The organism is Catenuloplanes atrovinosus (genome assembly GCF_031458235.1).
Classification (GTDB): domain Bacteria; phylum Actinomycetota; class Actinomycetes; order Mycobacteriales; family Micromonosporaceae; genus Catenuloplanes; species Catenuloplanes atrovinosus.
Genome location: NZ_JAVDYB010000001.1, coordinates 7,522,672 through 7,636,304 on the forward strand (window position 1 = coordinate 7,522,672; position 113,633 = coordinate 7,636,304).

The window sequence follows — 113,633 nt, forward strand, 5'->3', positions numbered from 1 at the left end:
ATCGGCACGCCGTGCAGCAGCGACCACGGGCCGGCCACGCCGGTGTCCTCGCCGATGTAGCGGACCACCGGGCCGAGCGACATCAGCGCGAAGAGCAGCGCGACGGAGGCCAGGCCGATCACCACCCGGCTGCGGCGCATCCAGACGACCAGGCCCACGAAGAGGACCGGGATGCCCCAGCCGAAGAACGCGTTCTCCTCGGAGGAGTTCTGCGTCATGTACATCGCCGTCTTCCAGTCACCGGCGATGGAGCGGCGCGAGTAGTTCCAGTACGACGCCAGGTCGGCGCCGAAGTTGCGGATGTCGTGCGCGAGACCGTGGTACGCCTGCGGGCCGAAGAACTGGATGTACAGCGGGTACGCCAGCAGCGTCAGCGACAGGGCCGCGGTCACGCCCAGCCCGGCGACGAAGGTCTTGAAGTGCCGGCGGTGCTCCGCCGCGCTCAGGCCCACGATCGTCACGAAGACCCCGACGCCGACCGCGGTCATGAACAGGATCTCGAGGTTGATGAAGGCCTGCCAGACGATCAGCAGACCGAGCAGCGCGCCGTTACGGACCGCCCGTCCGGATTCCACCAGGCAGAGCGTCCGCCAGATGATCAGCGGGATCAGGAACTGCGAGATGATGTTGGGGTGGCCGTTGGCGTGCGCCACCATGCTCGGCGCGAACGCGGCGAACAGCGCGCCGACCCAGGCCGCGACCTTCGAGGTGACGAGGTGCCGGGACAGCACGTAGTACCAGGAGAGGCCGGTCAGCAGCAGCGCGCCGGTGAGGAAGACGTTGAACGCGATGTGCGGGCCGAAGGCCAGCGTGATCGGCGTCATCGGGATGGAGACGGCCAGGACCGACGTGTTCGCCATCAGGTTGATGCCGAACGGCACGTTCACCTGGTACGACACGAACGGGTAGGCGAAGTCGGTGACGACGCGCGCGCCGTGCGCCAGCATCCACTCGAAGAACGCCTGGTCCTGCGCGTTGACCAGCTCGTGGTCCGGATGGAACCAGACGGTGCGGGTGACCAGGAACGCCATCAGCGCGATGCTCGCGACCGCGGCCACATCCAGCAGGCGCGCGCGCCACCGCGGCGAGCGCAGGCCGGAAGACTGTTCCAGATCCTGTTCTAGAAGGATCCGCTCGGCTTCGATGTCGACCGAGGGCATGGCCACCCCGAGAGGCCGGTTCGAGGGGTCGATGTCCTGAATAGTCATAGCCACGCGAGCCTAACTGAGCTTGATAACGCGTATGTCTCCATGAGCTGGGGCCGAGATGACCGTTACCCGTCTTGGTGACGATCATGGTCACGACAGCATCACAGTTGCGTTATCTACGCGTAGCCTGTGCGATACATGTCTCAAATAGGTCATAAATTCATGCTTGCGGCGCCGCTCAACTTTCGATCATCGGCGTTGAGTGGTTAACTCTTGCGGTCTCGCTGAATCCGGATCACCACATGAGGGAACCCACACATGGCAGAGCTCACCGGCGACCAGCGCGTCCAGTCCGAGGTGCTTGAGGGTCTTGCGACGGCGGTCAACCACCGTCGCTGGTTCGTCGAGCTGGCGATCCCGCACCTTGGGGACGACCCGATCGAGATCGGCAGCGGCATCGGTAACTACGCCGCCGAGTGGGCACCGCACGTGTCGAGGTTCACCGCCACCGAGGCGGAGCCGGACCGCCTGGTGGAGCTCAAGGAGCGCTTCGCCGACACGCCGAACGTCGAGGTGCGCGAGATGCTCCTGCCGACGTCCGACACCGGCTCGCACAGCGCCCTGGTCAGCTACAACGTGCTCGAGCACATCGAGGACCACGTCGGCGCGCTGCGCTGCATGAAGGGCCTGGTGCGCCCCGGCGGCAAGATCGTGCTGATCGTCCCGGCGTTCATGTTCGCGATGAGCCCGGTCGACATCGCCACCGGTCACGTGCGCCGCTACACGAAGAAGACCATGCGCGCCGCGATGGAGGAGGCGGGTCTCGAGATCGAGATCCTGCACTACGCGAACGCACTGGGCCTGATCGGCTACTACGGCGCGACCAGCATCTTCAAGCTGACGCCGAAGGAGGGGCCGATGGTGAAGTTCTACGACTCGCTGGTGCTCCCGGTCACCAAGGCGGCCGAGTCGCTGGTGCGCCCGCCGTTCGGCCAGTCCGTCTTCGTGGTCGCGCGCGTGCCCGAGTAAACGGGTTATCGACGACGCCGGGCCGCCCTCTCCGAAGGGCGGCCCGGCTTTTTGTGTCCTAGCTCACGGTTCAACTCACCCGATACGTGGAACGCAGTGTGGCTCGCGCCAATGTATGGAACGCAAGATTGAAGCCAACCACTGCCGGAGAAACGTCCCAAGTGACGTCGAGTGCATCAACGTCTACAGCGTGTACGGCAAAGACGTAACGGTGTTCGCGGTCTCCGGCGGGCGGTGCCGAACCACCATATGAGAGCGTGCCGTAATCGTTACGGACGTGAAATGCGCCGTCCGGCAGACCGCCCTCGGCCGACCCCGCACCACGCGCCAGCTCGGTCACCGAGGCTGGCAGGTTCACCGCCACCCAGTGCCAGAAGCCGGAGCCGGTCGGCGCGTCCGGGTCGAAGCAGGTGACCACGAAGCTCTTGGTCTCCGCCGGGAAGCCGGACCAGCTCAACTGCGGAGAGAGGTTCCCGCCGCCCACGCTGTCGTGCGCGAACGTGTCGTCCAGTGCCTTGCCGTCCTGGATGTCCGTGCTGGTCAGCGTGAAGACGGGGACGGCCGGGAGAAGGTCGTACGGATCCGGGGCGACCGGGCGCTCCAGGCTCATGATCTGACTCCAATCTCTGATGGGACCTTCAGGACCACGTCGCGGCCGGCCACGGCACCGGCGGCCGCCATCGGCACCAGCAGGGCGCCGAGCAACAGCAGCGGCCAGGACCATCCACCGGTCGCGTCGTGCACCGCGCCGGCCAGCACCGGGCCGGCCGCGGCGAGCAGATAACCGATTCCCTGCGCCATCCCGGACATCCGCGCGGCGTGCCCGGCGGACGGCATGCGCAGCAGGATGAGGGCCAGCGCGAGGCTGATCGTGGTGCCCTGGGCCAGGCCGAGCAGCGTCGCCCAGAGGAAGTCGAGCGGGCCGGGCGCGATCAGCAGGCCACCGAACCCGGCCGCGTAGAGCACGGCGCTGCCCACCGCGTATCCGCCCTGCCGCCGGGTACGCCCGACCGTGACCGTGAAGGCCAGCGACGCCACGATCCCGACCAGGTTGAAGACGGACAGCGCATATCCCGCCCGCGCCTGATCACTGCCGGACGCGATCAGGATCTCCGGCAGCCAGGCGACGGTGGCGTAGTAGACCAGCGACTGCAACCCCATGAAACCGGTCACCGCCCAGGCCAGCGGCGCGCGCCACAGCGGCGTGCCCGGCGCCGCCGTCCCCGGTCGCGGCCCCCGCGAGCCCCGGCTCAGCAGCGGCAGCCAGACCAGCAGCGCGATCGCGGGCGGCACCGCCCACACCGCGAGCGCCGTCCGCCAGTCGTCGCGCAGCAGCGCGAGCAGCGGCACCGCGGTACCGGCCGCGAGCGCCGCACCCGCCGACAGCGACACCGAGTAGACCCCCATCATCGTGCCGGCCCGGTCCGGGAACTCGCGCTTGACCAGCACCGGAAGCAGCACGTTCCCGACCGCGATGGCCGCGCCGAACACCACGGTCCCGGCGAACAGCAGCACGACCGACTCCGGCAGCCGCAGCAGCCCGCCGACGGTCATCGCGCCCAGCACCCCCACCAACACCGGAACCAGCCCGACCCGGCGGGCCAACACCGGCGCGAACGGCGCCAGCAGCCCGAAGCACAGCACCGGCACCGTGGTGAGCAGCGCGGCCCCCGCACTGGACAGGCCGGTCTCCGCGCGAATGTCCGACAGCAGCGGCGAGACCGCCACCACGGCCGGCCGCAGGTTGGCGGCGAGCAGCACCACGGCGATCACCATGCCGGTGCGGGCGCCTCTGCTCACCCCCGCATTCTGCCCGCACGCCCGCCTTGGCGCGATTCCAGCCACATGCGCCGTTTCCACCAATCCTCCAAACCCCGCCACGGTACGACCGGGAGCTCCCCGCCCCTCCCCCACGCGACGTGCCCTTCGACGCGGCTCTGCTCTGCTTACCAACCTGCCGCACCACCTGATGACCCAGCCGCCGGCACAGCTCTCGCAGCGGCTTTGCACTGCTTACCTACCCACCGCATCACCCTCCGGCCGGCGCCGGCCCGGGCGGCTCTCGGCGCGGCTCTGCTCTGCTTACCTACGCGGGGCGCCACCCACCGAGGCAGGCCTCGGGGGCGGCTTTGCTCTGCTTACCGGCTCGCCGGCGGGTGTGGGGCGGGCGGCGCGGCGAGGTAGGTAAGCAGAGCAAAGCCGCTGGTGGGAGCGGGCCGAACGGCCGGCGGGAAGTCGCGGGGGGCGGGAGGGTGCGGAGCGGAGGGCGCCGCGCGGGAAGAGAGCGGAAGGCGCCGAGCGGGAAGGGAGCGGAGGGCCGGGAGGTGGGTCGCGGGTGTGGGCCACGCCGGGACCGGCTCCGGCGCGGCGACCGGAGCGGAGCGCCAGCGGAGTCGGAGGGCGCCGCGCGGTTTGCCCGCGGGAGCATGCGGACAGTGAGCCCGCCGGGAGCGGGAAAATCTAGAGATGTAGTGATTCGGGGGCGTGCAGGCGGAGCATCGTGGCGCCGACCATGGGTGGGATGTAGCGGCGGGTGGCCAGGGAGACCACGATCATGGTGGCGAAGGCGAGTGGGACGGTCCAGGCGGCGGGCTGGGCGACGGCCTCGGCGGGCCAGCCGGACAGTGGTGGGCCGAGCACGGTGATCAGGACGGCGGCGACCGCGGCGCCGCCGCCGGTGAGGATGCCCGCGGCGGCGCCGGCGGCGGTGAGGCCGCGCCACCAGATGCCGAGCACGAGCAGCGGGCAGAAGCTGGACGCGGCGACCGCGAACGCGAGGCCGACGACCTGGGAGACGTCCAGCGAGGCGACGTTGAGCGCGAGCAGCAGCGGTACGGCGCCGCCGATCAGCGAGGCCAGGCGGAACGTGGGGACGGAGCCGCCGCGGCCGATCACGTCGGTGGCGAGGACGCCGGCGACGCTGGTCAGCAGGCCGGAGCTGGTGGACAGGAACGCGGCGAACGCGCCGGCCGCGACCAGGGCGGCGAGCAGCTGGCCGGTCAGTCCGGGGCCGAGGGCGGCGCCGGGCAGCAGCAGCACCACGGCGTCGGTGTCGCCGGTGAGCAGCAGCTGGGGGGTGTAGACGCGGCCGAGCGCGCCGTAGACCGTGGGCAGCAGGTAGAAGAGGCCGACCAGTGCCAGGACGACGAGCGTGGTGCGGCGGGCGGCGGCGCCGTCGCGGTTGGTGTAGAAGCGGACCAGCACGTGCGGCAGGCCCATGGTGCCGAGGAACGTGGCGAGGATCAGCGAGTACGTGCCGAACAGGCTGCCGCCGCGGCCGGGCAGCAGCCAGTCGAGGCCGGTCGCGACGCCCTCGACGGCCGGGACCGGCGCGCCGGCCGGGAAGGACAGCTCGTCGCCGGGCGCGACGGTGCGCGTGCCGCCGTCCGCGAACGTGAGCGTGGCCGGCGACTCCACGGTCAGCACCGTGGCCTGCCGGAACGTGAGCCCGTCCGCGGGCGTGACCTCGGGCCGGCCGTCGGCCTGCCAGACCAGGGCCAGGAAGATCACGGGTACGGCCAGCGCGGTGAGTTTCAGCCAGTACTGGAAGGCCTGCACGAAGGTGATCGCCCGCATGCCGCCGAGCGCCACGTTCGCGGTGACGACGGCGCTGACCAGCACGGCGCCGAGCGCGTAGGGTGCGCCGGTCACGGTGGCCAGCGTGAGGCCGGCGCCCTGGAGCTGCGGGACCAGGTAGAGCCAGCCGATGAAGACCACGAACGCGGTGGCGAGCGTGCGCAGCCGGCGGGAGTCCAGCCGCAGCTCGCAGAAGTCGGGCAGCGTGAACGCGCCGGAGCGGCGCAGCGGCGCGGCCACGAACAGCAGCAGCGCCAGGTATCCGGCCGCGAAGCCGACCGGGTACCAGAGCACGTCGACGCCGTTCTTCAGGATCAGCCCGGCCACGCCGAGGAACGACGCGGCGGACAGGTACTCGCCACCGATCGCGGCCGCGTTCCAGGCCGGGCTGACCATGCGCGAGGCGACCAGGAAGTCGGAGGTGGTCCGCGCCAGCCGCAGGCCGTAGAAGCCGATCGCCACGGTGGCGACGGTCATCAGGACCACGGTCGGGATCAGGTACGGGTTCGGGGTCATGCCGGGCTCCCGGCCCCGCCGCGGTTCCGGGGTGGTCGGCGCTGCACCGATGGTTTCTCGCTCATCGCTCCGGCCGCCGGACCAGCGCGGTGAAGTCCTGGTCGTTGCGTTCGGCCAGGTGCACGTACGCCCATCCGACCGCGACCAGGAACGGGAACGAGCCGACGCCGAGCAGCAGCCAGGGCAGGTTCACGCCGAGGACCTTGACGGTGGTCACGGACGGCGCGATCGCGAACAGCAGCGGCAGCCCGCCGAGCCCGACCACGACCACCACGGCCAGGCGTACGGCCAGCGCGAACTGGGCCCGGATCAGCCCGCGCAGCAGCGCCTCGCCGACCTGGTTCTGCTCGGCCAGGTCGGTGCGGGCGCGGTCGGCGGTGCGTGGCCGGCCGACCTCGGCGAGCACCACCCGGACACGGGCCGGCCGGTCGGGCACGTCAGCGGTTCCAGTCCTGCTTGGCGGCGCGGACCAGCCGGTCCTTCAGCTCGCGCGTGTGCCGGCGGGAGACCGGCAGCTCGCTGCCGTCCACCACCACGACGTAACCGGAGTTGGCCAGCCGCAGCTCCGCGATCAGGCGCAGCTGCACCAGGTACGACCGGTGAATCCGGACGAAACCAGCGTCGGCCCAGCGTTCGGCGAGCGTGGCCAGCGGCACCCGGACCAGGTGCGAGCCGTCCGCGGTGTGCAGCCGCGCGTAGTCGCCCTGCGCCTCCACCCAGCGAACCGCGGACCGGGGCAGCATGCGCGTGGTGCCGGCCAGCTCGACCGGGATGGTCGGGTCGTCCTCGCCGCGCGCCATCGCGGCACGCTGGGCCGGGATCACCCGGGCCTCGGCGACCCGGCGCAGCGACTCGGCCAGCCGCTCGGTGCGGACCGGCTTGCGCACGTAGTCGGTCACGCCGAGGTCGAACGCGTCGACCGCGCCGTCGTCGTACGCGGTCACGAACACGATCGCGGGCGGGCGGGCGAACCGGCGCAGCACCCGGGCCAGCTCCATGCCGTCCAGCCCGGGCATGCGGATGTCCAGGAAGACCGCGTCCACATCGGTGTCCCGGAGCAGGCGCAGCGCCTCGGTGGCGTCGCCCGCGGTGTGCACGCGGGCCACCCGCGGGTCGGTGCGCAGCAGGTAGGCGAGTTCGTCGAGCGCGGGCGGCTCGTCGTCGACCGCGAGCACCCGCAGGAACGCGGTCACGCGCGCACCCCCGGGTGGAACTTCGGCACTCGCATGCTCACCTTCATCCCGGCGCCGAGGGCGGTCTCGACGACCAGTCCGAACTGATCGCCGAAGGCCGACCGCATCCGCTCATCCACGTTCGACAGGCCGACGTGCTGGCCGGAGTCGTCGGACTCTCCGGCCGCCTCCGCCATCCCGGCTATCAGCACCGCGGGGTCCATGCCGACCCCGTCGTCCTCCACCGTGATGTGGCACTCCGCCCCGGCGTCGATGGCCTCGATGCTGACCATGCCGACGCCGGGCTTGCGCGAAAGGCCGTGCCGGATCGCGTTCTCCACCAGCGGTTGCAGGCAGAGGAACGGGAGGCTGACCGGCAGGACCTCCGGGGCGATCTGCAGGCGGACCTGCAGACGATCCCCGAAGCGCGCACGCTCGATGGTCAGGTAACGATCGATCGAGCGCAACTCCTCGGCGAGCGTAGTGAACTCGCCGTGTGCCCGGAAGGAGTACCTCGTGAATTCCGCGAACTCGAGGATCAGTTCGCGGGCCCGTTCCGGGTCGGTCCGCACGAACGAGGCGATCGCGGTCAGCGCGTTGTAGATGAAGTGCGGGCTGATCTGCGCGCGCAGCGCCCGTACCTCGGCGCGGGCCAGCCGCTCCCGGGACGAGTCCAGCTCGGCCAGCGCCAGCTGTGCGGCGGCCCAGCGCGCGGTCTCCAGCGTGGCCTGCACCAGGCCGGGCGCGGGCTGCCCGTCCGCGACCGCGACCAGCGCGGCCTCCGCGCCGCCGTCCGCGCCGGTCAGCGGCGCGACCACGGCGCCGCGCACCACGCAGTCCATCCGGTCGCAGGGCAGGTCGGACTCGCTGAGCACGGTGGAGCGGTTCTGCGCGATGGCGCGGATGCCGGCCGCGGCCAGTTGGGCGGTGTGGTGCGCGCCGCGGCCGTCCAGCGCGAGCATGCCGTCAACGCCGGTCAGCGCGAGGCCGGGCGCGCCGACCAGCGCGCGCAGGTGCCGGACCGCCTTGGCCGCGTTGATGCGGTCGAGCCCGGCGCGCAGCGGCTCCGCGGCCATGCCGGCCGTGTGCAACACCTGGTACGTCGCCCGCTGCGCCTCGGTCGCGATGGCGCGCCGCTGCCGCAGCCGGATGACGGCGGCGACCGCGGCGGCCAGCGCGCTGATCAGCACGAGCACGGACGCGGCCGTAGACAAGTTTGCCCCCACCGCCAGATCCTGACGGTGGGGGCAAGATTTGTACAGTCTTCTAGTAGGCGCCCTTGCGCGCGATGACCACGCCGACCGTGCGCCACAGGATGCTCAGGTCGTAGGCGAGCGACCAGTTGTCCACGTAGTAGAGGTCCAGCCGGACCGCCTCGTCCCAGGAGAGGTCGGAGCGGCCGGAGACCTGCCACAGCCCGGTGATGCCGGGGCGGACCAGCAGCCGCCGCCGCACGTCGCCGAGGAAGTCACCGTCGTCGGCCGGCAGCGGGCGCGGGCCGACCAGCGACATCTCGCCGAACAGCACGTTGATCAGCTGCGGCAGCTCGTCCAGCGAGCTGGCCCGCAGGAACCGGCCGGCCGGGAAGACGCGCGGATCGTTCTTGACCTTGAAAAGCAGGCCGTCCGTCTCGTTCAGGTCCTTCATCGAGGCGAGCCGCTCCTCGGCGTCGACGTACATGGTCCGGAACTTCCAGACCTTGAACGTCTTGCCCTCGTGACCCACCCGCGACTGCCGGAAGAACGCCGGGCCCGGATCGGAGATCTTGATCGCGATGCCGATCGCCAGCAGCAGCGGCGACAGCAGGATCAGGCCCAGGCCGGCCGCGACCCGGTCCATCAGGTTCTTCGCCAGCCACCCGAGGCCGGAGATGGTCGGCTCCTCCACGTGCAGCAGCGGCAGACCCTCGATCGGCCGGATGTGCACGCGCGGACCGGCGATGTCGGTCAGCTGCGGCGCCACCACCAGGTCGATGCCGGTGCCCTCGAGCTGCCAGGCCAGGCGGCGCAGCTCGCCCGGCTCCGCGCTGGCCGAGCCGCAGAACGCGATCGTGTCCGCACCCACCTCGCGGACCAGCGCCAGCACGTCCTTGCCCGCGTGCACCGGGACCGGCGTCTCCAGGCCCTTCGCGGCGGCGTAGCCGTCGGTCAGGTGGATCGCGACCGGCACCAGGCCGGCGGCCGGGCTGCGGGTGACCGCGGTGTAGACCTCAAGCGTCTCCGGCAGTGTGCCGAGCAGCACCATCCGCTGGGCGGCGGCGCCGAACCGGCGGCGGGAGACGTGCAGGACCAGACGTGCCACGTACCGGGCGAACAGGATCAGGATCGTGGCGCCGACCAGCGCGGTGGCGACCGAGAGCCGGGACAGGTCGGTCTTGGTGGCGAACGCGATGAACGACACGCTCGCCGCGACCGTCACCGAGGCGCGGGTCACCCGTTTGAACTCATCGGTGCCGAGGCCGAGGTAGCGGCGGTCGTAGGCACCGTTGGCCCACAGCACGACCAGCCATCCGAGCGGCAGCAGCACGTACGCCACGGCCTGGAACCACGGCTCGCCGTTGTCCGGGTCCTGGAAGCCCGATGCCGCCTGCTCGAACAGCGAGACGGCGATCAGGCTGGCTATCGCCGCGGCGCCGAAGTCGAGGAGGAGCAGCAGAACCGTGTACGGCCGGTGCCACCGGGAGACGGTGCGTTTCGCCCTCGTCCAGGCCGAGCGCGGAACCCCGTTCGTGGGCCGCTCCGGCGGAGTCGGTTGAATCTCGAACTCGTCGTACTGGGGCACGCTGTTGCTCCGGCCTGTGTTGACGACCGGGCGTTGGAGGCTCGTCGTCACCTCACCTACGTCCTCCCGCGTGACAGGTGCTTCCCACCCGCCCATCGGGCCATGGGAAGCCCACCGCACCAGTTTCCCATGACTCCCGGGACGTGGCGGTGACCCGGCAGACATTACGCTCCGTCGCTCGGTCCGGGAAACCGGCACCGGCCTGACGGCCGATGGCTCCTCGCTTCAGTGCGTGAGACCGGGACACTATACCGACGAATGGGGCCTGCGGAAGGCCGCCCATGCGCGTCCTTCGCGGGTTGCAATCGCATTGTTCATCTCCTGGGCGTTGGGAAGTCCTCGCAGGTCACCCTGAGGGTACGAGCGATTACTGTGGAGATTTATCGCACGATTCGAGAAAGTCGGCGATCGGCGAGCGGCTTGCCCCCGGTCTGACACGTGGGACAGTACTGAAGGCTCGTGTCCGCGAAGGAGACCTCACGCACCGTGTCGCCGCAGACCGGGCACGGTAACCCGGTGCGCGCGTGCACGCGGAAGCCCGAGCGCTTCTCACCCTTCAGCTCCGCGGCCCGCTGCCCCACCGATCGGGTGACAGCGTCCGTCTCCACCGACCGCATCGCCTCGAACAGCCGGGATATCTGCTCCTCGGACAGCTTGTTCGTCAGCGCGAACGGCGACAGCCTCGCCACGTGCAGGATCTCGTCGGAGTACGCGTTGCCGATGCCGGCCAGGATCTCCTGATCGGTGAGCACGCCCTTGATCTGCCCGCGCCGGCTGGTGATCCGCGCGGTGAACGTCTCCAGGTCGACCGCGAGCGCGTCCGGGCCGAGCCGGGACACGCCCGGCACCTCCGCCGGGTCACGCACCAGGTACGCCGCGAGGCTCTTCTTCGTACCGGCCTCGGTCAGGTCGAAGCCGGAGCCGTCGTCCAGCCGCACCCGCACCGCGATCGGGCCCTTGCCCGGCTTCAGCGGCGTGGCGGCCGGGAACGCGTCGCGGTAGTGCAGCCAGCCGGCCCGGGCGAGGTGCACCACCAGGTGCAGCTCGCCGCCGAACGTGACGTCCAGGAACTTGCCGTGCCGGCCCGCGTCGGTCAGCTCCAGCCCGGCGACCGCGGACGGCGGCGGGTCGTACGTCTTGAGCGCGCTGATGGCGACGACCTCCAGGCGGTCGGCCGTGTGACCGACCGCGCGCTCGCGAAGGTACGCGGCGAGCGCTTCCACCTCCGGTAACTCTGGCACGTCTAGAACGGTAGCGTCTTGAACCTATGAAGGTCCTGGTCGCGCACAATCGTTACCGCGACGCCATGCCGTCCGGTGAGAACACGATCGTCGATCAGGAGATGGCTCAGCTGGCCGACGCGGGCGTCCAGGTCACCCCGTTCATCCGCAGCTCGGACGAGATCCCGGGGATGTCCGCGGCCGGCAAGGCGCTGCTGCCGATCTCGCCGATCTACGCGCCGGCGGCGCAACGCGAGCTGGCCGGCGCGCTGCGCGCACATCGCCCGGACGTGGTGCACCTGCACAACCCGTACCCGCTGATCTCGCCCTGGATCGTCCGCACCGCGCACCGGCACGGCATCCCGGTGGTGCAGACCGTCCACAACTACCGCCAGGTCTGCGCGCCCGGCCTGTACTTCCGGGACGGCCGCATCTGCACGGACTGCCGGGACCGGGCGTTCCCGCTGCCCGCGATCGTGCACGGCTGCTACCGGGGATCGCGGGCGCAGAGCGCGGTGATGGCCACCGCGCTCACGGTGCACCGGCCCACCTGGCGCGCGGTCGACCGCTTCATCGCGCTCACCACCGCCGTTCAAGAGCATCTGCGGGGGTACGGCGTACCCGGCGCCAACATCGTGGTGAAGCCGAACGCGGTGCCCGACCCGGGCCCGCCCGCCCCGCCCGGCGACGGCTTCCTCTACCTGGCCCGGCTCTCCCCCGAGAAGGGCCTCGGCCTGCTGCTGGACGCCTGGCGCCGGCACCCGGACGGCGCGCTCGGCCCGCTGCGGATCGCCGGCGACGGCGAGCTGCGCCCGGAGGTGGAGGCCGCGGCCGCGGCACGCGCGGACGTGGAGTACCTCGGCGTGCTGGACCGGGCGGGCGTGCGCGCGGCGATGCGGCGTACCGCGGTGGTTCTGACGGTGTCGACCTGGCACGATGTGCTTCCGACGGTGACGATCGAGGCGCTGGCCGCGGGCCGGCCGGTGCTCGGAACCGCGCTCGGCGGCATCCCCTACCTGGTCGGGGACGCCGGCTGGGTGGTGCGGGCGGACGCGGGGGAGCTCGCCGCCGCGCTCCCGGCCGCCCGGGCCGGGGCCGCCGCGCTGGCCGGTGCGGCACGCGCGCGGTACGAGTCGACGTTCCACCCGCAGGTGGTCACCCGCCGCCTGCTCGACGTGTACGACGACCTTCTCAGGCAACTGAGAGCGTAGTTCGCGTTTCCCCCGGGAAACAGCGGACGCGTGACCGACAGCGAAGGGGCCGAGCGGCCGATCGAGATGATTCCTCCTTCCCCCATCAGCGCGATGCCGGACACGCTGCCCGAGCCGCCCCGACGCTGGTCCCGCCGGCAGCTGCTGATCGCCGGCGGCGGGCTCGCGGCCGTCGGGCTGGCCGGGTGCGGCGCCGGCTTCGTGATCGGCGCGGACTCCGCGCGCGAGGCGAACCGCGGCAACGAGGTCGGCGCCGCGGACAACCTGCTCAGCTTCGTCTCCCGGCCGGACCTGCACGTCCAGCGGGTGGTCGTCTCTACGCCGTCGCCCGACCCCTCCGCCGGGTACGTGCTGCTCACGCCCGCGCAGGGCGAGGGCCAGTTCGGCACCCTGATGGTGGATACCAACGGCGTACCGGTGTGGTTCCGCCCGGTGCCGCCGCCGGCCACCGTCGCCATCGACCTCAAGGTGCAGCGATACCGCGGGGAGCCGGTGCTGACCTGGTGGGAGGGGCTGATCGGCGGGACCGGCGGGCTCGGCGTCGGACAGGGGGAGTTCGTCGTCTTCGACAACCGGTACCGCGAGGTCACCCGCATCCGCGCGGACGGCGTCACGCAGGCCGACCAGCACGACCTGAAGATCACCGAGCGCGGTACCGCGCTGTTCTGGGTGTACCGCCCGATCTCCGCGGACCTCACCTCGGTCGGTGGGCCGGCCGCCGGCGCGCTGCACGACGGCGTGCTCCAGGAGGTCGACATCGCCACCGGCAAGCTGATCATGGAGTGGCGGGCCAGCGACCACGTCGCCTTCGACGAGTCCTACGCGCCGCTGCCGACCGGCGACTCCGCGCTGCTGCCGTACGACTACTTCCACGCGAACTCCGTGGCCGAGGACACCGACGGCAACCTGCTCATCTCCGCCCGGCACACCTGGACCGTCTACAAGGTGGACCGCGAGTCCGGCGACGTCATCTGGCGACTCGGCGGCAAGAGAAGCGACTTCCGGCTCCCGGAGGACGCGGTCTTCTCCTGGCAGCACGACGCCCGCCGGCGCGGCGACGGCACGATCAGCCTGTTCGACAACGCGGCCGGCGTCACCCGCGAGCACGACCGCTCCCGCGGCCTGATCCTCTCCCTCGACGAGGACGCCAAGACCGCCACCATGGTCCACGAGTACGTCCACCCGCGCCGGCTCTCCGCGCCCACCCAGGGCAGCATGGAGGAACGGCCGGACGGCGGCTCCTTCATCGGCTGGGGCGAACTGCCGTACTTCACCGAGTTCGCCGAGGACGGCACCGTGCTCTTCGACGGCCGCCTCCCCTCGGACAGCCAGTCGTACCGCGCGTCCCGCACCGCCTGGACCGCCGAGCCCGCCGACCAGCCCGCGGTCGGCCTGCGCCGGGAGGCCGGCAAGCTCGTCGCCTACGCCAGCTGGAACGGCGCCACCGAGGTCGAGACCTGGCAGATCCGTGCCGGCGCCCAGCCCGGCAGCCTCGGCCTGGTCGCCGACGGCGACCGCACCGGGTTCGAGACCGCCGTCACCGTCCCCGGCGACCCCGAATACCTCCGCGCCGACGCCTTCGCCACCGACGGCCGCCTCCTCGGCTCCTCCGCCATCATCCCGGTCCGCGGCTGACCCGCGGCCGGAGTGGCCGGAGGTCAGCCGCGGAGGGCGTTGCGGGCGCTGAAGGCGATGCTGGTGAGCAGGAAGGCGCCGTTGACCAGGGTGAAGAGGCCGATGAACCAGACCATGGCGATGGGCGCGACGGTCAGGACCAGGCCGGCCACGGCGATGATGGCGCCGTAGTCGCGGATCAGCTTGAGGACGCGGACCGGGAGGCGGGTGGAGGTGAGCATGGTGACCGCGTTCGGGCCGGTGGCCATGACCGAGGTGATCAGGTTGACCATCCAGCCGCCGGCGAAGAGGGCGATCAGCCAGGCCGGGGTCTCCGGCTCCTGGGCGACCGCGGTGGCGGAGAGCGCGGCGACCAGCGCGACCTGGCCGGCGACGTCGCAGAGGACGTCGACGCGGGCGCCGTCGGGGCTGGTCTGGCCGGTGACCCGGGCGAGCTGGCCGTCGGCGCAGTCGAACGCGTAGGCGAGCTGCCAGCCGGCCAGCGCGATCAGGCCGATGACGACCGCGGGTACGGTACCGGCGGCGACCGGACCGGCCGTCACGATCACCAGCGTGGAGACGACCGCGCTGATGCCGAGGTTGAAGATGGTCAAGGTGGTCGGCGCGAGCTTGTTGCGGTAGCCGAAGAGCGCGAGCTTGGCGCCGAGCCGCTGGCTGACCGCCTCGCTGTAGAGGCCGCCGCCGCGGTTGACGCGGTAGAAGTCGGACTCGGCCGGCTGATGCTCAGGAGCGCTGGACTGCATCAACGTAGTCTGCCAGCCGCGTGCGAATCTCCCTCGGGCCCAGGTCCAGGTGTTCGAGGATCGTGTATCGGTCGGGCCGGGTGCGCGGCGCGAAGCCGATCACGTCCACGAACTGCTCGTCGGACAGGCCGAACTCCCGGTGCGTACGGTGCAGCCGGTGCCGGCGCAGGCAGGCGGACATCGCCCGGAAGCGCGCCTCGTCGCCGCGCAGGAACGTGCAGAACAGTGCGCCCATGCCGGCCAGCTCGCCGTGCGAGCCGGTGCCGGGGTTGAGCACGTCCACCGCGTGCATGATCTCGTGGCAGCCGCCGCTGCACGGCCGGCTGGAGCCGGAGACCGCCATCGCGAGGCCGCTGGCGATCAGGCCCTCGGCCAGCACCGTGACGAAGCCGTCGTCGGTCATGTCGCCCGGGTGGCTGAGCAGCGCCTCCGCGCCCATCCGGGCCAGTGAGGCGGACAGGCCGTCGACCGGCTCGCCGCGGACGTCCCGGGCCAGCTCCCAGTCGGCCAGCGCGCTGAGGTTGCTGAGCACGTCGCCGATGCCGCCGCGGTTGTAGCGGGACGGCCCGGCCTCGACGAAGTCCAGATCGACGATGACCGCGATCGGGATGTGCACGCCGTACGACCCCTTGATCCCGTCGTTGACCAGGCTGGCGACCGGGGAGCCGATGCCGTCGTTGGCCAGGCTGGTGGCGACCGAGACCATCGGGATGCCGTAGCGGGTGGCCGCGTACTTGGCGGTGTCCAGCGTGGTGCCGCCGCCGATGCCGACCACCGCGTCGTACGACCGGGCGCGGAGCTTCGCGGCCAGCTCGTTCGCGGCGTCCAGGGTGCCACCGGAGACCGTGAAGATGTCCGCGGAGCCGAGGCTGGGCCGGATCAGGTCCGCGACGCGTGCGCCGACGCCGTGCCCGACCACCACGGCCACGTCGCCGCCGGCGGATATCCGCCCGTCCGCGAGAATCCGGCCGAGGTCGGCGACGGCGCCGCGCCGGACATCGACGTGCAGCGGCGTCAGGATCGTGCGGGCTAGTAGCGGCATGCGACGGCCCGGGCGCGGGCCAGGTCGTCGTGGTCGTCCACCTCGACCCACGGCACGTCGCCGACGTCCGCGTACCGGATCGCGCCGCCGCGGTCCGCGTACTCCTGGAAGCCGTCCTCGTAGTAGAGGTTCGGGTCGCGACGCCAGACCGTCTCCAGCGCGTCCGCGAGCCCGCCGGCCGCGGCCGGGGAGATGAGCGAGACGCCGATGTACTCGCCGGTCGCCGCGGCCGGGTCCATCAGCTTGGTGATCCGGCGGAGCCGCCCGTCCGGCGAGAAGTCGGCCTTCATCTCCTCGTCGGCGAGCCGCTTCGCGGTGTCCAGGGCCAGCACGATCGACGGGCCCCGCGCGGCGAGCAGCGTCTTCTGCACGCTCACCGGATGCACGGTGTCGCCGTTGACCAGCAGCGCGCCGTCCGTGAACTGGTCACGGGCGAGCCACAGCGAGTACGCGTTGTTCCACTCCTCGGCCCGGTCGTTGTAAACCAGCGTCAGGCGTACCCCGTATCGATCCTGAAGTTCCGGCACCCGGGACGACACCGCCGGCGCCCGGTAGCCGACCACGACCGTGACGTCGGACAGGCCCACGGACGCGAGGTTGCGCAGCGCGATGTCCAGGATCGTGGTGTCCCCGTCCACCGGGATCAGCGCCTTCGGCAGCTCGTCGGTGTACGGGCGCAGACGTCGTCCGGCGCCGGCGGCGAGCACGAGACCGATCATTCCCATACCGGGAACAACGATCGACCGCTAGAAACCGAACACCCGCAGCATGGCGAACCCGTCCGCGACGATGCGCCGGATCGTGTCGTCGTCCGGGCGGTTCTCGTCCAGCAGGTCCAGCTCCGCCTCGGTGATCCAGGCGAAGTCGGTGTGCTTGCCCGGCTCCAGCCGCGGCCGGGACAGGTCGCCGTCCACCCGGCACAGGAAGTCCGTCTCCAGCCGGTACAGCCCGTCGTCACCCTTCCAGGTGTGCTCGCCGACCGTGGCCAGCACGTGCGAGAGGATCCAGCCGGTCTCCTCGCGGACCTCGCGGTGCAGCGCGTCCTCCACGCTCTCGCCCGCCTCCACGTGCCCGCCGACGATGTCCCACGTGTCCGGGAACAGCCGGCGCTGCGCGGACCGCCGCTGCACGAAGATCCGGCCGTCGTCGTCGACGATCAGCGCACCGGCGCAGAGCAGCGGTTCCGCGGCCGACCGGCCGGATGGCGAAGTCACGGACGAGACATTAGCGGAACACCGCTCTCTTGCCGCTCCGCCTGCGAGTTGGTGCACTGGGATATCGAACAGCAGCCGTGTCGAGGGAGATGCGCCATGCACGTTCGCGACGCCATGTCCGCCGAGGTCCTCACCGTGGGACCCGATCACACCCTGCGTCAGGCGGCCAGAATGATGGCCGACCGTGGCGCCGGATCCGCCGTCGTGCTCGACCCGGACGCCGAAGGCGTCGGGATCATGACGGAGCGTGACCTGCTCAAGGCGATCGGCGCCGGGCTGGACCCCGACACCGAGCGCACCGGGGCACACCTGACCTGGGACGTCGTCTACGCGAGTCCGGGCTGGACACTGGAGGAGGCCGCGCTCGCGATGGCTCGCGGCGGTTTCCGACACCTGGTCGTGCTGGACGACGGCGAGGTCCTCGGCGTGATCTCGGTCCGCGACATCATGCGCGTCTGGGCGCGCGAGAAGGCCTTGAAAACCTCCTGACGGTACGGACGGAGCCGGTCGATTTCTGCGGCCGGCGACGCCCGCGACGGGCCGTCTTACCGACTTTTCACCGGCCTTTCACCAGGCGGGAATGGGCGTGGGGAAGATCATGTCCCGGCTCGTAAGCTAAGCCCATGACCGCTGAGCAGCTGATCTCGTTCGCCCGTGGCGCCCCCTCCCTCGACATCGTGGACATCGAGGGCCTCAAGGCCGCGGCGGTACGCGCGTTCGACGCCGACCCGGCCGGCGTCACCGCCTACGGCACCTCGGTCGGGTACGTTCCGCTCCGGAAGTGGATCGCGGAGAAGCACGGCGTCACGCCGGAGCAGGTCCTGGTCACGAACGGCTCGCTCCAGGCGGACGCGTTCCTCTTCGACCACCTGGTCAAGGCCGGTGAGGCCGTGGTGGTGGAGCGGCCGACGTACGACCGCACGCTGCTCAACCTGCAGAACCTGGGCGGCAAGGTGCACCAGGTGACGCTGGACGCGGACGGCATCGACACCGCGGAACTGCGCCGCCTGCTGGAGTCCGGCGTGCGCCCGACGCTGGCCCACATCATCCCGAATTACCAGAACCCGGCCGGCGTGACGCTCTCCCTGGAGCGCCGTCGCGAGCTGCTGGCGCTGGCCTCGGAGTTCGGCTTCACGATCTTCGAGGACGACCCGTACGCGGACATCCGGTTCCGCGGCGAGGCGCTGCCGTCGATGCTGTCGATGGACACCGAGGGCGTGGTCGTGCACGCGTCCAGCTTCACCAAGACGGTCTGCCCCGGCGTGCGCGTCGGCTACCTGGTCGGCCCGGCAGCGATGATCGCGGCCATCGCGAAGCGCGCCACCAACCTGTACATCTCGCCCGGCATGGTCTCCGAGGCGATCGTGCACCAGTTCTGCGTCTCCGGCGACATCGACCGCTCGATCGCGACGGTCAGCGCGGCCCTGGGCGAGCGGGCTCGCGTGCTGGCCGAGTCGCTGCGCCGGCACATCCCGGGCGTCCGGTTCACCGAGCCCGACGGCGGCTACTTCCTCTGGATCGACCTGCCGGAGGACGTGGACGTGGCCAAGGTGCTGCCGGCCGCGGCCGAGCGCGGCGTGGCGGTCGTCAAGGGCACGGACTTCCTGCTGGAGGGCGGCGACCACTCGCTGCGGCTGGCCTTCTCCGCGGTGACCGTGGACCAGATCGACGAGGGCGTGCGGCGGCTGGCGGCCGCGATCGACGCGGTCCGCGGTTGAGCAACAGAGTCCATTAACGCCTGACAGCACCAAAAGGTGCCCGTTTGATCTGTCGGATTGCCGACAAAATGCGGTCAGGCCCGGTCCGGGGTTTCTTTCCGGCCGGGCCTGAGTCCAGAATGCGGATGGCCAAATCGCCATGCGCTGGCCCCCATAGACATAACCCCGCCCCCTTGGCGCCGGGTGGGCCGCTCGCACCCCCCACCCCCCGAAAGCGGCCGGTCCACCCGGCGCCACCCCTCCCGCCCACGTCCGCGGCCCGGCGGCGGAAACCCCCGCGCAGCGTCCCAACATGAGGCGCCGGGTGGGCCGCTCGCACCCCCCACCCCCCGAAAGCGGCCGGTCCACCCGGCGCCACCCCTCCCGCCCACGTCCGCGGCCCGGCGGCGGAAACCCCCGCGCAGCGTCCCAACATGAGGCGCCGGGTGGGCCACTCACACCCCCCACCCCCCGAAAGCGGCCGGTCCACCCGGCGCCACCCCCTCCGGTTCCTCCCCCGCGGATTGATCACTGATTCCGGGTAAACGCTGACGCGTAACCTCCAAGCGGGACCACGGCGATCAGAGGGACGAGGGGGTGAATGCGGATGGCTGAGCGGAACAATCCGGCGGTCGGCGGCAACGGACACTTGGGGAACCGCTCCCGAACATGGACGGCCCCGGTCCGGGCGATGACCCGGATCATCGGCGCGGACGGCGCCCCGCCACCCCCGCCCACCACCGACGTCGCCCGCAGCTCGGTCGTCGACTGCGCGCTCTACGTCGAGGGCGTGCGGCAGGAGGGCCAGTGGGACTACGCGGAGGCGCTCGCCGCGGCCCGCAGCCGGCCCAACGCGTTCGTCTGGCTCGGCCTGCACGAGCCCACCGAGGACGAGATGGCGCCGATCGCGGAGACCTACGGCCTGCACGAACTCGCGGTCGAGGACGCGATCAAGGCGGAGCAGCGCCCGAAGCTGGAGCGCTTCAACGACGTCGTGTTCCTGGTTTGCCGCACCGCGCGCTACCTCGAGCACGCCCGGCTGACCGAGCACTCCGAGGTGGTGGAGACCGGCCAGGTGCTGATCTTCATCGGCCCGGCCTTCGTGATCACGGTCCGGCACGGCAACGCGTCGAAACTCTCCCCGGTCCGCGCGGACCTGGAGGCGCGCCAGGAACTGCTGGCCCAGGGCCCGTGGGCGGTCGCCTACGCGGTCACCGACCGGATCGTCGACCACTACATCGAGGTCGCGGACGGCATCGAGGACGACCTGGACGCGCTGGAGGAGGACGTTTTCGCCCGCGCCGGCACCAGCAGCATCCAGTCGATCTACCAGCTCAAGCGCGAGCTGGTGGAGTTCCGCCGCGCGGTGGTGCCGTTCCAGCGCCCGCTGCTCACGCTCACCTCGGACGCCAGCCGCGGCACCGTGCCGAAGGAGATCCGCCGCTACTTCCGCGACGTACAGGACCACCTCAGCCGCACGATCGAGCAGGTGACGGCGAACGACGACCTGCTCAACTCGATCCTCCAGGCGCGGCTCGCCCAGGTCTCGGTCGACCAGAACAACGACATGCGGAAGATCGCCGCCTGGGCCGCGATCGCCACGGTGTGGACCGCCGCGGCCGGCATCTACGGCATGAACTTCAAGTTCATGCCGGAACTGGAATGGCGGTACTCGTACCCGATCCTGCTCACACTGCTCGTGACCACGTCGGCCACGCTCTACCGCCTCTTCCGGCGCAACGGCTGGCTGTAGGAAAAAATCGGCCGGGGGTACGGCGTACCCCCGGCCGATGGTGAAATTCAGTTGCTGGACCAGCGGTCCTGTCCGCCGGTCAGCGGGTCGCCGTGCGCCTTGTTGCCCGCGCCGGCCATGCTGCCGCCGGTGCCGCTGATGCTCCCGCCGGTGCCGCTCATGCTCCCGCCGGTGCCGGTCGTGCTCCCGCCCGAGCCGGCCATGCTGCCGCCCGGCGTGGTCATGCCGGCCGGCCGGATCGACGAGGTCGTGGACGCCGGGTCCGGCGTGAGCCGGTCGGACGCGGCCATCCGGTCCGCCGCCGGCTGGCCGTCCGAGGACGACCCGCGCTCGCCGCCGTGCATGGCGCGCTCGGCCGTGGTCTTCGCGGTCTCCGCCGCGCTCTTCACGGTCTCCTTCGCCGACTCGGTCGCCGAGTGCATCCGGTCCTTGGCGTTCTCCGTCATCTGCCGGGCCGCCTCGGTGGCGCTGCGCGCGGTGCTCGACTCGTGAGTCGTCCACTGCTCCTCTTCGCGCTGCCGGCGACGGCGCATGATCATCGAGCCCGCCACGCCGGCGGCGACGCCGATCATCAACAGGCCGGTCAGCTTGCGGTTCCGCGACATGCCTCGCTCCTCACGGCCGACGGCGCGACGCAGCGCCTTGGCGTTCTTGCGCTTCATCCGGCGGCTCGTCTTCCCGGCCTGCCGCGCCGTCTCCGTGGCCGCCATGGCCATCGGGGTGAACGCCGCGATGCTGCCGGCCGCCACGGTGCGCGCACGGCTGGCGGCCGGTGTCACGACCTCGCGCGCGGCGTGCACCCGCGGGGCGACAGTCGCACCGACGCCCTCCGCGGCGTGCGTGGCGGCCTGCCTCAGGTGATCCAGGCCCACTTCGAGCTCTTCCCGGACCAACTGGCTGCGGGTTTTGCTTCGCCCGATTCCGAACACCAGCCCCACCTCCGAAAGGGTGTCTGTCCTCCTGGTGATCCTCCCCCCTCGGATGCCGCCGTGTAGGCGGAACTCGTACATGGGAGGATCCGCTTGGAAACTGAACTGTCCAACCGACGAAGGAGTACCCGTGGCCCAGGCTGTATATGCCACTCTGCACACCAACCACGGTGCGATCCGGCTCGAGCTGTTTCCGCTGCACGCCCCGAAGACGGTGGCCAACTTCGTGGAGCTGGCCGAGGGCACCAAGGAGTACACCGACCCGCGCACCGGCCAGCCCGGCAACGGTCGTCCGTACTACGACGGCACCATCTCGCACCGGGTCATCAGCGGCTTCATGATCCAGATGGGCGACCCGACCGGCACCGGTACCGGTGGCCCCGGCTACAAGTTCGCCGACGAGTTCCACCCCGACCTGGTCTTCAACCGGCCGTACCTGCTGGCGATGGCGAACGCCGGGCCGGGCACGAACGGCTCGCAGTTCTTCATCACGGTGTCGCCCACGCCGCACCTGAACCACCGGCACACCATCTTCGGCCAGGTCGCCGACGACCAGTCGGCCCGCGTCGTGGACTCGATCGCGACCACGCCGACCGGCGCGATGGACCGCCCGAAGCAGGACGTGATCATCGAGAAGGTCGAGATCGAGCGCGTTGGCTGATCTGACGTACTTTTGATCGTATGAGTGACGTTCCGGCGACCGTCCCGGTCTGCTACCGGCATCCCGGCCGGGAGACGTATGTCCGGTGCACGCGGTGCGACCGATCGATATGCCCCGACTGCATGAACGAGGCCTCGGTCGGCCACCAGTGCCCGGAGTGCGTCGCCGAGGGGCGACGGACGCAGCGGCCGGTCCGCACCGCCTTCGGTGGTAGCGCGGCCGGCCGTGCCGGAATCGTCACGACCACGCTGGTCGGGCTGAACGTCCTCGCCGCCGTGCTCGGCGTGGTGCTCTCCGGCATGAACTCGCTGGTCGGCGACGGCCTCTTCTCCGGCTCCTCGCTCGTCCACTACTTCGGCGCCGTCGTCGGCCCGTCGATCACGGTGCTCTCCGACGGCAACGCGGTGTTCGGCGCGCAGCCCGCCTACGGCACGGTCTTCCCCGGCGTCTGGGACGGCGGCTACTACCGGCTGTTCACCGCCATGTTCATCCACTTCGGCATCCTGCACCTGCTGATGAACATGTGGGCGCTGTGGATCCTGGGCCGCCAGCTGGAGATCGCACTCGGCCCGCTGCGCTTCCTCGCCCTCTACACGCTGGCCGGCCTCGGCGGCAACGTGGCCGCGCTCCTGATCGACCCCGGCGCCATCTCCGCCGGCGCGTCCACCGCGATCTTCGGCCTCTTCGCCGCGCTCTTCGTGCTGCTCCGCCGCCTCGGCCGCGACACGTCCGCCGTCCTCCCCGTGCTGATCGTCAACCTGGTCATCACGTTCGTCGTGCCCAGCATCTCGATCGCCGGCCACATCGGCGGCCTGGTCGTCGGCGGCCTCGTCGCGGCGGCCCTCGCCTACGCCCCCCAACGCCGTCGCGGCCTGATCCAGGGCGCCTCACTCACCCTCATCTTCCTGATCCTGGCCGCACTGGCCCTGACCGCTTCCTAGCGGCGTCCCTCCGCTCACCTTCCCCGGGTGGCAGCGTCCCGCGGCACTCTGCCACCCCTCGGGGGCGGACGACCCGTCTCCCACCCCAGCCCGGCTCGGCTTCGCACGCTCCCGGGGCACTGCGCCGGGCGCGGGTTGCGCGGCGCGGGTCGCGGGTTGCGCGGCGCGGGTTGCGGGTTGCGCGGCGCGGGTTGCGGGTTGCGCGGCGCGGGTTGCGCGGCGCGGGTCGCGCGGCGCGGGTCGCGCGGCGCCGGTTGCGCCGGGCGCGGAGCGCGGGTTGCGCCGGGCGCGGAGCGAAGCGTCCAGCTACGGGCGCTCCGCGCCCGAAATTTCGCCATATTAACGACGCGGGCATTCGTCCACTGTGACTTTGTGAGCCTCAGGCACGTTATTCGCGCCGAATAACGTGCCTGAGCCTCACAAAGTCGGCGATCAAATCGGATTCGCAGGAAGGATCACGACGGCCGCGAACTGCACGATTCGAGCAGCACCGGACCGCTCGCCGCAGGACCACATGGACCGGAAATCACGACCAAAGCGCGCCGAAGTCCATATCGACATGAACGGCCGCGCTACGGCGAGGCCGCCACACGGCCTGAAACCGGCTGTCACGCGGACCGGAACCCGGTCGCCATACCACCCGAAGCGAACGCCACCCGGCCCGGAAGCCGGCCACCACAGAACGCCGCCGCACGGCCCGGAAGCCGGCCACCACAGAACGCCGCCACACGGCCCGGAACCCGGCCGCCACACAAACGCCGCCACACCGCCCGGAACCCGGCCGCCACACCGCCCGGAACCCGGCAGCTACGCGAGCCCGGCCGGCGCCCGGGCCACGCGCCCGGCCGCCCGAGCGCTAACGGCGGCGCAGGAGTGGGAGGACGTCTTCCGGAGCTACACCCAGGTCCGTCTTCGTGAGGACGTGCAGGGAGTCGCCGGTGTCGACCTCCAGGGTCTCGGTGCGCAGGCCGAGCCGGGGGCGGGTGTCGACCCGGACGGCCTCGATGCGGTCCCAGGGGAGGAGGGTGCGGCGGGCGAAGCCGGTCACCACGGTGAGGCCGGTGTCGTCGGCGCGGAGTCGCACCGGGGCCAGCAGGTCGCGCACGGCCCACACCGCCAGCCCGGCGCAGGCCGCGACGCCGAGCCCGAGTTGGGCCCGGTCGCCGTCGGCCAGCGCGAGCGCGAGCAGCAGCAGCGCCAGACCGCCGGTGATCTTCGCCACCGGCAACCATCGGGGCACCCGCCAGGACGTCGGCTCGGTCATGCGAGCAAGCATGCCGCACGCTGTCCGGAAACCGCAGCGGGTGATGTCCGATGGGCGCACAACCCCGGACGCCCGCGCGTCACATCCTCTTCGCGCGTCGTTAAACCGCGCATGGACGTCTTCTCCCGAACGTTCCTGCCAGCCGCCGCCGATGCCGGAGTGGCCATCCCGACCGTCAGCCGGCACCTGCCGGTGTTCCGCCGGTGCGTCGAAGCGGACGACACCGCCGTGCTGGTGGCGCGATGCCTCCGACCCGACCGGCCGCTGCAGGGCGAGTTCCTGCTCCTGCTGACCCAGCGACGACTGGTGGTGACCCAGGAGACGCGGCTGCTGCGCCGGCTGCGGCTCCACCTGAACGCCGAGTTGCGACACCTCGGTCACGTGAACTGGAACCCGGACGTGCAGCTCTCCGCGGTCGAGCTCGCGGCCACCGCGGTCGACGGCGTGCGCGAGCGGTTCTGGATCCGGGTCGGGCACCCGAAGCAGCTGTGGCATCTGGACGCGTTGCTGAGCCGCGTGTTCCGCCCGAAGCTGCTGCCCCGCCCCACCCCGGCCGGCGCCGCCGGTTGAGAATCGCACTCGCGGTGACTATGAAAGCGCAATTAGTAAGACAATGCGGATCGCGGAGGTAATACGCTGTAGTGACGCAAAGTTGATCACGCCATACTCCAAGCCCGGGATACACCTCGGGCGATCCTGCGGCTAGAGTATGGCCGATCTCGTCGTCCCGCAGTGTGGAGAAACTCCGGTGAAGCTTTCGATCCTCATGCCGGTCTACAACGAGGAAGCCCGACTGGCTAACGCGTTGAAGCAGGCACTGGCGGTGGACTACCCATGCGAGATCGAGCTCGTCGTGGTCAACGACGGCAGCTCCGACCGTACCGGAGAGATCCTGGCGGGCGTGGACGACACGCGGGTGCGCGTGATAACCCACGCGAAGAACGCGGGCAAGGGTGCCGCGATCAAGACGGCGGTGGATTCGGCCGAGGGTGAGTACATGGTCATCCTCGACGCCGACCTGGAGTACGACCCGCAGGACATCCCGCGGCTGCTCCAGCCGGTGCTGGACGGTCACGCCCAGGTCGTCTACGGCAATCGGACGTTCGGCAGCCACAGCGCCTACAGCTTCTGGTACGTGATGGGCAACAAGGGCGTCACGACCGCCGCGAACGTGCTCTACAACTCGTACATCGGCGACCTGGAGACCTGCTTCAAGCTGATGCCGGTCGCGCTCTACCGCTCGCTGGCCATCAAGTCGCGCGGCTTCGGCATGGAGGCCGAGGTCACCGGCAAGCTGCTCCGCCAGCGGATTCGGCCGTACGAGGTGCCGATCTCCTACCGCGCCCGCGGTCGCGAGGAGGGCAAGAAGATCACGTGGAAGGACGGCGTCGAGGCCATCTGGATCCTCGCCCGCGAGCGCGTCCGCAAGCCGAAGCCGACGTCGCGCTGACCTGATGCTTCACCACGGCGCTCGGGTGCACCCGCACCCGAGCGCCGTTGGCGTATACCTCGCGCGAAACGCGTGGGAGGCGTCGGTCGTACCGTTTAATGGATTTTGTCGTTCGCGGCATATGGCTGGAGCGTTCCCGGGCCGAAGCTCAACCATGCTTTAACTTTGAGCGCGTGACGACCATGCAGGATCTTCTGACGATCGGCGACATGGCGGCCCGCAGTGGCGTCGCGCCGTCCGCGCTGCGGTACTACGAGCGCCTCGGCCTGATCCACCCGGCCCGCACCAGCGGCAACCAGCGCCGGTACCAGCGGTCGGAGTTGCGCCGGATCGCGTTCATCCGGGTGTCGCAGCAGGTCGGCGTGTCGCTCGACGAGATCAGGGAGGCGCTGGCCTCGCTGCCGGACGGCCGGGTGCCGACCAAGGCCGACTGGGCGCGGCTCTCGGCGGGCTGGCACGACCGGCTGGAGGAGCGGATCGCGCTGCTCGAACGGTTGCGCGACAACCTCACCGGCTGCATCGGCTGCGGCTGCCTGTCGCTCCAGAAGTGCACGCTCTACAACCCGGGCGACGAACTGGCCGCGTTCGGCCCCGGCCCGCGGATACTGCTGTCAAGCCCGGGCTCCGGTGGTTCCGGTGGTGACTAGCAGGACCTTACCGAGGTGCGAGCCGGCCTCCACCACGCGATGCGCCTCCGGGGCGTCGGGCATCGGGATGCGGCGGTCCACGATCGGCCGGATCGCGCCGGACGCCACCAGCGGCCAGACGTGCTCGCGCACCTGCCGGACGATCTCCGCCTTCTGCTCCGCCGGGCGGAACCGCAGCGCCGTCGCGATCAGCGTGCCGCGCTTGGCCAGCAGCCGTGCGATGTGCAGCTCCGCCTTCCGGCCGCCCTGCGTACCGATGATCACCAGGCGGCCGTCCGGCCTCAGCGCCTCGACGTTCCGTGCCAGGTAGGAGCCGCCCATGATGTCGAGGATGACGTCCGGCGCGACCAGCTTCTCGAAGTCCTCGGTGGTGTAGTCGATCACCTGGTCCGCACCCAGCTCGCGCAGCGCGTCGTGCTTGGCCGCGCGCGCCGTGGTGGCCACCGTCGCGCCCAGCGCGCGGCCGAGCTGGATCGCGAACGTGCCGATGCCGCTGCCGCCGCCGTGCACCAGGAGCGTCTCGCCCTTCGTCAGGTGCGCGGCCATCACCACGTTCGACCAGACCGTGCACGCCACCTCCGGCAGCGCCGCCGCGTCCACCGTGTCCACGCCGTCCGGCACCGGCAGCACCTGCCCGGCCGGCACCACCACGCGCTCCGCGTAGCCGCCGCCGGACAGCAGCGCGCACACCGGGTCGCCGGCCGCGAAGCCGGTGACGCCCTCGCCGAGCGCGGCGACGAACCCCGAGCATTCCAGTCCCGGGTACGGCGGCGCGCCCTTCGGCGGCGGGTACTGCCCCTCCCGCTGCATCAGATCCGCCCGGTTCACCGCGCCGGCCGCGATCTCGATCAGGACCTCACCGGGCCCGGGCACCGGATCCGGCACGTCCGCCCACACCAACGCCTCCGGCCCGCCCGGCTCCGGGATCGTGATCGCGCGCATACGCTCCTTATACCCTGCCGTACCGACGATCCGCGTATCGGCACTGGTAGAAAACCTGCGGACCGCGGTTGATCGTCTCCCTGCCCCCGGGGTTGATAATCCACCCGGCCGGTCTGGCAAACTGATGGTCGGGTGGTCGCATGGCCGGAACTTTTTTGCGACACCCAGGCGGCGGAGCGTGCCCAGCACCCTCCGACGAAGCCGGGAGGGCTCGCCTAGTGGCCGATGGCGGTGGTCTTGAAAACCACTAGGGGTGGTGACACTCCTCCAGGGTTCGAATCCCTGGCCCTCCGCTTCTAACAGCGGAAAAGCCGTGGTGAGCAGCGCGAACGCTGCTCACCACGGCTCGGGGTCCCACCGGAGCTTGATCAAGATGACCCGCTGCGGCGGATGCGCGGCAAAATCCGGCAGCCATGATTGAGAAGGCTTGCCCTGGTCATCCTCGATCCGACGCCGCGCCGCCTCGTCCTGACCGTCGATGCACTTCGCGTAGACCTTCAGCAGCACGTGCACGCCCCGGCGACCTGGGCGCGGGTACGCCAGCGTTGAGCTCACAGCGACACAGCGGCGTGCCGGAGGTCGTACGGCCGCTTGGCCAGCATCGCCTTACGTGCGTCCCGCCACACCCGCAAGTAGGTGTTGTTCGGGATAGGCGGCCGGTAACGGCCACGCGGTCCCCGCCGGGCCACGAACAGGCGGCCATCCGGTCCAGCGCTCGATGCGCCGAGCGAGCAGGTTGCGGAGGGACCGGCACAGCACGGGTCGTGTTCCGGCCACGGTGCTTGAGCGCCCGGTTCTCCATGTTCCCGCTCTCGTCGCCCCGCCCCTCACCGACGCGAACGGTTGCGCTGGTGAGATGGAACCGACCCCATCCACCCTCGCAGGGCACCGTGGAACACCGCCCGCCTGCGGGCGATGGAGTTCGGCACAGCGGCCTTGCCGGTGAGCACGGTCACCAGGGTGTCCAGAGCTCTCCTGACCAGCGCGGCGTCATTCAGGGCGGAGAGCTTGACCGTGTTGTTCCTGAGCCACTGAACAACGGGCACCAGATCGGCGGGCGGGGGTTCGGCGTCCCGCCGAAAGTTTTTGAACACCCACGCGTTGACAGCGCGCCGGATGTCGGCATCGGCCGGCACGCCCCGATCCGTCGTCAGCAGCGCGGGAGTCACGGTGGCGAGCGATTCGGCGGTGATTGCCGGAGGGACTCGCCGAACTCATTGCCCGCGACGAGCCAGCGGACGCGGCACGTGCTCGATGGCCCGTGGCCTCAGCGAGCAGCGTGTCTCGGCCGGACGCGTCCGCGTTCGCCGCCGCAAGCGCGGCTTTCGCAGCGGTCTTTCCCGCCACCCGCGCCGCGAGTTCCGCTTTACGATCGCAGGCTTAGCCCGTTTCACCGGCGCCTTTTCAGCGGCAAGCAGTGGGCCATCGCGGCAAACACCGCCGACTTGCGCGAGCCGGGAGGCAGCGTGACGACGGTGAACAGGCTAGTCGGCTCGCGCCAGGAGTTGCGCACTTCGGCAAGCGCCAGGGCGTCACGCAGAAGGCGGTATCGGAAAGACTTGCCCGCAGAGCCGGTCGTCTCGTGACGACACTGGATGGTGAGCAGGTTCGCGCCCAGTTCAACATGGGCAGGCATGCTGATCGCGCGAGGCTATCCTGGCGAGGGCGTCGTCCTTGATTCCACTTTAGTAGGTACATTTCGGATAGGCGGAAGAAGGATTAGGGCCAATGTTGCGAACGGCCCCAGGAATAGTGATATTGCCGCCCATGTAAAGCTATGACGGCCTTTTAACTGGGCGAATCCGGTGTTTATCAACAGTAGAGTTAACCACCACATGCCACGATCGAAATTCGTCATTTATTCACGATAACATTGGTGACCCCTTACTAGCATGAGGTCACCGATGTTGTTCGATTGTTCGATCCGCCTGGTCTGCTAGCGCGAATTCCTTAACCGCTAGCTGGCAATCCGGCGTTATTGCTGGTCAGCACTGCTTGTGGGAGGTGTCTTGAACCACCACCAGGGGTGGCCCGTGGCTTTCCGGGCCGCCGGCGGCGCCGGGCCGCGGAAACACGAGCGCCGCCCCGGCCGTCCCTTCGCAGGACGGGCCGGAGCGGCGCGCGGCCGTGCCTAGTTGTTGGTGATCGGGCGGACGTCCCAGAGCCAGACGTCGGCGACGCGGGTGCCGGGGCCGAGCAGTGACTCCAGTGCCAGCAGGAGCTTGACGTCGGTGCCGTTGTCGGTGGGGAGGACGACCGCGTCGGCCTTCCAGTAGCGGAGATCCTCGATAGCGGCGGCGCGCTCGGCGTCGCCGATCACGATGGGGTCGTCGCCGGCCTTGCTCTTCTGGATGGTCTCCAGCAGCTGCCAGGTGGGGCGCGGCGGGGCACCCCAGCGGCCGGTGTTGTCGTCCGGCGAGGTGGGGCCGAGGAAGTAGCCGCTGGGCACCGCGAAGCCGACGTCGGCGGCCGAGCCGTAGCGGATGCTGGTCAGGCCGTTGACCGGGACCGGCACCACCGTGCGGCCCTCGGCGACGTAGTCGCGCCAGGTGCCGGCCGTGACGAACTCCGGCACGCCGGGGCGGTCGTGGCCGCTCAGCGGCGTCGGCATGATCGGGATGAGCGCGGCGGCGAGCACGGTCAGCGACAGGAAGCGGACCGGCAGGCCGGAGGTCTCGGCGGGGCGGGCGCGCTCCGCGACCCGGGCGACGATGACGGCCAGCAGCACGCCCATCGCGACCGTGGTGATGATGTTGAAGCGGGCGACCACCATGGCGTTGACCACCGGCAGGTGCTCGAACAGCGCGAACGGGCCGGGAATCTTGAGGTTGCGCTGGTTGTGCAGGTGCAGGACCGGGCCGAGCGAGAGGACCGAGGCACCGATGCCGACGGCGGCGACCACCCGGACGATCGGCTCGCGGCGCAGCCAGACGATCCCGGCCACCGCGATCAGCATCAGCGGCCAGCCGAAGAACGTGACCTCTTCGGTGAAGTTCGGCGCGAGGCCGGCCGCACTGTTCTTACCGCCGCCGATCGACTCGGTGGCGTACGCGAAGTACGACAGGATGGTGGCCGGCTTCTGGTCGCCGGGGTGGCCGCTGTAGTGCTGCGGGCCGGCGAACTGGTGGTAGAGCGGGTACGCCGCGGCGAGCAGCACCAGGCCGCCGCCGATGGCGAGGCTGCCGACCGCGCGGCCGAACCGGGCGCGGGTGTCCCGCCAGTCCGAGATCGCGTAGCCGATCACCAGGAACACGCACGCGACGGCGGTGAGGAACAGGTTCTCCTCGCCGATGAAGAGCTGCGCCAGGACCAGCGCGCCGAGGATCAGGCCGTTGCGGACGGTACGGCCGGGCTCGCCGAGCCGGATGACCCGCCAGAGGATGAACGGGATCAGCCACATCGACGTGATGTGCGGGTGCCCGTTGGAGTGCGAGATGATCGCCGGCCCGAAGCCGATCACGAGTGCGCCGGCGAACGCGCCGAAGCGGTGCTTGACCAGGTGGCGGGAGAGCAGCCAGTACCAGGTGAGGGCCGTGAAGAAGAGGTTCGCGGTCATCAGCGCCAGGTACGTGACCTCGGGCCCGGCCACCATGGTCAGCGGCGACAGCAGGATGCCGGGCAGCTGCATGGCCACGTTGCCCATCAGGTTCACGCCGTCCGGCGCGTTCTGCAGCGTGGTGAAGAACGGGTTGTCGAGGTTCCGCACGACGTGCGCGTCGTAGGAGAACATCCACTCGTTGAACGCCTGGTCCTTGGCCTGCTCGCCGAGGACGCGGCCCCACGGGTCGATCCAGGCGCGGATCGTCACCCAGAACGCGCCGAGCAGATAGAACAGGGTGACCAGCATGTCTATCCGACGGCCGGTCCAGCGCGGGCCCTTGCCCGCAGGGGTGCTCTCGGTCGCCGGGGGCCGCTCGGCGGCCTCGTCCGGCCCGCCGGCCTCAGCGGCGTGCGGCACGGTACTCGAAGTGGTCACGGCGAAAGAGGGTAGCCCGTGCGTGTGACGCGGTACGCCCAGCTATCGCATACATAACACCGAATCGCTCGTGAGCAGGCATTGAGGCTCCTCCGAACGGACGGTACCCGGCTCCGGGCGGACCGGGGCGGATACCGGTACGGCGTGCCGTGACCGGATACCGTCGATCCATGACGTTCGCCCTGACGCTGCACGGGCTGGTGAAGCGGTTCGCGGACAGGACGGCGGTGGCGGGGGTCGATCTCGACGTGCCGTCCGGGTCGTTCTACGGCCTGCTCGGGCCGAACGGCGCGGGCAAGACCACGACGCTGTCCATGGCCGTGGGACTGCTGCGGCCGGACGCGGGCACCGCGACCGTGCTCGGCCACGACGTCTGGTCCGATCCGCTGGCCGCGAAGCGCATGCTCGGCGTGATGCCGGACGGCGCGCGGCTGTTCGACCGGCTCACCGGCGCGGAGTTGCTGGCCTGTCACGGGCTGCTGCGCGGCATGCCGGCCGCGGTGGTCGACCAGCGGGCGCGCGAGCTGCTGGACGTGCTGGCGCTCAGCGACGCGGACCGGACGCTGGTGGTGGACTACTCGGCCGGCATGAAGAAGAAGATCGGCCTGGCCTGCGCGTTGCTGCACGGCCCGCGCATGCTGGTGCTGGACGAGCCGTTCGAGGCCGTCGACCCGGTCTCGGCCGCGCTGATCCGCGACATCCTCCAGCGGTACGTGGCGAGCGGCAACACCGTGATCTTCTCCAGCCACGTGATGGAGGTCGTGGAGCGGCTGTGCACGCACGTGGCGATCCTGGCGCAGGGGCGGATCATGACGGCGGGCACGATCGCGGACGTACGGGCCGGGCAGTCGCTGGAGGAGGTCTTCGTGCGGGTGGTCGGCGGGCGTACCGCCACCGGCCAGGAACTCGCATGGCTGTGACGCCCTGGCACTTCGTGGCCCTGAAGCTGCGGGTGCTGCGCAACGGGCTGCGCGGGCAGCGGTGGCGGATCGCGCTGTTCGTGATGGGCCTGCTGTTCGGCGCCTGGTTCTCGGTGGTCGGCTTCACGCTGTTCGCGGTGACCGGCCTGAGCCGCGGCGACACCGGCATGGTGCTGGCCGGCGGCCTGGGCGGCTCCGCCGTGGTGCTGGGCTGGCTGCTGATGCCGCTGGTCTTCTTCGGCGTGGACGAGACGCTGGACCCGGCCCGGTTCGCGCTGTTGCCGCTGGAGCGCCGGACGCTGGTCGCCGGCATGTTCGCGGCCGCGCTGGCCGGCGTGCCCGCGCTGGCCACGCTCGCGGCCACGTCCGGCCTGGCGGTGGCCGCGGTGCTGCGCGGCGGCGCGGTGGCCGGGCTGGTGCAACTGGCCGGCTGTGTGGCCGGGCTGCTGTTGTGCGTGTCGCTGAGCCGCGCCACAACCAGCGCGTTCTCCGCGATGCTGCGGTCGCGCCGGGTCCGCGACCTGGCCGCGATCCTGCTGGCGGTGCTGGCCGCGCTGCTCGGGCCGTTGCAGATCGGGCTGCTGGCCGCGGCGCGGACCGCGGACTGGCAGGCGCTGGCCGGCGTGGCCCGGGTGCTCGGCTGGACGCCGCTGGCCGCGCCGTACACGGTGGGGCTGGACGTGGCGGAGGGGCGCTGGTTCGCCGTACCGCTGAAGTTCTTGATCATTGCGGGGTCGATCGCGGCGCTGCTCCGGTGGTGGTCGTCGACGCTGGAGAGCGCGATGGTCGGCACCGCCACCACCACGTCCGGCCGGGGTACGCGGGAGGCGCCGGACGCGTCCCCGACCACCCGGCTGTTCCCGCGCCCGCTGCGCGCGCTGCCGCGCAACCGATTCGGCGCGCTGGTGGCGATGCAGGCGCGGTACTGGTGGCGGGACACCCGGCGGCGGGCGAACCTGATCACGTTCGCGGTGGTGGGGATGTTCGTGCCGCTGATGGTGAACATCGGCAGCCGTGGGCTGATCGAGGGCACCTCGGCGGCCCCGCCGTCTCTGGCCACCGTGACCGCGTCCATGGTCTTCCTCGGCGTGCTCGGCGGCGTGGGGCTGGCGAACCAGTTCGGCTACGACGGGACCGCGTACGCGGCGAACGTGGTGGCCGGCGTGCCCGGCACCGCCGAGCTGCGCTCCCGGGTGGCCGGTTTCTCCTGTTACCTGGTGCCGCTGATCGTGGCCATCCCGGTGGTGCTGGCGCTGGTGCTGCACCGGCCGGGCTGGATCCCGTCGATGTGGGGCGCGACCGCGGCCGCGTACGGGTGCGGCGTGGCGATCAACCTGTTCGTCTCCGTGCTGGGCGCGTTCTCGCTGCCGGAGACCACCAACCCGTTCGCGGTGAACACCGGTGCCGGCGTGACCAAGAGCCTGTTCAGCTTCGCGGCGATGCTCTGCACGCTGGTGCTGGCGGTGCCGGTTTTCGCGATGTCGACGCTGGCCGGCGACGTGTGGGTGTGGGCCGGGCTGCCGGCCGGGCTGGTCTACGGCGGCCTGGCGCTGTGGCTGGGCACCCGCTTCGCCGGGCGGCTGCTCGACCGGCGGATGCCCGAGTTGCTGTCCGCGATCTCGCCGCGGCGATGATGACACGATGTTCCCCGATGACGCGCCCGGCGCTCGCATCCACACCACCGACCCGTTCGCGACGCCGGAGGCGGCCCGATCTCCGGTACGGCGGCTGCGCGGCCGGCTCGCCGCGCCGGTGACGCTGTGGACCGCGCCCGGCCCGGCCGGCCTGACCGTCTCCTCGACGCTGGTGGCGGACGGTGATCCGGCCCGGGTGCTGGGCCTGGTCGACCCGGAGTCCGAGCTGTGGGAGGCGGCCGAGGAGGCGGGCCGGTTCGCGGTCACGCCGCTGGACCCGTCGCACCGGCAGCTGGCGGACCGCTTCGCCGGGCTGATGCCGGCGCCGGGCGGGCTGTTCCGGTCGGACCCGTGGACGGAGACGGAGTGGGGCCCGATCCCGGCCGGCGGCGGCACCTGGGCCGGCTGCCGCGTCGACGCGGCCCGCCCGTTCGGCTGGGGTCTGCTGGTGGAGGCGACGGTGGAGTACGTCGAGGTGAGCGGGGACTCAGCGCCGCTGCTGCACTACCGAGGGCGATACCGGGAGCTGAACGAGCGATAGACGGCGTGACTGAGGTCACTGGGCGCAGCGGTACGTCCGTTCGGCGCAACCCCGAGCCGGGATGACGATCAATACTTCCACGGTCGGTACGGACGTTCCTACGGTGCGGTGCGAATCGGACCACACACCCGCGAAGGTGGTGCACCGGCAACATGAGTACGGACGCTTCCACGGATCAGAGCAGATACGCCGCAGTACAGGAGTCGGAGGAGTTCGCTGGGCTGCGCAAGGCGCTGCGCGGCTTCGTCTTCCCGATGACCGCCGCGTTCTTCCTCTGGTACGCGCTCTACGTCATCCTGTCCGCCTACGCGCGTGACTTCATGGCCATCAAGGTGATCGGCCACATCAACGTGGCTCTGATCTTCGGCCTGCTGCAGTTCGTGACCACGTTCCTGATCGCGTGGCTCTACTCCCGCTACGCCAACCAGCGGATCGACCCGACCGCGGACAAGATCCGCGCGGAGCTGGAGGGCGACAAGTGAACCCCATCTCGTTCCTCGCGGCGGACGCCACCAACGACACCGCCCGCACGCTGACCATCACGCTGTTCGTGGTCTTCGTGATCTTCACGCTCGGCATCACGATCTGGGCCAGCCGGCAGACCAAGAGCGCGGCCGACTTCTACGCCGGCGGCCGCTCGTTCTCCGGCTTCCAGAACGGCATGGCGATCGGCGGCGACTACATGTCGGCCGCGTCGTTCCTCGGCATCGCCGGCATCATCGCGCTCTCCGGCTACGACGGCTTCCTCTACTCGATCGGCTTCCTGGTCGCCTGGCTGGTGGCGTTGCTGCTGGTCGCGGAGCTGCTGCGGAACTCCGGCAAGTACACGATGGCGGACGTGCTGGCGTTCCGGATGCGGCAGAAGCCGGTCCGCACCGCGGCCGCGGTCTCCACCATCACGGTGTCGATCTTCTACCTGCTGGCCCAGATGGTCGGCGCGGGCGCGCTGGTGGCGCTGCTGCTCGGCATCCGGCCGGGCACGACGTTCCTCGGCATGGACGCGAACGCGGCGAAGCTGCTCACCATCGTGCTGGTCGGCGTGCTCATGATCGTCTACGTGACGATCGGCGGCATGAAGGGCACCACGTACGTCCAGATCGTCAAGGCGTTCCTGCTGATGACCGGCGCGGCCGTGATGACGATCCTGGTCTTCGCCGCGTTCCGCTTCAACCTGTCGTCGCTGCTCGGTGCCGCCGCGGACGCGTCCGGCAAGGGCGACGCGTTCCTCCAGCCCGGCCTGCGGTACGGCGTGGAGTCCGACGACGCGCTCAAGACGCTCTGGAGCAAGCTGGACCTGCTCTCGCTCGGCATCGCGCTGGTGCTCGGCACGGCCGGTCTGCCGCACATCCTGATCCGCTTCTACACGGTGCCGACCGCCAAGGCCGCCCGTAAGAGCGTGCTCTGGGCGATCGGCATCATCGGCGTGTTCTACCTGATGACGCTCGCGCTCGGCTTCGGCGCGGCGGCCCTGGTGGGCAGCGCGGCCATCACCGAGCAGGACAAGGCCGGCAACACGGCCGCGCCGCAGTTGGCCCAGGCGCTCGGCGAGCGCTACCTGGGCGGCGGCACCGGCGGCTCGGTGCTGCTGGCCGTGATCGCGGCGGTGGCGTTCGCCACCATCCTCGCGGTGGTGGCCGGCCTGACGCTCGCCTCGTCCAGCTCGCTGGCGCACGACTTCTACGCCAACGTGATCAAGGGCGGCGAGGCGTCGGAGCGGCAGGAGGTGAATGTGGCGAGGATCTCCGCGTTCGTCATCGGCGCGGTCTCCATCGTGCTGGCGATCTTCGCGCAGAGCCTCAACGTGGCGTTCCTGGTGGCACTCGCGTTCGCGGTGGCCGCGTCCGGCAACCTGCCGGCCATCCTCTACTCGCTGTTCTGGAAGCGGTTCAACACGTCCGGTGCGGTCTGGTCGATCTACGGCGGTCTGCTCACCGCCGTCGGCCTGGTCTTCTTCTCGCCGGTGGTGTCCGGTTCCGCGACCGCGATGTTCCCGAACGCGGACTGGCACTGGTTCCCGATGTCCAACCCGGGCCTGGTGTCGATCCCGGTCGGCTTCCTCTGCGGCTGGATCGGGACGATCGTGTCGAAAGAACCCGCCGATCCCGGCAAGTACGCCGAGCTCGAGGTCCGGTCGATCACCGGAGCGGGAGCGCACTGACACACTGCGCTGAAGGGGCGGCCAACATCGGACCGCCCCTTCAGCTGCGTCCGGCACGACCTATAGTCTTGCGCCATGGTCATTGCCCAGCGTTTCGGAGAGGGCCACCGGGTTCTCGTCACCGGCGGAGCCGGCTTCGTCCCGTCGCACCTTGTCGATGCGCTGATCGACCGTGGTTGCACGGTCGTGGCGGTGGACAACTTCATCACCGGTGCCAAGGACAACCTCGGCCATCTCGCCGACAACCCGCGGTTCACGCTGGTCGAGGCGGATGTGTCGGAGGGCCTGCCCGGCCACCACCCGGCGATCGCCGAGCGGTTCGACGCGATCATGCACATGGCGTCGCCGGCCAGTCCGACCGACTTCGGCACGATCCCGGTCGAGATCCTCCGGGTCGGCTCGCTCGGCACGCTGAACCTGCTCGAGCGCGCCACCGCAGACGGCGCCCGGTTCCTGATGGCCTCCACCTCGGAGGCGTACGGTGACCCGCTGGTGCACCCGCAGCCGGAGTCCTACTGGGGCAACGTCAACCCGGTCGGCATCCGCAGCGTCTACGACGAGGCGAAGCGCTTCTCCGAGGCCGCGACCATGGGTTACCACCGCAGCCGGGGCACGGACGTGGCGATCGTGCGCATCTTCAACACGTACGGTCCTCGCATGCGCCCGGACGACGGCCGCGCGATCCCGACCTTCATCAGCCAGGCGCTGCGCGGCGAGCCGATCACCGTGCACGGCGACGGCTCGCAGACCCGCTCGATCACCTACGTCGACGACCTGGTCCGCGGCATCCTGTTGCTGCTCGACTCCACCGAGACCGGCCCGATCAACTGCGGCACCGAGCACGAGTTCACGATGCGGCAGCTCGCCGAGCGGATCATCGAGCTGTCCGGCAGCACCTCGACCGTCAAGTTCATCGAGCGCACCTCCGACGACCCGGAGAAGCGCCGCCCGGACCTGACGCTCGCCCGCACGAAGCTGGGCTACGAGCCGTCCGTCGCGCCCGACGAGGGTCTGCGCAGGACGATCGACTACTTCCGTTCCAGGGTGGCCTGACCCGCGTCGTCACCTGGGAGTTCGTCTCCCATGATTGTGCCGCTTCACTGTGCGTCGCCGAGCGAATGAGCGCGGGCTACGTACTCTGGAGTCATGTCACCCACGGCACAAACTGGATCTTTCGGCGGCGGCGAGTTCCGGCGTGACGCGGCGGGCCCGCGCGGCCGGGCCGCGGCGCCCGGCGATGGTTCGTCCGTACGCAGCGGCGGTTCGGTCCGGCCTGGGCGAGGCGCGGGTCAGTCCGGCGTGTACGGCGGGCCGCGCGCCCCGCGGGGCGGCTCCTCCCGATCCGGCGGCGGTGGCGAGCCGCCGCGCGACGGCGGCCGTGGCGTCTACGGCAGTCCCGGCGGCCGGCGCCCGCTCCGGCCGAACTGGCGGCGCATCGCGCTGGTCGGCGGCATCGCGGTGCTGGCGCTGCTGCTGCTGATCGGCGGCGGCCTCTGGGCGTACGCGTCCAGCCTGAACGGCGACCTGAAGCGCACCGACGCGTTCTCCGAGCTGCGGGACGGCCGGCCGGAGAAGCCGGTGGCCGGCACGATGAACATCCTGCTGGTGGGCAGCGACTCCCGGGACCCCGACGCGGAGAGCGGCGAGGCCAGCGAGTGGCGCAGCGACACCCTCATCCTGATGCACATCCCGGCCGACCACCAGAAGGCCTACCTGGTGTCGATCCCGCGCGACCTGTACGTCTACATCCCGACCAGTGCCGGGGCCGACTGCTCGGACAGCGCGCAGAACAAGATCAACTCGGCGTTCGCGTTCGGCGGGCTTCCGCTGGCGGTCAAGACCGTGGAGTGCTTCACCGGCGTCCGCATAGACCACGTGGCCGCGATCGACTTCGCCGGCTTCGTGGAGGTGACGGACGCGCTGGGCGGGGTGGACCTGACGGTCGAGCAGGACACCACGTCGATCCACAAGCCGTTCCGCACGTTCGAGAAGGGCGTGAACCACATGAACGGCGAGGAGGCGCTGGACTGGATCCGGCAGCGCTACCAGTTCCCGGACGGCGACTTCGCCCGCATGCGCCACCAGCAGGAGTTCATGAAGGCACTGCTGGACAAGGCCGCGAGTACCGGCACGCTGACCAACGCCGGCAAGCTGGACGCGTTCCTCAAGGCGACCACCAAGGCGGTGACCGTCGACGAGAACTTCTCGCTGGTCGACATGGCGCTGGAGTTCCGCAACCTGCGCAGCGAGGACCTGACGTTCATCACCAGCCCGAACCAGGGCGCCGCGGATCGGGACGGTCAGTCCGTGGTGCTGTCGGACCGGGAGCCGGCGCTGGCGCTGTACGAGGCGATCGCCAACGACACCATGGTTGACTGGGCCCAGGCGAACACAGAGCCACCAGCTAAAACCAACCCGTGACCTTGAATGTCTTCCCAGAGGTTGTTAACCCTTTGGCAACCTCTGGGACATCAATTGTTGGGCAAACGCGCCTACCTTGACGCGGACACCGACGGCAGTTGAAGGGGTTTCACGAGTGGCCGCCAAGCGACGTAAAGACCCGCTATGGGCGCGTCTCATCCTCGTCTTCGGTGCGGTTCTCGTGGTGTTGAGCGGCGGCACGCTGGTCGCCGCGCAGACCGTGATCGCCCGTGCGGAGGGCTCGATCACCCAGGGCTCGCTGCTCCAGGGCGACGCGGCCGCGGCGGACGGCGAGTCGGGCAACAACATCGACGGCGCGGTCAACCTTTTGTTGGTCGGCATCGACGCCCGCGAGGAGGGCTCCTCGGTCACGTCGGTCCTCTCCGACACGATCATCATCCTGCACATTCCGGAGACGCACGACCAGGCCTACCTGATCTCGATCCCGCGTGACTGGCGGGTGGAGATGCCGCCGTACGAGAAGGTCGGCTTCGTGGGGGCCACCGGGAAGATCAACTCGGCGTTCTCGTTCGGCTACGAGAACGGCGGCACCGAGCTGGAGAAGCGCAGCAACGGCATGGCCGTGCTCTCCAACACGCTCAACAAGATCACCGGCATCAAGTTCAACGGCGCGGCGATCATCGACTTCAGCGGCTTCGAGAGCGTCATCCACGCGATGGGCGGCGTCGACATGTGCGTCGACGAGGAGGCCGAGTCGGCCCACCTGGGCGTCGACGCGGACGGCAAGCTCGTCCAGGGGTGGTACTCGGAGACGTACGGCATCCAGCTCCCGCCCGGCGTCAAGCCGCTGGTGCACAAGAAGGGCTGCCGCAAGATGAGCTCGACCGAGGCGCTGGACTACGCGCGCATCCGGAAGAGTCTCAGCGACGGCGACTACGGCCGCCAGCGCCACCAGCAGCAGCTGATCAAGGCGATCGCCAAGCAGGCCACCTCCACCGGCGTGCTGACCGACCTGGGCAAGCTGGACGGCCTGACCAAGGCCGCGGGCGAGGCGTTCGTGCTGGACACCGGCGGCATCCCGCCGGCGGACTTCATCTTCACGCTCAAGGGCGTGGCCGCGAACGACCTGATGCTGATCAAGACGAACGCCGGCAATCTGAACTCGATCACCGTCGACGGGCAGTCGTTCGAGCAGCTCGACGGCGAGTCGATGGACATGCTGTCGGCGGCGAAGAACGGCACGCTCGGCACGTTCCTGATCGAGCACCCGCAGTTCATCGCGAAGTCCAACTGACCGGCGGGGAGCGCAACCCCGGCAGCCTCGTTAACCAGGTGATGTCCGTATCGTCATCACCTGGGAGAGTCTGGCATGCATGTCCGGTACCGCCCTGACTCCCCGGCCGTACCCCGCTGGAACGCGCCGACGCGCGTCCAGACGATCGTCCGGCCGATCATGGCGCCGGAGCGCACGCCGGAACCGCGACCCGTGGGCGGCCACCGTCGCCGCGTCCGCCGCCGGGGCAGCCCGCTCTGGGCCCGCCTGTGCGTGCTGCTCGGCGCGGTGCTGCTGGTGCTCAGCAGCGGCGCGCTGGCCGGCGCGCAGGTGCTGATCGGCCGGGCGACCGAGAGCATCACCCAGGACGACCTGCTCGGCGGCGGCGGCAAGGGCGCGGCCGAGGGCGGGCCGAGCCTGGACGGCGCGATCGACATGCTGCTGCTCGGCGTGGACGTGCGGGAGAACTGGAAGGAGAACAACACCCGCGCCGACACGATCGTCATCCTGCACATCCCGGCCACGCACGACCGGGCGTTCCTGATCTCGGTGCCGCGCGACACGCTGGCGGAGATCCCGCCGTACGAGAAGAACGGCTTCGCCGGCGCCACCGCGAAGATCAACGACGCGTTCTACTACGGCGCGCAGAACGGCGGCGACTGGGCCGGCGGCGCGCAGCTGATGGCGGAGACCCTGAAGAACGCGACCGGCATCGGCTTCGACGGCGCCGCGATCATCGACTTCGGCGGCTTCAAGAACGTGATCGACGAGCTCGGCGGCGTCCGGATGTGCGTGGACGAGCGGACCGTCTCGCACCACATGGTCATGGTCGACGGCGAGCAGCTCTACAAGGTGGACGCCCGCAAGGCCGGCAAGCGCCGGTACGCCGAGGAGGTCGTCTACGAGAAGGGCTGCCAGCAGATGAACGGCACCCAGGCGCTCGACTTCTCCCGTCAGCGCTACAGCCTCAGCGACGGCGACTACGGCCGGCAGCGCCACCAGCAGCAGATGATCAAGGCGATCGTACGGAAGGCCGCGAGCAGCGGTGTCACCTCCAACCCGCTGCTGGTCGACCAGCTCATCCACGCGGCCGGCGCGGCGTTCACGCTGGACACCGGCGGCATCCCGGTGGCGGACTTCATCTTCACGCTCAAGGGCGTGGCGGTGGGCGACCTGATGACGCTCAACACCAATGGGGGCAGATTCAACCCCGTCACGGTCGACGGTACGGAGTACGAGCAGCTCTCCGAGCTGAGCCAGCGCATGTTCGAGGCGGTCCGGGAGGACCGGCTGACCGAGTTCGTGATCGAGAACCCCGAGGTCATTTCCCGGAGCTGACGCGCCGTACGCTGGGGGACGTGTTTGGATCTCAGGTTCCCAGCGTGACCGCCGCCGAGGTGCCGGACGGCGCCTACCTGCTCGACGTCCGTGAGCAGGACGAATGGGACGCCGGCCACGCGCCGGGCGCCCACCACCTGCCGATGCAGGAGATCCCGGTGCGGATCGAGGAGGTGCCGGCCGACGGCGACGTGATCGTGGTCTGCCGGGTGGGCGGCCGCAGCTCGCAGGTGGTGAACTACCTGCTCAACAACGGTTGGGACAACGTCCGCAACCTCACCGGCGGCATGAAGGCGTGGGAGGCGGCGTCCCGCCCGATGGTCACCGACGACGGGAATCCCGCACGCGTGATCTGACGGCCCGGCGCGTCGAGTGTGACGCTCGGCGCCCTTCGGTGACCGTCCACTGCCGCAAGTCCCCCACAGCGAGGCAGACTCAGAACATGCCGGACCGTCCCGACTATGCCGCTTTCATCGCCGGGCACACCGCTGTCATCAACCTGATCAACTCGGGTGCGTCCGGGGTCACCGCCCTGAACCGCCTGCTGGAGGTCGTGCAGACGGCGCTCGGTGCGCGCGGCGTGTCGTTCGCGGAGTACGGTCCGAGCCGCGGCCGCATCGTGGCCACCAGCGGCGCGTCCAGCTGGGCGCTCGGGCGGATGGTCGACCACGCGGACCCGGCCATCGCCCGGCTGCTGTCCGGTCCGGCGACCAACGAGGTCCCGGTCACGGCGCTGCCCGCGGAGCTGGCCGCGCAGCTCACCGCGCGCGGCATCCGGCGCATGCTCGCCGCCCGGGTCGAGGCCGGCGGGCTCGCGCTCGGCTCGCTGCACGCGTTCTTCTCGGACGGCGACGAGCCCAGCTCGCCGGAGGCGCACGCGCTGCTCGGGTACGTCGCGGTCTCCGTCGCCCACCTCTACGGCGACCAGTCCGGCCTGCCGGTGCACGGCGACGGCCCGGTGGTGGCCGCGCTCGCGGACGGGCTGGCGGTCGTCGACTCCCAGGGTTACGTACGGCTGTGGAACCCCGCGGCCGAGCGGGTCACCGGCCGGACCGCCGCGCAGGCGCTGAACCGGCCGCTGCCGTTCCCGGCGCCGCCGACCGGCCGGGTGATCGACCACCGCATGCCGGACGGCCGCTGGCTGAAGATCGCGGCCGGGGACCTGCCGGGCCGCTCGTACTCCCGCGTGGTCACGTTCCGCGACATCAGCGACCAGCACCAGCTCAACCACGACTGGGACCTGTTCCTGGCGGTCACCAGCCACGAGCTGCGCACGCCGGTGACCGTGATCAAGGGGTACGCGGACACGCTCACCGGCCACTGGGACGCGCTGGCGGACGCGGACCGCCGCGAGGCCGCGCGCGCGATCGGCCAGCGCTCCACCGACCTGGCCCGGCTGGTGGACCGGCTGCTGGCCACCACCGGCGGCCTGGGTCCGGTGGGCGGCGGCGCGCCGGTGCCGTTCGACGTGGTGGAGGCGCTGCGCGCGGCCGTCTCCGGGCTGCCCGGCGACCTGCGCCGGCGGGTCACCATGGACGTGCCGGAGGACCTGCCCAAGGCGTTCGGCGACCGGGCCTCGATCGCCACCGTGGTGACCGAGCTGGCGACGAACGCCGGCAAGTACGCGGAGGGTGACTCCCCGATCGAGCTGACCGCGGAGTCCGACGAGCAGACCGTGGCGTTCCGGGTTAGCGACCGGGGCATCGGGGTACGTCCTGAGCACGTGGAACGCGCATTCGACCGCTTCTGGCAGGGAGAATCGGGTGACCACCGCCGCTACCCCGGTGCCGGGCTCGGACTGTTCCTGGTCCGCCGGATCGTGGAGCGGCAGAACGGGTGGGCCTCCATCCGGCCCCGGCCGGGCGGGGGCGCGATCGTAGAGGTGCGCCTCCCCCGCGGCTGACCCGCGTCCGCCACGGTCGGGGCCATGGTCGAGACTGCGAGGGGGCGGCGCATGACGGCCGTGCAACAGGAGAACGGAAGCGACGGTTCGTCCGCGGTCGACATCCGGTCCCGGAGTCTCGTGGTGCCACACCACGCCCAGGGCGTCCGGGCCGCGCGGCGCCGGCTCGCCCAGGAACTGACCGGATCGGTCGCCGCACACCTGCTGTGTGACGTGGTCACCGTGGTCGCGGAACTGCTCAGCAACGCGATACGGCACGCGCGCCCGCTGCCCGGCGGCGTGATCCGGCTGAGCTGGCGGCTGCGCCGCTCCCCCGCCGCCCCCGGCCGCCTCGGCGACGCGCCGGTGCTGGAGGTCCGGGTGACCGACGGCGGCGCCGCGACCGGGCCGCGCATGCGCCCCGCCGGACCGCGCTCGATCGACGGCCGCGGGCTGGGCATCGTGGCCGCGCTGTCGCACTGCTGGGGCACCGACCGAGACCAGCACGGGCACTCGGTGTGGGCCGAGTTCAGCCTCGCGTAGCGAAAATCCCGCCGACGGGACCCGTGCCGCGCGCGACGCCCCGCGGGCCGACCGCCTAGGCTGAGTCGCCGTGAGCAAGCGCCGTAGGAACACTCAGTCCGCCGCCGACGCGGCACCGAAGCGCCAGAAGGTCCGGGACATCTTCGTGCACCGGCCGTTCGAGGGCCTGGCCGACGAACCGGAGTGGGTCGCGCTGCGCGAGCTGGTCCCGGCCGCGTCCGCCCCGCTGCGCCTGGCCCCCGATCTGGTGGAGAAGTACGGCGAGCGCAGCGTCACGCTCGCGACCGTGCTGCCGATGGCGTGGCCCGCGATGACCCGCCCGGACGGGCGCGTCTTCATCGGCCTTCAGCGGCACATCCAGTCCGGCGACGTCTCCCGGGACCTGGCCGCCGCGCTGCTCTCCGCGCTGGACACCACGCCCGGCAGCACCGTCTCCGTGCCGGCGCTGCCCGGCCCCGGGCCGCGGCTGCAGGACGTGCTCGCGGACGGTCCGCTGGAGATCACCATGCACGACGGGTTCGAGTTCTGGCTCGAGGAGGGCGCGGCCGACGACCCGTCCGTGAAGGCGTCGCTGGAGCGGGCCAACGCGTCCGTCTACCCGACGGTGCGGCTCGCCGCGGCGCCCGCGGCGTACTGGTGTCGCGTGCCGGAGAAGTCCCACGTGCGGTGGGTGTTGCCGGACAACGAGGACGCGGCGCTGAACGCGCTGGCCCGGCTGAGCGCGGCCGGTGAGCTCAAGCTCGGCGAGGAGACCAAGTTCGCCGGCATGTTCCGCGCGCACGGGCTGCTGACGCCGGTGTGGGATCTGCCGGTGGAGCCCGCGGCCGCGGAGTGGGAGTCCCCGCTGGCGGACTTCGCGAAGCGGTACGCGGAGGCGCTCGCGGATGACACACTGGACGGTGCGGCACGGCGCGCCAAGCAGGGGCTTCTCGGCCGTCAGCTCACACTGCGCTGATCGTTACCGAGCCTTTTCGGACAGTCGGCTCGCGGCGGTGTGCGCCATGTGGGAAAAAGGTGAATAGCGCGGATTCATGTCTCACTCCGCAGAATTCAGGGGTCTGGGTCTTGCATCCGTGCCGGGTCAACCACGTACCGTAGTGTCACGACAACCAATGGGACCTTTTGCCGGAGGTACCGATGTCTGTCTTTTCCGCTCGTACAACCGTCCCCACTCAACGTGCGCTCACCACCGGCGAGACCCGTCCCCGCCAGGATGACGGACTCCCGGTGCCGCTGGACGCCGTGCGTCCGGGCCCCATGGAGTGGGCCCGACGCCGCCGTGCCGAGCGGGATGCCCGCCGCATCGAGGCCGCCGGTCACCGCGCGCTGTCGCGTCTGGACCGTCTCGGCCCCGCCTGGCACATCGTCGACTGGCCCCGTGCCGACATGCCCAGCCAGCTGCTCGACGTGGACACCGCGCCGGACGAGCGCGCCGGATTCCTGGCGATCGGCCCGGGCGGCATCTTCGCGGTCGCGGTCGCGGACCACGGCCGGGCTCGCGTGCTGATCGCGGGCGACGTCGTGCAGATCAACGGGAAGCGGCCGAACTACGTGGCCGAGGCCAAGCGCGACGCCAAGCGCGCCGCCAAGGCGCTCTCCGCCGCGGTCGGCCACCCGATCCCGGTCACCCCCGTGCTCACGTTCGTGGGCACCGGCGTGATCAGCGTCTACGGCCTGCCCAAGGACTGTCTCGTCGCCACCGACCGTGAGCTGGACCGGCTGTTGGTCGCCGGCGGCGCGCGGATCAGCGCGGAGACCGCCAGCAAGCTCACCCAGGTCGCGGAGCACCCGTCCACCTGGCTGAACGCGCCGTACCGGGCCGCCGCGGAGAACTACCGCTGGTACGCCGAAGGTCGGACCGCGGCTGACAAGCGCACGCCGCGCCGGTAACGTTTCAAATCGGTAACGCCGCGAAGGCACGCCGCGAACGACGCACGGCGGGCCGGACGGCAGGGCTGATCACCTCGCACGGTGATCGGCGTCCGCCGCCCGGCCCGCCATGGTCTGTCGGCATCCCGCCACGGCCGAAGCGATCTTTCGGGGCTAGAGTTGTCGAGTCCGGCCCGGCCACGGTCCGTCGACACAGGGTTGGGAGGCGTGTGTTGGCACACCAGATCGAGCTGTCGCTCTCCGGGCACCAGTTCGCGTCGCCGGTCGCCGCGCATCCGTCCGGCATGGCGGGGTGGGCCGCGGTCGCCGCGTCCGCCACCGAGCAGTGCCTGGTGATCGACACCGACCTGGCGATCGTCGCGGCGTCGCCGTCCTGCTGCGCCCTGCTCGGCATGGGTGACCCGGTCGAGGTGGTCGGGCGCCCGCTGCTCGACGTGCTACGGCTGATCGACTTCACCGCCAACCGGAACGCGCTGACCGAGTCGGACATCGACAAGATCCCGCCGCTGCTCGCGGTGACGTCCGGGCGGCTGGCCCGCGGCCTGATGCGCGTCGACGGCGCGGCCGAGCCGGGCACGGACGAGACGGTCGACGGCATCGCGACGCCGCTCTTCCAGGACGCGGCGGTCAGCGGCTCGCTCACGTTCTTCGCGCAGATCACGTAAGTTTTGGTCCTCGGCGATCCGCCGTGACGGGCTTACCATCTGTCTTCGTGCCGGTCTCGCGTACCCTCATCGCGCTCGCGCTTCCCGTGGTGAGCGCGGCGCTGATCGCCGCGTGCGGCACTCCACCGGGGCTCGAGCAGCCGACCACCCGCCCGCGCGCCGGGGTGTCCGCCGCCGCGTCCGTGCCGGTGCTCGACGTGCCCTCCATGCCGCTGCCGTGGCTGACCCCGACCGCCTCCCCCACCGAGGGGTACGCGGAGTCCGTGCTGGTCCCGTGCCAGGGTGATCCGGGCGCGGCCGACGTGATCGCGGTGCTGCGGGGCACGGGCGGCCTGGTGTCGGCCGCCGGCGGCGCCCGGGTGAGCAGCGGGCCGTTCTGCGCCGGCACGTGGCAGCTCAGCCTGGTCACCGTGCCGGACGCGGAGCCGCTGTTCGTGGTGACCAGCGGCACGCCGGACACGCTGAAGCTGGTCACCGCGGGGACGAACGTGTGCACGCCCCGGGTGCGCGGCGCCGCACCGTCCGCGCTCCGGGCGGTGGCCTGCGCGGAGGCGCCGCTGCCGACCGCCACGCCGCTCCCGACGGTCTCCCCCACGGCCTCCCCGACTGCCTCCCCGACGCCGACGGCGGCGTTCCAGATCTAAAGTCGGAGACATGCGGTACGTGTATCTGGGACCCGAGGCCACGTTCACCGAGCAGGCGCTGCTCACGGTGGAGGAGGCGGTGGCCGGCGAGCGGGTGCCCGCGCGCAGCGTGCCCGAGGCGCTGGACGCGGTGCGCGCCGGCGAGGCGGACGCGGCGCTGGTCCCGCTGGAGAACTCGATCGGCGGCGCGGTCCCGATCACGCTGGACGAGCTGATCGCGAGCGGGCCGCTGATGATCACGCGCGAGGTGGTGATCCCGGTCGAGTTCGTGCTGGGCGCGCGTACCGGCACACCGCTCGCCGCGATCCGGACCGTGGCCGCGCACCCGCAGGCGTCCACCCAGTGCCGCAACTGGCTCCGCACCCACCTGCCGGAGGCCGAGATCACGGACGTGCTGTCCAACTCCGCCGCGGCGATCGCGGCCGCGGCCGGCGAGTTCGACGCCGCGATCTGCGCGCCGCTCGGTGCCGCGCGCTACGAGCTGGCCGTGCTGGCCGACAAGATCGCCGACCACGCCCACGCGGTGACGCGGTTCGCGCTGGTCACCCGCCCGGCCGCACCGCCGGCGCCGACCGGGGACGATCTCACCTCGCTGGCGCTGATGATCCGGCACGATCAGGTCGGCGCGCTGCTGAGCGTGCTGACCGAGCTCTCCGTCCGGGGCATCAACCTGACCCGGATCGAGTCCCGGCCCACCGGCGAGCAGCTCGGCCGGTACGTGTTCTTCCTGGACTGCGCCGGCCACGTGGCGGAGACCCGCTTCGGCGAGGCGCTGCAGGGCCTGCGCCGGGTCTGCGCGGACGTGCGGTTCCTCGGCTCGTACCCGCGCCACCGCTGGACCCCGGAACTCGACCACCCGGTTCCGGCCCCCGCGGGCCTCTCCGACGACGCCTTCGCCGCCTCCGCCGCCTGGGTCGACCGCCTCCGCCACGGCGACTACTGACCCACGCGGGCGACCGGTACCTCGCCGAGTCCGCCGGGCCCCGGGTGGCCGTCCGCCGGGCGGAGACCGCATCACGAGCCCTCCCGGGCCCCGAGCGACCAAGCCCAGGCGACCAGACTCGGCGGAGATCCCAAGGCCGCCCAGCCCCACCGGGTCCAGGCGATCGAGCCCGCCGGGACCCGGGCGACGACGCCCACCGGCCCCGGGCGACCGCTTCTCGACGGAACCCGCGCCGCACCGGGAGCCCGGGCGACCAAGCCCCGTCGATACCGGCCCTACCGAGTTCAGGCGACCGAGCCCGGCCGGGAGCCCGGGCGACGAAGCACGCCGGCGCCTACGGAACCCGCGCCGCGCCGGGAGCCCGCGAGCCCCGCGGGAGCGCGGCCCTTTCGGGACCAGCGGCGGGACCGGCTCCGATGCGGCGTCCGAGCGGCGGCGAGGCCGCCGCGAGGTTTGCCCGCGGGAGCGTGCGGGCCGCACCGGGCCGGGAGTGGGAAGATCCGCTTCTGGGTTTGTCAGTCGAGGAGGCCGCCGAGGAGGCCGCCGCCGCTGTTGCTCTGGCCACCGATGACCGTGCCGCCCGGCGGCTCCTCGGAGGGCTGGACCACGACGAAGCCCTGGCCGGCGAAGCTCATCGTGAAGGCCTCGCCGGTGGAGCGGCCGAGGAGCGTGCCGATGCCGAGCTGGTCGGCGCGGTGGTAGCCGGTCTGGAGGTTGGCGGACCAGGCGATGGCGGCCTGCGGGTCGACGTAGGTGGGCGCGTCGATGTTGAGCACGACGGGCGTGCCGTTGGAGGTGACCGCGATCCGGCCGTAACCGGTGAAGACGCAGTTGAAGAGGCCGGCGGAGGACATCATGCCCATGCCCTGGACCATCTTGATGTCGTAGTTGAGCGTGGGGTCGAACGCCAGCACGTTGGCGCCGTTGATCGACAGCGCGTCGCCGGGCTCGAGGTCGATGATGTGGATGTCGGAGGCGCGGTCGGCCAGGAAGAGGTCACCGTGGCCGGAGACCTTCATCAGCGGCACACCCTCGCCGGTGAGCTGCTTCTTGATGAACTTGCCGAGGCCGCCGGAGCCGAGCGCCTGGAACTGCATCTGTCCCTGGTACGCCACCATCGTGCCGGTCCGGGCCATCATCTCGCCGTTGAGCTGGTACTTCAGCATCTTCGAGTTCTGCAGCCGCATGCCGGGGTGCTGATCCTGGTTGTTCTCCAGGTTCTCAGCGGAGAAGAGGGCACTGCGCATTGGTTCCTCCAGCCAGACCGAACTGTTCCGACATCGAGCCTAGATCGGTCGTTCAACCCCAGCCGAGGTCGTGCAGGCGCGCGTCGTCGATGCCGAAGTGGTGGGCGATCTCGTGCACCACGGTCACCGCGACCTCGTCGACCACGTCGTCCTCGCTGTCGCAGACGCGCAGGATCGGGCGCCGGTAGATGGTGATCCGGTCGGGCAGCACACCCGCGTAGTCCCAGCCCCGCTCGGTCAGCGCGTGGCCCTCGTAGAGGCCGAGCAGCTCCGGCTCGCCCGGCGGGGAGTCGTCCTCGACCAGGATGACGACGTTGTCCATCAGCCGGAGCAGTTCCTCCGGCACCTCGTCGAGCGCCTCGCCGACGAGCTCCTCGAAGCGGTCGCGGTCCATCTCCACGGGCACGCGACCAACTATGCCAGCGCCGGGCCGGCCGATCACCGGCCCGGAACCGGCGGTCAGGCGAGTTTCGCGGAGAGCGTGATTTCCTGCACGCCCGGCGCGAGCAGGCGGGAGATCGGGCAGTTGGCCTTGGCCTCCTCCGCGATCTTCAGGAACGTCGACTCGTCGATGCCGGGCACGTCGCCGGTGGTCTCCAGGTCGATCTTGGTGACGGAGAAGCCCGCGTCCGTCTGGCCCATGTGGACCTTGGCGGTGGAGTCGACGGACGTCGGCGTGAAGCCGGCGTCGGACAGGGCCTTGGAGAACGCCATCGAGAAGCAGCCGGCGTGTGCGGCGCCGATCAGCTCCTCCGGGTTCGTACCCTCGCCCTCCTCGAAGCGGGACTTGAACGAGTAGTTGCCCTGGAGGCCGCCCTTGCCGGTGCGGACCGTCCCGGAACCGTCGGTGAGATTGCCCTGCCAGCGCGCAGAGCCAGAGCGAATTGGCATACGTCAGACGCTAGCCCAATCCGGGCCCCGGTGCGTCCACGCCACGAAAGACGCGAAACGCGGTGAGCGGCGGATTCCGGGGAACCCGCAACCGGCGCCGGGACTGTGACGTCATGTCCAAGGGAGCTGAGTTCCCAGGCCCGCGTGACACAATCCTTCGGAGGGAGGCGGATCCTCATGGAGCAGCAGACGCCCCGGGAGCCCGGCGCCGCGATCAACGGCCATCCGGTGCCCGAACTGCTCGACCACGGTGGCGGCGAGGAGCCGACGGCCCCGCCCGCCCGGCCCTCGCGGTGGCGCGCCCGCCTCCGGCCGGACCGGTTCGTGCTCCGCGGCCTGGCAGCGCTCGGCGCGGCCGGCCTGTTCGGCTCGCTCATCACCGCGTGGCAGCGCTACGAGCTGCAGGTGGAGGAGGCGGACATCGTCGACCCGGAGGGGATTTCGCCGATCCTGGTGCACCTGAGCCAGCTGGGCGTGCTCGCGTACGGGTTCCTCGGCGCCGCGATCGCGCTGGCCGGGTGCGTCGCGCTGGCGCTGTTCGGCCGCGTCTCCGGGCGCGGCCAGGCCCGGGTGCTGGCGCTCGCCATGGCCGGTGCCGCGCTGGCCTGCGCGACCGCGCTGGTGGTCGCGGCCGACTCGGACATGATTCAGGTCGGCGGGCTGATCTACACCTCCGGCGACTCCCGCTTCGAGCTGCACACCGAGAACGGCACCTGGTTCGGCATCGGCGGCGTGGCGCTGCTCGGGATCGTGGCGTGGTTCGTCCCGCGCCCGCGCGGCGAGGACCTGCCGCCGGCCTCGGCCGGCGGGCCGGAGCGCGACCCGGACGCGGACGAGTGGCGGCGGCCGGTGGCGCCGCGGCACGCGGACGAGACGCCGGCCTCGCCGCTGGACCTGAGCGTGGAACCGGTCGAGCCGTTCCACCGGTTCACGGACGACCGGCGGGAGCCGTGGCGCTAGGGATATCGGAGTGAGCCTCTCCCGGGTCCCCGGTAGGCTCAACACCCGTGATTGATCTGCGCCTGCTTCGTGACAACCCGGACGCGCTCCGAGCGAGCCAGCGCCTGCGGGGTGAGTCGGACTCCGTCGTCGACGATCTGCTGGCGGCGGACGAGTCCCGGCGGTCCGCGGTGCAGCGGTTCGAGGCGCTGCGCGCGGAGCAGAGGACGCTCGGCAAGCAGATCCCGAAGGCCGCGCCGGACGAGAAGGCCGCACTGCTGGCCCGCACCAAGGACCTGGCCGCCGAGGTCAAGGCCGCGGAGGCCGGCGTCACCGAGGCCGAGGCGGAGCTGAAGCGCGCGCAGTACGCGATCCCGAACCTGGTCGAGGAGGGCGCACCGCCCGGCGGCGAGGACGACTACGTGGTGCTGCGCGAGGTCACGCCGGACGGCCGGCTGGGCGTGGACCGCGACCCGGGCTTCAAGATCAAGGACCACCTGGAGCTGGGCGAGTCGCTCGGCGCGATCGACATGGAGCGCGGGGCGAAGGTCTCGGGCAGCCGGTTCTACTACCTGACCGGCGTCGGCGCGCTGCTGGAGCTGGCGCTGCTGCAGATGGCGATCGCGCAGTCGGTGGAGTACGGCTTCACCCCGATCATCACGCCGGTGCTGGTCAAGCCGGAGTCGATGGAGGGCACCGGCTTCCTGGGCGCGCACGCCAGCGAGGTCTACCGGCTGGAGGCGGACGACCTCTACCTGGTCGGCACGTCGGAGGTGCCGCTGGCGGCGTACCACAGCAACGAGATCCTGGACCTGTCCGAGCCCCGGCGGTACGCGGGCTGGTCGACCTGCTTCCGGCGCGAGGCCGGGTCGTACGGGCGGGACACCCGGGGCATCATCCGGGTGCACCAGTTCGACAAGGTGGAGATGTTCAGCTACTGCCGGCCGGAGGAGGCGCAGGAGGAGCACAAGCGCCTGCTGGCCTGGGAGGAGCAGATGCTGGCCAAGTGCGAGCTGCCGTACCGGGTGATCGACACCGCGGCCGGTGACCTCGGCACCAGCGCGTCCCGCAAGTACGACTGCGAGGCGTGGGTGCCGTCGCAGGGTGCGTACCGGGAGCTGACCTCCACGTCGAACTGCACCACGTTCCAGGCCCGCCGGCTCAACGTGCGGTACCGGGACGCGGACGGCAAGACGCAGACCGCGGCCACGCTGAACGGGACGCTCGCCACCACCCGGTGGATCGTCGCGATCCTGGAGAACCACCAGCAGGCGGACGGCTCGGTGCGCGTGCCGAAGATGCTGCAGCCGTTCCTGGGCGGTCGCGAGGTGCTGGAGCCGGTCGCCAAGCGCTGATCTTTCCGTACCCTGCCTGTTGATTGCCGCGTCACAGAGAAGTCGTGGTGGCGTAGCAATCAGTGAGCTATCGTTGCTCTCCCCCGCCGCCGGGAGCGGACCCGCCGTTCCCGGTGCGGGCAGGCGAGGGAGGTTGTCGTGGCTGGTCAGACCGCAGTCGTGTCACGAACTAAGGGCCTTGGGACGGTGCGGGCCGGGTTGCCCAAGCTGATCGCCACCGACCTCGACGGGACGCTCGTCCGCAGCGACGACACCGTCTCGGACTTCACGCACGCGGTGCTGGACCGGGTGCGCGCGGCCGGCATACCCGTGGTCGGCGCCACCGGTCGCGGTCCGCGGCTGACCGAGCTGACCCGCAACGACATCCGGGACGCGGACTTCCTGGTGATGGCCGGCGGCGGGCGCGTGGTGGACCAGCGCGACCCGCGCGAGCCGGTGGTGCTGCGCGACGCCCGGCTCCCCTCCGCGGACCTGACCCGCGCGCTCACGCTGCTGGAGGAGGCGGCGGAGGGCGCGCTGCTGGTGATGGTCGAGGCGTCCGACGAGCACGACGCGCCGCTCTGGGGTGACCTCGACCCCCATTGGCGGTACGACCGGATAGAGCGGCGGTCCCGCGTCGAGTGCCTGGACTGCGACGTGATCAAGGCGTTCGCCCGGGCACCGCACCTGGACGTGGACGACCTGCTGGCCCGCGCGCAGCGGGTGATCCCGCCGTCGCTGGCCTCCGTCACGCAGGCCGGCCTCGGATACGTGGAGATCGCCCCGCCCGGCGTGGACAAGGCGAGCGGACTGGCCGTGGTCGCGGAGCACCTCGGGGTCGACCCGGCGGACGTGCTCGTCTTCGGCGACATGCCCAACGACCTGCCGATGTTCCGCTGGGCCGGCTGGGGCCGGGTCGCGGTGACGAACGCGCACCCGAGCGTGCGCGCGGTCGCCGACGAGATCACGCTGCGCAACGACGACGACGGTGTGGCGGTCTACCTCGATCGGCTACTCTCCCACTGATGAACAGCCTCCCGCGCCTGGTCGCCACGGACATCGATGGCACGCTGGTGCGGAGCGACCGGACGATCAGCGCACGCACGATCGCCACGCTGGAGCGGGTGACCGCGTCCGGCGTGCCGGTCGTGCTGGTCACCGGCCGGCCGATCCGCTGGCTGCACCAGGTCTACGAGCAGTTGAGCGCGCCGATCCCGGCGGTCTGCGCGAACGGTGCGGTGATCTACGACCCGGACACGGACACGCCGCTGCACACCGCGCCGATGGAGCCGGAGATCCTGTCCCGGATCGCGGAGCGGCTGCGCGCGGAGATCCCGGGCGTGGTGCTGGCGGTGGAGATCGAGGACAGCCGGCACATGCTCCACGAGCAGGAGTGGCCGGTCCGGTACGAGTCCGGCCTGCCCACCATCCGGGTGGTCGGCTCGCCCGAGGAGATCACCTCCGCGCCCGCGGTGAAGATGCTGGCCCGGTCCGGCAGCGAGGACGCGGACGGGTTCACCGCGCTGGTCAACGGCGCGCTGAAGGGGCTGGCGGAGGCGACCCACTCGTCGTACTCCGGGCTGGTGGAGATCTCCGCGGTCGGCGTGACCAAGGCGGCCGGGCTGGAGTGGTACTGCCGCCGGCACGGCGTGGACGCGGCGGACGTGATCGCCTTCGGCGACATGCCCAACGACCTGCCGATGCTCACCTGGGTGGGCCGGCCGGTGGCGATGGCGAACGCGCACCCGGCCGTGCTGGAGATCGCCGCGGACACCGCCCTGACGAACGACGAGGACGGTGTCGCGGCGTACCTGGAGAAGGTCTTCGATCTCTAGGTCTTACAGGTACTGACCGGTGCGGCCGGCGTCCGCGTTCGGCGCCGCCATGCCGGGCACCAGGCCGCCGGGGCCGGCCGGGAGTGCGGGACGGCCGCCGCCGCGCATCTGCTCCAGTTGCAGGCGGGCCGCCATCTGCTGGGCGACCAGCGCGGCCTGGATGCCGTGGAACAGGCCCTCCAGCCAGCCGACCAGCTGAGCCTGGGCGATGCGCAGCTCCGCCTCGCTCGGCGGCGTGTCCCCCTCGAACGGCAGCGACAGCCGCTCCAGCTCCTCGCGCAGCTCCGGGGCGAGGCCGTCCTCGAGTTCCGTGATGGAACGCTGGTGGATCTCGCGCAGCCGGCCGCGGCTCGCCTCGTCCAGCGGGGCGGCCTTCACCTCCTCCAGCAGCTGCTTGATCATGCTGCCGATGCGCATGACCTTCGCCGGCTGCTCGATCAGGCGGGACGGATCCTCGCCCTCGGAGGTCTCGTCGGTCTGCACGGTGCCCAGCGGACGGCCGTCCGGACCGACCACGAGGACGGTGCCGCCCTGGGGGTCCTTCTCTTCGGTGCTGTCGGGTGCCTCGCTCATGGCTCCATCTTCGCTCACCCCGCGGCGTACCCGCCAAGGACCGGCCCCATGCATTGATGAGGCACAATGCTCCGAGATCGTGGCATTGACGCAGGCCCCTCGACCGGGTAGACAGCCCATGGACCCGGAGATCGTAAACAGTTTCAGGTGGGAGCGAACGCGTGTCGCACATGGACCGCCGGCGGGCACTGCGCATATTCGCAGGGCTCGGCGCGGGGATCGGAATGACCGGTATGTCCGGTGTGCTCGCCGGTTGCGGCGGTGGCGACACCGATGACGACGCGACCGGCAAGATCACCGACAAGGTGCTGAAGATCGGCGTGATCGCACCGCTGAGCGGCGACCGGCAGCCGGCCGGGGATGAGATCGTCAACGGCCTCCAGCTGTACCTGGACTTCAACAACGGCCTGCTGGGCGGGCACGCGGTCGAGCTGGTCACGGCGGAGGAGGGCGACAGCCCACAGACCGCCGAGGCCGCGGCCGAGCAGTTGATCAACAGTGGCGTGGTGGCCATCGTCGGCGTCAGCAACTCGATGCTGGTGAAGGCGGTCAGCGCCAAGATCGAGGCTGCCAAGCTGCCGATGCTGGGCACCGGCGGCGGACCGGCGAGCGTGAACAGCGCCGTCTACACCTGGTCCACGTCGTACGTCGACGACGAACCGGGCGAAGCGCTCGGAACGTACATGAAGGACAAAGTGACCAGCGGGAAGATCGCGATGATCGCGCCGGCCACCAGCGGGCGTGACGCGGTCGAGGGCTTCCGCAGCGCGTTCGGCACCAGCGCCCCGCAGATCTCCGACGGGCCGATCTGGATGCCGGACGCGTACAACCCGGCCGCCGGCGACCTGATCGAGGCGATCGAGTCGGTCGAGCAGCTCGACGCGGACGTGCTGTTCTGCCACGCGTTCGGGCCGGCCGCGGTGACGCTCGTCAAGCAGCTGCGCGCCTCCGGGCTGGACCAGCCGATCTACGCGCCCGGCCTGTTCACCGAGGGCACCAACCTGGCGCAGATGGACGCGCTCGCCCAGGGCATCTTCACCGCGCACAACTACGCGGCGGACCTGGACAACGGGTTCAACGAGCGGTTCGCGGACAACTACCGGCGCCGCTTCTCCGCGATCCCGACCGCGGCGTCGGTCGCGGCCTACGACGCCGGTCAGGTGCTGGACCGGGCCATCGGCATCACCGGCGCGGAGCCGAGCGCGCAGGACATCAACCTCGCGATCGGGCGGGTCGGCACGATCGACAGCCCGCGCGGGTCGTGGCAGTTCAACCAGACGCGGGCGCCGCAGCAGAAGTGGTACCTGCGCGAGGTCCGCCGCGACGGCACGCTGCTGGCCAACGTGCTGATCTCCGAGCTGTCCACGCTGGGCTAGGCCCTAGCCGCGCAGCTCGGCCACGCAGCACTTGACGCTGCCGCCGCCCTTCTTCAGCTCGGTGAGCTCGACCGGCACCGGGGTGAAGCCGGCGGCGGCCAGCTTCGCCGCGAGCGCGGCCGCGTCGCCGTTGAGCACCACGTGGCGGCCGTCGCTGACCAGGTTGAGGCCGAAGTCCAGCGCGTCCGCCTCGTCGGCGAGCACGGCGTCCGGGAAGAGTTGCCGCAGCACGCGCTGGGAGGCCGCGGAGAACGCGCCGGGGTAGTACACGATCGTGCGGTCGTCCAGCGCGGCCAGCGCGGTGTCCAGGTGGTAGAAGCGCGGGTCGGTCAGGCGCAGCGAGACGACCGGGCGGGACAGCACCTCGGCGGCCTCGGCGTGGGCGGGCGGGGCGGTGCGAAAGCCGTACCCGGCCAGGATCAGCCCACCCGCGACCGCCGGGAGGTAGGCGAAGTCGCCCTCACCCTCGTTGACCTCGGCCGGCTCCGTGATCGGCCAGCCGTGTGCGGCGTAGAACGCGCGGTGGGCCGCGGCCTCGGCCGCGCGCTGCGGGAACCGGAAGCGGGCGCCGTAGGCGACGCCGTCGACCGTGAACGCGCCGTTCGCCGCGTACACCATGTCGGGTGACGCTGGATCGGGTTCGAGGACGTGCACGGTGTGGCCCAGCTCGACCAGCATCTCGCGGAGCCGTTCCCACTGCTTGACCGCGAGGTCCGCATCCACCGGCACCCCGGTGTCCATCCACGGATTGATCTCATACTCGACGCGGAAGAATCGCGGCGCACACATGAGATATGTCCGACATATGGCCTTACGTTCCCCGAGGATCATGCCTCTAGACAGTAGGTACGCTCGGGCGTGGGAAACAGCCCCGAACCATGCGTGGAAGGAGCGGATCGTTGCAGATAGACGCCGTGGATCAGCAGATCATTGCGTCACTCGTGGCGGACGCCCGCTCGTCCTACTCCGAGATCGGCGCGCGCGTCTCGCTCTCCGCCCCCGCCGTCAAACGCCGCGTCGACCGGCTCCGCGCCGCCGGCGTCATCAAGGGCTTCACCACGGTCGTCGACCCCGCCGCCGTCGGCTGGCACACCGAGGCCTTCGTCGAGCTGTTCTGCACCGGCCGCACCACGCCCGCCCAGATCACGGTCGCCGCCCGCCGCCATCCCGAGGTGCTGGCCGCCTACACCGTCTCCGGCCAGGCCGACGCCCTCGTCCACCTGCGCGCCGCCGACATGGCCCACCTCGAACAGGCCCTCGAACGCCTCCGCGCCGAGCCCTTCGTCACCTCGACCCGCAGCATGATCGTCCTATCCCGCCTGGTCTCCAGCATCTGACCGGCCGTTTCCGACCCGCTTCCGGCGTGGTCCAGCCCGCCTGCTCCCGCGGGCACCGCGCCGACTCCCGGGACGACCCCGGACCCCGATATTCCCGCTCCCAGCCCGGTCCGGCCCGCATGCTCCCGCGGGCACCGCGCCGACTCCGGGAACGGCCCCGGACCCCGATATTCCCGCTCCCAGCCCGGTGCGGCCCGCATGCTCCCGCGGGCCAACCTCCGGCTTCCCTCCGACTCCGCTGGCGCTCCGCTCCGGTCCGCCGGTCGGAGCCGGTGTCCGTGTGGTCACCGAAACCCACACGACTTCCGAGCCGCCGATCGGAGCGGGTCCGATGCCGGTCACCATGACGACCCACCGCCGGGTCCCGGCTCCGCCACCGCCGGCCGAGCCGGCGTCCTGTACCGAGGTGGAGAACCGTCCGCGAGCCGGTCGCCACGCCCGTCGTCGTTGCCTGCGCCGGAGACGAACCGTGGCCGCCGGGACGGCCGAGATGTCAGGGGGTGGGGACGGGGGAGGGGTGGGTGATGCGGGTGGCGCCGGTGTAGACGTTCATGCTGGTGCCGCGGAGGAAGCCGATCAGGGTCATGCCGGCCTCGTCGGCCAGGTCGACGGCGAGGGTGCTGGGGGCGGAGACGGCGGCGAGCAGCGGAAGGCCGGCCATCCAGGCCTTCTGGGTCAGCTCGAAGCTGGCGCGGCCGGACACCATCAGGATGTGGCCGGTGAGCGGCACGCGGCCGGAGCGGAGCGCCCAGCCGATCACCTTGTCGACGGCGTTGTGGCGGCCGACGTCCTCGCGGATGGCCAGCAGGTCGCCGTCGGCGTCGAAGATCGCGGCGGCGTGCAGGCCGCCGGTGCGCTCGAACGTGCGCTGGCGCTCGCGCAGCCGGTCCGGCAGGCCGGCCAGGACGCGTGGCGAGACGCGCATCGGGTCGTCCGCGACCGGGTGGACCGAGCGGGTCCGGATGGCGTCGATGCTGGCCTTGCCGCAGACGCCGCACGAGGACGTGGTGTAGAAGTTGCGGCTCGGGTCGGTGACCGGGGCCGGCACGTCCGCGGCCAGCACCACGTCGACCACGTTGTACGTGTTCGGCATGTCGGTTCCGGCGCAGAGTTGCGCGGTCACCACGTCGTCCGCGGACCGGATCACGCCCTCGGTGAACAGGAAGCCGAGCGCCAGATCCAGATCGTCGCCGGGGGTCCGCATGGTCACGGCCAGCGGCGCCCGCCGCCCCGGACCGGCCGGGCCGACCCGGATCTCGAACGGTTCCTCCGCGCTCAGCGTGTCCGGCCGGCGCCGCACCGATCCGTCGCCGTCCACATCGATCCGCACGACCGTGCGCCGATCCGTCGCTCTGCCCACGCCCCCCACGGTATCCCCGCGACACCGGCGACCGCACGGCGCGCGACGCCCGCCCGCCGGAGCCGGGCGGTTAGGTTCGACGTCATGGATTCGCACGACTGCGGCGTGGTGGTGCTCGCCGGTGGCCGGGGCAGCCGGCTCGGCGGCGTGGTGAAGCCGGGGATCTTGGTGGGTGGCCGCCCGATGCTGTCCCGCGTGCTGGACGCGACCGCCGGGATGTCGCCGCGCGTGGTGGTCGGGCCGGACGGGCTGGCGCTGCCCGCCGGCGTGCTGCGCACCGTGGAGTCGCCGCCGGGCGGCGGCCCGGTCGCCGGCGCCGGCGCGGGCCTGTCCGCGCTGATCCGCGACGCGCCCGGCACCGCGACGGTGGCGCTGCTCGCCGGTGACCTGCCGATGCTCACCGCCGCCGCACTGGCCGACCTGACCGCCACGCTCGGCGGCGCGGGGACCGATGTGGACGGTGCGTGCTTCCTGGACGAGGGCGGACGCCGCCAGCTGCTGTGCGGCGTGTGGCGGGTGGAGGCGCTGGCGGCGGCCCTGGACGGGCTGGCGGCCGAGCGCGGCGACCTGTCCGGCGCGTCGATGCGCGCGTTGTTCGCCCGCCTGCGGGTACGGGACGTGCGGTGGACCGGCTCCGGGGTGCCGCCGTGGTTCGACTGTGACACGGAGGAGGATCTACGGCGGGCGGAGGACTGGGCCGCCGGAGATTCGTAAGCGGTGGAGGTAACTGTGGCGGGACCGGAGGGGCTCGACGAGTGGGTGGTGGCCGCGGCCGTCGAGCTGGGCCTGGAGCCCGCCGACGTGCCGGTGGGCCTGGTGCTGGAGCTGGCCAAGGACGTGGCGCACAACGTGGTGCGGCCGGGCGCGCCGGTGACCGCGTTCCTGCTGGGCCTCGCGGTGGGCCGGGGCGCGGAGCCGGACGACGCCGCGGCGCGACTGTCCGCTCTGGCGGTGCAGTGGCCGACGCCGTCCTGACCCCGGCGCGTGCGGCCGAACAAAAGACGCACGCGCTCCCTGACGGCGACGGCCCATCGGTAGGGTGAACCCGAGGGACGGAGGCGGAGAACATGGCAGCGGGGAACGATCAACCGGCCAAGACGGCCGACCAGACGAGCGAGCACATCCTGCTCGACGAGCCCACCACGGCCGACCTGCGCAGCAAGGTCACCGACGCGTGGAACGAGTTCGCTCGTGCGCTCGCCGACGTGCTCCCGTCGCTGCCGGAGGGCGCCTACGTCGAGCTGACGCTGGATCCGACCGCGGCCGGCGTCGGTGAGGCCGTCTACTCCGTGACCATCTCGGTCAAGGAGGACGGGCACACCTTCGCGTTCGCGGTGAGCAACGCCCAGCTGCCCGAGGGCTACCGGATGGACCGGGCCGCGGTCGCGGAGATGGTCGCGCTGGGCTGGTCGCCGCCCGGCGTGGTGGAGGGCTCGGGCGGGCAGTTCGGCCTGCGGACGAACACGGCCGGCGTGTCGCGGCTGGCGACCACGGTGGCGCGCACGCTGCGCGACATCTACGGCGCGCCGCACCCGGCGTTCGTGGTGTACCTGGTGCACGACAGCGAGGACGAGCCGATCGACACGGCGCCGCTGGGCACGGCCCGGCACGAGCCGACGATCGGCGACATCGAGCGCGCCGAGCTGGACCTGGAGGAGGCGCTGATCTCCGGCAAGGACGGCGATCCGCTGGCCGGCTTCGAGCTGGACGACCAGGTCAAGATGGTGATCAGCTCGATGACGAAGATCGCCGTCGAGCAGTTGCAGGTGGACGCGGACGGTGACATCGGCATCCGGGCCGGCTCCGCGATGGTCTTCGTCCGGGTGCGCGACAACCCGCCGCTGGTGGACGTGTTCTCGCCGATCCTGACCGAGATCGAGCCGACCGAGCAGCTGTACGTGAAGCTCTCCGAGCTGACCAACCGCATGCCGATCGGCCGCCTCTACTGCGCGAACGACACGGTGTGGGCGTCCATCCCGGTCTTCGGCCGGAACTTCCAGGCCACCCACCTGATGCTGGCGGTGCAGGTGATGACCGGGCTCGCGGACGAGCTGGACGACCGGCTGCACGGCGAGTTCGGCGGCAAGCGGTTCTTCGGCGAGGGCGACAAGCCGCTCGTCAAGGAGTCGGACGACCACCGCACCGGCATGTATCTCTGAGCTGACCCGCACGGAACGGCCGGGCGCGCTGCGTCGTCCAACCGGGCATGACTGTGTCCCGGTGGAGCCCGGCCGTTCTCGCGTCCCTGCTGGCGCTGACGGCCTGCACGTCGTCTCCGGACGACCCGCGCGTCGATCCGCCGGTGGCGCCGGCGGGCGGCCCGCGACTGGTCTCATACGACTCCTGCCCCGGCCTCTACGACGAGTTGCGCGCCGCGGCGGTGCGGAAGGTCGGCCCGTACGGCTTCGAGGGCGACGAGGTGGTCGTGCCGGCCCAGGGCGGCGCCGCGATGGTGCCGGACGCGCCCGCCGGGGGTGACCTCGCGGCCGAGCGTGACACCGCGGCCGGGACCGACGCGTTCTCCGGGACGAACACGCACGAGCGGGGCGTCGACGAGCCCGACCTGGTGAAGACGGACGGCCGGCGGATCGTGACGATCGCGCCGCGCGGCGGCGTCCCGGTGCTCCGCGTGATCGACGCGGCGACCCGCACGCAGACCGGCGAACTGGCGCTGACCGACGCGTACGGCGCCTCCGACCTGCTGCTCTCCGGCGATCGCGCGCTGGTGCTGTCCACCGCGGAGACGCCCGTCGCCGTCCCGAACGGCTTCGCCGAGGACGAGCGGGGATGGCCGTCGCCGCGCCCGTCGCGGCTGGATCTGCGCCTGATCGACCTGTCCGGCGCGCCGCGCCAGCTCGGCCGCTACGCGATGACCGGCGCGCTGCTCGACGCGCGGCAGACCGGCGGCACCGCCCGGGTCGTGGTCCGCTCCTCGCCGCGCATCACGTTTCCCCTGGACAAAGCGGACGCTGCGGCGAACCGCCGGGCCGTGGAGTCCGCACCGGACGACGTGTGGCTGCCGCGCTTCGAGGTGACCGCGCCGGACGGCACCGTCGCCACCGGCACCGTCCCGTGCGAGCGGGTCAGCCGGCCCGCCTCCTACGACGGCGTCCGCATGCTGACCATGCTCAGCTTCGACCTGGCCGCCGCCGCGATGACCGACGGCGCGCCGGTGACCGTGTCCGCGGACGGCGACACCGTCTACGGCACGGGCACCGGCCTCTACGTCGCGGACGGCGGCGCGGACCGCACGGAGATTTACAAGTTCGACACCGGCGGCACCGGCATGCCGCGGTACGCCGCGTCCGGCGTGGTGCCCGGCCGGCTGCTCAACCAGTACGCCCTGTCCGAGTGGAACGGCAGCCTGCGCGCCGCCACGACGGTCACGGCGCGCAACGCGAGCGAGGTGACGGTGCTGACCCAGCGCGGCGCCGCGCTCGCGATCACCGGCTCGGTCGGCGACCTGGGCAGGGGCGAGACCATCCACTCGGTCCGCTTCCTGGGGGACCGCGGCTACGTCGTCACGTTCCGCCGGATCGACCCGCTCTACACGATCGACCTGCGCGACCCGGCCAGGCCCGTGGTGACCGGGGAGCTGAAGATCCCCGGCTACTCGGCGTATCTGCACCCGGCCGCGCCCGGCCGGCTGATCGGTGTGGGCCAGGACGCGACCAGCGCGGGCACGGTCACCGGCTTGCAGGTCTCGCTCTTCGACGTGACCGACCCGGCGGCGCCGGCCCGGCTCGCGCAGCACCACCTGCCGGCCGCGAGCTCGGCCGCCGAGTTCGACCCGCACGCGTTCCTCTTCTGGCCGGCCACCGGGCAGCTGGTGGTGCCGGTCGCCGACCGCACCGGTGCGGGACCGTCCGCGCTGGTGCTGCGGGTCTCCGGGGACACGGTCACGGAGGCCGGCACGCTCGCCCACCCGGACGGCGGCCCGATCACCCGCTCGCTGGTCATCGGCGACTCGCTGTGGACCGTCGGGCCGGGCGGCCTGCGCGCGGTCTCGCTGTCCACCCTCCAGCAGCAGGCCTGGCTGCCCGCCTGACCGGTGGGCCGTGCTCATCACGCGGCCCCCGGGCGGTCGAGCGCGGAAGGCGGGATGCCGTCGGTGAGCACCTCGTCGAGCAGGCGGGCGATGCCGAGCGACGGGTCGGCGTCGAGCGCGCGGTCCACGGCGACGGCGGCGAGCGCGCCCTGGCCGGTGCGCCAGGCGGTGAACGCGAGCAGCACGGCCGGCATCGCGGACAGCTCGGCGCTGGCGCGGCGCAGCACGTCGGACCAGAGCGTGACCTGCCAGCCGGCGGCGTCCGCGCGATTCAACGCGTACTCCCCGACCGGCGCGTGCGCCAGCAGCACGGTCAGCCAGGCCACCTCGGCGTCGGAGAGGATGCCGCCGCCCCGGTATCGCGTCAGCGCGGTGCCGACCGCGCGGACGCCGGCCCGGTGAATCGCGCCGAGCAGCGCGCCCGGGCCGGTCCGCTGGCCCGCGGCCAGCTCGTCCAGGCGGCGGTCCGCCTCCGCGGTGGCGGCGCGCATCGCCTCGCGCGCGTCGCCCTGGACCGGCGCCACGGACGCGACCAGCGCCGCCCGGTCCGCGAACACCTGGAAGCCCGCGGCCTCGCGGACCTGACCGGCCTCGGCGTCGTAGGAGCGGCCGGCGGGCGGGCAGCAGCCCTCGTCCGTGCACAGGTAGCACCAGAACCGGCCGTCCGCGACGCGCAGCTGCTCCCGGACCGGGATGGCCAGGTCGAGCAGCGCGTCGCCGACGGCGGCGACCAGCGCGGCGCCGCTGCCGCGCTCGGTGTAACCGAGCAGCACGACCGAGTCGACGGTCTGCCGCGCCACCACGGCCGCGGTCTGCCGGGCGAACTCGTCGAGCTCGGCCAGCGGCGTCTCCGGCGGCGGCAGGTCCTGCCGGGCAGCGAACACCAGCGCGCGGTCGCGCCTGCCGACCACCACGAGGCTGTCGCGCGGGTGGAACCCGAGCAGGTAGGGCACGACGGCGACGAGTTGGGCGGGGGAGGAGACCCGAAGGTCGGAGAGGCTCATGCATCGAGGCTCGCGACGGCCGCACAGGGGTCGAACGCCCTGTGGACGACACACCGCCCGTCCACAGCCGAAATGTCCGGCTGGCGGGAAACACGTGGTCAGGAGCGGAAGTCGAGGTCCAGGAATCGGGGTCCGTCGCGCCAGGACCGAGGGCGACGCCCGAGATCCAGCGCCAGCTCCACCGAGGAGAGCACCGTGAACCCGGCCGCGTGCAGGCAGGTGATCGCCTCCACGTTGCGGGACTCCGGCGTGACGGTCAGCGCGGTCAGGTCGCGGCGGCGCGCCTCCTCCGCCAGGAAGCCGAGCATCGCCGTGGCGACGCCCTCGCCGCGGTGCCCGTCCGCGACCACGATCGGCTCCACCGCGCCCCGCCGGCCGTCGATGATCAGGCCGACCAGCCCGATCACGCCGTCCTCCGGGTGGTCGGCGACCCAGACGCCGGACAGGTCGAGGCGCGTGAGGTACTCCTCGAACGCGGCGGTCGGGTCGGCACCGCCGTAGCCGGGATCGTCGTAGAGTTCCCGGTGTCGCTGCGTCAGCTCGCCCCAGAGCCGCCGGCCCGCGCTGTGGTCGGCCGGACGGTATGGACGGACACTGACCGTACTCATGCGGACATAATGACTGTTCGGTCCGTCGGTCGGCACCCGGTTGGGGGCAACAGCGCGTGGACATGTCATACCTTCGTGCGCACCCGCAGCATCTCCCGACATTTCTCACCCATCAGCGCATCCGGCAGACACCGGTGGGCGGCGGGAGCATCTCGGACGCGTTCCGGCTGACGCTGGACGACGGCACCTCGCTCTTCGCCAAGGGCCGGCCGGACCCGATGCCGGAGACGTTCTTCGAGGTGGAGGCCGCGGGGCTGCGCTGGCTCGGCGCGGCGGGCGGCGTACCCGTGCCGGAGGTCCTGGTGGCTCTTCCGGACCTGCTGGCGCTGGAGTGGATCGAGCCGGGCGCCCCCACGGCGGACGCGGCCCGGCGTCTCGGTGCCGAGCTGGCCGTCACGCACCTGGCCGGCGCGCCCGCGTTCGGTGCGCTGCCCGGGCACGCGGACGGCTTCATCGGCGCGCTGCCACAGGACGACACGCCCTCGCCGGGGCCGTGGGGTCCGTGGTTCGCGGACCGTCGGCTGCGTCCCCACCTGCGGCGATCGGTGGACAACGGCGCGCTGGACGCGGCGGCGCACGCGGCCGTGGCGCGCGTGCTGGACCGGATCGAGGAGTACGGCGGCGACGAGCCGCCGTCCCGCATCCACGGCGACCTGTGGCCGGGCAACGTGCTGTGGGGCGCGGACGGGCGCGCGTGGCTGATCGACCCGGCCGCGCACGGCGGTCATCGGGAGACCGACCTGGCCGCGCTGCTGCTCTTCGGCGGCGTCCCGGAGCGGGAACACCTGATCAGCGGGTACGCGGAGCGCGCCGCCGCGCTCGGCCGGCCGCTGGACGCCGCGTGGCGGACCCGCGTCCCGCTGCACCAGTTGCACCTGCTGCTGGTGCACACCGCGCTGTTCGGCGCCGCCTACCGGGCCCCGGTCCGGGCGGCCGCCGACGCGATGCTTCGACTGTGATAGGTGGGCGCGCTAAGTTCGAGGCGTGGACGATGCCGCACCCCGCCCGGCCGACCCCGGTCTCGTCGACCGGTTCGGACGGCATGCCGTGGATCTCCGGGTCTCGCTGACCGACCGGTGCAACCTCCGCTGCGTGTACTGCATGCCCGCGGAGGGCCTGCCCTGGCTGCCGAACTCGGACGTGCTCACCGACGACGAGGTGATCCGGCTGATCCGGATCGCGGTCGAGCGGCTGGGCGTCGAGGACGTGCGCTTCACCGGCGGCGAGCCGTTGATCCGGCCCGGCCTCACCAAGATAGTGACCGAGGTCGCGGCGCTGGAGCGGCGGCCTCAGATCAGCCTCACGACGAACGGGATCGGCCTGGAGCGCACCGCGGTGGCGCTGCGCGACGCCGGGCTGGACCGGATCAACGTGTCGCTCGACACGCTGGACGACGAGCGGTTCGCCACGCTGACCCGGCGCCGGCGGCTGCCCGACGTGCTGGCCGGGCTGCGCGCGGCGGCGGAGGCCGGGCTGACGCCTGTGAAGATCAATACGGTGCTGATGCGCGGCATCAACGACGACGAGGCACCCGCGCTGCTCGGGTTCGCCCTGGAGCACGGCTACGAGCTGCGGTTCATCGAGCAGATGCCGCTGGACGCGCAGCACGGCTGGGACCGGAGCACGATGGTCACCGCCGAGGAGATCCTGCGCGATCTGCGCGCCGCGTTCACGCTGCTGCCCGACCCGGTCGCGCGCGGCGGCGCGCCCGCGGAGACCTGGCTGGTCGACGGGCATCAGGCGCTCGGCGGCGGGCCCGCGCGGGTGGGCGTGATCGGCACCGTGACCCGCCCGTTCTGCGGCGACTGCGACCGGACCCGGCTGACCGCGGACGGTCAGGTGCGCGCGTGCCTGTTCGCCACCGAGGAGTCGGACCTGCGCGCCGCGCTGCGCTCCGGCGCCTCCGACGAGGACCTGGCCGACCGGTGGCGGGTCGCGATGTGGGGCAAGCGGGCCGGGCACGGCATCGACGACCCGACGTTCCTGCAGCCGGCCCGCCCGATGTCGGCGATCGGGGGCTGACCGGCATGAAGATCACCATGAGGTACTTCGCGGCGGCCCGCGCCGCGGCGGGCACCTCCGAGGAGACGCTCGACTCGCCGGCCGCGACGCTGGACGCGCTGCTGACCGAGCTGGCCGACCGCCACGGCGACCGGCTGGCATCGGTGTTCGCCCGGGCCAGCTACCTGGTCGACGGCGCCGCCTGGCGCGACCGCACGGCCGCCCTGCCCGCGGACCCGACGGTGGACGTGCTGCCGCCGTTCGCCGGGGGTTGAGAAGCCGGATCACGTCACATTCCGGGCGTGGCGCCGCGCGGACGGCCGGCGGCGCGTGGCAGGATGCAGCGTGCCCCCGTTGAGCGCGACACCCTTCGACGGCACCACGGCCACGCCCACGTTCGTGGCGGACCTGCACATCCACTCCAAGTACTCGCGCGCCTGCAGTCGTGATCTCAACATGCCGAACCTGGCGTGGTGGGCCCGGCGCAAGGGCGTGGCGCTGCTCGGCACGGGTGACTTCACGCACCCCGCATGGTTCGACCACCTTCGTGAGACGCTGAAGCCCGCGGAGCCCGGCCTCTATCGGCTCGCGCCGGACGTCGAGGCGGACATCGCCCGGCGCCTGCCGCCGCGACTGTCGAGCGCGGCCGAGGCGAGTCCGATGCGCTACATGCTCTCGGTGGAGATCTCGACGATCTACAAGCGGGGCGACCGTACGCGCAAGGTCCACCACCTGATCTACATGCCGGACCTGGACGCGGCGGCCCGGTTCAACGCCGCGCTGGGCCGGATCGGCAACCTCGGCTCGGACGGGCGGCCGATCCTCGGGCTGGACTCGCGCGACCTGCTGGAGATCGTGCTGGAGGCGAGCCCGGACGGCTACCTGGTGCCGGCGCACATCTGGACGCCGTGGTTCTCCGCGCTGGGCTCGAAGTCCGGCTTCGACGCGATCGCGGACTGCTACGCCGATCTCGCGCCGCACATCTTCGCGGTGGAGACCGGGCTCTCCTCGGACCCGGCGATGAACGGGCGGGTGAGCAGCCTCGACGCGTACCAACTGGTCTCGAACTCGGACGCGCACTCGCCGCCGGCGCTGGCCCGCGAGGCGACCGTGCTCTCCTCCGCGCTGGACTACTACTCGGTCCGGGAGGCGCTGCGCACCGGCGACGGGCTCGCCGGGACGATCGAGTTCTTCCCGGAGGAGGGCAAGTACCACGCGGACGGGCACCGGAACTGCGGGATCAACTGGGAGCCGTCCCGGTCCCGCGAGGCTGGCGGCATATGCCCGGAATGTGGCAAGGGTCTGACGATCGGCGTGCTGAGCCGGGTCGAGGATCTGGCCGACCGCGCGCCGGACGTCGCGCGGCCGAACGCCAAGCGGGTCACGCACCTGGTGCCACTGGCCGAGATCCTGGGTGAGATCAACGCGGTGGGCGCCCGGTCGAAGACCGTGGAGGGGCAGCTGCACTCGCTGATCGCGGCGCTCGGCTCCGAACTGGACATCCTGACCACGGTCCCGGTGGCGGACGTGACCGCGGCCGGCGGCGAGCTGATCGGCGAGGCGATCGCGCGGCTGCGCCGCGGTCAGGTGCACAGAATCCCGGGGTACGACGGGGAGTACGGGATCATCAAGCTGTTCGAGCCCGGTGAGCTGGGCTCCTCGGGCGGCGCAGCGCAGGCGGACACGCTGTTCGACCTCCCGGTGCCGCAGCAGCGGGTGCCGGCCCGGAAAACTCCGGCGAAGGCCGCGAAGAAGGCCGCCCCCGCACCCGAACCCGCCGCGGACCCGACCACGCCGCTGCTGGTCACGGCGTCGAGCCCGGCCGGCTCCGGCGACACGGCGGCCCGCCCGCGCCCGGCCCGTGGCGTCGCCTCGGTCCCGCAGAAGAAGCCGCAGGCCACGCCGCGGACCGCGCCGCCGCCGATCGCGCCGCCGCCGTCGCCGCACGAGCCGTTCGAGCCGATGCTCTCCGGCATGGAGGAGGTCGGCACCGGGCTGCTGGACCGGCTGGACGCGATGCAGCGGGTGGCCGCGTCCGCGCCGTCCGGCCCGCTGCTGATCGTGGCCGGCCCGGGCACCGGCAAGACCCGCACGCTGACCCACCGGATCGCGTACCTGTGCGCGGAGCTCAACGTGTTTCCGGAGCAGTGCCTGGCGATCACGTTCACCCGGCGCGCCGCCGAGGAGATGCGCGAGCGGCTGGACGGGCTGCTCGGCCCGGTCGCGGAGGACGTCACGGTCTCCACGTTCCACTCGCTGGGCCTGCAGATCCTCCGGGAGAACGCGACCGCGGCCGGGCTGCCGGCGGACTTCCGGATCGCGGACGACGCGGAGCGCGCCGCCGCGCGGGCCGAGGCCGGGGAGGACGACGCCGCGTACGCCAAGCTGCTGCGCGCGGACGGCCTGGTCGACCTGGACGAGTTGGTCACGCTGCCGGTCGCGCTGCTGAGCGAGTCGAAGGCGCTGGTCGAGGAGTACCGCGCGCGCTGGCGGTGGATCTTCGTCGACGAGTACCAGGACGTGGACGCGGTGCAGTACGACCTGCTGCGCCTGCTCAGCCCGCCGGACGGCAACCTGTGCGCGATCGGCGACCCGGACCAGGCGATCTACTCGTTCCGTGGCGCGGACGTCGGCTACTTCCTGCGCTTCGCGCAGGACTTCACGGACGCCCGCACGGTACGGCTGACCCGCAACTACCGCTCGTCCGCGCCGATCCTGGCCGCGGCCGTGCAGTCGATCGCGCCCGCCTCGCTGGTGCGCGGCCGGCGGCTGGACCCGGCGCGGCTGGACCCGGAGGCGCCGCTGGTCGGGCGGTTCGCGGCCGGGTCCGCGGGCGAGGAGGCGGAGTTCGTCGCGCGGACCGTGGACGAGCTGGTCGGGGGCGTGTCGCACCGGTCGATGGACGCGGGCCGGGCGGACGGGCACACGTCGAACATCTCGTTCTCGGACATCGCGGTGCTCTACCGTACCGACGCGCAGTCCGGGCCGATCCTGGACGCGCTGCACCGGGCCGGCGTCCCGGTGCAGAAGCGCTCGCACAACCGGCTGCGGGACCGCGCCGGCGTCGCCGCGATCGCGCGCGAGCTGCGGCACCAGGACGGGCTGGGCGGCTCGGTCGCGGCCCGGGTGCGGCTGACCGGGCAGGTGCTGGCCGAGCGGTACGCGACGCCCACGCTGGACGCCGCCGCCACGGTCGAGCCGGCCGACATCTGGACCGCGGTGGAGATGCTGAAGCCGCTGGCGCTGCGCTGCGGCGACGACGTGCAGCGCTTCCTGGGCGAGATCGCGCTGGGCGCGGAGGTGGACACGCTGGACCCGCGCGCGGAGGCGGTCACGCTGCTGACGCTGCACGCCGCGAAGGGCCTGGAGTTCCCGGTGGTGTTCCTGGCCGGCTGCGAGGACGGGCTGCTGCCGATGCGGTTCCCGGGTGAGCGACCGTCGTCCGAGGACGTCGACGAGGAGCGGCGGCTGTTCTTCGTGGGCCTCACCCGCGCCCAGGACCGGCTCTACCTGAGTCACGCCGCGCGACGCTTCCGGTACGGTGCGGAGCGGGACAGTGTGCCGACGCCGTTCCTGTCCGACATCGACGCCGGGCTGTTCGAGCGGCTCGGTGCCGCCGAACCGCGCAAACCGAAGGACCGTCAGCTACGCCTGCTCTAGCCGCTCGGGTCGATCTCGAGTGGCCGAACGGCACGGTGTCGGGTAGCCGACCGCCAAACCCCGGCGGAGCGACCAGACTCCGCCCATGGCCGTCACCGTCGTCTCCGCGTCCGGCGCCACGCTGACCCGGGTGGGGATCGCGGCGGCGTTCGAGGGTGCGCCCGACCTGCGGCTGGTCGGCGCCGCCGCGTCCGGCGCGGAGGCGCTGGCGCTGCTCGGCGCGCAGCGGCCGGACGTGGTGCTCCTCGACCTCGACCTGACCGACGGCAACGGCCTCACCTGGGGTGCCGAGGTCCGGCGCAGCCACCCGGCGCTGGGCATCGTGCTGCTGGCCGCGCGCGACGACGACCTGCTGCTGCGCGCGCTGGAGGCGGGGATCTCCGCGTTCCTGCCGCGGACCGAGGAACTGGGCGCGATACTGGCCGCGGTCCGGCACGCGGCGGCGGCGCCGAGCTCGTTCACCGCACCCGACCTGGCCGGTGCGCTCAGCCGGCGGCGGCACTCCGCCACCGTGGTCAGCCCGCGCGAGCGCGAGGTGCTCAACCTGCTGCGCGAGGGCCTGACCGTGCCGCAGATCGCGACCGCGCTGGGCCTGAGCGAGTCGACCGTGAAGACGTACCTGGCCCGGATCTACGACAAGCTGGGCGTGACCGGACGCGAGCAAGCCGTGATCGCGGCGACGGACCGCGGTTTGCTGGCCGGTCAGTAACCGCCCGAGCCGCCGCCGTCGGAGCCGCCACCCCAACCGCCGCCGTCGGAGCCGCCCCAGCCGCCGCCGTCGGAGTTCGAGTTCCCGGAGTCGCCGAACGCGGAGGCGCCGAAGATCCAGGACGACGAGTGGCGCCGGTCGTCGAGGGCCACGCCGGTGCGGCGGTGGCGGCCGATCCACCAGATGACCAGGAGCAGGAACAGAGCGGCCAGGACCGCGACGATGATGAAGGCATCCATGGATCGATTCTGGGCCGGCGCGCCGCCGGACACATCCGACCAAAGACATACAACGCTAGTTGGTGAAGGTATCGATGATCCGCAGTACGCCCGGGCCCAGAATGACCACGAACAGCGCCGGGAACAGGCAGAACACCAGCGGGAACAGGATCTTGATCGGTACCTTGCGGGCGCGCTCCTCGGCGCGCTGCCGGCGCTTGACCCGCATCTCGCGCGACTGCTCGCGCAGTACCGACGCGACCGGGATGCCCAGCTCGGTGGCCTGCACGATGGACATCATGGCGTTGCGCAGCTCCGGGATGGTGGTGCGGTCGGCCAGCGCGCGCAGCGCCTCCGCACGGCGCTTGCCCATCTGCATCTCCTGCAGCGCACGGGCCAACTCGCCGCTGAGCGGGCCCTCGATCCCGGCCGCCACCTGCATCAGCGCGGCGTCGAACCCGAGACCGGCCTCGACGCACAGCGTCAGCATGTCCAGCGTGTCCGGCAGCGTGTCCAGCAGCCGCTCCTGACGGCGCTGCGCCGCGTTGAGCACCAGCAGGTAGGGCCCGCACAGCCCGATCAGGCCACCGGCCAGCGCGCACAGCACCGGCGTACCGATCGCGGAGAGGTCGCGGGCCGCCACGAGCCCGAGACCCAGAAGCGCACCGGCGGGTACGCCCACGACGACGCCCCAGCCCTGTGCTTCGAGGATGCGGGCCGGCGGCCAGTTCGGCGGGTTGCCGGCGTGGTCGAGCGCGCGCTGCAGCCAGCCCGCGGCCGCGTCCGGGGTGAGCCGGCTGGCCAGCAGCGTGACGGCGCGGCCGAGCGCGTTGCGGCCGTACGGCGCGGTCGACAGCGCGGTACGGCGGCCGTGCGCGGCGCCCGGCGCGTACACCGCGTTGATGTCGGCGAGCGCGCGGGCCAGCCCGCGACGGCCGGTGTCGCCCACGACCAGCGCCAGGAACAGGATGAGCAGCGCCGCGAAGATGACGGTGAGCCCGGCGCCGAGCACGATCAGGTCCACGGCCACCTCAGACCTCGACCCGGACGACGCGGGTGAGCCAGAAGCCGCCGAGCACGACCAGCACCACGCCGGCGAGCAGCAGCAGGATGCCGCGCGGGTCGGTGAGCAGCGGTGCCACGTACTCCCGGCGGGTCAGGAACATGAACGCGCCGAGCACGATCGGCAGCGCGAGCAGCACCCAGGCGGAGAGCCGGCCCTCCGCGGAGAGCGCGCGGACGTGGCCGCGCAGCAACTCGCGCTCGCGGATGGTGCTGATCGTGGTGCTCAGCACCTCGGCCAGGTTGCCACCGACCTCGCGCTGCACCCGGATCGCGATGACGGTCCAGGCCAGGTCCTTGTTGTTCATGCGCTTCGCGACCCGGTCCAGCGCCTCCTCCAACTCCATGCCGAGCCGGGCCTCCGCCAGCGCGCGGCTGAACTCGCCGGCCAGCGGGTCGACCGACTCACGGACCATGGCGTCCAGCGCCTGCTGGAGCGAGAATCCGGAGCGCAGCGAACCGATCACCATCTGGATCGCGTCCGGCAGCGCGGCGGCGAACCGGTCGTCGCGGCGGCCCGCGAGGTGCCGGTGGAACAGCGCGGTGGCCAGCACGCCGAGGACCGCGCCGAGCGGAAAGCCGAGCGGGCCGAGCAGCAGCGTGAGGACGACCGCGAGCCCGAGCGCGACGCCGATCCGGACCAGCAGCCACTCGCTCGGCCGCAGCTTCAGGCCAGCCCGGTCGAGCTGCCGGGACATCCGCTCCTCCCAGCCGCGGGTGCGCACCACCTGCTCGGCGGCGGAGACCGCGACCCGGGCGAACGGGGACGCGGACCGGGACGCGGCGGACCGGTCGGCGCGGCCCGCGGTCGCCAGCTCCTCCACCTGCGCCATCCGGCGGCGCCGCTCCACCAGGCCGAACATCGGCGAGAAGATGAGCAGGAAGATCGCCAGCAGCGCCAGGAACACCAGCACCGCCATCGCGATCCGGAACGCCGGCGTACCCGTCTCGATCATTGCAGCACGTCCTGGAGGCCCACGTTGTGCGGCGAGGCGTCGATGCCGGAGTCGGCCAGCTTGTCCAGGAAGCGCGGCCGGACGCCGGTCGGGCGCAGCTCGCCCTGGTAGCGGCCGTACGCGTCGGTGCCGGACTTGAAGTCGAACAGGAAGATGTCCTGCGTCGTGATCACGTCGCCCTCCAGGCCCAGCACCTCGGTGACGTGCGTGATCCGCCGGGTGCCGTCGCGCAGGCGGCTGAGGTGCACGATCACGTCCACCGCGGACGCGATCTGCTCCCGGATCGCGCGCACCGGCAGGTCCATGCCGGCCATCAGCACCATGGTCTCCAGGCGGGACAGCGAGTCGCGCGGCGAGTTCGCGTGCACCGTGGTGAGCGAGCCGTCGTGACCGGTGTTCATGGCCTGGAGCATGTCGAGCGCGGCGCCGTCGCGGACCTCGCCGACCACGATCCGGTCCGGGCGCATGCGGAGCGCGTTACGCACCAGGTCACGGATGGTCACCTCGCCGCGACCCTCGATGTTCGGCGGCCGGTACTCCATCCGGACCACGTGGTCCTGGGCCAGCCGCAGCTCGGCCGCGTCCTCGATGGTGATGATGCGCTCGTGCGGCGGCAGCATCTGGGAGAGCACGTTGAGCAGCGTGGTCTTGCCGGTGCCGGTGCCGCCGGTGATCAGCACGTCGAGCCGGCCCTGGATGCACGCGGACAGCAACGACGCCACCGACGGGTTCAGCGTGCCGAACGCGATCAGATCCTCCACACCGTACGGATTGGCGGCGAACTTCCGGATCGTCATCGCGGCGCCGTCCAGCGTGACCGGCGGGATGACCGCGTTGACGCGGCTGCCGTCCGGGAGCCGGGCGTCGACCATCGGGCTGGACTCGTCCACCCGCCGGCCCACCCGGGAGACGATCTTGTCGATGACGCGGCGCAGGTGCCACTCGTCCAGGAACGCGGTCTCCACCGACTGGATGCGGCCGAACCGCTCCACGTAGATCCGGTCCCAGGAGTTGACCATGATCTCCGTGATGTCCGGGTCGCGCAGCAGCGGCTCGATCGGGCCGTGCCCGACGATCTCGTCGATCACCTGCCGGAACGCCACCCCCCGGTCACCGGCGGTGAGCTGGTCCTCCTTGGCGAGCAGGCCGGGCAGCGCCTCGCGGACGCGGCGCTCCAGCTCCTCCTCGTCCGCGCCGGCCTCGTACATCTGCGGCCCGAGCTGCTCCAGCAGCGCGCCGTGGGCGCGGCGGCGCACCTCGGCGAGCGGGTCGTACGCACGGCGCACGTTGCGCCGGCCGAACGCACCGCCGCCCGAGGTGGGCGCGGAGGCGCCGCTGAGCGGGAAGTTCGCGCTCGGCACCGCGGTCACCGGGATCGCGGTGGCCGGGTAGGGCGAGTCCTCGTTCAACGCCAGGATCTCCGCGGCGGAGAAGCCGCTGCCGGTGCGCGGGATGTCGTCCGGGCGGCGTCCACGACTCCGGTTCTGCTGGTCGGTCATGCCGCCTCCACTTCGCTCTCATCTGGACTGAACCGCTCGGACATGGCGGATCTCACCTCTTTCCGCGGCGGGACAGCATGGACCTCAGGCCCTTGGGGGTGGCGACACCGGCGCCGATCCGGTGCGCGGCCAGGTCGCGGATCGCCTCGCTGACCGGGTGCGCCGGCGAGTCGAGCACGATCGGCACGCCCCGGTTGATGGAGATCGAGACGTCGCGGCTGGCCGGAATCTGCGTGGTGAGCGGAATCCGCAGCACGCGCTCGATGTCGGCCGGCGTCACGCCCAGCCGCGCGTCCGCCCGGTTCAGGACCACCAGCCGGTTCTCCTTGCGGTAGTCGAGCACGTCGAACGTGTCGAGCAGGATTCGCAGGTTCTTGATCGCGGTCACCGCGGGCGTCGCGACCAGCAGGTACTGGTGCGAGGAGTCGAGCGCGGCCAGCACGTGGTCGTTGAAGACCGGCGGGCTGTCCACCACCACGTAGTCGTACATGCCGCGGGCCAGGTAGAGCACCTCGCTCACCAGGTCCCGGCTGATCTGCTCGGCGATCGTCGGCACCACCGGGGCGAGCAGCACGTCCACGCCGGGGCAGTAGTTGGTGACCATGGTGCGCAGGCCGGTCTCGTCGATCCGGTCCGCCACCGGCACCACGTCCGCGATGGTGCGCTCCGGCGAGAGCTGCAGCATCAGCGCCACGTCGCCGAGCGTCAGGTCCAGGTCGATCAGGCAGACCCGCTTCTCGCCACTGCCGGCCAGCGCCACCGCCAGGTTCGCCGCCAGCATGGTCTTGCCGCAGCCGCCCTTGGCCGCGTAAACCGTGATCACCTTGCCGTCCACCGCGTCGGCCCGGTCCGAGGTCTTCGCGTGCAGACCGCCGTGCATGCGGCGGGACAGGTCCTGCGAGCGCGCGCACGCGGCGAGGATGTTCGTCGGGTCGTTGACGTCCGCGACCTCGCGCACACCGGAGCGGATCGCCTCGGCCAGCACGTTCACCTCGAGCTGGTGGCGCAGCAGCACCACGCCGAGCGACGGCCGGGCCAGGCGCTGGCGGGCGGCCAGGCTCACCGCCTCGGGCAGCGGCGTGTTCGGCCCCATCAGCACCAGTTGCTCGTCCGGGTCCTCATTGAGCAGGGCGTAGACCTCGTCGAGGCTGGCGGCGGTGCGTACCACGCCGCCGACCAGCATGCCGAAGTGCTGGGCGGCCTGGCGGGACGGCTCGTACAGGATGGTCACGGCGACCTCACCCGAACACGTTGTTGTCGTCGACGCCGACGCCGGCCTGCACGTCCGACTCCTCGGTGAGCAGCGCCAGATAGATCGCGCCCGCGTTCGCCGCCGTGATGATCTTTGCGGCCTCCACCGTGGACGCGGCCACCGTGACCAGCGTGGTCGGCTTCGCGTCCGGCGCGCCGTCCTGCGGCGTGATCGTGGTCTCGCCGGTGCCGTACTCGCCGACCGCGATCACCTCGATCCGGGGCAGCAGCACCGCGGTGCCGCGCACGCCCTCACCGCCGATCGCCTTGCTGCCGTTCGCGGTCGCGGTGTACGACGCGAACAGCGCCACGTGCGCGCCCGGCCGCACGTACCCGGCCACCTGCTGCGCCATCGAGGCCTCGAAGCTGACCGCCACCTTGTCGCTCGGGATGGCCAGGCCGCTGGACGTCTCCGTCGCGTTCGCGAACATGCTGCGCAGCAGCAACTGGCCCGGTTGCAGCGTGGACGTGACCAGCTGTTTCTCCAGCTCGGGCGTGATCGAGGTGACCGCGCCCTCGGGCAGGCTGGCGGCCGGCATGCGGGTGGCGACCGCGAGCTGCCGGTCACGGATCACGGTGCCGGTGGTGCCGGTCGCGATGCGCTGCTGGGCGACCAGCACCTCGATAGCGCTGACGTCGTCGACCGCCCGGTCGTCGGCCCGGTTCACGTAGTAGAGCACCGCCGCGGTGCCGAGCACGGCCAGGACGATCGCCAGGAAGACGGCGAGGATACGACGAGACATGAAGGACGGTCCGTTTCTTGATCGTCAGCCGATGATTCGGATCGAGGAGGGGCCGGCCGCGCCGCCGCCCGCCGGGTCGTCGGTGAAGTAGCCGAAGAGACAGGAGCTCGTGAAGCCCCCGGTGGGCGCGCAGCGGGTCTGCCCGGTCAGCGTCGATCGCATGTTCCACCGGTCGTCCGGGCCCGGCCGGGCCGGCTTGCGGTCCGGCCAGCCCATCCGGTACCACCCGGTGACCACGAAACCGCGCACGCTCTCGACGTACGCCCGGCCGGTGCGGTCCGGCCGGTAGACGGCCACCGGCACCGGGGTCTTGCTCTCGACCAGTTCGTTCAGGCGTGGGAAGCAGCCCCGCGGCTTCGGCCGCCGGCGGGACTCGCCCCAGAACCGGTCGGCGTCACCGCCGCCGCCCTGGAGCGCGTGGACGCCCCCGACCGTGAACGACTCACTGCACGGCGCGGGGTCCGCACCGAGCACCTCGCCGGCGAAGCCGTCCGTCGCGTTGCTGCGACGTGGCCAGCCCGGGCTCCGGCAGTAGCCGTACGCGGGCGACCCCGGGCTGATCGAGCGGAACGGCAGCTTGACCTCCGCGTCGACGTCGGCCAGATGTCCGCCGCCCGTCGGGGCCGGTTGCCGGCCGTGGTCGTCGAGCGTCTTGCGCACCACGCAGTCCGACATGACCACCGGCAGCCCGCCGGTCACCGTGCTGACCGCCTGCCAGGTGGCGCGCGCGCACGCGCCCACCGTGACGCCGTCGGTGGCGGTCAGCGCACCGGCGAAGGCCGGCGGGAGCGCGGTGCTGCCGCCGGGACGCTCGGTCCGCACGCGTACCTCGATGTACTCGCCGGTGGCGGACGCGCTGCCCAGGCAGCGGGTCAGGTTGCCCGCCGGAGCGGGACACGAGTGGATCGGCCCGGGGCGGGACAGCGGGACGTCGATCCGCACGGCGCCGCAGACCGCGCTGATCTCGACCGCGGCGTCCTTCACGTTGTCCCCGGCGTACCGCCGGGCCTCGTCCAGCATGTCGGGCGCGTTGCACTGGGCCCGGCGCAGCGCGCACACCTTGGCCACCGCGATGGCGGCCGCGTCCGCGGCGGTCTGGAGCTGCGCCCGCTCCGCGTAGATCAGCCCCACGTCCACGGTCAGCGCGCCCAGTGCGGAGACCGTGCCGCTGGCGAACAGCATGGCGACGAGGATGGCGACCGCGCCGCGGTCCCTCCGGCGCGATCGCCATCCGGTCAGGCGCGGCATGGCATGACCGCCTTGGCAGCCAGCCGCAGGGGGGTGTCCACGGCCATGCCGGCCAGCATGGTGAGCGGCGTGACGAACTCGAAGCCGTACGCCACCTCGTACGTCGCCTCGTGGGTGCCGCCGACGGTGCAGTCACCGTCCGGGACGGCGATCCAGAGGCCGGGCTCGAGATCCGTGCCGGGTGGGCCGCCCATCACCGTACCGGCGACCGCGTCGGCCTCCTCCTCGTCGACCAGCGTGAGCGCGCGTGCGCCCTCCCGGGCCGCCTCGGTGACCTTGATCTGCGCGTTCAGCATCCGGCCGAAATCGATCATGGCGAACACGACCATCAACAGCAGCGGGAGGACGAGCGCGGTCTCCACCGCCGTGGCGCCCCGATCGGCACGCCTCCCCCTGAGCCGCATGACTGCCTTCCGTCTCGTTCCCACTCGGCGTGTGCGGACCTCACGACCCGCCCCCGTACGGGCCGTGAGGTCACTCGCTTACGGCGCGCACTCGGCCGGCGCCGGGGCGTCCGGCGTGGCGATGCTGGTACAGGTGTCCCGGAACATGTCGCTCAGCAGGCTCTCGAGGGCGAACACCAGGACGGCGAGCACGGCCGCGACGCCCGCGATGATCAGTGCGTACTCGACCGCGGTCGCACCGCGGTCCCGTCGTGACGCGTTCAGCCGGTCGGCGACTAGCACCGCCGCCCGCAGGTAGAGGTTCAGCATTCTTCTCCCCTTGGTCTTCGGGTCGGGCCTGTCGTGGCGCGCCCGGCAGGCCGTGCCGGGTGCGCGCCGAGGGGTCGAGCCGGCGACCGGCTCGGCTGAGCTGGGTGGCCGTGGACCGGCCGAGTAACGACTCTGCCCGCCGCCTCCACCATGACTAGTCAGGTGAGCGGGCCGATGGAATGGCCAGCGTGGAGGCCGGATGTCGATGGGATGACATCCGCAGCCGACATGGGATGGGCCGTTCGGCCTACGCCAAACCGAGCGAATGAGACATATCAACACCCGTGGATGGGTGGAACTTCCGATTTGCACGATGGCCGGCCACTCGTACCGGCGATGTCGGATAACCGATAGCCGAGCGGCGATTTATCACCGCTCGGACTATCGACATCAGCCGATCATCCGAGCGTACTGACCAGTGCATATGGTGATCTCAGCCGAACAGTGGCAGCCCGTGCCGGGCGATCACGACGGCGACCAGCGTGCCCGCCAGCAGCGCCGGGCCGAGCGGCAGATCCGTGCCGCGCCCGGCCCGGCCGGTGAGCAGCAGGACCAGCGCCACCGGCCCGTTGAGCAGGTGCGGGAGGAGCAGGCCGAGCACCACGGCCGGCCAGCCGAGCCAGCCCAGCATCAGGCCGAGCACGGCGGAGAGCTTGACGTCGCCGAAGCCCAGGTTCGCGCCCGGGATCAGCGCGATCACCAGGTACACACCGAAGAGGACGAGCGCGCCGAGCAGCGCCCGGAGCAGCGGCGCGAAGGACCAGTCGAGCAGCGAGATCAACAGCAGCACGCCGCCGCCGAGCACGCCCGCGGCGCCGACCAGCGGGTCCGGCAGCCGCAGCACGGCCAGGTCGACGAACGCGAGCAGCACGCCGACCGCGGCGACCGCGAGGTATCCGGGCAGCGCCGGGTCGGGGCCGAACGCCCAGCCGAGCAGCGCGAACGTGGCGGCGCCGACCACGGTCGTCAGCCACGGGCGAGGGCCCAGCCGGCGGCCGCAGCCCGGGCAGGACACGCGGACGCGTACCCACGAATCGATCGGGTGTCCGCAGTCCCCGCAGGCCGACCGGGGTGGTTCGCCGTACTCCACGGAGAGTCGCCAGGCCACCCGCGGCGTCAGGATTCCGATGATCGCGCCGAGCGCTGCCGTGATGACGACGAGTGAGACGGACACCGCGCTGATCGTAGCCCGCCTGATCACGACACGGGTTGCCGACACTGGCACACTTCCGGGAGGTGGGGGAGGGGCATGCCCCGGCTACGGTGACACAGGTCGCCGGGCCGGCGGCCCGACCCGCAGGTAGCTGACGCAGAAGCTCGGTAGGAGGCAGTGCCATGTCGAACTACGGACCGCCCGGCGGGCCGTATCCCGGACGCGGCCGGGACCCCCAGGAGGAGCCGTACACCGAGCCGTCCGATCCATGGGGCGACTGGGGCCGGGACGAGAACGGCGACGGCGGCAACTTCGCCACCGGTTACGACCAGCAGCCGGGGTACGGGCGGGGCGGCTACGACCAGCAGCAGGGGTACGGCGGCGGTTACGACGTCACCGGCACCGGCTACGCGCAGCGTCCCGCCGAGGCCGCGCCCGGTGGCTGGTCCCCGGCGCCGCCCGTGCAGCCCACCCCACAGCCGCTGCCGCCGGCGCGCAAGGGTGGCGGCGGGATGATGATCCTGATCGGCGTCCTGGTCCTGCTCGTGCTGGCCGGCGGTGGCACCGCGTTCTACCTGCTGAACCAGTCACGCGAAGACATCGACAACTCGGCCACCGACGACCCGACGCCGCAGCCGGCCGGCTCCGGCACCCCGGCGCCGACCACCGGTGGCGCCACCCCGGACCCCTCGGGCTCGGCCGCCGCGGTCAGCGACGCACGCGACGTCAAGAAGGGCGAGTGCGTCGAGAACGTCGGCGACGAGCGCAAGCCGGTGATGAAGATCGCCGACTGCGACGGCAAGAGCGTGTACGAGGTGCTCGCCCGCTTCGACGCACCGGCCACCGGTGAGGACGACGCGAAAAAGAAGTGCGAGGCCGTCGAGGGGTACACAAACTGGTACTTCTTCAACAGTCAGCTTGATTCCCTTGACTTCGTCCTTTGCCTGAAGCAGCGGTAGGGTCCCCAGCAGCGGGGACCTTGGTGAGGCTTCCTCGGTGCGCAGAAGAACAACCTAGGAGAGCCGATGTCTAGCTACGGACCACCCCCCGGTCCCGGCCAGCACCCGGAGTACGACCCCAATAACCCCGCCGGTCAGTACCCGCCGCCGGCGCCGTACGGTCCCCCGTCCTACGGCACGCCGCCGCAGGGTGCGCAGGGCGACATACCCCCGCCCCCGCCGTACCCCACCTCCGGCGGGCCGAACTTCGCCACCCCTCCGGTCTCCGGCCAGCCGAACTACGGCGCCCCGGTCTCCGGCCAGCCCGGTTACGGCGCGCCCGTCTCCGGCCAGCCCGGTTACGGTGCACCCGTGTCCGGCCAGCCCGGTTACGGCGCACCCGTCTCCGGCCAGCCCGGTTACGGGACGCCCGGCTACGGCGAGACGCCGCAGGCTCCCTACGCGGCGCCGTACGGCGACCCGAACATGGCGCAGCAGCCGCCGGTGCAGGGCTACGGCGCGCCCCTGCCCCCGCCCGGCCCGCAGCTGCAGGGCGGCTGGGCGCCCCCGCCGCAGCAGAAGAGCGGTGCCGGCAAGGTCGTCGGCATCATCGTCGGCGCGGTGGCCGTCTTCGCGCTGCTGATCTGCGGTGGCGTCTTCTTCGCGGCGCGGCAGGCCAGCGACACGATCGAGGACGCGCTGACGAACGTGCCGACCACGGTGCCGACGTTCCCGACCGAGGACCCGTTCCCGACCCCGACCGAGACCGGCGGCGACGACGAGGCGGAGAACGTCCAGGTCGGCGACTGCATCGTCAACGACGGCACGGACGACAACGCGTCGATCCGCAAGGTGCCCTGCGCCAAGGACACCATGGAGGTCCTGATCCGGATCCCGTTCACGGACGACGGCGAGGAGGCGTGCAAGGACATCGAGGGCGCCGACTCCTGGTACATGTACACCTCGACCGCGGTCGGCGGCGTGGGTGACTACGTGCTGTGCCTGAAGACGCTGACCGAGACGCCGCGTACCTCCTGATAGCCATTTATAAGGCCGTCTAGCGATATCGCTAGACGGCCTTATTCTTTGTCAGACGCCGTATCGAGACATCTATCAGGGTCTAGCCTCTGCCCTAGACACCCCGATACGGTGCGATACGTGGATCCGATCCGGAACCCCTACGCCCCCGGCGCCGGCCAGCGCCCGCCCGAGCTCGCCGGCCGGGACCGCGAGGTGGAGGCGTTCGAGGTGGTGCTGGAGCGGATCGCCCGCGGCCGCCCCGAGCGGAGCCTGGTCCTCACCGGACTCCGCGGCGTCGGCAAGACCGTGCTGCTCAACAGCCTTCGCTCGCAGGCGATCGGCCGACTCTGGGGCACCGGCAAGATCGAGGCCCGCCCGGACACGTCGCTTCGCCGCCCGGTCTCCGCCGCGCTGCACATGGCCGTCCGCGAGCTGGCCGGCCGGCACCGCGCGCCGGACCGCATCGACGACTTCCTCGGCGTGCTCAAGGCCTTCGCGCTGCGCTCCAACGACGACGGCGCCAAGCTCCGCGAGCGCTGGCAGCCCGGCATCGACGTGCCCGCCACCCGAGGCCGCGCCGACTCCGGCGACATCGAGATCGACCTGGTCGAGCTCTTCACGGACGCCGCCTCGATCGCCACCGACGTCGGCACCGGCATCGCGATCTTCATCGACGAGATGCAGGACCTGAACGCGGCCGACATCTCCGCGCTCTGCGCCGCCTGCCACGAACTCTCCCAGCTCGGCGGCCCGCTCATCGTGGTCGGGGCCGGCCTGCCGCACCTGCCCGCCGTCCTCTCCGCCGCGAAGTCCTACTCCGAGCGCCTCTTCCGCTACCAGCGCATCGACCGGCTCGACCGGATCGCCGCCGACCAGGCGCTCAACGCACCCGCGCTCCGCGAGCAGGTCGAATACGAGCAGAAGGCGCTCGACCTGCTCTACGAGAAGTCCGGCGGCTACCCCTACTTCGTCCAGGCCTACGGCAAGGCCACCTGGGACCACGCCCCACGCACCCCGATCACCGCCGAGGACGTGCGCGTCGCCGCCCCCGAGGCCGAGGCGGAACTGGCCGTGGGCTTCTTCGGCTCCCGCTTTGACCGCGCCACCCCCGCGGAACGCGACTACATGCGCGCGATGGCCTCGCTCTCACCGGACGACGACAGCCTTGACACGGCGGTGCCGACCTCGGACATCGCCCGCGCCCTGGGCCGCCGACCGGCCAGCCTGTCACCGGCGCGCGACGCCCTGATCAAGAAGGGCCTGATCTACTCGGGCGAACGCGGCACGGTCGCCTTCACGGTCCCGCACTTCGCCCGCTACCTGCGTACCCAACCGCTGTAAAGATTTTCGATCTTTCCGCTCCCCGGCGTGGTCCGGTCTGCGAACGCTCCGCTGCCCCGGGGACCAACTCCCCCCGGGCAGCGTGGTCCGACCCGCACGCTCCCGCGGACACTGCGTCAACCCCGAAGACGGCCTCGGACCCCGATCTTCCCACTCCCGGCGTGGTCCGGCCCGCATGCTCCCGCGGGCAAACCTCGCCGCGGGCTACGACTCCGCTGGCGCTCCGCTTCGCTCGCGGCGTCGGAGCCGGTTGGGTGGGTGGCTGGGGAGAACACGCGGCGGCCGTCGCTGGTCGGGTCAGGTGACGCGTCCGGCGTTTCCCGCCTGGAGGGTTGGGGCGGGGGGCTTGCCTGATCATCTTCCGGTTGTGCGGCTCAAGATGATCAGAACCTCCATGCGGCCTGATTGATCACCTCACTTTGTGAGCCGCAGGCACGTTATTCGGGCTGAATTACGTGCCTGCGGCTCACATAGTCACAGTGGACGACCGACTCCCGGCCTTAATATCAGGAAATTTCGGGCGCTGCGCGCCCGACCGAACTCGGCACCACGTGCCCGGGCACCACGCGCCCGGGCACGGCTCGTCCAGCACGGCTCGTCCGGGAACGGCCCATTCGGACGAGTCGTGTCCTGATACGTCCCGTTCGGGCGCGTCGGTGGGTGATGGCCGGTGGGTGCTGCGGGTGGCTAGGCGCAGTTGACCCACTCGTCGGTGCCGTCGGTGAAGACCTGGCGCTTCCAGACCGGGATGCGGGCCTTCACCTCGTCGACCAGGCGGGCGCAGGCGGCGAACGCGGCCGCCCGGTGCGCGGTGCTCACGGCCGCGGCCAGCGCGACGTCGCCGATCTTCAGGGGGCCGTGGCGGTGGGAGACCGCGACCGCGTACACGTCCGGGTCGGCCAGGATCTCTGCCGCCACCTCGCGCAGCACCGCTTCGGCGGAGGGATGCGCCTCGTACTCCAGCAGCTCGACGGAGCGGCCGTGATCGTGATCGCGGACCACGCCCGCGAACGAGACGACGGCCCCGGCGCGCACGTCGGCGACCGCGGCCTCGTGCGCGGCGATGTCGAGCACCTGGTCGGTAACGGTGATCATCGGCGTTCCCCGTTCAGGAGGGGCAGCGGTACCAGGTCGACGCGGGCGCCGGGCTCGCCGGACTCGCCGGGTGGGATGACGGCGAAGCCGGCCGCGCCGGCCAGGCCGCGCAGCATGGAGGAGCCGACGTGCGCCATCGGCCGGGCCATCCCGTCGCGGTCGACCCGCACCAGGGCCAGGTGGGTGTCCGTGCCCCGGCCGCGGATCGGGGCGCCCAGCGTCACCCGGGGCAGCTCCGGCCGCGCACGACCGGCGAGGCCCGCGAGCAGCGGCGCGACCAGCGACATCAGCGCCACGATCGCGGACTGCGGGTTACCGGGCAGGCCGGCCAGGAAGCGGTCCCGGCCGTCGGACCCGGGTACCCGCGCGACCAGCATCGGGAAGCCGGGCCGGACCGCGACCGTATTGATCAGGTAGTCCCCGCCCAGCTCACGGAGCGCGGGGTGCAGGTGGTCGACCGGGCCGCGCATGGTGCCGCCGGTGGTGCAGACCAGGTCCGCCGTGTCCAGCGCCGCGCGGATCGCGTCGACGTGCGCCTCCAGCGTGTCCTTGACCGGGCCGTGCACGACCCCGGTGTCGACGGTCGCGCCGAGCCGGCGCAGCCAGGAGGGGAGCGCGGGCCCGAGCGCGTCCCGGACCAGGCCGCCGCCGGGCACGCCCTGGGTCAGCAGCTCGTCGCCGAAGACCAGGACCGCCCCGCGCGGGCGCCGCCGGACCGGCAGCTCGTCGTAGCCGCAGTGCGCCGCCAGGCCGATCACGCCCGGGTCGACCGCCGTGCCGGCCGGGAAGAGTTCCTCGCCGCGGGCCGCCTCGTCACCCGGGACGCGCCACTCCGGCTCGGCGCGCGGCGTGCCCTCGATCAGGCCGTCCGGGGTGGTGGTGGACTCCTCGGTGCGCAGGATCGCCTCGGTGCCGTCCGGGACCATGGCGCCGGTCGCGACCTCCATCGCCACGCCGCTCTCGTCCGGCAGCGGCGGCGCGACCGCACCGGCCAGCACGCGGCCGAGCACCCGCCAGGGCGGGGTGCCGCGCACCGCGTACCCATCGATGCTGGACGTCGGAAACGCCGGCAGGTCGGTGAGGGTCACCAGCGGCTCGGCCAGCGTGCGGCCGTCCGCCTCAGCCAGCCCGACCCGCTCCGCACCGGTCACCGCGTCCCGGCCCGCCTCGAACGCGACCCGCTGCGCCTCGGCCCAGGCGATCGGCGTCGCGGGCCCGGTCTCTGCACTCACGGCACCGAGCCTATCCGCTACCGCCCCACTCGCCCTCCCGCGCACCTCCCCGCCCCGTGCCGTGCCGCGCGGCGCCGACCACGGCACCACGTCTCGCCGCCCCCGGGCCAGGCCACGCGGCGGCCGGAGGTCTTCATGAGCGCGAGACCGAGCGGGCGTCGCCACCCCCGGGACGCGCCGCGGCGTGCGGAACGGCGAGCGGGCTGGGGTCTTGGCGTGCGGGAACGGCAGGGAGGAGCGCCAGCGACGACCGGTGCCCGCGGGAGCATGCGGGACCCGGGTCGCCGGGAGTGGGAAAGGGAAGAAGGTCAGTGGTCGCCGCCGCGGAGTTGGTCGAGGGCGTGGGGGAGGAGGGGGGTGAGGACGGCGAGGCCGTCGCGGGCGCCGCCGGTGGAGCCGGGGAGGTTGACGATGAGGGTGCGGGTGGCGACGCCGGCGAGGCCGCGGGAGAGCGCGGCGGCGGGGACCTTGTCGCGGCTGTGAGCGCGGATGGCCTCGGCGATGCCGGGGATCTCGTAGTCGAGGATCGCGCGGGTGACGTCGGGGGTGCGGTCGGTGGGGGTGATGCCGGTGCCGCCGCTGGTCAGGACCAGGGAGACGCCGTCGGCCACCGCGGTGCGGAGGGCGTCGGCGACGGGTTCGCCGTCGGGGACGACGATCGGGTCGCCGACGTCGCAGCCGAGGTCGCGCAGGCCGGCGACGAGGATCGGGCCGCTGGTGTCGGCGTAGACGCCGGCGGCGGCGCGGTTGGAGGCGACGATGACGCGGGCGGTGATCACGGGCGCTCCTCGGGTCGCTGCCAGTCGCCGGTCTTGCCGCCGGTCTTGGTGAGTACGCGGACGTCGGAGATGACGGCGGCCGGGTCGACCGCCTTGATCATGTCGATCAGCGTGAGGCCGGCGACCGTGACCGCGGTCAGCGCCTCCATCTCCACGCCGGTGCGGTCGGTGGTGCGGACCGTGGCGGTGATCTCCACGGTGGACTCGCCGGGCGCCAGGTCGAGCGTGACGCCGGTGAGCGCGATCGGGTGGCAGAGCGGCACCAGGTCGGGCGTGCGCTTGGCGCCCATGATGCCGGCGATCCGGGCGGTCGCCAGCGCGTCGCCCTTGGGCAGGCCGTCGCGGCGCAGCAGCGTGATCACCTCGGGTGTGGTGCGGACCACTCCGGCGGCCACGGCGGTACGAGTGGTTACCGACTTCGCGGACACGTCGACCATGCGGGCGGCGCCGCTGGAATCGACATGCGTCAGGTTTCGGGGATCGCTCACTCGGGCAGTTTATGAGCACGGCTGGTGGCGCTGCCCAGGTGCGCGCCGTGACCGCCTTTCCACGCGCCCGGACGCGTTCACCCGACTCGAATTTGCGACACTGTCACTCGTTCGTGATCTGCCGTCAATTGTCGGGGACACCTACCCTGATCAGGGAATTCACGCCCCTCATGGGTACCGACGAGACGAGCGCGAAATGAATGCATTCCGTTGCCGAACGGTTTCTCTAAGTAATCAATAGCGTCTACTTTAGCATTTACCGAAACGAGAGACATTTCAATCTTTCGCAGTTTTCGCGTCGAATCTAGAGTCGTCCTCAGTCAGACACCGAGCAGGGTTTGACTGGGGGCCTTAAAGACAACGGCCGACAGACTTCTTGAAATACAAAACCGCACCGTCGAGACGAAGGGATGACCACAATGCGCGGCACCGAGTGGCTCTGAACCGGAATCCGATCCAGAACTAGGCCGGCGGACACGTTCCCAGTAGGCTGACCGGTACGGTCCCCTGGAACGAGGCGTCACATGGTCGAGGCGACTACCAGCCATCGGGCTGACCAGCTGCTACGGCAGCTGGTCAGCCTTTTCACGCTGGCGGCCGTTCCGATATTGATCTGGGCGGCCTGGACCGCTCTCCGAAATTCCGATCTTCGCGAATGGTGGCTACCGCTCGTGGCCACCGCGATGATCGCCTTTACGTTCGATGTCGGCACCTCGATGATCCGCATCCGGAGCGCGATCGTCTCGTACAACTGGTCCGAGACCGGCATTCTTTTGACCATCGCGTTTCTGCCACCGCATTGGGCGCTCTTGTGCCTGGCGGCCGGCACCGCGCTGCCGAAGTTCCGGCGGCGCATCCGGGCCGACAAGATCGCGTTCAACACCGCCAAGGCCGTGCTCACCGCCGCGCTCGCGCTGGGCGCCACCACGCTGATCTTCGGCCCGCCGCACGGCGACCGGCTACCGATCGCGGAGCAGCTCGTCGCGCTGGTCGTGGCCGGCGCGGTCCTGGTCGTGGCGGACGACCTGCTCGCCATGCCGGTGCTCGCGCTGGCCACCGGCGGCACGCTGCGCCAGCTCGTGCTCGGCGACTGGCCGATCCGCTCGCTCACGCTGATCGTCAAGATCGGTGTCGCGCTCGCGGCGGCCGCCACCTGGCGCGTCGACCCGCCGTGGACGCTGATCGTCGCGGCCGTCGCCGTGATCGTCCAGCTGCTGTACGACAACCGCATGCGCACCCGTGAGGAGCGCAAGGCCTGGCAGCGGCTGGCCACCGTCACCGAGGCGCTGAACGAGGTGGAGCTCGCCCGCGTGCTGCACACCGCGGTCGTCCGCGCGGAGCCGCTGTTCTCCGCGGACGAGATCGAGGTGGAGATCGGCGGCCGGCTGGTGCGCGGGCGCGGCGAGCATGTGGTCTTCGACGGCGCGCCCGGCGACGCGCCCCAGCCGGAGCGGCAGGTGTTCGCGGTGCCGCTGGCCGGGTCCGGCGCCGGCGGCGAGATCGGCATGCTGCGGCTGCGGTTCCACTCACAGGTGCGGCTCTCCGAGCGCGAGCAGTACACGTTGCGCACGTTCGCGTCCGCGCTGTCCACCGCGATCCGCAACGCCACGGCGTACCAGGAACTGATGAGCGTGGCCGCCTCGCACGCCCAGGAGGCCACCCACGACCAGCTCACCGGTCTGCTCAACCGGCGCGCGCTGCTCGACCGCGGCGCCCGCCACCTGCAGGAGCCGCACAACGACGGGCTCACAGCGATGCTGCTGGTCGACCTCAACCACTTCAAGGAGGTCAACGACACGCTCGGGCACACCGCCGGGGACGAGGTGCTGACCGAGGTCGCCCGGCGGCTGGAGGCGGCGGCACACCCCGGCGACATCGTGGCCCGGCTCGGCGGCGACGAGTTCGCGGTGCTGCTGTGCGGCCTGTCCGCGCCCGCGGTCGCGGTGCACCGGGCCGAGGTGCTGCTCGACACGCTGCACCGCCCGTTCACGGCCGAGGGCATGCAGCTGCGCGTCGAGGCCAGCGGCGGCATCTCGGTCGCGCCCGGCCGCGGCGGCATGACCGAGCTGCTGCGCCGCGCCGACGTCGCCATGTACCAGGCGAAGCGGGGCGGCGAGCGGATAGCGACGTACAGCCGGGTCAAGGACACCGCGGACATCGCGCGGCTGGCGCTCGGCGGCGACCTCACCCGTGCGGTCGAGGAGGAGGAGTTCGCGGTCAACTTCCAGCCGATCCTCGACCTGGGCACCGGCCAGGTCGTCGCGGCCGAGGCGCTGTCCCGCTGGCACCACCCGGTCCGCGGTCACCTCGACCCGCTGCGGTTCCTGGAGACGGTCGAGCGGTCCGGGCTGCTGCCCGCGTTCACCGATACGGTGCTGGAGAAGTCGCTCGGCGCGGTGAGCACGCTGCGCGAGGCCGGGTTCGACCTGCCGGTCGCGGTCAACGTGTCGCCGCGCAGCCTGCTCGACCCCGGCTTCCCGGCGCTGGTCGCGGCGCGGCTGGCCACCCACGACGTGCCCGCGGACCGGCTGGTGCTGGAGCTGACCGAGACGCTCGCGCTCAGCCAGCTCGCCGTGGTCGACCGGGTGCTGCACGAGCTGCGCGACGCCGGCGTGCGCCTCGCGCTGGACGACTTCGGCACCGGGTACAGCTCGCTCGCCGCGGTGCCGCGCATCCCGGTCCAGGAGATCAAGATCGACCGGCGGTTCGTGTCCGCCATGGACGGCTCGCCCGAGGCCGCCGCGGTCGTCCGTGCCACGGTCGAGCTCGGGCGCAGCCTGGACCTGCTGGTCGTGGCCGAGGGCGTGGAGAGCCCGGCGCAGCGCAAGGCGCTCTGGGAGCTCGGCTGCGGCGCCGGTCAGGGACACCTGTTCGCCCGCGCGTTGCCGGTCGACTCGCTGCTGGCCGCGCTGCACCGCGGCTCCGGCGACCGGCCCGGCCACCTGGCGCCGTCGCTGCACGACACCGGCGCGGTGGTGCGGCTCTCCGCCACCCGCCGGGGAACCGGCCGCACGGGCAGCCGTCTGCCACACTTGCCAGCGTGATCACCGCCGCCCGGGTTTCGCGCGGGTGGCATGCGATCGATCGGTACGCCGGCGGGCTCGCGCTCGACCTCGTCCTGTACGGCGCCTCCACCGTCTTCGCGCTGGTCACCGCCGTCGCGTCGACGCTGCCGTCACACCGCTCCTGGGGCCTGATCGCGGTCTGGGGGTACGCGGCGTGCGCGCTGCTCACGGCCGGACAGCTGCTCCGCCCGCGCCACGCCGGGCCGATGCACCGCGCCGCCGTCACCGCCGCCGCGTTCGCCGGCGTCACGGTGCTGCCGCTGATCGTGCTGGCCGGGCGGCGCGCCCCCGGCCCCGCCCATGCTCCGCAGCTCGCCCACGCGCAGGAGGAGGTGCTGGTCGTCGAGCAGGCCGGCGCCCGCCTGCTGCACACCGGCAGCCCGTACCTGGGCACGGACGCGATAGCCGGGCTCCCGGAGCCGGAGAGACTGCTCGGGTACGTGCCGTACCAGCCCGGCATGTCGCTGTTCGGCCTGCCCCGCGCGCTGGCCGGGGTCCACTGGTGGACCGACGCGCGCATCTGGTTCGCGCTGGTCACCACGATCGCGGTGCTGGCCGCCGCGCGCATCGCCGCCGGGTCGCTGCGCGTCGCGGTCACCCGCGCGCCGGCGATCCGCGCGCTGCAGGCCGTCGCCGCGCTGCCGATCTGCGCGCTCACGCTCGCCACCGGCGGCGACGACCTGCCGGTCCTCGCGCTCTGCCTGCTCGCGCTCGCCTGCGTCGCGGCGCACCGGTTCGGCGCGGCCGGGCTCGCGGCCGGCGCGGCCGCCACGCTCAAGCTGTTCGCCTGGCCCGTCGTCATCGTGCTGGTGGTGCTGGCCGCCGCGCGCGGATACCGGCCCGCCACCCTGTTCTGCGCCGGCGCCGCCGGAATCCCGCTGCTCACCGCGCTCCCGGAGTGGCTGTTCGCCGGGTCCGCGATGGTCGAGAACGTGCTGTGGTTCCCGCTCGGGTACGGCGTGGTCAGCAGCCCGGCCGGGTCGCACCTGCCCGGCTACCTGATCGCGCGCACGCTGCCGGGCGGGTCGTTCATCGCCGGAGCGCTGCTGTTCTGTGCCGGGCTCGCGATCGGGCTCCGGCTGCTGTCCCGGCCGCCGCGCAGCGCCGCTACGGCCGCCGCGGTGTGCGCGTTCGGGCTGCTCGTCGCGATCCTGCTGATGCCGTCCACCCGCTTCGGGTACCTGCTCTATCCGGCGGCGCTGCTGCTGTGGGTGCCGGTGCTGCGCGCGCGCGTCCGCATCCGCCCGCCGGGTCCCGGCCGGCCCGCCGTCGTCCCGGAGATGCTGCGATGAGCGACCATCGGCCCGGCCGGCCGGTGATCGCGGTGGTGGCCGCCGGCGGCGCGCTCGGGGCGGTCGCGCGGTACGCCCTGACGGCCGCCTGGCCCGCGATCTGGACGACCGTGGCGGTCAACGTGATCGGGTGCCTGGCCATCGGCGTGCTCCTGGCGCGGATCGCGGACCGGCCGGGGGTGTCCCCGCTGCTGCGGCCGTTCCTGGCGACGGGCGTGCTCGGCGGCTTCACCACGTTCTCCGCGTTCACGGTGCAGACGCTCGACCTGGCGGACCGGCCGCCCGCCGCCGCTGCGTACGTGCTCGCCACGGTGGGCGGCTCGGTCGGCGCCGCCTGGCTCGGTGCCCGGCTGGGCCGCCGGCGCGCGGGGTCGGCATGACCACATTGGGGTTGGTGCTGATCGGCGGCGCGGCCGGGGCCGTGGCGCGGCTGCTGCTCGACACGGCCGCCGCCGCCCGCCTCGGCCGGCGGCTGCCGTGGGGCATCCTGGCCGCGAACGTGCTCGGCTCGCTGCTGCTCGGCCTGCTGCACGGCAGCGCGCCGGGATGGGTGATCGCGCTGGCCGGGAGCGGTTTCTGCGGCGCGCTCACCACCTGGTCCACGCTGGCGGCGGACACCGTGCGGCTGGCCGGGGAGCCGCCGCGCGCGCGTGGCGTACTCAATCTGGCATTGAACCTGGCTTTGGGCCTTTCCGCGGCCGCGCTGGGCGCATGGCTGGCGCCGTAGGCACCCGGTTCGTGACCGGCCGGGGTACCGTCGACCCATGCAGATGACCTGTCCAAAGTGCCACGGCCAGATGCGGCAGTACGAACGCAGCGGCGTCACCATCGACCAGTGCACCGAGTGCCGAGGGATCTTCCTCGACCGCGGTGAGCTGGAAAAACTCTTTGAGGCCGAGCAGAACTGGAGCCAGCGCAACCCGCAGGGCGCCCGCCCCGCGGCCGCTCCGCCGCCCCCGCCCGCCGGCTACCCGCCGGCCGCGCCCGGGCACGGTGGCGGTTACGCGCCTCCGCCTCCGCCTCCGGTGCAGCACGGCTACCCGGCCGCGACCCCGGCGTACGGGCACGGTGCCCCCGCCTACGGCCAGGGCGGGTACCACGGCCACTACCGGCACCACGGCCACCGCCGCAACAAGCGGCACCGCGGCTTCCTCGGCGAACTCTTCGACTAGGAACTGCGGTAGGTAGGGCCGCCGCGCTGCGGTAGGCGGCCCTACATCGCCATGTCCACGAACCGGGACAGGTGCAGCTGCGCCGCCACCGTGATCGTGTCCGTCGGCCCGTTACGGTGCTTCGCCACGATGAAGTCCGCCTCCCCCGCCCGCGGCGACTCCTTGTCGTAGTAGTCATCCCGGTGCAACAGAATCACCACGTCAGCGTCCTGCTCGATCGAGTTGTGGACCGCCACGCCGTCCGCGATGAAGTTGTGCAGCCCCAGGACGGTGGCGTCGTACACGTCCATGTCGCCGGCCGCGGTGATCGAGACGACCTCGTCCCACAGGACGTCGTTCGTCGCCAACAGGTCCAGCTCCGCGTCGTCGAGGACGTCGGCGACCCTGGCCAGCCGTTCGCGGCCGGCGCCTCGCTTCGACATCGTGCTTCCGCTGAACCGGGTGTTCATCGCGGGGGCGAACTCGCGGTGGGAGATCTTCTTCTCGGTGAGGATCGACCTCACCCGGGTCCACACCTCCGCCGGCACGGTATCGACGTCCGGATCACTCCGGCCGCCTTCGAGGACGGCCAGCAGTTCGGCGCAGGCGATCCCTCGTAGGCCGTGCACGCCGATCTCGCGCAGGAACCTGAGCTGGTCGTCCCGGCCCGAGATGTCGAGGGTGTACTGCGGCCGATGCGCGCCGGCCGTCGCCACCCGGATGCGCCCGGAGATCCCGAACCTCAGGAGGAGGAGGGAGATCTCATCGAGCATCCGCCGGCTGGTCGCCGAGAAGTAGATCCGGCCACCGCGACCGTGCTTCGTGACCGTGACCGAGCCGTCGGTCGCCCATAGGTGTCGCAGGAAGAGGGCGATCTGCCTCTTCGGCAGGGACGCCACACCCGCGGGAATGAACTTCTCGTGGGATCGGAGGCCGAAGAGGCCGAGATCGTCGAGCCACGCCGCGATCGGATTCCGCTTGCCACGAGCCGGCCGGAACGGCGCGGGCAACCGCAATGCCACGACCCGGTTCGCCGGGTGCTCGTCGCGGACCGCGGTGATGCCGAAGTGTTCGGCGGCGTCGGTGACCGCCGTCAGGTTGGCCTCGTCCACGCTCGCGTACCGGATGGGCCGGCGGCGCCCGAAGGACCCGTCGCCCAGCAGGTGAGCGAGCATCACCACCTCGGCCTCCGGCCACGGCACGATGTCCGCCGGAGGCGGCAGGTGCCGGGGAACGGCGATACGCGAGCCGACGGCGAGATCGCCCAGCGCCCGCCATCCGTCGATGGTCAGGAACGGGTGATTCGCCGTCGCCTCGACCCGGCGTCCCGAAGCGAGTTGCAGACGGAACACCTCCTTGCGACCGCTGGGGAACGCGTGCGTCATGGTGGCCGGCACGTACTGGAGTCGGTCGTTCAGTGCCCAGACCGGCACGTTCCTGGCACCCGACGTCAACAGCTCGCCGATGGTGACCTGCTCGTTCGTGTCCGCCCTGATCACCCTTGTGCCGGCCGGCACGCAGCCGGACTCGCGCAAGTCGGACAATTGGGGCCGCTTGTCGGTGCGTTGCTCGGGGCCACGGTTCAGCTGGGAGACCGCGATGACCGGCGCCTCGACCTCCTTGGCCAGCAGCTTCAGGCCACGGGACAGCTCGGCGACCTCCTGCTGACGGCTCTCGGTGCGGCCCGGCGAGGACATCAGCTGCAGATAGTCGACCACGATCAGCTTGAGGTCGTGCCGCTGCTTGAGCCGGCGCGCCTTCGCCCGGATCTCCATCAGGTTCATGCTCGGCGTGTCGTCCACGAACAGCGGCGCCTCGCTGATCTCGCCCATGCAGCGGGCCAGCTTCGTCCAGTCGTCGTCGGAGAGCTGGCCGGACCGCAACACGTGCAGCGGCACCCGCGCCTCGGCCGAGAGCAGTCGCATGACGATCTCGACCTTGCTCATCTCCAGCGAGAAGATCGCACTCGCGCAGTTCGCCCGAATGGCCGCGTTCCGCGCGAAGTCCATGCTCGCCGTGCTCTTTCCCAGGCCGGGGCGGCCGGCGACGATGATGAGCTGGCCGGCGTGGAGGCCGTTGAGGAGGCGGTCGAGGTCGGCGAAGCCGGTGGGGACGCCGGTCATGATGCCGGCGTTGGCGCCGATCGCCTCGATCTCGTCGAGGGTGGGCTGGAGCATCTCGCCGAGGCTGGCGAAGTCCTCGTTGACCCGCTTCTCGGTGATGTCGTAGACGGCCTGCTGTGCCAGGTCGACGATGTCGTCCACGTCACGCCCGCTGCCGGCGGCGGCGCCGTAGCCGAGCTGGACGATGCGGGTGCCGGCCTCAACCAGGCGGCGCAGGACGGCGCGCTCGGCCACGATGCGGGCGTAGTACGACGAGTTGGCGGCCGTGGGGACGCTGGCGATCAGCGTGTGCAGGTAGGGCGCGCCGCCGATGCGGGCCAGGTCGCCGGCGTCGTTGAGCAGCGCGGCGACCGTGATGGCGTCGGCGGGCTCGCCGCGGCCGTAGAGGTCGGTGATGGCGTCGAAGATGGTGGCGTGGATGGGCCGGTAGAAATCGCCGGTCTTGAGGATCTCCACGACGTCGGCGACCGCGTCCTTGGAGAGCAGCATGCCGCCGAGCACGCACTGCTCGGCGGCCATGTCCTGGGGCGGGGTGCGGTCGAGGCCGCCGCCACCGCCCTCGCCGTCGCGGGGCGGGCCGTCGAACGAACGGTCCTTCTGGCGGCGCGGGCGCTCGCCCCCGGAGTCGTCGGGGGTGAACGAGCCGGGCCGCACGTCGTCGGTAATCGACATCGAGCCCCCCTCTCAGTCGAACATACGTACTATCCCGCATCGGGCGGGCGGCCGACAAGCGGAACGGCGCACACGCCTGCCGGTAGAGCGATCACACTACGAACCCCGAGGCCCGAGCCCCAAACGGGGCGGTGGACGAGCCTGGGTATTACCTGTGGACATCAGGACGCATGCTGTGCGCAGCCCTGTGGATAACTTGTGCAGAACTAAGTGGATCGCGTCACACAAACCGGCCTGAGCTGGGAAAACTTCCTCCCCAGCATGTGGAGGAAGGAAACCTTGTCCGGTTCTCGACGCACCGCGGGCCGACGGTAGGCTCATCGCCGCGAGTTGATGTCCCTGGAACACGTATTGCGATCTGGTCTCGGAACGGTCACGCTCCATTGGTGGACTACGACGATCGGGATACCAGCGGGCGGGCGCCGCGACAGCGGCGCCGCGCTGAGTCCTGGTCGGAAACCGGCGATTACGGCGACGAGCTGCCCGCTCCACGGGCGGCGGAGGAGTCGCAGCTCACCCGCTACACCAGCTATCCCGACCCGGCGACCACGGATTTCTACCAGCGCACCGGGGACACCGGCGTCGGCGACATCCCGCCGGTCCGCGGCAGCCGCGCGCGCAACCGCTGGCAGGCCAGCCGCGAGACGGAGGACTGGCAGCGGGACGCGGACGGCGGCGCCACCTACGGCCGGGTGAGCGAGAGCCTCAGCTACGAGGACGCGACCCCGGAGCGGCCGAGCTGGGCCGATCGGCGGTACGACACCGGCAGCTGGCGCAACGTCAGCGACACGGCGAGCTGGCGGCGCGGCTCGCGCGCCGAGCCGGAGGAGGAGACCGGCTACCGCGCCTATCAACCCGGCGGACGGTACGGCTACCGCCGCGACCCGGTCGAGGAGGACGCCGCTCCCCGCCGCCGGCCACCCGACGAGGGCGGCGGCTCATGGGGTCGCGACGCGGAGGAGGACACCTGGAACCGGCGCTCGGGCGCCGGTTCGTGGCGTCGGGTGACGGAAACGCGCACCTGGGTGTCGGAGACCGGCAGCTGGGACCGGCCGGAGGTGCCCGCGCAGCGGCGCGCGCCGGAGCCGGTCGAGGAGGAGACCTGGAGCGGCCGGGCCACCCGGGAGGACACCGGCACCTGGGAGGCGCCGCGACCCACCCGGTCCGAGCGACGGCGCGCCGAACGCGCCGGTGAGCGGGCCGAGGCCGCCGAGGAGGCGCCGCGGCAGTACCAGCAGAGCGCTTGGCCGGACTGGAGCGACCCGACGATGGGCCCGGCCCGCACCCGTGGGCCGCGCCCCGACCCGGGACCGCCGGTGCCCCGCTCCGGCAACGCGCCGCAGCTGCCGCCGGAGGCGGTCCAGGAGCGGCCGGGGTGGCGCGCGGACGCCGCGGGCACCTCGGACACGGGCACGTGGCGGCGGCGCCCGGAGAACGCGGATGACGGCGACTGGCGGGGTCCGCAGACGGTGTCGGACACCGGCACGTGGCGGCGCGGCGCGCAGCTGGACGGCACCCGGGGCCGGCGGGACCGGTCCGCGACCGAGGACACCGGCACCCGGGCCGGCGGCTACGGCTTCACCCGGGCGGAGCCGGGGGCGGGCCGGCCGCGCTACGCGGGCGAGACCGGCGAGGTGTCGCGCTATCCGCGCCGGCAGGAGACGGACACCAGCAGCTGGCAGCGTACGCCGGACGGGGTGATGTGGACCGGCGCACCGGCCGCCGGCGCCGCGCCGGCGGCGGGCGTCTACCGGGCGTCTCGTCCGGTGCGTTCGTGGCAGGACGACACGTCGGCCGCGGAGCGGGACTGGGCGGCCGGTCAGGCGACCACGGGGACGTACCCGGACGGTCTGGCCCGCCCGTCGTATGCGGACGCCGTGCCGGAGCAGCGCACGCCGCGTCGGGAGATGTCCGCGGCGATGCGCCGCCGGGTGGCGGTCGAGGAGCTCGACGAGCTGGAGGAGGCGCCGCCCGGCGGCCCGCTGGCCGCGATCGGGTTCACCGTCTTCTGGTACTCGGTGCCGGTGCTGCTCTTCACGATCTTCACGCTGACGCAGGGTGCGGCGGAGCGGGCGCGGGCCGGTGCGACGCTGCTCGGCGCGGCGCCGCAGTTCGGCATCTCGCTGGCCGTGAGCATCGTGATCGCGTACCTGTTGCGCCTGGTCAGCGGCACCTGGAAGACCGCGAGCGTGGGCCTGGCCGCGGCCGTGATGGGCGGCGGCCTGGCGACCGTGCTGGTCTCCGCGATCAGCGGTCAGCCGATCGGCTGACCCGCACCAAAAACACGAAACCCCGGGACGAGGGTACGTCCCGGGGCTCCCGCGCTGGTGCGAGCGTTACTTGGTCGGCGTCACGTTCAGCGTGAACTTGGCCGTGACCTCGGGGTGCAGCTTGACCCCCACCGTGTAGGCACCGACCGACTTGATGTGGGCCGGGAGGTCGAGGCGGCGCCGGTCGATCGACGGGCCGCCGGCGGCCCTGATCGCGCCGACGACGTCCGCCGGGGTGACCGAGCCGAAGAGGCGGCCGCCGGCGCCGGAACGGGCGCCGAGGCTGACCGTCTTCAGGCCCTCGATCGCGGCCTTCACCTCGTTCGCGTGCTCGAGACCACGGATCTCGCGCGCCTGGCGGGCCCGGCGGATGACCGTGACCTGCTTCTCGGCGCCCTTGGTCCAGTTGATCGCGAAACCCTGCGGCAGGAGGTAGTTACGGCCGTAGCCGTCCTTGACCTCCACGATGTCGCCGGGAGCGCCGAGGCCGGACACCTCCTGGGTCAGGATGATCTTCATGTCCGTCCCCCCTCTCAGCGGGCCGTCGTCGTGTACGGCAGGAGCGCCATCTCGCGGGCGTTCTTGACCGCGCGGGCGATCTGACGCTGCTGCTGCGAGGTCACCCCGGTGACGCGGCGGGCACGGATCTTGCCGCGGTCGGAGATGAACTTGCGCAGCAGCGCGGTGTCCTTGTAGTCGATGTAGGTGATCCCCTCCTTGTCGAGCGGGTTCACCTTCTTCTTCGGCTTGCGCAGTGCCGCAGCCTTAGCCATTGCTTGCTCCGTAACCTGTTAGAACGGGGGCTCGTCGTCGAAGTTGCCGCCGCCACCCGAACCGGAAGAGGCCGGACTCGCGGTCGCCCACGGGTCGGAGTAGTCGCCACCACCGCCGGAGTTGTTGCCTCCGCCGAAGTTGCCGCCGCCACCGGAGTTCCCTCCGCCGCCGAAGCCGCCACCGCCCCCGCCGCCGCCGTTGGAGGAGCCGAAGCCCCCACCACCGCCGCCGCCGGAGCGGGACATCTTCTGGACCTTCGCGGTCGCGTAGCGGAGCGAGGGGCCGACCTCGTCGACCTCCATCTCGATGACGGTGCGCTTCTCTCCCTCACGGGTCTCGTACGACCGCTGGCGCAGACGCCCCTGGACGATCACTCGAGAACCGCGCGTCAGCGACTCGGCGACGTTCTCCGCCGCCTGACGCCAGACGCTGCATTGGAGGAACAGTGGCTCGCCGTCCTTCCACTCCCCGGACTGACGATCGAGAGTCCGGGGGGTCGACGCGACCGTGAACCTGGCGACTGCCGCACCCGAGGCGGTGAAGCGCAACTCTGGGTCATTGGTCAGATTGCCAACGACGGTGATGACTGTCTCTCCTGCCATGACCTTCTCCTACCACCGGGGTGATTTGGTGAGTCAGACTGCCACACGGGTGCGACAGAAACCCCGGCGACGTTTCGGGTGGAGCCGGAAGATCAGCGAACTTCCGGCCGGATGACCTTGGTGCGCAGCACGGACTCGTTGAGTCGCAGCTGGCGGTCCAGCTCGGCCACGGCCTCGGGCGTCGCCTGAAGGTCGATGACGGCGTAGATGCCCTCGGCCTTCTTCTCGATCTCGTACGACAGGCGCCGGCGGCCCCAGACGTCGAGCTTCTCCACCGAGCCACCCGCGGTACGGATCACGTTCAGGTACGTGTCGAGCGATGGGGCGACGGTGCGCTCCTCGAGACTGGCATCGAGGATCACCATGATTTCGTAGTGACGCAAGACGTACTCACCTCCTATGGGCTAGCGGTCACGGTCCTTCCGTGACAGGAGGTCTGCGTCGTTGCCGCGAGCGCGATGGGATTACCGGCCGCGGGCAACCTGACAAGGATAGCGGGGGCCCGGCGGCACGAATCAGCGGACCCCGATAGATCGACGACATGGAACCGCGGGGCGCGGGTCCGCTTTCCTGGGGTGGGACCTGGGGAGGAACGACCACACCGACGAGGTTGGACCGGCGCCCCGCGGGGCTTCGGAGCGGACCTACACGTACCCGGCTCGGGCGGCCCGCTGAGCGATAATAGCCCGAATTGCCCCAGCTGACACGCCAATCACGCAAATTGTCGCGATTAGCGCCAGCAGGCCGACCGGGCCGCTCTCCTCGACCGGCCCCACGGACGCGACCGGCTCCGCCGCGACGCCCTCCGCGAGCACGGCCGGCGCGCCGGTGACGTCCCGGCCCAGCGGCGCGGCGAGCGGGTCCGGGAGCGCGGGCGGCGACGGGGCGGGCGGGGTCGCGACGCCGGGGACGTGGGCGCTCTCGGTCGTACCCACCGGCGTGTCGGCAACCGGCGCGGGGTCCGCGGCGGCCGGCGCGGACCGCCGATCGGCCGGCGTGGGCCGGCGTGTCGCGGCGTCCGGCGAGCGCGACCCGGGAGCGGGCGGCATCGCCACGGCCGGGGCCGGCTCCTCCGGCGCGGGCGGCGGCGCGGCGGGTGGCGGCGCCGCCGCGCGGGCCGCCGGGCGCACCGACACGCGCACGGACGCGGACTCCTCGGTGAGCACGCAGTTCGGCTTGAGCGCGACCGTGACCGGGCCGTGGTGGAACAGGACCTTGGCGGCCTCGCCCTTGCCGATCTCGCCCTGGGTGGCGCCGTCCAGCAGCAGTTTGGCCCGGTAGCCGGTCCGGTTGACCACCCGTAGGGTGGACTCGGCGGGCAGCGAGACCGTGCTCACGTTCGGCTTCGCGCCGCAGGTCACGCCGAGCAGCCCGCCGCCGCTGAAGACCACCTCCGCGCCGCTCTCCTCGGTGGCCCCCGCCGGGCCGCCGGCCAGCAGCGGCAACGCCGCCACCAGCGCGACCAGCGACATGCGCGCGACACGGATCCGCATCGGCAGACTCCCAGGCTGGTGTGAGGGCGGACGACAAAGTGGTGTAAAACACCCCTCGCCGAATTCATTCGCACAACGACAAGCAAGTGCTCGCGGTGACGGCGCTCCCCGGGCCGTGCGACGCCCGTTCAGGGGCGGGCAGGGGCGAATTCCGTCGGGGGTGCGACGTAGGCTGCCGGTCATGCGAATCGGAGCCCACGTCGATCCGGCCGACCCGCTGGCCGCTGCCGCCGCCCGCGGCGCCGATGCCGTGCAGTTCTTCCTGACCGACCCGCAGAGCTTTGCCACCCCCGAGCCGCGGGCCGACGCCGACGCGCTGCGCGCCTCCGACGTGCGGCTCTTCGTGCATGCGCCGTATCGGATCAACGTCGCCACCACGAACAACCGGATTCGCATCCCGAGCCGCAAGCTGCTGCTGGCGCACGCCCGCGCGGCCGCGGAGATCGGCGCGGCCGGGCTGATCGTCCACGGTGGCCACGTCGGCGACGGTGACGACATCGCGACCGGGTTCGACAACTGGCGCAAGACCTTCGACTATGCGGCGAAGGAGGGCGGTTTCCCGCTGCCCGTCCTGATCGAGAACACGGCCGGCGGGGAGAACGCGTGCGCCCGCACGTTCGACGCGATCGCCCGGCTGTGGGACGCGGTCGGCCCGTTCGGCGCCGGCTTCTGCCTGGACACCTGCCACGCGCACGCCGGCGGTGAGCAGCTGATCGACGCGGTCGACCGGATCAAGGCGATCACCGGCCGGATCGACCTGGTGCACTGCAACGACTCGCGGGACGAGTTCGACTCCCGGCGGGACCGGCACGACAACCTCGGCCACGGCATGATCGACCCGGCGCTGCTGGTCGGCGTGGTCCGGGCGGCGGACGCGCCGGTGATCGTGGAGACTCCCGGTGGCGCCGACGGGCAGAGCGCCGACATCGCGTTCCTTCGCAACCAAATCGGCGACTAGACCGTCTCCACCGGCGGGCACACGAGACCGTAAGGGGCAGTCGAGCGATGAGTACGGACAAACCGCAGCTCACCGGCGATGGGCAGGGTGGCGCGGAGGCCGGGGCGCGCAAGCCGGAGGGGAGCGCCGCGTCGCTGCGCGCGGCCGCCCCCGGCGAGTCGGCCACTCCGGCCGCTCCGGCCGCCAGGCCGGCGGACCGGCCCGGGCAGATGACCGTCATGACCGATCCGAACCGGGACCCCTTCGAGTCGTTCGGGCCGCCGCCGCCCGTGCAGCTCAGCCGGGTGGGGCGGATCCGGACCGCGGTCGCCCGCGCGCTGGTGCACGAGTGGACGTTCGCGATCCTCGCCGGCCTGCTCGCCGCCGTGGTCGTCACCTGGCCCACGCTGAGATACCCGCTGCACACGATCCCGCAGGACATCTGGGACCCGACGCTCCAGGCCTGGCAGATGGCCTGGTCCGGGCACATCCTGCTGACCGACCCGGCGCAGCTGTGGAACTCCAACACGTTCTATCCGAACGAGCTGAGCTTCGCGTTCTCCGACGCGCTGCTCGGGTACGCCCCGGCCGGCATGATCGGCGAGGGCCCGGTCGCCGCGGTGCTGCGGTACAACATCATTTACGTGCTGGCGTACGCGCTGGTCTTCATCGGTGGGTACGCACTGGCTCGGCAGCTCGGCACCGGCCGGATCGCGGGCGCGGTCGCCGGCGCGGCACTGGCCCTGGCGCCGTGGCGCCTGCCCCAGGCCGGCCACCTGCACGTCATGTCCAGCGGCGGCATCATGCTCGCGCTGGCGATGCTGGCCCGCGGCCACGGCTACTCGCTGCGCCACGGATACCGGCCGGAGCGCCGCCACGCAGGGTGGGCGCTGGCCGGCTGGCTGGTCGCGGCGTGGCAGATCAGCCTCGGCTTCGGCATCGGGCTGCCGTTCGCGTACGTGCTCTTGCTGATCGTGCTGGTGTCCGCCGTGACGTACGCGGTGAAGCGGTTCCGGGTGTGGAAGGAGCCGAAGCCGTTCGGCTGGCGGCTGCTCGCGGCGGACGCGGCCGGCGGCCTGATCTTCGCCGCGGTCGGCGCGCTGCTCGCCATCCCGTACTTCCGGGTCTCCGAGATGTACCCGAACGCCAGGCGCAGCATCGCGGACATCGAGCTGTTCTCGCCGCCGCTCCGCAGCTTCTTCATCGCGCCCGCGGAGTCCGCGCTCTGGGGCGAGCTGCACACGGTGGCGCGCGACGCGCTGCCGTTCAAGCCGGAGATGACGCTGCTGCCCGGCTTCGCGCTGATCGGGCTCGCGGTCGCGGGCCTGTTCTTCTCGATCTGGACGGTACGGCAGCGCGCGCTGCTGGCGGCCGGCGTGCTGGTCAGCGGCGTGCTGTCGATGGGCACCGCGTTCTACGGCGGGACGTTCACCTACGTGCCGCTGTTCGAGCACCTGCCGGGCTGGCAGGGCATCCGCACGCCGGGCCGGCTCGTGCTGTGGACCACCATCTTCCTGGCGCTGCTGGCCGCGGGCGCGGTCGCGGCGTACTCGCGGCGCGCCGTGGACTTCTCCCGCGAGCGGGTGCCGGCCCGGCCGGGCCCGCTGCTGCGCCTCGCCACGCTGCTGCCGCTGCTGGCGATCGTGCTGGAGGGTGCGAACCTCACGCCGCACCCGATCGTGCCGCAGCAGCCGCTGGCGATGCGCGCGGTCGACGGGCCGATGCTGGTGCTGCCCAGCGTGGGCGGCTGGGACCAGCACGTGATGCTCTGGTCCACCACCCGGTTCCAGGAGGTGACCAACGGCGGCAGCGGCTTCACGCCGACGAAGACCGACGAGATCCGCGCCGCGACGCAGTCGTTCCCCGACCAGACCAGCATCGACTACCTGCGCGGCATCGGCGTGCGGAACGTGGTGGTGATGCGCGAGTGGATCGTCGGCACGGATCTGGAGGCGCGCGTCGACCTTCCCGTCGACTACCTCGGCATCACCCGCGAGGACATGGAGAACGCGGTGGTCTACCGCCTCTGACCCACGCACGGACGGCCCGGTTCGGCACTCGCCGGACCGGGCCGGTTCACGTGGTACGTCAGCTCAGGCGGCGCACGTCGAAGGTGGACGGCGCGGGGGAACCCAGGTACTCCTGCGACTTCATCCGGCACCAGGCGGGAATGTCGTTCGCCGCGGCCGGGTCGTCGGCCAGCACGCGGATCACCGCACCGGTGGGCAGCGCGGGGAGCCGCTTGGCGAGCGCGATCACCGGGAGCGGGCAGCGCCGGCCGAGGCAGTCGAGCACCTCGGCCGGCTCACCGTCACCGGCCGTCGTCGTCACTCGCCCGCCGCTCACCGGCCGAAGCGTCGCCACGGGCCGAGCCGTCCTCGCCGGCCGAAGCGTCGCCACGGGCCGGGTCATCAGTGCCGGCCGGGTCATCAGTGCCGGCCGGACCGTCGGTGCCGGGCAGCCCCGACGAGGCGGAGGCCGGGCCGGGAGCGGTGGTCGACGCCGAGACGGGCGGCGGGCCGGACGCGGGCGCCGGGGTCCGGTCCTCGGCGCCGTCGTCCAGGTCGTCCAGGCGGTCGTCCGCGAGATAGGCGGTCGAGCCGCTCGCCGTACCGGCGCCGAGACCCGCGCCCGCCAGCGCCGGAACCGGCAGTACCGCCCCCTGGCCGCGCCCGAACCGGCTGATCACCCACGGCGCGTCCGGCGCGCCGTCGAGGACACCGCCGTCCGGGTCGTCGTCGTAGACCGTGCGCACCGGGTCCTCCTCCGGGTGCCGGATCTCCCGGATCACGAACCAGCAGAGCGCCGCCACCGTGACCAGCCGCAGCGTGGCCGCCAGCACGAACACGCCCTCCGGGAAGACCTGCTTGCCGGAGGCCCCCAGCAGTTCGCCGTAGAACGCCACGAAGTACAGCACCTCGGCCGCCTGCCAGGCGAGGAACGCGCCCCAGCGCGGCCGGGCCAGCACCGCGAGCGGCAGCAGCCAGAGCACGAACTGCTGCGACCACACCTTGTTGAAGATCAGGAACGCGGCCACCACCAGGAAGATCACCTGAGCGAGGCGGGGCCGCCGCGGCGCGGTCATGATCAGGAACGCGATGCCGAGGCAGGCCAGGCCGAACAGCGCGTAGCTGGTCCAGTTCAGCGCCGGGTCCACGTTGTCGCTGAACCACTGGAAGATGCCCTGCTCGCCGGGGATCAGCGGGGCGAGCTTGCCGTCCAGGTAGCGGCCGACGTACCAGAGGGTGCCCCAGTCGATCGGGCGTTCCGTGTTGAGCTCGAAGAACCGGTTCCACGACTCGCGCCAGAGCAGGAACACCGGCGCGTTGACCGCGAGCCAGGTGGCGGCGCCGGTGCCGAGCGCGACGAGCACCGGCCGGATCCGCCCGGCCCGCAGCCCGAGGATGAGCAGCGGCCCGAAGATGAACAGCGGCCAGAGTTTGGCCGCGGCACCGAGGCCGAGCAGCACGCCGGCCAGCACCGGTTTGCTCCGTGCCCAGGCGTAGAGCCCGGCCGCGGCGAGCCCGATCACGAGGAAGTCCCAGTTCACGGTCGCGGTGACGAACAGCGCCGGTGCGAGCGCGAACAGCGCGGCGTCCCACGGGCGCCGGCGGCGCAGCGCGAGGATGACGGCCGCGGTGACGACCGCGAGCGCGGAGAGGACCAGCGCGTTCACGTCGTAGAACAGCGTGCCCTGGTTGATGCCCGGGTTCGCCTCGCCGTACGCGTGGACCGGCAGGCCGAGCACGCCCATGAAGTAGCCGGTGACCACCGGGTACTCCACCGGGTGATCCCGGTAGGGGACCTTGCCCTCGTTGAGGCCTTCGGCGTAGTAGAGCGCGAGCACGTCCGTGTAGCAGAACCGGGTGTACTGCACATGGTTGTCCCAGGCGCCGTCGCGGCAGGGCGACTTCTGCACCCAGTGCAGCGCGAGCGTGAGACAGACCAGGGCCAGCACGATCCGGGTGGCGGTCCAGAACCGGGCGCCCTGTGGACCGCCGTGGCCGGAGGGCGCGGCGTGCTCGCCGAGCGGCCCGCCGATCGCCTCGGAGAGGCCACGGACGAACGGCTCCGACTGTCCGGGGTTGTCGACCCGCGGCTGCTGCTCGACGTTCATACGAGGCATCTTGCCCCATGACGCTGAAGAACCGGACACGGCCTCGGCGGATCACCGCATCGACCACGAACGATTGAGGCCGGTACGCACACCAGGTGCGTACCGGCCTCGATCGAGTCAGACGGATCGACCGTCAGTCGTCGTCGTCATCATTCCCCGGTAGCCCGGGGATTCCGTTGGTCGGATTCGGCGCCGGTGGCGTCGGGTTGCCACCGGGGTTGTTGCCGCCGTTGTTGTTACCGCCGTTGTTGTTGCCGCCGTTGTTCGGGTTGTTGCCGAACAGGCAGTTGAAGTCGAACGGCTGGCAGCTCGGGCTGGAGTTCGGGTTGTTGCCCGGGTTCGGGTTCTCCGGCGCCTTCGGTGCCGGCGAGACACCGTTGGCCAGCACGCTGGGGTCGCCGACGAAGCTGCCCTCGGGGAAGCTCTCGATCTCGTACTTCGCCGCCTTGTTCGCGGCGTTCATGAAGTCTTCCCAGATCTGGCCCGGCGTGTCACCGCCGTACATGTCGCTGCCGTCCGGGTCCTTGATCGCCGAGCGCGCACCCGAGGTACCGACCCAGACTCCGGCCGCTATCTGCGTGGTCGCGCCCAGATACCAGGCGTCACCGTTCGTGCCGCCCTCCTTGCCGAGTTCCCAGGTGCCGGACTTGGCGAACGCCGGCCGGTCGTTGGCCAGCGAGTGGTCGTTGCCGTCACTGGCGCCCGGGATCTTCTGGAGGACCTTGAGCATGCTGTCTATCTGCTCGGTGTCGAACTTCTTCTCCGGCTTGATCTGCTCGCCGTTGACCTTGACCCACTCGCCGTCCGCGCGCTTCTTCTCGACGCTGACCACGAAGTGCGCCTTGTTGTAGCTGCCCCGGTTGGCGAGCGTGGCGAGGCCGTTGACGTGCTCGATGACCTTCACCTTGTACTGGCCGAAGCCGACCTCGACGTCGAACTTGCTCGGCGCGACCGCGCTCGGCTCCACCTCGGCGAGGTTGATCACCTCGTCCTCGTCCGTCCACATGGTGCGGATGCCGGCGTCCCGGGCGACGGCTACGACCTTCTCCGGGCCCATCTCCTTGGTCATCCAGTAGAACGGCACGTTGAACGAGTCGATCGTCATCTTCTCCAGCGAGCAGTACTTCGCACACGCCGGATCGTCACGGCCCGCGTTGGAGATCTCACGGCCGCCGCGCTCCTCGTCGACGTTCTTGGTCGAGTCCCAGTACGAGTCCATCGACATGCCTTCGCGCAGGCCGGCCGCGATCGTGTACATCTTGAACGTCGAGCCCGGGTTGTGACCGCCGTTGCCACCGCCGTAGTCGAAGCCCTGGCCGTCGTCACCGCCGTAGTAGGCGAGCACCTGGCCGTTGGTCGGGTCGATCGCGACCAGCGCGGCCTGGTGGTTCTCGTCCGTCTTGCTCATCGGCGAGGACTTGCTCTTGCGCGAGGCCGCGTCCTCCGCCGCCTTCTGCATGGCCGGGTTGATCGAGATCTTGATCCGGTACGGACGCTGCTGCCAGTCCGTTATGCCCATCTCTTCCAGCTCGGCCTTGACGTACTTGAGCACGTGACCGATCGGCTTGCTGTTCGCGCACTCCGACACGCAGCCGTCCGGGTTGTACTTGACCAGGCTCTTCTCCGGGTACTCCGCCTTCGCCCGATCCTCCGCGCTCAGCCAGCCCATCTCGACCATGTTGTCGAGCGTGTAGCCCCAGCGCTCCTTCGAGGCCTCGAGGTTGTAGTGCGGGTCGTAGCCCGCGTGACCACCCTTGATCGGCTCCGGCTGCTTGATCACGGCGGCGAGCACGGCGGCCTCGGACGCGGTGATCGCGTTCTTCTCGCCGGGCGGCGTGGTGACCGACTTGTTGAAGTACGCCTTGGCGGCCGCCTCGACGCCCTCCGCGCCCCGGCCGAACCAGATCGCGTTGAGGTACAGCGAGATGATCTGGTCCTTGTCGTACGTGTCCTCGATCTTGCGGGCCAGCAGCGCCTCGCGGATCTTCCGGTTGTAGTTGATGCCGGTCAGCTCCGCGGCGTGCCGCGCGTACTGCTGGGTGATCGTGGACGCGCCCTGGGTGTTGCCGCCGGAGATGTTGTTCCACGCGGCGCGGGCGATGCCCTTGAGGTCGATGCCGGAGTGGTCGTAGAACTTCTTGTCCTCCGCGGCCGCGACCGCGTGCTTGACCAGCGGCGAGATCTTCTCGTCCGGCACCACGGTGCGGTTGTGCTCGCCGAGCTTGGTCAGCTCGGTGCCGTCCGCGTAGGCGACCGTGGAGATCTCCGGCTCGAACGTGTTGATGTCCGGGATGTCGTCGAAGGCGTAGGTCAGGCCCACGATGCTGACGCCGGCCAGCATGATGACGACGGCGAACGCCGCTATCGACCAGTTGGCGATCTTGCGGCGGCGCGCGCGCTTCGCGGCGTCCGGGCTCAGCGCGGCGGCGCCGCGGCGCCCGGGGCCGGTGCCGCCCGGTCCGGCCCCACCGGGGCCACCGGGGCCGGCCGGGGAGACGGGGCGAACGCTGGCGCGGCCCGGCACGGCCCGGCCGACCGGCGCGCCGCCGACCGCCGCACCGCCGACCGCGGCACCACCCACGGCGGCACCGCCGACCGCGGCGGCGCCCACGGACGCGCGTCCCGGCACGGCCGGGCGCGCGGAGCCGACCGAGGCGGAACCGGAGCTGCCCGGCACCCGCGCGCCACCGACCGCGGCGCTGCCGCCGACCGAGGCACGCCCGGGCGCGCCACCGCTGACCGGGCTGCCCGGCACGCGGGCACCGCCGACCGCGGCGCTGCCGCCCACGGACGCTCGTGCGCTGGGGGGTCCGCCGGGCCGAGCGCTGCCGGAGGCACGCGGGGGCATGCTCCCTCCGGGGCGAGCGCCGTTACCCGGCCAGCCTCCCGAGCCGGCCGCGCCGCCGTAGCGGTCGTCGTCCGGCTCGCCGGAGCCCGGCATCCTGCCTCCGCCCGGACCGGAGGCCCGGCCATGCGGAGAACTGGGTTCGCCGTACGCGTTCATTCGTCACACCCTGCCGGTCGCGGTGGCGCGGATCGACGACCCTCGGGGGTGGTCGTGAGCTTCGCCACGAACGGACACTAGGGGCGCGGCGGTACAGACCGCGGCCCTTTCACTTGACTTTGTAGCCGTTACATCCGGAATAAACGGACTTATCGGGCTAACGATCTCACGTGCGTCTGCGGCCCACGAGCGCGTCACCGTTCCGCTCCTCGCCGGTGACCGGCCCCGCCGGTGGTCTCGTCCGCCTCCAGGCCGTCGCGGCCCAGCAGGAACTGCTCCACCAGGTGGTTCCAGGAGCAGCCCTGGCACACCTCCACCACGTACACCTGGAACTCACTCAGCGTCATCGCCAGCATCGGCAGCTCGGCCAGCTTCCGTGCCTGCCCGGCGGACTGCTTGAGCTCATCACCGTAGATGTAGTGCACGAGGGTGAGGTTCTCCCGGCGGCACATCGGACAGCGCTCCTCGGTCGGCTCGCCGTGGAATCGTGCCGCGTTCTTGAGGTAGGGCGAGGCATCACACACCTCGTGGACGCCCACCCTGCCCGAATGGACCTCACGCAGCACCGCTCGCCTCTGGAGCGAGTAGTCCACCACCTGCCGCTGCGTGCGCACGGACTGAAGAGTAACGGCTCCCGGCCCAAGAGGCGACAACGCTCACTTTCCGTGACAGTCAGTGGCCGACACAAACGTTTAACGGCACATCGTTTGCGTCTCGGCCACCTGACGTTCTACGGTTCGATGTATCGGGCCGATACATCGGGAGATCCAGAATCCCGAGAGAGAGGAGCGGCCGTGCTGGAGTTCGCCATCCTCGGTCTGCTCTCCGAGTCGGCCATGCACGGCTACGAGTTGCGCAAGGAGCTGAGCACCAAGCTCGGCCCGATCCGCGCGGCGATCAGCTACGGCACCCTTTACCCGACGCTCAAGCGCCTGCAACTCGCCGGCTGGATCGCCCAGGCGGGCGAGACACCGGCGACGGCGGACGAGGTGCCGGCGCTGACCAGCCGCCGGGGCCGGATCGTCTACAAGATCACCGCCGAGGGCAAGGAGCGGTTCGCGGAGCTGATCGCGCACGCCGGCCCGGAGACGTACGACGACGCGAGCTTCACCGTGCACTTCGCGTTCTTCGCCCGCACCGATCGCGCCACCCGGCTGCGCATCCTGGAGGGCCGCCGCCGGAAGGTCGAGGAGCGGCGCGAGGGCCTGCGCAACGTGCTGGCCCGGGCCACCGAGCGACTCGACGCGTACACGCTGGAGCTGCAGCGCCACGGCCTGGAGGCCTGTGAGCGCGAAGTGCGCTGGCTGGAGGAGCTCATCGCGAGCGAGCGATCCGGCCGCGCGCCGGGCCGTCCCGGCCCGACCGATCTCCCGCCCTCGACCGGCGACGCCGCCGGCGAGGAGCCGGGCACGTCATGACAGACGACCTGTCGTGCTGACCAAGAAGAAGGAGGCAAGCGGGATGGGTTCCGTCCGCGTGGCCATCGTCGGCGTGGGTAACTGCGCCTCGTCCCTGGTCCAGGGTGTGGAGTACTACCGGGACGCCGACTCGAGCGACCGGGTCCCCGGTCTCATGCACGTCACGTTCGGTGACTACCACGTCTCCGACGTGACGTTCGTCGCAGCGTTCGACGTGGACGCCAAGAAGGTCGGCCGTGACCTGGCCGAGGCGATCGTGGCGAGCGAGAACAACACGATCAAGCTGGCCGACGTGCCGCCGACCGGCGTGCAGGTGCAGCGCGGCCCGACCTTCGACGGTCTGGGCCAGTACTACCGAGAGATCATCGAGGAGTCGGACGAGGAGCCGGTGGACGTGGCGCAGGCGCTGCGCGACGCCCGGGCCGACGTCGTCGTCGCCTACCTGCCGGTCGGCTCCGAGGAGGCGGCCAAGTTCTACGCGCAGGCCGCCATCGACGCCGGCTGCGCGTTCGTCAACGCGCTGCCGGTCTTCATCGCCTCCGACCCGGCGTGGGCGCAGCGGTTCACCGACGCGGGCCTGCCGATCGTCGGCGACGACATCAAGAGCCAGGTCGGCGCCACCATCGTGCACCGCGCGCTGGCGAAGCTGTTCGAGGACCGCGGGGTCGAGCTGCTGCGCACGTACCAGCTGAACTTCGGCGGCAACATGGACTTCATGAACATGCTGGAGCGCAACCGGCTGATCTCGAAGAAGATCTCGAAGACCCAGTCGGTCACGTCCCAGATCCCGCACGAGATGGTCAAGAGCGACGTGCACATCGGCCCGTCCGATCACGTGCCGTGGCTCGACGACCGCAAGTGGGCGTACATCCGGCTGGAGGGCAAGGCGTTCGGCGACGTGCCGCTGAACGCGGAGCTCAAGCTCGAGGTCTGGGACTCGCCGAACTCGGCCGGCGTGATCATCGACGCGGTGCGCGCCGCCAAGATCGCGCTGGACCGGGGGATCGGCGGCCCGATCCTGTCCGCCTCGTCCTACTTCATGAAGTCGCCGCCGGTGCAGTACTCCGACCACGACGCGCACGCGGCCGTGGACCGGTTCATCGCCGGCGAGATCGAGCGCTGATCTCTCGCGGAAGGGCCGGGTCCGCGCGGGCCCGGCCCTCTCCTTATATATAGGTACGACCACGCCGGGTGATTCACCCGATCGGGGCGGTCAGGCGAGCCAGTCGCGTTGCAGCGCGATCCGTGCCTCGAGTTCCAGCAGAACCCGCTTGCGGGGGATCCCGCCGCCGAAGCCGACCATCTTGCCGCCCGCGCCGACCACGCGGTGGCACGGCACGATGACCGGGATCGGGTTGCGGTTGCAGGCGGTGCCGACCGCGCGGGCCGCGCCGGCGTCGCCCAGTCCGGTGGCGATCTCCCCATAGGTCACCATCTCGCCGTACGGGATGCGGGCGATCCGGTCCCACACCGCGCGCTCGAAGTCCGAGCCGCCGGAGACGGCCAGCGGCACCGTGAACGCGGTCAGCTCACCCGCGAAGTAGGCGCGCAGCTGCCCGATCGCCTCGTCGAGCAGCGCGTCCTCACCGCCGGTCCACGCGCGGGCGGCCGGGTGCCGGCCGAAGTGCACGCCGCCGACCGCGGCGGGGCCCGCGACGCCCGCGCGCTCGGCCGCCACGGACAGCTCGCCGATCGGCGAGTCGATCACCATCCAGCGCATGTCCCCATTGTCCCGCGTCAGCCGCGGGTGTATTCGATCTTGTAGAGGTCGCCGCTCTGCACCAGCCGGTCGTCGCCGCAGGTGTAGTCCGCCGTGTCGGAGGTGGCCAGGAACTCCTCGTCCTCCGCGGTCTGCTCGCCGTTGACGAAGATGACGAAGGTGGCCTCGGAGTCGACCGCGGTCAGCGCGATCCGGGCGTCGCGCGCCGTGTAGGTGTAGTTGACCTCGCCCTGAATCCGCAGCCGCACGGTCTGCCCGCTGACCGACCCGGTGTACTCCGTGCCGGTGCCGTAGTCGAACACGGCCGCACCGTCCTCGGAGAGGATGATCTTCGCGCCCTTCCCACCGGTCAGCTTGATCGTGCCGACGTTGGGGACCTCCAGGTCCTCGGTGTGCGTGGTCACGTTCCAGGTGCCGACCGTGCAGGAGTCTATGTCCGGGTTCACCGAGACGGTCGGGGTCGGCGTGCCGTCCGCGACCGGCGTGTCCTCCTGGTTGGTGCTCCAGACGGTGAGCCCGATGCAGCAGAGCAGCACCAGCACGACCGAGACCAGCGCGCCGATCAGGATGTTCAGGCCGCGCCGCCCCTTGTTCTGCGACGGTGGCGGCGTGTAGACGGGCGGGTACGCCTGCGGCTGCGCCGGGTACGAGGACGGCGGCTGATACGCCGGCGGCGTGTTCGGGTAACCGCCGCCGCTGGCCGGATAGCCCGCACCGCCGCTGGTCGGGTACGCCGGGGCGCCGCTGGTGTGCGGGCTGGGGTAGGCGTCGTACCCGGAACCGCTGGTCGGCGACGGGTAACCGTTCGGCGGGGACTGGGGCTGCTGCGGGTAGCCGGGCGACGGATAGGGCGCCGGCGGTGCGGAGGTCACCTCGCCGGTGCCGCGGTAGTTGCCGCACTGCGTGCAGTTACCCGCCGCGTCGATCGTGCCGCCCCCACAGACCGCGCAGGGCCCCATGTCGCCTCCCGGCTTGCCGTCCCACCTTCAGACCCGACGCTAGCGGGTGCGATCCACTCGCCCCAATGGCCTCAACGGTCAGCGGATCTTACTCAACGAGCGATGTCGCGCCGCACCGTCACTCGCCCCGGGTGAGCACCTCACGCTGCGCGTCCGGACCGGTCAGCGCGAGGTCGCTCGGGCCGCACTCGTAAGACCACTCGGTCAGCGAGGCCGGCCAGTCCGCCGGCGCGCCCGGCTCCGCCCCGTCCGGCGTGACCGTGAACGTGGCGTCGGACCGTGCCTCCGTCGCGGCCGTCACGCCGTCCGCGGCCCCGAACTCGAACGTCACCGTGCCGGCCACCGTGATCAGCGCGTCCCGGCCGTCCACGGTGGCGGCGTAGGAGGTCGCCTCGCCGTACTCGATCACGCCGGTGCCGTCCGCCCGGTAGGTGACGGCCGGGCCGACGCCGGTCAGCGTCACCTCGACCGTGCCGAGGTCGGGCAGCGCGACGAGTTCCCGCTGCTCGGCGACGCGCCACGGCCCGACCAGGCACTCGTCCGCCACGGCCGCGGGCGACGGGGAGGCCGGCGAGGGGGAGGGCGACGGGGACGGCGACGTGGGCGCGGCCGCGACCTGAGCCGGCGGCGGTCCGGTGAGCCGGTCGGCGGCCCGCGAGTCCGCGCCCGCGAACCGCACCACGACCGCACCGAACACGCCGGCCGCGACCACGCCGGCGACCGCCACCAGCACGACCGCGAGCGGGTGCGCCCGCTCGCTGCCGGCCAGCGCGGGGGAGGGCGCGTCGTACCCCATCACCGGCTCGGCCGGCCTGGGCGGCGGCGGGGGCGGGGGCGGGGGCGGAGCGGGGGTGCGCCACGAGGGCGGCTTCGGCACGCGGCGAGGACCGGCGGTGGCCCCGGGGACGACCGGCGTCCCCGAGACGGGCACACCGGACACGGGCGGGCCGGAGACCGGCGGCCCCGACACCGGCGGTGGCAGCGGCGTGGTCTCGGCCTCGTCACGCGGCGGCCCGGA

108 protein-coding genes, 1 tRNA gene and 3 pseudogenes (1 of these 112 running past the window's edge) are annotated in these 113,633 nt (G+C 71.7%); 57 read left to right on the forward strand and 55 right to left on the reverse strand.

What is annotated here, in order from left to right:
- Positions 1–1,208, reverse strand: partial view of a DUF6311 domain-containing protein gene (locus J2S41_RS33450; protein WP_310373991.1) — the 5' portion only. 655 nt of this gene lie to the left of the window's left edge; 1,208 of the gene's 1,863 nt are visible here — the first part of the coding sequence; its start codon is at positions 1,206–1,208; its stop codon lies off the left edge, out of view.
- Positions 1,209–1,466: 258 nt separating this feature from the next.
- Between J2S41_RS33450 and J2S41_RS33455 the strand changes: the two genes are divergently transcribed.
- On the forward strand, positions 1,467–2,177 hold the full coding sequence (locus J2S41_RS33455; protein ID WP_310373993.1) for a class I SAM-dependent methyltransferase: 711 nt from the start codon (positions 1,467–1,469) through the stop codon (positions 2,175–2,177).
- 70 nt (positions 2,178–2,247) lie between these two features.
- Here the strand turns inward: J2S41_RS33455 and J2S41_RS33460 are convergent, their stop codons facing one another.
- The 8 genes from J2S41_RS33460 to J2S41_RS33495 all read right to left on the reverse strand — a co-directional run bounded on the left by J2S41_RS33460 (position 2,248) and on the right by J2S41_RS33495 (position 11,463).
- Positions 2,248–2,787, reverse strand: a complete 540-nt coding sequence (locus tag J2S41_RS33460; RefSeq protein WP_310373995.1) for a YbhB/YbcL family Raf kinase inhibitor-like protein — start codon at positions 2,785–2,787, stop codon at positions 2,248–2,250.
- Positions 2,784–3,977 (reverse strand): CynX/NimT family MFS transporter, encoded by a 1,194-nt coding sequence (locus tag J2S41_RS33465; RefSeq protein ID WP_310373996.1) that lies wholly within the window; start codon positions 3,975–3,977, stop codon positions 2,784–2,786. Before J2S41_RS33465 ends, J2S41_RS33460 begins: the two co-directional genes overlap by 4 nt.
- Before the next feature lie 660 nt (positions 3,978–4,637).
- Positions 4,638–6,269 (reverse strand): sodium/solute symporter, encoded by a 1,632-nt coding sequence (locus tag J2S41_RS33470; protein WP_310373998.1) that lies wholly within the window; start codon positions 6,267–6,269, stop codon positions 4,638–4,640.
- A 61-nt stretch (positions 6,270–6,330) separates the two neighbouring features.
- Complete coding sequence (locus J2S41_RS33475) at positions 6,331–6,705, reverse strand: DUF485 domain-containing protein (protein ID WP_310374000.1); 375 nt, start codon at positions 6,703–6,705, stop codon at positions 6,331–6,333.
- Between the two features lies 1 nt (position 6,706).
- The gene (locus J2S41_RS33480; RefSeq protein WP_310374001.1) at positions 6,707–7,462 is read right to left on the reverse strand and encodes a LytR/AlgR family response regulator transcription factor; all 756 of its coding nucleotides are present in this window, start codon (positions 7,460–7,462) and stop codon (positions 6,707–6,709) included.
- Positions 7,459–8,667: a sensor histidine kinase gene (locus J2S41_RS33485; RefSeq protein WP_310374003.1), complete on the reverse strand. Its 1,209-nt coding sequence runs from the start codon at positions 8,665–8,667 to the stop codon at positions 7,459–7,461. Before J2S41_RS33485 ends, J2S41_RS33480 begins: the two co-directional genes overlap by 4 nt.
- 40 nt (positions 8,668–8,707) lie before the next feature.
- Positions 8,708–10,318: a sugar transferase gene (locus J2S41_RS33490; protein WP_374728194.1), complete on the reverse strand. Its 1,611-nt coding sequence runs from the start codon at positions 10,316–10,318 to the stop codon at positions 8,708–8,710.
- A 284-nt stretch (positions 10,319–10,602) separates the two neighbouring features.
- Positions 10,603–11,463 carry an Fpg/Nei family DNA glycosylase gene (locus J2S41_RS33495; RefSeq protein ID WP_310374007.1) on the reverse strand — a complete coding sequence of 287 codons (861 nt, stop codon included), beginning with the start codon at positions 11,461–11,463 and terminating at the stop codon, positions 10,603–10,605.
- A gap of 26 nt (positions 11,464–11,489) precedes the next feature.
- On the opposite strand from J2S41_RS33495, the gene J2S41_RS33500 reads away from it, so the two are divergent.
- Positions 11,490–12,653: a glycosyltransferase family 4 protein gene (locus tag J2S41_RS33500; protein WP_310374009.1), complete on the forward strand. Its 1,164-nt coding sequence runs from the start codon at positions 11,490–11,492 to the stop codon at positions 12,651–12,653.
- Between the two features lie 30 nt (positions 12,654–12,683).
- Positions 12,684–14,288, forward strand: a complete 1,605-nt coding sequence (locus tag J2S41_RS33505; RefSeq protein ID WP_310374011.1) for an arylsulfotransferase family protein — start codon at positions 12,684–12,686, stop codon at positions 14,286–14,288.
- Positions 14,289–14,311: 23 nt separating this feature from the next.
- Here J2S41_RS33505 and J2S41_RS33510 read toward each other — a convergent pair whose 3' ends face one another.
- Genes J2S41_RS33510 through J2S41_RS33525 form a run of 4 tightly spaced genes read right to left on the reverse strand, consistent with a single transcriptional unit; the run spans position 14,312 to position 17,287 of the window.
- Complete coding sequence (locus J2S41_RS33510; protein WP_310374013.1) at positions 14,312–15,031, reverse strand: CDP-alcohol phosphatidyltransferase family protein; 720 nt, start codon at positions 15,029–15,031, stop codon at positions 14,312–14,314.
- Complete coding sequence (locus J2S41_RS33515; protein WP_310374015.1) at positions 15,012–16,073, reverse strand: iron-containing alcohol dehydrogenase family protein; 1,062 nt, start codon at positions 16,071–16,073, stop codon at positions 15,012–15,014. The genes J2S41_RS33510 and J2S41_RS33515 overlap by 20 nt, the downstream gene beginning before the upstream one ends.
- Positions 16,061–16,792 (reverse strand): phosphocholine cytidylyltransferase family protein, encoded by a 732-nt coding sequence (locus J2S41_RS33520; protein WP_310374017.1) that lies wholly within the window; start codon positions 16,790–16,792, stop codon positions 16,061–16,063. The genes J2S41_RS33515 and J2S41_RS33520 overlap by 13 nt, the downstream gene beginning before the upstream one ends.
- Positions 16,793–16,819: 27 nt before the next feature.
- Entirely contained in the window at positions 16,820–17,287 is a 468-nt protein-coding gene (locus J2S41_RS33525) for an NUDIX hydrolase (protein ID WP_310374019.1), read from the reverse strand.
- Positions 17,288–17,383: 96 nt separating this feature from the next.
- Between J2S41_RS33525 and J2S41_RS33530 the strand changes: the two genes are divergently transcribed.
- The 3 genes from J2S41_RS33530 to corA all read left to right on the forward strand — a co-directional run bounded on the left by J2S41_RS33530 (position 17,384) and on the right by corA (position 20,737).
- A complete protein-coding gene (locus J2S41_RS33530; protein ID WP_310374020.1) occupies positions 17,384–17,776 on the forward strand; it encodes a CBS domain-containing protein in 393 nt (130 codons plus the stop codon).
- A 134-nt stretch (positions 17,777–17,910) separates the two neighbouring features.
- Positions 17,911–19,005: an aminotransferase-like domain-containing protein gene (locus J2S41_RS33535; protein WP_310374022.1), complete on the forward strand. Its 1,095-nt coding sequence runs from the start codon at positions 17,911–17,913 to the stop codon at positions 19,003–19,005.
- 586 nt (positions 19,006–19,591) lie between these two features.
- Positions 19,592–20,737 (forward strand): magnesium/cobalt transporter CorA, encoded by a 1,146-nt coding sequence (gene corA, locus J2S41_RS33540; RefSeq protein WP_310374025.1) that lies wholly within the window; start codon positions 19,592–19,594, stop codon positions 20,735–20,737.
- Between the two features lie 47 nt (positions 20,738–20,784).
- Here corA and J2S41_RS33545 read toward each other — a convergent pair whose 3' ends face one another.
- Positions 20,785–21,609 (reverse strand): hypothetical protein, encoded by an 825-nt coding sequence (locus tag J2S41_RS33545; RefSeq protein WP_310374027.1) that lies wholly within the window; start codon positions 21,607–21,609, stop codon positions 20,785–20,787.
- A gap of 187 nt (positions 21,610–21,796) precedes the next feature.
- On the opposite strand from J2S41_RS33545, the gene J2S41_RS33550 reads away from it, so the two are divergent.
- Together J2S41_RS33550 and J2S41_RS33555 are read left to right on the forward strand one after the other, a co-directional pair.
- Complete coding sequence (locus J2S41_RS33550) at positions 21,797–22,327, forward strand: peptidylprolyl isomerase (RefSeq protein ID WP_310374028.1); 531 nt, start codon at positions 21,797–21,799, stop codon at positions 22,325–22,327.
- Between the two features lie 20 nt (positions 22,328–22,347).
- A complete protein-coding gene (locus tag J2S41_RS33555) occupies positions 22,348–23,268 on the forward strand; it encodes a rhomboid family intramembrane serine protease (RefSeq protein WP_310374030.1) in 921 nt (306 codons plus the stop codon).
- A gap of 856 nt (positions 23,269–24,124) precedes the next feature.
- Here the strand turns inward: J2S41_RS33555 and J2S41_RS33560 are convergent.
- A complete protein-coding gene (locus J2S41_RS33560; protein ID WP_374728195.1) occupies positions 24,125–24,544 on the reverse strand; it encodes a PH domain-containing protein in 420 nt (139 codons plus the stop codon).
- Between the two features lie 99 nt (positions 24,545–24,643).
- Here J2S41_RS33560 and J2S41_RS33565 point away from each other — a divergent pair, with 99 nt between their 5' ends.
- The 3 genes from J2S41_RS33565 (at position 24,644) to soxR (ending at position 26,629) form a co-directional block, all read left to right on the forward strand.
- Complete coding sequence (locus J2S41_RS33565) at positions 24,644–25,102, forward strand: hypothetical protein (protein ID WP_310374034.1); 459 nt, start codon at positions 24,644–24,646, stop codon at positions 25,100–25,102.
- A 178-nt stretch (positions 25,103–25,280) separates the two neighbouring features.
- Complete coding sequence (locus J2S41_RS33570; protein WP_310374035.1) at positions 25,281–25,982, forward strand: glycosyltransferase family 2 protein; 702 nt, start codon at positions 25,281–25,283, stop codon at positions 25,980–25,982.
- A gap of 182 nt (positions 25,983–26,164) precedes the next feature.
- A complete protein-coding gene (gene soxR / locus J2S41_RS33575) occupies positions 26,165–26,629 on the forward strand; it encodes a redox-sensitive transcriptional activator SoxR (RefSeq protein WP_310376714.1) in 465 nt (154 codons plus the stop codon).
- Here soxR and J2S41_RS33580 read toward each other — a convergent pair.
- Positions 26,594–27,571 (reverse strand): NAD(P)H-quinone oxidoreductase, encoded by a 978-nt coding sequence (locus tag J2S41_RS33580; RefSeq protein WP_310374037.1) that lies wholly within the window; start codon positions 27,569–27,571, stop codon positions 26,594–26,596. The genes soxR and J2S41_RS33580 overlap by 36 nt on opposite strands.
- A 204-nt stretch (positions 27,572–27,775) precedes the next feature.
- Here J2S41_RS33580 and J2S41_RS33585 point away from each other — a divergent pair.
- Positions 27,776–27,864, forward strand: a tRNA-Ser gene (locus J2S41_RS33585).
- A gap of 43 nt (positions 27,865–27,907) precedes the next feature.
- On the opposite strand, the gene J2S41_RS33590 is transcribed toward J2S41_RS33585, so the two are convergent.
- From J2S41_RS33590 to J2S41_RS33605, 4 genes and pseudogenes are all read right to left on the reverse strand, one after another.
- Complete coding sequence (locus J2S41_RS33590; protein ID WP_310374039.1) at positions 27,908–28,084, reverse strand: hypothetical protein; 177 nt, start codon at positions 28,082–28,084, stop codon at positions 27,908–27,910.
- 314 nt (positions 28,085–28,398) lie between these two features.
- Positions 28,399–28,740 (reverse strand): hypothetical protein, encoded by a 342-nt coding sequence (locus tag J2S41_RS33595; protein ID WP_310376876.1) that lies wholly within the window; start codon positions 28,738–28,740, stop codon positions 28,399–28,401.
- 91 nt (positions 28,741–28,831) lie between these two features.
- Positions 28,832–29,096: pseudogene (locus J2S41_RS33600) on the reverse strand (DUF3987 domain-containing protein); the annotation flags it as partial.
- Positions 29,097–29,702: 606 nt separating this feature from the next.
- Positions 29,703–31,547, reverse strand: a complete 1,845-nt coding sequence (locus J2S41_RS33605) for a putative glycosyltransferase family protein (RefSeq protein ID WP_310374041.1) — start codon at positions 31,545–31,547, stop codon at positions 29,703–29,705.
- Between the two features lie 170 nt (positions 31,548–31,717).
- Here J2S41_RS33605 and J2S41_RS33610 point away from each other — a divergent pair, with 170 nt between their 5' ends.
- The 17 genes and pseudogenes from J2S41_RS33610 to pheA all read left to right on the forward strand — a co-directional run bounded on the left by J2S41_RS33610 (position 31,718) and on the right by pheA (position 48,360).
- Positions 31,718–32,467, forward strand: a complete 750-nt coding sequence (locus tag J2S41_RS33610) for an ABC transporter ATP-binding protein (protein WP_310374043.1) — start codon at positions 31,718–31,720, stop codon at positions 32,465–32,467.
- Positions 32,458–34,101 carry an ABC transporter permease gene (locus J2S41_RS33615; RefSeq protein WP_310374044.1) on the forward strand — a complete coding sequence of 548 codons (1,644 nt, stop codon included), beginning with the start codon at positions 32,458–32,460 and terminating at the stop codon, positions 34,099–34,101. Before J2S41_RS33610 ends, J2S41_RS33615 begins: the two co-directional genes overlap by 10 nt.
- A pseudogene (locus tag J2S41_RS33620) lies at positions 34,085–34,642 on the forward strand (flavin reductase family protein); the annotation flags it as partial. The gene J2S41_RS33615 and the pseudogene J2S41_RS33620, both read left to right, overlap by 17 nt.
- Before the next feature lie 152 nt (positions 34,643–34,794).
- Entirely contained in the window at positions 34,795–35,124 is a 330-nt protein-coding gene (locus J2S41_RS33625) for a DUF485 domain-containing protein (RefSeq protein WP_310374045.1), read from the forward strand.
- A gap of 5 nt (positions 35,125–35,129) precedes the next feature.
- The gene (locus J2S41_RS33630; RefSeq protein WP_374728297.1) at positions 35,130–36,800 is read left to right on the forward strand and encodes a monocarboxylic acid transporter; all 1,671 of its coding nucleotides are present in this window, start codon (positions 35,130–35,132) and stop codon (positions 36,798–36,800) included.
- A gap of 75 nt (positions 36,801–36,875) precedes the next feature.
- The gene (locus tag J2S41_RS33635) at positions 36,876–37,853 is read left to right on the forward strand and encodes a UDP-glucuronic acid decarboxylase family protein (RefSeq protein ID WP_310374049.1); all 978 of its coding nucleotides are present in this window, start codon (positions 36,876–36,878) and stop codon (positions 37,851–37,853) included.
- 93 nt (positions 37,854–37,946) lie between these two features.
- Positions 37,947–39,221, forward strand: coding sequence for an LCP family protein (locus J2S41_RS33640; protein ID WP_374728196.1), 1,275 nt, complete (start codon positions 37,947–37,949; stop codon positions 39,219–39,221).
- Between the two features lie 181 nt (positions 39,222–39,402).
- Positions 39,403–40,476, forward strand: a complete 1,074-nt coding sequence (locus tag J2S41_RS33645; RefSeq protein ID WP_310374053.1) for an LCP family protein — start codon at positions 39,403–39,405, stop codon at positions 40,474–40,476.
- Between the two features lie 75 nt (positions 40,477–40,551).
- A complete protein-coding gene (locus J2S41_RS33650; RefSeq protein WP_310374055.1) occupies positions 40,552–41,793 on the forward strand; it encodes an LCP family protein in 1,242 nt (413 codons plus the stop codon).
- A gap of 20 nt (positions 41,794–41,813) precedes the next feature.
- Positions 41,814–42,149 carry a rhodanese-like domain-containing protein gene (locus J2S41_RS33655; RefSeq protein WP_310374057.1) on the forward strand — a complete coding sequence of 112 codons (336 nt, stop codon included), beginning with the start codon at positions 41,814–41,816 and terminating at the stop codon, positions 42,147–42,149.
- A gap of 86 nt (positions 42,150–42,235) precedes the next feature.
- A complete protein-coding gene (locus J2S41_RS33660) occupies positions 42,236–43,696 on the forward strand; it encodes a sensor histidine kinase (RefSeq protein WP_310374059.1) in 1,461 nt (486 codons plus the stop codon).
- Between the two features lie 51 nt (positions 43,697–43,747).
- Positions 43,748–44,218: an ATP-binding protein gene (locus J2S41_RS33665; RefSeq protein ID WP_310374061.1), complete on the forward strand. Its 471-nt coding sequence runs from the start codon at positions 43,748–43,750 to the stop codon at positions 44,216–44,218.
- A 70-nt stretch (positions 44,219–44,288) separates the two neighbouring features.
- Positions 44,289–45,173: a DUF5926 family protein gene (locus tag J2S41_RS33670; protein WP_310374063.1), complete on the forward strand. Its 885-nt coding sequence runs from the start codon at positions 44,289–44,291 to the stop codon at positions 45,171–45,173.
- A 182-nt stretch (positions 45,174–45,355) separates the two neighbouring features.
- Entirely contained in the window at positions 45,356–46,108 is a 753-nt protein-coding gene (locus J2S41_RS33675) for a hypothetical protein (protein ID WP_310374064.1), read from the forward strand.
- Positions 46,109–46,320: 212 nt separating this feature from the next.
- Positions 46,321–46,773, forward strand: coding sequence for a PAS domain-containing protein (locus J2S41_RS33680; protein WP_310374065.1), 453 nt, complete (start codon positions 46,321–46,323; stop codon positions 46,771–46,773).
- Between the two features lie 47 nt (positions 46,774–46,820).
- A complete protein-coding gene (locus tag J2S41_RS33685; RefSeq protein WP_310374066.1) occupies positions 46,821–47,417 on the forward strand; it encodes a hypothetical protein in 597 nt (198 codons plus the stop codon).
- A gap of 10 nt (positions 47,418–47,427) precedes the next feature.
- Positions 47,428–48,360, forward strand: coding sequence for a prephenate dehydratase (pheA, locus tag J2S41_RS33690; RefSeq protein ID WP_310374067.1), 933 nt, complete (start codon positions 47,428–47,430; stop codon positions 48,358–48,360).
- A gap of 515 nt (positions 48,361–48,875) precedes the next feature.
- On the opposite strand, the gene J2S41_RS33695 is transcribed toward pheA, so the two are convergent.
- Genes J2S41_RS33695 through J2S41_RS33705 form a run of 3 tightly spaced genes read right to left on the reverse strand, consistent with a single transcriptional unit; the run spans position 48,876 to position 50,498 of the window.
- Positions 48,876–49,607: an AIM24 family protein gene (locus J2S41_RS33695; RefSeq protein WP_310374068.1), complete on the reverse strand. Its 732-nt coding sequence runs from the start codon at positions 49,605–49,607 to the stop codon at positions 48,876–48,878.
- Positions 49,608–49,659: 52 nt separating this feature from the next.
- Positions 49,660–50,007 carry a metallopeptidase family protein gene (locus J2S41_RS33700; RefSeq protein WP_310376715.1) on the reverse strand — a complete coding sequence of 116 codons (348 nt, stop codon included), beginning with the start codon at positions 50,005–50,007 and terminating at the stop codon, positions 49,660–49,662.
- A gap of 59 nt (positions 50,008–50,066) precedes the next feature.
- The gene (locus tag J2S41_RS33705) at positions 50,067–50,498 is read right to left on the reverse strand and encodes an OsmC family protein (protein WP_310374069.1); all 432 of its coding nucleotides are present in this window, start codon (positions 50,496–50,498) and stop codon (positions 50,067–50,069) included.
- Between the two features lie 177 nt (positions 50,499–50,675).
- Between J2S41_RS33705 and J2S41_RS33710 the strand changes: the two genes are divergently transcribed.
- The 4 genes from J2S41_RS33710 (at position 50,676) to J2S41_RS33725 (ending at position 54,606) form a co-directional block, all read left to right on the forward strand.
- Positions 50,676–51,458: a hypothetical protein gene (locus J2S41_RS33710; RefSeq protein ID WP_310374071.1), complete on the forward strand. Its 783-nt coding sequence runs from the start codon at positions 50,676–50,678 to the stop codon at positions 51,456–51,458.
- 47 nt (positions 51,459–51,505) lie between these two features.
- Positions 51,506–52,792: a serine--tRNA ligase gene (gene serS, locus J2S41_RS33715; RefSeq protein ID WP_310374073.1), complete on the forward strand. Its 1,287-nt coding sequence runs from the start codon at positions 51,506–51,508 to the stop codon at positions 52,790–52,792.
- Positions 52,793–52,978: 186 nt separating this feature from the next.
- Positions 52,979–53,797: an HAD family hydrolase gene (locus J2S41_RS33720; RefSeq protein WP_310376717.1), complete on the forward strand. Its 819-nt coding sequence runs from the start codon at positions 52,979–52,981 to the stop codon at positions 53,795–53,797.
- Complete coding sequence (locus J2S41_RS33725; RefSeq protein WP_310374074.1) at positions 53,797–54,606, forward strand: HAD family hydrolase; 810 nt, start codon at positions 53,797–53,799, stop codon at positions 54,604–54,606. The genes J2S41_RS33720 and J2S41_RS33725 overlap by 1 nt, the downstream gene beginning before the upstream one ends.
- Positions 54,607–54,609: 3 nt before the next feature.
- Here the strand turns inward: J2S41_RS33725 and J2S41_RS33730 are convergent, their stop codons facing one another.
- Entirely contained in the window at positions 54,610–55,179 is a 570-nt protein-coding gene (locus J2S41_RS33730; protein ID WP_310374076.1) for a bacterial proteasome activator family protein, read from the reverse strand.
- A gap of 224 nt (positions 55,180–55,403) precedes the next feature.
- Here J2S41_RS33730 and J2S41_RS33735 point away from each other — a divergent pair, with 224 nt between their 5' ends.
- Positions 55,404–56,555, forward strand: a complete 1,152-nt coding sequence (locus J2S41_RS33735; RefSeq protein ID WP_310374079.1) for an ABC transporter substrate-binding protein — start codon at positions 55,404–55,406, stop codon at positions 56,553–56,555.
- 3 nt (positions 56,556–56,558) lie between these two features.
- On the opposite strand, the gene ddaH is transcribed toward J2S41_RS33735, so the two are convergent.
- Positions 56,559–57,386: a dimethylargininase gene (gene ddaH, locus J2S41_RS33740; protein ID WP_374728197.1), complete on the reverse strand. Its 828-nt coding sequence runs from the start codon at positions 57,384–57,386 to the stop codon at positions 56,559–56,561.
- Between the two features lie 68 nt (positions 57,387–57,454).
- On the opposite strand from ddaH, the gene J2S41_RS33745 reads away from it, so the two are divergent.
- Entirely contained in the window at positions 57,455–57,892 is a 438-nt protein-coding gene (locus J2S41_RS33745) for an Lrp/AsnC family transcriptional regulator (RefSeq protein WP_310374083.1), read from the forward strand.
- Positions 57,893–58,385: 493 nt separating this feature from the next.
- On the opposite strand, the gene fdhD is transcribed toward J2S41_RS33745, so the two are convergent.
- Complete coding sequence (gene fdhD, locus J2S41_RS33750) at positions 58,386–59,252, reverse strand: formate dehydrogenase accessory sulfurtransferase FdhD (protein ID WP_310374084.1); 867 nt, start codon at positions 59,250–59,252, stop codon at positions 58,386–58,388.
- A gap of 108 nt (positions 59,253–59,360) precedes the next feature.
- Between fdhD and mobA the strand changes: the two genes are divergently transcribed.
- From mobA to J2S41_RS33770, 4 genes are all read left to right on the forward strand, one after another.
- Positions 59,361–59,966, forward strand: a complete 606-nt coding sequence (gene mobA, locus J2S41_RS33755) for a molybdenum cofactor guanylyltransferase (RefSeq protein WP_310376718.1) — start codon at positions 59,361–59,363, stop codon at positions 59,964–59,966.
- Between the two features lie 15 nt (positions 59,967–59,981).
- On the forward strand, positions 59,982–60,227 hold the full coding sequence (locus tag J2S41_RS33760) for a DUF6457 domain-containing protein (RefSeq protein WP_310374087.1): 246 nt from the start codon (positions 59,982–59,984) through the stop codon (positions 60,225–60,227).
- Between the two features lie 92 nt (positions 60,228–60,319).
- Entirely contained in the window at positions 60,320–61,411 is a 1,092-nt protein-coding gene (locus J2S41_RS33765; RefSeq protein WP_310374088.1) for a T3SS (YopN, CesT) and YbjN peptide-binding chaperone 1, read from the forward strand.
- A 47-nt stretch (positions 61,412–61,458) separates the two neighbouring features.
- Positions 61,459–63,300 carry a beta-propeller domain-containing protein gene (locus J2S41_RS33770; protein ID WP_310374090.1) on the forward strand — a complete coding sequence of 614 codons (1,842 nt, stop codon included), beginning with the start codon at positions 61,459–61,461 and terminating at the stop codon, positions 63,298–63,300.
- A 17-nt stretch (positions 63,301–63,317) separates the two neighbouring features.
- Here the strand turns inward: J2S41_RS33770 and J2S41_RS33775 are convergent, their stop codons facing one another.
- Complete coding sequence (locus J2S41_RS33775) at positions 63,318–64,304, reverse strand: DUF4192 domain-containing protein (RefSeq protein WP_310374092.1); 987 nt, start codon at positions 64,302–64,304, stop codon at positions 63,318–63,320.
- Between the two features lie 98 nt (positions 64,305–64,402).
- On the reverse strand, positions 64,403–64,912 hold the full coding sequence (locus tag J2S41_RS33780) for a GNAT family N-acetyltransferase (protein ID WP_310374094.1): 510 nt from the start codon (positions 64,910–64,912) through the stop codon (positions 64,403–64,405).
- Between the two features lie 56 nt (positions 64,913–64,968).
- Between J2S41_RS33780 and J2S41_RS33785 the strand changes: the two genes are divergently transcribed.
- The 5 genes from J2S41_RS33785 (at position 64,969) to J2S41_RS33805 (ending at position 71,282) form a co-directional block, all read left to right on the forward strand.
- On the forward strand, positions 64,969–65,871 hold the full coding sequence (locus tag J2S41_RS33785) for a fructosamine kinase family protein (protein WP_310374096.1): 903 nt from the start codon (positions 64,969–64,971) through the stop codon (positions 65,869–65,871).
- 25 nt (positions 65,872–65,896) lie between these two features.
- On the forward strand, positions 65,897–66,934 hold the full coding sequence (gene moaA / locus J2S41_RS33790; RefSeq protein ID WP_310374097.1) for a GTP 3',8-cyclase MoaA: 1,038 nt from the start codon (positions 65,897–65,899) through the stop codon (positions 66,932–66,934).
- 5 nt (positions 66,935–66,939) lie between these two features.
- Positions 66,940–67,188, forward strand: a complete 249-nt coding sequence (locus J2S41_RS33795; RefSeq protein WP_310374099.1) for a MoaD/ThiS family protein — start codon at positions 66,940–66,942, stop codon at positions 67,186–67,188.
- 70 nt (positions 67,189–67,258) lie between these two features.
- Positions 67,259–70,573, forward strand: coding sequence for a UvrD-helicase domain-containing protein (locus J2S41_RS33800; protein WP_310374102.1), 3,315 nt, complete (start codon positions 67,259–67,261; stop codon positions 70,571–70,573).
- Between the two features lie 85 nt (positions 70,574–70,658).
- Positions 70,659–71,282, forward strand: coding sequence for a response regulator transcription factor (locus tag J2S41_RS33805; protein WP_310374104.1), 624 nt, complete (start codon positions 70,659–70,661; stop codon positions 71,280–71,282).
- Here the strand turns inward: J2S41_RS33805 and J2S41_RS33810 are convergent.
- The 10 genes from J2S41_RS33810 to J2S41_RS33855 all read right to left on the reverse strand — a co-directional run bounded on the left by J2S41_RS33810 (position 71,276) and on the right by J2S41_RS33855 (position 80,146).
- Positions 71,276–71,521 carry a hypothetical protein gene (locus J2S41_RS33810; RefSeq protein WP_310374106.1) on the reverse strand — a complete coding sequence of 82 codons (246 nt, stop codon included), beginning with the start codon at positions 71,519–71,521 and terminating at the stop codon, positions 71,276–71,278. The genes J2S41_RS33805 and J2S41_RS33810 overlap by 7 nt on opposite strands.
- A gap of 55 nt (positions 71,522–71,576) precedes the next feature.
- The gene (locus J2S41_RS33815; RefSeq protein ID WP_310374108.1) at positions 71,577–72,530 is read right to left on the reverse strand and encodes a type II secretion system F family protein; all 954 of its coding nucleotides are present in this window, start codon (positions 72,528–72,530) and stop codon (positions 71,577–71,579) included.
- Position 72,531: 1 nt separating this feature from the next.
- Entirely contained in the window at positions 72,532–73,518 is a 987-nt protein-coding gene (locus J2S41_RS33820; protein ID WP_310374110.1) for a type II secretion system F family protein, read from the reverse strand.
- Complete coding sequence (locus J2S41_RS33825) at positions 73,515–75,017, reverse strand: TadA family conjugal transfer-associated ATPase (protein ID WP_310374112.1); 1,503 nt, start codon at positions 75,015–75,017, stop codon at positions 73,515–73,517. The genes J2S41_RS33820 and J2S41_RS33825 overlap by 4 nt, the downstream gene beginning before the upstream one ends.
- 52 nt (positions 75,018–75,069) lie before the next feature.
- A complete protein-coding gene (locus tag J2S41_RS33830; RefSeq protein ID WP_310374114.1) occupies positions 75,070–76,248 on the reverse strand; it encodes a CpaE/TadZ family protein in 1,179 nt (392 codons plus the stop codon).
- Between the two features lie 7 nt (positions 76,249–76,255).
- Positions 76,256–77,011 (reverse strand): Flp pilus assembly protein CpaB, encoded by a 756-nt coding sequence (cpaB, locus tag J2S41_RS33835; protein WP_310374115.1) that lies wholly within the window; start codon positions 77,009–77,011, stop codon positions 76,256–76,258.
- Positions 77,012–77,035: 24 nt separating this feature from the next.
- Positions 77,036–78,259: a pilus assembly protein TadG-related protein gene (locus J2S41_RS33840; RefSeq protein WP_310374117.1), complete on the reverse strand. Its 1,224-nt coding sequence runs from the start codon at positions 78,257–78,259 to the stop codon at positions 77,036–77,038.
- The gene (locus tag J2S41_RS33845; RefSeq protein ID WP_310374119.1) at positions 78,247–78,663 is read right to left on the reverse strand and encodes a TadE/TadG family type IV pilus assembly protein; all 417 of its coding nucleotides are present in this window, start codon (positions 78,661–78,663) and stop codon (positions 78,247–78,249) included. Before J2S41_RS33845 ends, J2S41_RS33840 begins: the two co-directional genes overlap by 13 nt.
- A 78-nt stretch (positions 78,664–78,741) precedes the next feature.
- Complete coding sequence (locus J2S41_RS33850) at positions 78,742–78,972, reverse strand: Flp family type IVb pilin (protein ID WP_310374121.1); 231 nt, start codon at positions 78,970–78,972, stop codon at positions 78,742–78,744.
- 433 nt (positions 78,973–79,405) lie between these two features.
- Complete coding sequence (locus J2S41_RS33855; RefSeq protein WP_310374122.1) at positions 79,406–80,146, reverse strand: prepilin peptidase; 741 nt, start codon at positions 80,144–80,146, stop codon at positions 79,406–79,408.
- Positions 80,147–80,307: 161 nt separating this feature from the next.
- Between J2S41_RS33855 and J2S41_RS33860 the strand changes: the two genes are divergently transcribed.
- The 3 genes from J2S41_RS33860 to J2S41_RS33870 all read left to right on the forward strand — a co-directional run bounded on the left by J2S41_RS33860 (position 80,308) and on the right by J2S41_RS33870 (position 83,424).
- Positions 80,308–81,084, forward strand: a complete 777-nt coding sequence (locus J2S41_RS33860; protein ID WP_310374124.1) for an LppU/SCO3897 family protein — start codon at positions 80,308–80,310, stop codon at positions 81,082–81,084.
- A 66-nt stretch (positions 81,085–81,150) separates the two neighbouring features.
- Positions 81,151–82,101: an LppU/SCO3897 family protein gene (locus J2S41_RS33865; protein ID WP_310374126.1), complete on the forward strand. Its 951-nt coding sequence runs from the start codon at positions 81,151–81,153 to the stop codon at positions 82,099–82,101.
- A gap of 120 nt (positions 82,102–82,221) precedes the next feature.
- On the forward strand, positions 82,222–83,424 hold the full coding sequence (locus tag J2S41_RS33870) for a DUF8462 domain-containing protein (RefSeq protein ID WP_310374128.1): 1,203 nt from the start codon (positions 82,222–82,224) through the stop codon (positions 83,422–83,424).
- 687 nt (positions 83,425–84,111) lie between these two features.
- On the opposite strand, the gene J2S41_RS33875 is transcribed toward J2S41_RS33870, so the two are convergent.
- From J2S41_RS33875 to moaC, 4 genes are all read right to left on the reverse strand, one after another.
- Entirely contained in the window at positions 84,112–84,519 is a 408-nt protein-coding gene (locus J2S41_RS33875) for a molybdenum cofactor biosynthesis protein MoaE (RefSeq protein ID WP_310374131.1), read from the reverse strand.
- Positions 84,516–85,751 carry a molybdopterin molybdotransferase MoeA gene (locus J2S41_RS33880; RefSeq protein WP_374728198.1) on the reverse strand — a complete coding sequence of 412 codons (1,236 nt, stop codon included), beginning with the start codon at positions 85,749–85,751 and terminating at the stop codon, positions 84,516–84,518. The genes J2S41_RS33875 and J2S41_RS33880 overlap by 4 nt, the downstream gene beginning before the upstream one ends.
- Positions 85,752–86,059: 308 nt before the next feature.
- The gene (locus J2S41_RS33885; protein WP_310374133.1) at positions 86,060–86,530 is read right to left on the reverse strand and encodes a MogA/MoaB family molybdenum cofactor biosynthesis protein; all 471 of its coding nucleotides are present in this window, start codon (positions 86,528–86,530) and stop codon (positions 86,060–86,062) included.
- A complete protein-coding gene (moaC, locus tag J2S41_RS33890; protein WP_310374135.1) occupies positions 86,527–87,018 on the reverse strand; it encodes a cyclic pyranopterin monophosphate synthase MoaC in 492 nt (163 codons plus the stop codon). Before moaC ends, J2S41_RS33885 begins: the two co-directional genes overlap by 4 nt.
- A 524-nt stretch (positions 87,019–87,542) precedes the next feature.
- Between moaC and J2S41_RS33895 the strand changes: the two genes are divergently transcribed.
- The 5 genes from J2S41_RS33895 to J2S41_RS33915 are packed head-to-tail and all read left to right on the forward strand — an operon-like array spanning position 87,543 to position 92,547.
- A complete protein-coding gene (locus J2S41_RS33895; protein WP_374728199.1) occupies positions 87,543–90,062 on the forward strand; it encodes a putative bifunctional diguanylate cyclase/phosphodiesterase in 2,520 nt (839 codons plus the stop codon).
- Positions 90,059–91,375, forward strand: a complete 1,317-nt coding sequence (locus J2S41_RS33900) for a glycosyltransferase 87 family protein (protein WP_310374139.1) — start codon at positions 90,059–90,061, stop codon at positions 91,373–91,375. Before J2S41_RS33895 ends, J2S41_RS33900 begins: the two co-directional genes overlap by 4 nt.
- Positions 91,372–91,755 carry a fluoride efflux transporter FluC gene (locus tag J2S41_RS33905; protein WP_310374141.1) on the forward strand — a complete coding sequence of 128 codons (384 nt, stop codon included), beginning with the start codon at positions 91,372–91,374 and terminating at the stop codon, positions 91,753–91,755. The genes J2S41_RS33900 and J2S41_RS33905 overlap by 4 nt, the downstream gene beginning before the upstream one ends.
- Positions 91,752–92,102, forward strand: a complete 351-nt coding sequence (locus tag J2S41_RS33910; RefSeq protein ID WP_310374142.1) for a fluoride efflux transporter FluC — start codon at positions 91,752–91,754, stop codon at positions 92,100–92,102. The genes J2S41_RS33905 and J2S41_RS33910 overlap by 4 nt, the downstream gene beginning before the upstream one ends.
- Positions 92,103–92,139: 37 nt before the next feature.
- Positions 92,140–92,547, forward strand: coding sequence for a TFIIB-type zinc ribbon-containing protein (locus J2S41_RS33915; RefSeq protein WP_310374143.1), 408 nt, complete (start codon positions 92,140–92,142; stop codon positions 92,545–92,547).
- Positions 92,548–92,588: 41 nt separating this feature from the next.
- Here J2S41_RS33915 and J2S41_RS33920 read toward each other — a convergent pair whose 3' ends face one another.
- Positions 92,589–95,321, reverse strand: coding sequence for a replicative DNA helicase (locus J2S41_RS33920; protein ID WP_310374144.1), 2,733 nt, complete (start codon positions 95,319–95,321; stop codon positions 92,589–92,591).
- A gap of 386 nt (positions 95,322–95,707) precedes the next feature.
- On the opposite strand from J2S41_RS33920, the gene J2S41_RS33925 reads away from it, so the two are divergent.
- Positions 95,708–97,591, forward strand: a complete 1,884-nt coding sequence (locus tag J2S41_RS33925) for a hypothetical protein (protein ID WP_310374146.1) — start codon at positions 95,708–95,710, stop codon at positions 97,589–97,591.
- 66 nt (positions 97,592–97,657) lie between these two features.
- Here J2S41_RS33925 and rplI read toward each other — a convergent pair whose 3' ends face one another.
- The 5 genes from rplI to J2S41_RS33950 form a co-directional block, all read right to left on the reverse strand.
- Complete coding sequence (gene rplI / locus J2S41_RS33930) at positions 97,658–98,110, reverse strand: 50S ribosomal protein L9 (protein WP_310374148.1); 453 nt, start codon at positions 98,108–98,110, stop codon at positions 97,658–97,660.
- A 14-nt stretch (positions 98,111–98,124) separates the two neighbouring features.
- The gene (gene rpsR / locus J2S41_RS33935; protein ID WP_173040721.1) at positions 98,125–98,364 is read right to left on the reverse strand and encodes a 30S ribosomal protein S18; all 240 of its coding nucleotides are present in this window, start codon (positions 98,362–98,364) and stop codon (positions 98,125–98,127) included.
- Between the two features lie 18 nt (positions 98,365–98,382).
- Entirely contained in the window at positions 98,383–98,967 is a 585-nt protein-coding gene (locus J2S41_RS33940; protein ID WP_310374150.1) for a single-stranded DNA-binding protein, read from the reverse strand.
- Between the two features lie 92 nt (positions 98,968–99,059).
- Positions 99,060–99,350: a 30S ribosomal protein S6 gene (gene rpsF / locus J2S41_RS33945; RefSeq protein WP_310374152.1), complete on the reverse strand. Its 291-nt coding sequence runs from the start codon at positions 99,348–99,350 to the stop codon at positions 99,060–99,062.
- 261 nt (positions 99,351–99,611) lie between these two features.
- Positions 99,612–100,460, reverse strand: coding sequence for a hypothetical protein (locus J2S41_RS33950; RefSeq protein ID WP_310374154.1), 849 nt, complete (start codon positions 100,458–100,460; stop codon positions 99,612–99,614).
- 181 nt (positions 100,461–100,641) lie between these two features.
- Here J2S41_RS33950 and J2S41_RS33955 point away from each other — a divergent pair, with 181 nt between their 5' ends.
- Together J2S41_RS33955 and J2S41_RS33960 are read left to right on the forward strand one after the other, a co-directional pair.
- Positions 100,642–101,418 carry a deoxyribonuclease IV gene (locus tag J2S41_RS33955; protein ID WP_310374156.1) on the forward strand — a complete coding sequence of 259 codons (777 nt, stop codon included), beginning with the start codon at positions 100,642–100,644 and terminating at the stop codon, positions 101,416–101,418.
- Positions 101,419–101,465: 47 nt separating this feature from the next.
- Positions 101,466–103,427: a hypothetical protein gene (locus J2S41_RS33960; protein WP_310374158.1), complete on the forward strand. Its 1,962-nt coding sequence runs from the start codon at positions 101,466–101,468 to the stop codon at positions 103,425–103,427.
- 58 nt (positions 103,428–103,485) lie between these two features.
- On the opposite strand, the gene J2S41_RS33965 is transcribed toward J2S41_RS33960, so the two are convergent.
- From J2S41_RS33965 to J2S41_RS33980, 4 genes and pseudogenes are all read right to left on the reverse strand, one after another.
- Positions 103,486–103,743: a sulfurtransferase TusA family protein gene (locus tag J2S41_RS33965; RefSeq protein WP_310374160.1), complete on the reverse strand. Its 258-nt coding sequence runs from the start codon at positions 103,741–103,743 to the stop codon at positions 103,486–103,488.
- Between the two features lie 331 nt (positions 103,744–104,074).
- Positions 104,075–105,523: pseudogene (locus J2S41_RS33970) on the reverse strand (glycosyltransferase family 87 protein); the annotation flags it as partial.
- Between the two features lie 124 nt (positions 105,524–105,647).
- Complete coding sequence (locus J2S41_RS33975; protein ID WP_310374162.1) at positions 105,648–108,302, reverse strand: transglycosylase domain-containing protein; 2,655 nt, start codon at positions 108,300–108,302, stop codon at positions 105,648–105,650.
- Between the two features lie 410 nt (positions 108,303–108,712).
- Positions 108,713–109,132 carry a DUF5318 domain-containing protein gene (locus tag J2S41_RS33980; protein ID WP_310374164.1) on the reverse strand — a complete coding sequence of 140 codons (420 nt, stop codon included), beginning with the start codon at positions 109,130–109,132 and terminating at the stop codon, positions 108,713–108,715.
- Between the two features lie 180 nt (positions 109,133–109,312).
- Here J2S41_RS33980 and J2S41_RS33985 point away from each other — a divergent pair, with 180 nt between their 5' ends.
- Positions 109,313–109,936, forward strand: a complete 624-nt coding sequence (locus tag J2S41_RS33985) for a PadR family transcriptional regulator (protein ID WP_310374167.1) — start codon at positions 109,313–109,315, stop codon at positions 109,934–109,936.
- Between the two features lie 43 nt (positions 109,937–109,979).
- Positions 109,980–111,059, forward strand: coding sequence for an inositol-3-phosphate synthase (locus tag J2S41_RS33990; RefSeq protein WP_310374169.1), 1,080 nt, complete (start codon positions 109,980–109,982; stop codon positions 111,057–111,059).
- A 90-nt stretch (positions 111,060–111,149) separates the two neighbouring features.
- On the opposite strand, the gene J2S41_RS33995 is transcribed toward J2S41_RS33990, so the two are convergent.
- From J2S41_RS33995 to J2S41_RS34005, 3 genes are all read right to left on the reverse strand, one after another.
- The gene (locus J2S41_RS33995; protein WP_310374170.1) at positions 111,150–111,656 is read right to left on the reverse strand and encodes a methylated-DNA--[protein]-cysteine S-methyltransferase; all 507 of its coding nucleotides are present in this window, start codon (positions 111,654–111,656) and stop codon (positions 111,150–111,152) included.
- A gap of 17 nt (positions 111,657–111,673) precedes the next feature.
- Positions 111,674–112,615, reverse strand: a complete 942-nt coding sequence (locus tag J2S41_RS34000) for a hypothetical protein (RefSeq protein WP_310374172.1) — start codon at positions 112,613–112,615, stop codon at positions 111,674–111,676.
- Between the two features lie 118 nt (positions 112,616–112,733).
- Positions 112,734–113,411 (reverse strand): hypothetical protein, encoded by a 678-nt coding sequence (locus tag J2S41_RS34005; protein ID WP_310374174.1) that lies wholly within the window; start codon positions 113,409–113,411, stop codon positions 112,734–112,736.
- Between the last annotated feature and the right edge of the window lie 222 nt (positions 113,412–113,633).

Coding starts and splice junctions, on each gene's coding strand:
- J2S41_RS33455 (WP_310373993.1), top strand. CDS start 1,467: ATGGCAGAGCTCACCGGCGACCAGCGCGTCCAGTCCGAGGTGCTTGAG.
- J2S41_RS33460 (WP_310373995.1), bottom strand. CDS start 2,787: ATGAGCCTGGAGCGCCCGGTCGCCCCGGATCCGTACGACCTTCTCCCG.
- J2S41_RS33470 (WP_310373998.1), bottom strand. CDS start 6,269: ATGACCCCGAACCCGTACCTGATCCCGACCGTGGTCCTGATGACCGTC.
- J2S41_RS33490 (WP_374728194.1), bottom strand. CDS start 10,318: ATGGGCGGGTGGGAAGCACCTGTCACGCGGGAGGACGTAGGTGAGGTG.
- J2S41_RS33500 (WP_310374009.1), top strand. CDS start 11,490: ATGAAGGTCCTGGTCGCGCACAATCGTTACCGCGACGCCATGCCGTCC.
- J2S41_RS33510 (WP_310374013.1), bottom strand. CDS start 15,031: ATGCAGTCCAGCGCTCCTGAGCATCAGCCGGCCGAGTCCGACTTCTAC.
- J2S41_RS33515 (WP_310374015.1), bottom strand. CDS start 16,073: ATGCCGCTACTAGCCCGCACGATCCTGACGCCGCTGCACGTCGATGTC.
- J2S41_RS33520 (WP_310374017.1), bottom strand. CDS start 16,792: ATGATCGGTCTCGTGCTCGCCGCCGGCGCCGGACGACGTCTGCGCCCG.
- J2S41_RS33530 (WP_310374020.1), top strand. CDS start 17,384: ATGCACGTTCGCGACGCCATGTCCGCCGAGGTCCTCACCGTGGGACCC.
- J2S41_RS33535 (WP_310374022.1), top strand. CDS start 17,911: ATGACCGCTGAGCAGCTGATCTCGTTCGCCCGTGGCGCCCCCTCCCTC.
- corA (WP_310374025.1), top strand. CDS start 19,592: ATGGCTGAGCGGAACAATCCGGCGGTCGGCGGCAACGGACACTTGGGG.
- J2S41_RS33555 (WP_310374030.1), top strand. CDS start 22,348: ATGAGTGACGTTCCGGCGACCGTCCCGGTCTGCTACCGGCATCCCGGC.
- J2S41_RS33560 (WP_374728195.1), bottom strand. CDS start 24,544: ATGCTTGCTCGCATGACCGAGCCGACGTCCTGGCGGGTGCCCCGATGG.
- J2S41_RS33565 (WP_310374034.1), top strand. CDS start 24,644: ATGGACGTCTTCTCCCGAACGTTCCTGCCAGCCGCCGCCGATGCCGGA.
- soxR (WP_310376714.1), top strand. CDS start 26,165: ATGCAGGATCTTCTGACGATCGGCGACATGGCGGCCCGCAGTGGCGTC.
- J2S41_RS33580 (WP_310374037.1), bottom strand. CDS start 27,571: ATGCGCGCGATCACGATCCCGGAGCCGGGCGGGCCGGAGGCGTTGGTG.
- J2S41_RS33610 (WP_310374043.1), top strand. CDS start 31,718: ATGACGTTCGCCCTGACGCTGCACGGGCTGGTGAAGCGGTTCGCGGAC.
- J2S41_RS33615 (WP_310374044.1), top strand. CDS start 32,458: ATGGCTGTGACGCCCTGGCACTTCGTGGCCCTGAAGCTGCGGGTGCTG.
- J2S41_RS33625 (WP_310374045.1), top strand. CDS start 34,795: ATGAGTACGGACGCTTCCACGGATCAGAGCAGATACGCCGCAGTACAG.
- J2S41_RS33635 (WP_310374049.1), top strand. CDS start 36,876: ATGGTCATTGCCCAGCGTTTCGGAGAGGGCCACCGGGTTCTCGTCACC.
- J2S41_RS33640 (WP_374728196.1), top strand. CDS start 37,947: ATGTCACCCACGGCACAAACTGGATCTTTCGGCGGCGGCGAGTTCCGG.
- J2S41_RS33650 (WP_310374055.1), top strand. CDS start 40,552: ATGCATGTCCGGTACCGCCCTGACTCCCCGGCCGTACCCCGCTGGAAC.
- J2S41_RS33660 (WP_310374059.1), top strand. CDS start 42,236: ATGCCGGACCGTCCCGACTATGCCGCTTTCATCGCCGGGCACACCGCT.
- J2S41_RS33665 (WP_310374061.1), top strand. CDS start 43,748: ATGACGGCCGTGCAACAGGAGAACGGAAGCGACGGTTCGTCCGCGGTC.
- J2S41_RS33675 (WP_310374064.1), top strand. CDS start 45,356: ATGTCTGTCTTTTCCGCTCGTACAACCGTCCCCACTCAACGTGCGCTC.
- pheA (WP_310374067.1), top strand. CDS start 47,428: ATGCGGTACGTGTATCTGGGACCCGAGGCCACGTTCACCGAGCAGGCG.
- J2S41_RS33695 (WP_310374068.1), bottom strand. CDS start 49,607: ATGCGCAGTGCCCTCTTCTCCGCTGAGAACCTGGAGAACAACCAGGAT.
- J2S41_RS33705 (WP_310374069.1), bottom strand. CDS start 50,498: ATGCCAATTCGCTCTGGCTCTGCGCGCTGGCAGGGCAATCTCACCGAC.
- J2S41_RS33710 (WP_310374071.1), top strand. CDS start 50,676: ATGGAGCAGCAGACGCCCCGGGAGCCCGGCGCCGCGATCAACGGCCAT.
- J2S41_RS33725 (WP_310374074.1), top strand. CDS start 53,797: ATGAACAGCCTCCCGCGCCTGGTCGCCACGGACATCGATGGCACGCTG.
- J2S41_RS33730 (WP_310374076.1), bottom strand. CDS start 55,179: ATGAGCGAGGCACCCGACAGCACCGAAGAGAAGGACCCCCAGGGCGGC.
- J2S41_RS33735 (WP_310374079.1), top strand. CDS start 55,404: ATGACCGGTATGTCCGGTGTGCTCGCCGGTTGCGGCGGTGGCGACACC.
- ddaH (WP_374728197.1), bottom strand. CDS start 57,386: ATGATCCTCGGGGAACGTAAGGCCATATGTCGGACATATCTCATGTGT.
- J2S41_RS33765 (WP_310374088.1), top strand. CDS start 60,320: ATGGCAGCGGGGAACGATCAACCGGCCAAGACGGCCGACCAGACGAGC.
- J2S41_RS33770 (WP_310374090.1), top strand. CDS start 61,459: ATGACTGTGTCCCGGTGGAGCCCGGCCGTTCTCGCGTCCCTGCTGGCG.
- J2S41_RS33775 (WP_310374092.1), bottom strand. CDS start 64,304: ATGAGCCTCTCCGACCTTCGGGTCTCCTCCCCCGCCCAACTCGTCGCC.
- J2S41_RS33780 (WP_310374094.1), bottom strand. CDS start 64,912: ATGAGTACGGTCAGTGTCCGTCCATACCGTCCGGCCGACCACAGCGCG.
- J2S41_RS33795 (WP_310374099.1), top strand. CDS start 66,940: ATGAAGATCACCATGAGGTACTTCGCGGCGGCCCGCGCCGCGGCGGGC.
- J2S41_RS33805 (WP_310374104.1), top strand. CDS start 70,659: ATGGCCGTCACCGTCGTCTCCGCGTCCGGCGCCACGCTGACCCGGGTG.
- J2S41_RS33810 (WP_310374106.1), bottom strand. CDS start 71,521: ATGGATGCCTTCATCATCGTCGCGGTCCTGGCCGCTCTGTTCCTGCTC.
- J2S41_RS33820 (WP_310374110.1), bottom strand. CDS start 73,518: ATGATCGAGACGGGTACGCCGGCGTTCCGGATCGCGATGGCGGTGCTG.
- J2S41_RS33825 (WP_310374112.1), bottom strand. CDS start 75,017: ATGACCGACCAGCAGAACCGGAGTCGTGGACGCCGCCCGGACGACATC.
- cpaB (WP_310374115.1), bottom strand. CDS start 77,011: ATGTCTCGTCGTATCCTCGCCGTCTTCCTGGCGATCGTCCTGGCCGTG.
- J2S41_RS33840 (WP_310374117.1), bottom strand. CDS start 78,259: ATGCCGCGCCTGACCGGATGGCGATCGCGCCGGAGGGACCGCGGCGCG.
- J2S41_RS33845 (WP_310374119.1), bottom strand. CDS start 78,663: ATGCGGCTCAGGGGGAGGCGTGCCGATCGGGGCGCCACGGCGGTGGAG.
- J2S41_RS33850 (WP_310374121.1), bottom strand. CDS start 78,972: ATGCTGAACCTCTACCTGCGGGCGGCGGTGCTAGTCGCCGACCGGCTG.
- J2S41_RS33860 (WP_310374124.1), top strand. CDS start 80,308: ATGTCGAACTACGGACCGCCCGGCGGGCCGTATCCCGGACGCGGCCGG.
- J2S41_RS33865 (WP_310374126.1), top strand. CDS start 81,151: ATGTCTAGCTACGGACCACCCCCCGGTCCCGGCCAGCACCCGGAGTAC.
- J2S41_RS33875 (WP_310374131.1), bottom strand. CDS start 84,519: ATGATCACCGTTACCGACCAGGTGCTCGACATCGCCGCGCACGAGGCC.
- J2S41_RS33895 (WP_374728199.1), top strand. CDS start 87,543: ATGGTCGAGGCGACTACCAGCCATCGGGCTGACCAGCTGCTACGGCAG.
- J2S41_RS33905 (WP_310374141.1), top strand. CDS start 91,372: ATGAGCGACCATCGGCCCGGCCGGCCGGTGATCGCGGTGGTGGCCGCC.
- J2S41_RS33910 (WP_310374142.1), top strand. CDS start 91,752: ATGACCACATTGGGGTTGGTGCTGATCGGCGGCGCGGCCGGGGCCGTG.
- J2S41_RS33915 (WP_310374143.1), top strand. CDS start 92,140: ATGCAGATGACCTGTCCAAAGTGCCACGGCCAGATGCGGCAGTACGAA.
- J2S41_RS33920 (WP_310374144.1), bottom strand. CDS start 95,321: ATGTCGATTACCGACGACGTGCGGCCCGGCTCGTTCACCCCCGACGAC.
- rplI (WP_310374148.1), bottom strand. CDS start 98,110: ATGAAGATCATCCTGACCCAGGAGGTGTCCGGCCTCGGCGCTCCCGGC.
- rpsR (WP_173040721.1), bottom strand. CDS start 98,364: ATGGCTAAGGCTGCGGCACTGCGCAAGCCGAAGAAGAAGGTGAACCCG.
- J2S41_RS33940 (WP_310374150.1), bottom strand. CDS start 98,967: ATGGCAGGAGAGACAGTCATCACCGTCGTTGGCAATCTGACCAATGAC.
- J2S41_RS33950 (WP_310374154.1), bottom strand. CDS start 100,460: ATGCGGATCCGTGTCGCGCGCATGTCGCTGGTCGCGCTGGTGGCGGCG.
- J2S41_RS33955 (WP_310374156.1), top strand. CDS start 100,642: ATGCGAATCGGAGCCCACGTCGATCCGGCCGACCCGCTGGCCGCTGCC.
- J2S41_RS33960 (WP_310374158.1), top strand. CDS start 101,466: ATGAGTACGGACAAACCGCAGCTCACCGGCGATGGGCAGGGTGGCGCG.
- J2S41_RS33990 (WP_310374169.1), top strand. CDS start 109,980: ATGGGTTCCGTCCGCGTGGCCATCGTCGGCGTGGGTAACTGCGCCTCG.
- J2S41_RS33995 (WP_310374170.1), bottom strand. CDS start 111,656: ATGCGCTGGATGGTGATCGACTCGCCGATCGGCGAGCTGTCCGTGGCG.
- J2S41_RS34000 (WP_310374172.1), bottom strand. CDS start 112,615: ATGGGGCCCTGCGCGGTCTGTGGGGGCGGCACGATCGACGCGGCGGGT.
- J2S41_RS34005 (WP_310374174.1), bottom strand. CDS start 113,411: ATGGGGTACGACGCGCCCTCCCCCGCGCTGGCCGGCAGCGAGCGGGCG.